The organism is Kitasatospora cystarginea (assembly GCF_039533515.1).
Taxonomy (GTDB): domain Bacteria; phylum Actinomycetota; class Actinomycetes; order Streptomycetales; family Streptomycetaceae; genus Kitasatospora; species Kitasatospora cystarginea.
The window spans coordinates 43,517-157,041 of record NZ_BAAATR010000006.1; the positions used below are offsets into that span (position 1 = coordinate 43,517).

A 113,525-nucleotide genomic window follows, 5' to 3' on the forward strand; every position below is an offset into this window, starting at 1 on the left:
CGCCGACGCACCCGCCTCCACCAAGGGCACCCCGGTCGCAGTACCCCCAGCCGACTTCGACCCCTTCGCACCCCCGGCACCCGCCGCCACCACCACCACCGACGCACCCGCCTCCACCAAGGGCACCCCGGTCGCAGTACCCCCAGCCGACTTCGACCCCTTCGCACCCCCGGCACCCGCCGCCACCACCACCGACGCACCCGCCTCCACCAAGGGCACCCCGGTCGCAGTACCCCCAGCCGACTTCGACCCCTTCGCGGCCGCAGCTCCCTCGACCAGCGTGTCGGCAACTCCCGCCGCTGCTCCGGTAGTTGCCGCCGCTGCTCCGCAACCCGCGCCGGCTGCGGATCCGTTCGGCACGGTGATGAACAACCAGCCCGCCGACCCGTTCGGCACGGTGATGACCGGCTCCTCGCCCGCACCGGCACCCGCCCCTGCTCCGACACAGTCGCAGTCGTTCACCGTTCCCCCGCCGCCGGCGCACCCGCCGACGATCCCGGCCCCACCCAAGGGCAAGGGCACCCCGGTGGCCGTACCCCCGGCGGACTTCAACCCGTTCGCACCTCCGGCGCCGTCCACCGACGCACCGGCCGCCGCGGAGGAGCAGGCCCCGCCGACCAAGGGAACTCCGGTCAACGTTCCCCCGCCGGACTTCAACCCCTTTGCCGCCGCCTCCGCCCCGGCCGCGGCACCCGCCGCCCCGGCGACCCCGGAACCGCCTGCCAACAATCCCTTCGGCTGAGCCGGAGAACCGGCGTCAAAGGACCGGCGGCAACGGCGGAAGCCGGGACGTCAAAGAGCTCACCCGAAAGCCCGAAGCGGCCGGACGGACCCACACACTCGGGTCCGCCCGGCCGCCCTGTTCGCTGTCCGTCCGTGTCGGCGCTACCGGCAGCCCTCAGCCGACTGACCGTCAACTACCTGCGGAGCCGAGTAGTTGCCGCACCCCTGCGACGTGTCAGCTCCGCCGCGCGAGGTGGACGACATCGGGCACGCCCCGCAGCACCGGGATCTCCACCGTGTGCACATCGGCGAAGCCCGCCGCTCGCAGCGCCTCCTCGAAGGCGGCGGACGGCTGCGCGCTCCACACCGCCAGCACCCCACCGGGCGTCAACCGCCGCTGGGCGGCGGCCAGTCCGGCAGGTCCGTAGAGGCCGAGGTTGGAGTCGGTGACCGTCCAGTCCGGGCCGTTGTCGATGTCCAGGCAGAGCGCGTCGTACAACTCGCCCTCGGCGCGCAGGAACTCGACCAGGTCGGTGTGGAGCACCGTGACCCGCGGGTCGTCTTCCAGAGCGTGCGCGGAGAACGCGGCCAGCGGGCCGGAGCGGTGCCAGTCGATGATGGCACCCTCCCGCTCGGCGACCGCGATCCGGCCCCAGCGGGGCTCGGCGGCGGCGTGCGCGAGTGAGAAGCCCACACCCAGGCCGCCGATCAGCACCGAGGGGCTCTCGACCGAGCCGAGCTGGTCCAGGGCCGCCTGGACCAGCAGCCGCTCGGAACGCCCATCGGCGGTGTCCATCAGGAAGCACCCGTTGGCGATGATCTCGAAGTGTTCGCCTCGCTGCCGCAGCACCACCTCGCCGTACGGACCCTCATGCCGGTCGAGCGTGACAGGGGTGTCCAGTCCGTTCCGGTCGGGCAGTACGGCCATCGTGGTCCTCATCGTGTGCGGCCAGCGGTACCGGACCACTTTACGTCAGCCCGGTTCCCAACGGCCCTGCCACAGATGCCCGCCACAAACCCGCCGGGCTGGCGAGCGGCATCCGCTCGAGTGCTGCGCGGCATCCGCTCAGGTGGTCAGCAGCACGCCCGCGTAGGAGACGCCGGCGACCACCACCCAGGAGGCCAGTCCGAGTGCCGCGACCCGCCCGCCGGTGCGGGCCAGGGTGGGCAGGTGGACGGCGCTGCCGAGACCGAACAGGGCTGCCGCCAGCAGAAGTTCCTGTCCGTCGCCGGCGAGCGTCAGCACCTCCGCCGGGACGGTCACCACCGAACGCAGCACGATCATGGCGAGGAAGCCGAGTACGAACAGCGGCACCAGCGGCGGCCGTTTCCCTCCGCTCTCCCCCGCGGCGTTCCCCTCCGGACGCCGCCTGATCAGTGCCACCGCCACGCCCGCCGTCAGCGGCGCCAGCAGCACCACCCGCATCAGCTTGACCAGTACGGCCTCGCGCAGCGCGTCCGCCCCACCGGTCTGCGCGGTCGCGACCACCTGCCCGACGTCGTGCACGCTCGCCCCGACCCAGCGTCCGAACTCGGCGCCGCCGAGCCCCAACGGGTGCTGCAGCAGCGGGAGTACCGCGATCGCCAGCGTTCCGCAGAGGGTGACCAGCGCCACCGAAGTGGCGACGTCCTCCTCGTCGCTCTCGGCGACCTGACTCACGGCGCCGATCGCGGAGGCGCCGCAGATCGAATAGCCGGTGGCGATCAGCAGCGGCTGGTCGCCGCGCAGGCCGAGCCTGCGGCCGAGCCAGAGGGTGCCGAAGAAGGTCGCGACGACCACGGCCAGCACCATCGCGACCGTGGCCCAGCCGAGGCCGAGCACGTCGCCGAGGCTGAGTTTGAGGCCGAGCAGTACGATCCCGGCCCGCATCAACCGCTTTCCGGCGAGCGAGAGTCCGGGCCTGGCCGCACCCTTGACCAGCGGGCGCAGCCACGGCACATGCGCGACCGCGACGCCGAGCACCACGGCCGCGGTCAGCCGCGGAACGGCGGGTATCAGCTGGTGCACGGCCCAGGCGGCGGCCACGCCGAGTGCGGCGAGCGCCAGTCCCGGGCCGTTGCGCCGGGACGCCGGCCCGAGGACGGGGGGCGTGGTGGGTCGTCCGGCGGTATCGACGGTCAGCGTCACGGGCCCGCTCACCGCTCGTCGGAAGGCAGCCGGTAGACCCGGCGGACGCTGCTGCCGATCCTGGAGATGTCCGCGCCGTAGACGTGCAGGGAGATCGCGGTGTCGCTGCCGCAGTTCTGCACCCGGTGGATGTCGCCGGGCGGGGCGAAGCCGCAGACGGCGCCGACCGGGTTGGTGACGTCCTCGGTGGCGATCAGCCGGGCGGCGCGACCGTCGGGGACCAGCCGGTACCGGCGTTCGCTCTCCGTGCCCTGGTGGACGCCGGTGGCGCACCAGGAGACGTGGTCGTGGATGGAGGTGTGCTGTCCCGGCAGCCAGACCAGGGCGACCAGGGAGAAGCTGCCGTCGGACTCGGCGTGGATCAGGTGCTGGCGGTAGCGGTCCGGATCGCCCAGCTGCTGGTCGGCGGTGAGCAGGTCGGCTGCGCCGAGGTGTGGTGCGAGTTGCTCGCCGACCAGGTAGGCGGTCAGGTCCGGAGGAAGGCCGCGGTCGACGACCTCGCGCAGCCCGCCGATCAGGCGGTGCATACGCTCCGTACACCGGTCGGCGGTAACGGTGGCGGAAGTGTTCATATCTGGAGCGTCGGCTGATCAAGCCATTACGTCCAACGACAGTCTTTTGACTGTATGCCAACTCTAGCTTATGGGTCGCCGCCCTCGGCCGCCTCCCGCCGGGTGCCGCCTCAGCACCCGACCCGAGCGGCCCCCGCCCGGCGCAGCTCGTCCAGCACCAGCGCGGTGGCCGGTATCCGCTGGTGCTCGCGCAACACGTACGCGCAGACCTTGCGGCGAAGGTGCGGTTCGACCAGTCGGCCGGTGACCTTGCGGTGACACATGAAGGAGAGCACCAGCGCGGGCATCAGGGCTATGCCGACTCCGGCCGCGACCAGGCTCTGCACCGCGAGGTTGTCGTCGGTACTGAAGACCACGTCGGGGGCGAAGCCCTCCTCGGCGCAGACGTGCAGCAGGTTGGCCCGGCAGCGCGGACACCCGGCGATCCACCGCTCGGTCTCCAGGTCGGCCAGACGCACCGCATGCCGCCGGGCGAGCTGGTGGCCGACCGGCAGCAGCACGGTCAACTGATCTTCCATCAGGGGGACTTCGACCAGTTCGGGCGGGGTCTCGGCGCGCACGCCCGGGTAGGTGAAGGAGAGCGCGATGTCGCACTCGCCGCGCAGCAGCCGCTGGACGGAGTCGGGCGGCTCGGCCTCCAGCAGCTCGACCCGGACCCCGGGGTGCCCGGCGAGCAGCCGGGCCATCGCCTCGGGGATCAGGGTGGCGTTGGCGCTGGGGAAGGCGCAGACCCGAACCCGGCCGGCGCGCAGCCGGGCGAGTGCGCCGAGCTGCTGCTGGGCGGCCTCCATGCTGGCGAGGATGGTCCGGGCGTGCCGGGACAGGGCCTCGCCGGCCTCGGTGAGTCGCAGTCCGCGCCCGGCGCGGGTGAACAGCGGTACGCCGACGTCGCGCTCCAGCGCCTTCATCTGCTGGGTGATGGCGGGTTGGGTATAGCCGAGGGCCCGAGCGGCGGCCGAGTAGGAACCGGTGCTGACGACCTCGTGGAACGTCCTGATGTGCCGTGAGTCGAACACTCCTGAATCATAAGCAGATTTTGGAGTCCCATCCGCAATACCCCAGTCTTCGCTTTGGTATTCGGGCATCGCAGGGCTACTGCCGCGCCTCCGGAGGCAGGCCCGTCACCACACCCGCCGCTGCGATCGGGGCGCCGCCCTTGACCTTGGGGCTGCGCCGGGTGCGCCTCTCGGCCCACCGGGCCAGCCAGGAGAGCAGCAGGCACATCCCGATGTAGACGGGTGCGATGACCATCACCACCGGGATGAACGGGAGGTCGTAGTCGAGGTTGGTGGCGATCAGCTTCCCGGCGTGCAGGAACTCCTCGAAGGTGATCAGGAAGCCGAGCGAGGTGTCCTTGAGCGCCACCACCAACTGGCTGATGATGGTCGGCAGCATGGCCCGGTTGGCCTGCGGCACCAGTACGTACGCCATCACCTGGGTCTTGCGCATCCCGAGTGCGAACGCCGCCTCGCGCTGGCCCCTGGGCACGGCGAGCACGCCGGCGCGGAGGACCTCGGCGAGGACCGAGCCGTTGTACAGGGTCAGCCCGGCGACCAGTGCCCACAGCGGCTGCACCTTCAGCGCGACGAAGATGAAGAAGATCATCACCAGCAGCGGCATGGCCCGGAAGAACTCCACCACCACTGTGGCGAGCAGGCGGACGGGGCGGTGGTCGGAGAGCCGTCCGGCGGCGAACAGCGCGCCGAAGGGCAGGGCGAGGAGCACCGTCCAGCCGAATGCGGTCAGGGTGTTGCCGAGCCCGCGCAACAGCAGGTCCTGGACGCCCCGGTACTCGAACGGCATCCACTTCCGGTAGGTGAACTGGTGGGTGTGGAACAGCATGTACACCACCCAGCCGATCAGCGCGGCGATCAGCAGCACCGCAACACCGCCGTAGAACCGGTGCCGGGCCAGTGCCCTGGGGCCGGGGATGTCGTAGAGCGCGGAGCCGCTGGTCATCGGGAGGCCGCCACCCGTCGTTCGAGGAGGTTGAAGAGCGCACTGATCGCCAGGCTGATGATCAGATAGCCGGCCGCGATCCAGACGAAGGCCCAGATGATGCTGTAGCCGAGCTCGTTGAGGGTGCGGTAGGTGCCGAGCAGTTCGGTCACGCTGAACGAGCCGGCGATCGCGCTGTTCTTCACCATCGCGATCATCACACTGCCGATCGGTGCCACCACCGAGCGGTACGCCTGCGGCATCACCACCAGGCCCAGCGTCTGGCCGAAGGTCATCCCCAGACTCCGTGCCGCCTCCCCCTGGCCTGGCGGCACGGTGTTGATGCCCGAGCGCAGCGCCTCGCAGACGAAGGCCGAGGTGTAGCAGCCGAGCGCCAGCACCGCGAAGACGAAGAACGGCAGCACGATGTCGAACCTCGGCAACCCCAGCACCACCACGAAGAACAGCAGCGTCAGCGGGGTGTTGCGTAGCACGGTCACCCAGCCGGTGCCGAACGCCCGCAGCGGCCGCACCGGCGAGACCCGGAAGGCGGCCATCAGCACCCCGAGCAGTAGCGCCAACACCCCGCTGAACACCGTGAGTTCGAGCGTGCCGAGGAAGCCGTTCCAGTAGGTCGGGAGATTGGCGGTCAGGACTGTCATACCAACTCGGGCCTCTCTCAGTACCGGTCGATCAGCGGCGGAGCCGGCGCGGGCACCCCGGACAGGCCGAGGGTGGCGTCGTACGCCTTCTTCCAGTTGCCGTTCCGCATGTTCCGCACCAGCGCGTCGTCGATGGCCAGCCGCAGCACCCGGTCGTCCTTGGGCACGCCGATGCCGTACGGCTCGGTGGAGAACGGCTTCCCGGCGAGCTTCAGCTCGTCCGGGGCCTTGGCCGCGTACCCCTGCAGGATGGCGTTGTCCGTGGTCACCGCGTCCACCTGGGCGGTGATCAGGTTGTCGACGCAGGCCGAGTAGGTGTCGTACCCGACCAGGTGCGCCTTCGGGTAGTCCTGCCGGATCCGCTGGTACGGCGTGGAACCAGCGGCCGAGCAGACCTTCTTGCCGGCCAGGTCCTGCGGGCCGTGGATGCTGTGCCCGTTCCTCCGGACCAGCAGGCTCTGCCCTGCGATGAAGTACGGCCCGGCGAAGCCCACCAGCTTCTTGCGGTTGGCGTTGATGGTGTAGGTGCCGACGTAGTAGTCGACCTGGCCGTTCTGCAGCGCGGTCTCACGGTTGGCCGAGGCGATGGTCCGGAACTCGATCTGCCCGACGCCGAACCCGAGGTCGGCGCCGACCATCTTGGCGATCTCGATGTCGAAGCCGGAGTACTGGCCGGTCGCCGGGTCCCTCCAACCCAGGTACGGCTGGTCCTCCTTGGCGCCGACCACCAACCTGCCCCGCGCACGTGCCCGGTCCAAGGTGGGCGAGCCCTGGACTGCGGCGGCGTTCTGCACCGGGTAGCCGGGCAGCGCGCTCGCCTGCGGCCCCTTCGGCGGCGGGGTGCCGGGTTTGCCGCAGGCTGTGAGCAGCGCACAGAGCAGCACGAGGACGGGGAGACGCTTCACCTGGCCGCCCCTCAGTGGTTCAGGATCTTGGAGAGGAAGTCCCTGGCCCGTTCGGTGTTCGGCGCGCTGAAGAACTCCTCCGGCGGGCGGTCCTCCAGGATCCGCCCGTCCGCCATGAACACCAGCCGGTTGGCCGAGGCCCGCGCGAAGCCCATCTCGTGGGTGACGACCAGCATCGTCATGCCCTCGCGCGCCAGGCCCCGCATCACGTCGAGCACCTCATTGATCATCTCGGGGTCGAGGGCCGAGGTCGGCTCGTCGAACAGCAGCGCCTTCGGGTCCATCGCCAGCGCCCGGGCGATCGCCACCCGCTGCTGCTGGCCGCCGGACAGCTGCGCCGGGTACTTGTCGGCGTGCGCGGCCAGCCCCACCCGCTCCAGCAGGTCACGGGCCTTCCGTTCGGCCTGGGACCCGGTCCGCTTGCGGACCTGCAGCTGAGCCAGGGTGACGTTCTGCAGCACGGTCTTGTGGGCGAAGAGGTTGAACGACTGGAAGACCATCCCGACCTCGGCCCGCAGCCCGGCCAGGCCCTTGCCCTCCTCGGGCAGCGGGACGCCATCGATGGTGATGGTCCCCGACTCGACCGTCTCCAGCCGGTTGATCGTCCGGCAGAGTGTGGACTTGCCTGATCCGGACGGGCCGATCACCACGACCACCTCACCGCGCCCGACGGTGAGGTTGATGTCGTACAGCACCTGCAAACGGCCGAAGTACTTGTTGACGCCGGCCAGTTCGATCAGCGGGGCGAAACCTGCGGTACTCATGGTGCGGAACCCTCCCGGGGCTCGGGAGGACTAGCTGCCGCGCCGGCTCTTGACCGGCCGGCCGGGCCGGACAGCCGCGACCGGGGCCGCCGGCAGGACGGCCCCGAGCGGCGCGGTCGCGGTGGACACCCGGAACCGGATCCGTGCCGGCTCAGGGCCCGCGAGCAGCCGCCGGAGCGCCAGGAACACGATCACTCCGACCGCCCCGGTCAGAGCACCCGCGATCTCGCTTCCGCCCCTGCCGCCGGACCGGGAACCGCCTGAAGTCTTGGCCACAGAGGCAGTCTGCGCCGCGGCCGTTCCGCCCCCGCACCGCGCGCCGCCCCCGGTACCCCGCCTGGCCCACCCCGTACACCCAACCGGCGGCAGCCCCGGAGGGGTGAATCCGGCACCAGGGGGCGCTACAGCGGTGCGCCCCCGGTGCCCGGGCCGGCCTGTCCGTCGGGCCCGCTACCCCTCGTCGCGCCAGGAGCGCCAGAGCGCCGCGTACGCCCCGCCCGCCGCCACCAGCTCCGGATGGCTCCCGTACTCGCTGATCCGCCCTTGCTCCACCACCGCGATCACATCCGCGTCGTGCGCCGTGTGCAACCGGTGCGCGATGGCGATCACCGTACGCCCCTCCAGCACCCGTGAGAGCGAACGCTCCAGGTGCCGGGCCGCCCGCGGGTCCAGCAGCGAGGTCGCCTCGTCCAACACCAGGGTGTGCGGGTCCGCCAGCACTAGCCTGGCCAGCGCCAACTGCTGGGCCTGCGGCGGCGTCAGCACCGTCCCGCCCGAACCGACCTCGGTGTCCAGGCCGTCCGGCAGCGCCGCCACCCACTCCCCGGCGTCCACCGCCGCGAGCGCCGCGCGCAGTTCGACGTCATCGGCGCCGGGCCGGGCCAGCCGCAGGTTGTCCCGCAGGGTGCCGACGAACACATGGTGCTCCTGGTTGACCAGTGCGACCTGCGCCCGGATCCGCTCGGCGGGCATCCGCGCCAGCGGGGCACCGCCCAGCGTGACGCTCCCCCGGCCCGGGGCGTAGATCCCCGCCAACAGCCGCCCCAGCGTGGACTTTCCCGCCCCCGACGGCCCGACCAGCGCGACCCGGCTGCCGGGCGCGACGTCCAGGCTGATGCCGTGCAGCACATCGACGCCGTCGCGGTAGCCGAAGGCCACCTCGCTCGCCGAGACCTCGCGGCCCGCCGGACGCACGGTCTCGTCCGTCTCCGGGTCCACCACCTCGCGGACCCCGACCAGCCGGGCCAACGAGGCCTGGCCGACCTGGAGTTCGTCGTACCAGCGCAGGATCAGGTCGACCGGGTGGGTCAGCGCCTGGGCGTAGAGCACCCCGGCGGTCAACTGGCCGATGCCGATCCAGCCCCGGGTCGCGTAGAGGCCTCCCAGGGTGAGGGTGGCCAGCACCGCCAGCGCGTAGGTGGCGTCCACGCTCGGGAACCACACGGTGCGCAGCCACAGGGTGTACCGTTCCCAGGCCAGCCACTCGCCGATCCGACGATCCGTCAGCTCGACCCGCCGCTCACCCAGCCGGAGCGCCTCGACCGTGCGCCCGGCGTCCACCGTCTCGGCCAACACGGTGTTGACCGCCGCGTACCCGGCCGACTCGCTGCGGTAGGACTGTGGGGCGCGCCGGAAGTACCAGCGGGAGGTGGCCAGCAGCAGTGGCAGTCCGATCACCGCGGTGATCGCGAGCAGCGGCGAGGTGAGCAGCAGGGCGCCGAGCACCAGGACCACGGAGACCAGGGCGACGGCGAGTTCGGGCACCGCCTCGCGGACCGACTTGGCGAGCCGGTCGATGTCGGTGGTGCCGCGGGAGACCAGGTCGCCCGTCCCGGCGCGTTCCAGCACGCCGGGCGGCAGGGCGACCGAGCGCACCAGGAAGTCCTCGCGCAGGTCGGCCAGCATCCGCTCGCCGAGCATGCTGCCGCGCAGTCGGGACCAGCCGATGAAGCCGCTCTGGACGAACAGCGCGAGCAGGTACCACCCGATCGCGGTGAGGATCCGGCTCCCGGTCGTCCCCGCGCTGAGCTCCTGCACCAGCGAGCCGAGCACCCAGGGGCCGGCCAGTCCGGCGACGGTGGCGGTGGCGTTGAGTGCGATCACGGCGGCGAAGCCGGCGCGGTGCCGGCGGGCCAGCAGCCGGACGTAGGCGCGGACGGCGGCCGGGGAGGCCACCGGCAGCATGGCGGCCGGCCCGTGCTGCCGTACTTCCGGGGGCTTCATACCTTCTCCTCGGCGGGCGCGGATGCGGACGGACCGTCCTGCGCGGTTCTCCTGCCGGCGCTGGCCGCCCCTTCGTCGCGGGTGACGATCGCCCGGTACTCGGGGCAGCCGTGCAGCAGTTCTCGGTGGGTGCCGCTGGCGGCGACCCGGCCCTGGTGGACCAGCAGGACGGTGTCGGCCCGGTCGAGCAGCAGCGGGCTGGTCGCGAACAGCACGGTGGTGCGGCCCTCGCGCACCTCGCGCAGCCCGGTGGCGATCCTGGACTCGGTGTGGGCGTCCACCGCGCTGGTGGGCTCGTCCAGCACCAGCACGGCCGGGTCGGCCGCCAACGAGCGTGCCAGCGCGAGGCGTTGGCGCTGGCCGCCGGAGAGCGAGCGCCCCTTCTCGGTGATCCGGGCCAGCATCGGGTCGCCCTGGCACTCGGGCGAGCCGTCGACCAGGGCGTCCAGCACGTCCCCGGCGCGGACGGCGGCCAACGCCCGCTCGGGGGCGATGCGCCCGGTGCCGGGGACGTCGAACAGCTCGGCCAGGGTGCCGGAGAGCAGCACCGGGTCCTTGTCCTGGACCAGTACGGCGGCCCGCACCTCGGCCAGCGGCACCTCGTCCAGCGGGGTGCCGCCGAGCCGTACCGAGGGCTCGGGCTGCTCGCCCTCGGCCAGCGGCAGATGCCCGCCGAGCCGTCCGGCCAGGTGGCCGGCGACGTCCGGATCGCCGCAGACCACGGCGGTGATCCGCCCGGCGCGGGCGGTCAGCCCGGTGAGCGGGTCGTGCAGGTCGGCGCGCTCGGAACGGGTGAGCCGGGCGGTGAGGGCCTCGCCGTCCGCCGTCCGGTTCAGCGCCAGCAGTCGGACCGCCCGCCCGGCCGCGACCCGGGCGACGCTCCAGGCGTGCGCGGCCTCGCCGAGGATCCGCAGCGGCGAGGAGAGGAAGGCCGTCGCCCCGTACACGGCGACCAGTTCGCCGATGCCGATCTGCCCGCGGATCACCAGTTCGGCGCCGTACCAGGTGGTGGCGACCACGAACAGGCCGGGCAGCAGCACCTGCTGGGCCTGCATCAGCGACCAGATCCTGGCCGTACGGACGGCGGCGCCGCGGACCTGTTGCGAGGCCGCCCGGTAGCGATCCAGGAAGAGCTCCTCGCCGCCGATGCCGCGCAGCACCCGCAGTCCGGCGACGGTGTCGGCGGTCAGCTCGGTGGCCTTGCCCGCGAAGGCGCGCTGGGTGCTGTAGCGGCGCTCCAGCGGGGCGAGCAGCGGCCACACGGAGGCCGCGAGGACGGGCACGCCGAGCAGGACCGCGAGGCCGAGCAGCGGCCGGCGGACCAGCACGATCGTGCCGAGGCCGAGCCAGACCAGGACGGCGGCCCGCACCCTGGCGAGCAGTTCGACGTACCAGCCGATCCGCTCCACGTCGCTGCTGCTGACCGCGACGATCTCGCCGGTGGCGATCCGCCGGGACAGCCCGGCGCCGAGCCCGGATGCCTGCCGGGCCACCAGCTGGCGCAGCTGGGAGGCGGCGGTGATCCAGTTCCACACCGCCTGCCGGTGCAACTGGACGGCGCCGAAGGCCTGGAGCGCGGCGAGCAGCAGGGCGAGGGCGCCGGTCCGCCAGATCCCGGCGGTGTCGCCGGCCACGGCGGCCTGGATGCCGAGGCCGAGCGCCAGCGGAAGGGCCGCCTGGCAGGCGAGTTCCAGTACGCCCCAGGCGGTGGCGAGCAGTTGGCCGCGCCGCTGGCTGCGGCGCAGCCAGCGCAGGAAGGCGCGTGGTGAACCCAGGTCGGGGACGCCCGGATCCGGCATGGGTAGGGGCTTGAGCGGCATGACGCTCCGTTGCGGGGGTGGTGCGGGCAGGATGCTCAGGCACGCGGCCCAGGTCCTGGGCGCGGCGGGTCGCCCGGCGCGATCCGCAGGCCGGGCGGGACGAGGTGACGGCGGGGGTGCGGGTCATCAGGACGTCATGGGCACCGAGAGTGCCGCCCGCACTGTGACGTACGCAACAGGTTTTCCCGCATCGGCCGCTCAACGCAGGGCCGCGGAACGTCATTTGGCGTCGAGGTACATCAATTTCGGTGAATTCTTGGCAGATCGGGAACATACCGACCCCGCCCAGGGTTGCTTCCCAGCGGCACTATCCGACTGACCGGAGGGCACCCCTTTCAGTGAGCACCATCCCCAGCGTCACTCTGAACAACGGCGTCCGGATCCCGCAGCTCGGCTTCGGCGTCTGGCAGGTACCGGACGCCGAAGCGGCGACCGCCGTCCGCACCGCCATCGAGGCCGGCTACCGCAGCATCGACACCGCCGCCATCTACGAGAACGAGGCCGGCACCGGCCAGGCGATCGCGGCGGCCGGTGTGCCGCGCGAGGAACTGTTCATCACCACCAAGCTGTGGAACTCCGGCACCCGGGACTGGTCGGGCCTCCAGGGCCAGGACGCCGTGCTGCACGCCTTCGACGAGTCGCTGGCCAAGCTCGGCCTGGACTACATCGACCTCTACCTGATCCACTGGCCGCGCCCGATGCACGGCACCTTCCTCAACATCTGGAAGGCCTTCGAGAAGCTGTACGCCGAGGGCCGGGTCAAGGCGGTCGGCGTCTCCAACTTCGGCCCGCAGCAGCTTGACGCGCTGCGCCAGGAGAGCTCGATCGTGCCGGTGCTCAACCAGGTCGAGCTGCACCCGCACTTCCCGCAGCACGAACTGCGCGAGTACCACGCCGCGCACGGCATCGCGACCGAGGCCTGGAGCCCGCTGGGCCAGGGCAAGGAGCTGCTCACCGAGCCCGAGCTGGTCAAGATCGCCGAGAAGCACGGCCGCACGGTGGCCCAGGTGGTGCTGCGCTGGCACCTGCAGAGCGGGATCATCGCGATCCCGAAGTCGGTCACCCCGTCCCGGATCAGGGAGAACATCGACGTCCTCGGCTTCGAGCTGGACGCCGAGGACCTGAGCGCGATCGCCGGTGTGGCCACGGGCAAGCGCCTCGGCCCGGACCCGCAGGAGTTCGACTGGAGCTGACCGCCCGAGCGGTCCGCCGCCGGCGGTGACGGGAAGACGAGCGGCCGGTCGCTGCCCCCGGATCGGAGGCGACCGGCCGCTCGTCACGCCGCCGTGCCCGGACGCACCCGGTGATCGGGGCCGTTCGACGCGGTGGCAAATCGTTACTTCGAGGAAGTGCCCGACGGATCGTTACAGCCTGGCGGCCTTTGCGATCAGCGCCAGCGCGCTCTCGTGCTCCTCCGGCTCCAGCGGGGCGAGCAGGAGTTCCTGCACCTCCCGCACCGCAGCCGCCGAGCGGTGCAGCAGGTCCTGCCCGGCCGGCGAGAGCGAGAGCAGGTTGCGGCGACCGTCCGAGGGGTCGCGGCGGCGCAGCACCAGACCGCGCCGGACCAGCCGGCTGACCATCTCGGCCATGGTGGCCTTGTCCAGCGAGGCCAGCTCGCCGACCGTGCGCTGGTCGGCACCTGGCTCGGTCTCCAGGGCGTCCAGCACCGCGTACTGAGGCGCCGTCAGCTCCGCGCCGACCTTCTCGGTCCAGAGCTTGGTGTGCACCTGCTGGCTGACCCGGATCAGGTAGCCGATCGCCCGCTGGGCGTCCAGCATCGGCCGGGCGTCCGTCATGACGGCCACCGCGGCCGGCTCCAGACGGGCTATCTTCGCCATCACCCGGACGATCTCGACCTGCTCCTCGGCGCTCAGCGGCTCGAAGAGGGTCCGCTGCACGCGGACCACTCCGCCGGTGGCCTCGCGCACCGCCTGCGCACCGCTCTGCGAGAGCGCGAGCAGCTTGCGACGGCCGTCGGCGGGGTCACGGCGGCGCAGCACCAGACCGCGCCGGACCAGGCGGGCGACCATCTCCGCCATCGTCGCCTTGTCGAGCGAGGCCCGCTCACCGACCGTGCGCTGGTCGGCTCCCGGTTCGAGGGCCAGCACGAGCAGCACCGCGAACTGCGGAGCCGTGAGCTCGGTACCGACGTACTCGGACCACAGGCGGGTGTGCACCTGCTGGGCCACGCGGATGAGGTGACCGGGCGACTGCTGAAGTCGCGCGGGCACACGGGTCGTCGGGATCTCCCCCAGCACCATGAAATCCGTCCCGATGTCACACCCGGTGTGTGTGGGACACCCGGGCGGGGCAGTAACGGCGAGTGAGCGTCCCGCTGTGAGGGTAGGCGCGCCAGCCGTGCAGCCGGTGGCTGCTGGCGCACACTATACAAACGGTAGGCCCGCACCGGCAGGCAGGGGCCAAGAGTAGACGCATGTTCGTCGAAGTTGGCATATTTCCGCAGCATGTCGTGGGCACAACTACCGGTTTGGATGATTGATCTTCACCGGATGCCCTCACCCTCCGTCACCTGCGACTCTGCACTCTGGCCCCGGGGACTACCCGCCGGTAGGGTGTCCGCCTCAGCGTCCTCCTGACCACCCATCGGGGCAGGGCCGCGCTCGGCAGCGGCCATGTCCGTCACCCCACCGAGAGAGACGAGTACGAGCATGACCGAGCAGAGCAGCACCCCCCGGGTCGCGGTCGTCACCGGCGCGGCCCGCGGCATCGGCGCCGCGACCGCCGAGCGGCTGGCCGCCGACGGCTACGCGGTGGCCGTCGTGGACCTGGATGCCTCGGCGGGCAAGGACACCGTCGAGCGGATCATCGCCGCGGGCGGCAGGGCCCTGGCAGTGGGGGCGGACGTCTCGGACGCGCAGCAGGTGGAGGCGGCCGTGGCGACGATCACCGCCGAGCTGGGCGCTCCGGTGGTCCTGGTCAACAACGCCGGGGTGCTCCGCGACAACCTGCTGTTCAAGATGTCCGAGTCGGACTGGGACACCGTGATGGACGTCCACCTCAAGGGGGCCTTCCTGATGACCCGGGCCTGCCAGAAGCACATGGTGGACGCCGGCTTCGGCCGGATCGTCAACCTCTCCTCCTCCTCGGCGCAGGGCAACCGCGGGCAGGCCAACTACTCCGCCGCCAAGGCCGGCCTGCAGGGCTTCACCAAGACCCTGGCGATCGAGCTGGGCAAGTTCGGCGTCACCGCCAACGCGGTGGCGCCCGGCTTCATCGCGACCGACATGACGGCCGCCACCGCGGCCCGGGTCGGCATGGAGTTCGAGGCCTTCAAGCAGGCCGCCGCCACCCAGATCCCGGTGAACCGGGTCGGCGTGCCCGAGGACGTCGCCAACACCATCTCCTTCCTGGCGGGCGAGGCGGCCGGCTTCGTCTCCGGCCAGGTCATCTACGTGGCCGGCGGCCCGCTCGACTGACCGCCGCACCGCGCCAGGGCCCGTCCGGCGGGTCTCTTTCGGTCCGCAGGGATCCGCCGGACAGGCCCTGGGCCCGCCCGCGATGCGCGCGGGCCCAGGTGGGAGGAGACTCGGGTCTCAGAAGCCCGCACTCCCCGGGAGGCACCAGATGACGAACGAGCCCACCGACAGCGAGTTCCGCCCGACGCCGGACCGCCTGCTCCACACGGGTGCCGAGCACCCGGTGGACCCGGAGGACCTGGTCATGGCCTCGGGCCGCACCCCCACCCCGGAGCTCATCGAGAAGGCCCGGCAGGACCTGGAGAAGTACGGCGCCGCCGCGGTCGAACGCCTGGTGCCCTGAGATCTCCAGCCCTTCACAGGCCCCCGCAGATGCGGGGGCCTGTGTGTTTTTCCGACCGCCCGGCGGTGTGGTCAAGCGGGGGGCTGTGCGCTATACCTGCTCATCAGTGTTTGTTCTTGCATGATGAGGAGCTCATATGCGCAGAACTTTGCAACACTCCCCGCGGTCACGGACCGTCGCTCTCGCCCTGGCCGCCCTGCTCTCCCTCGGTGGCGGTGCCCTCACCCCGGCCCTCACCCCGGCCCTCGCCGCAGCGCCGGCCGCCGCGGTGGCCGGATCGGCCGGCGCCGTCACCGGATTCACCGCGAGGGGCGCCGTCTACACCTTCTCCGCGGGCAGCGCCAGGGCCCGGGTCAGCTTCGTCACCGACCAGGTCTTCCGGATCGAGCTCGCTCCCGACGGCTCGTTCACCGACCCGGTCGGCGCCGACGTCGTCCTGCCGCAGGGCGCCCCGCCCGCCACCAAGTGGCGTGACCGGGGCGACCGTTACGAGCTGTCCACCGGCAAGGTCACCCTGCGCGTCTACAAGTCGGCACTGCGCTTCGCGCTCTACCGGGCCGACGGCACGAAGGTCTGGGAGGAGACCCGGCCGATCTCCTGGGACGGCAAGACGACCACCCAGGCCCTGGCCCGGGGCGCGAACGAGCAGTTCTTCGGCGGCGGTGAGCAGAACGGCTCCTTCTCCCACCGCGACAGGACCGTCCAGATCGGCGTGGACTACGACTGGGACGAGGGCGGGCACCCCAACTCCGTGCCGTTCTACCTCTCTTCGGCCGGGTACGGCGTCTACCGCAACACCTACGCCCCCGGCACGTACGCCTTCACCGACCCGGTCACCACCACCGAGCAGGAACTCCGCTTCGACGCCTACTACTTCGCCGGGCCCGGCCCCAAGGACGTGATCGGCCAGTACACCTCACTGACCGGAAAACCGTTTCTTCCGCCCATCTACGGCCTGGAGATGGGCGATTCGGACTGCTATCTGCACAACGCCAACCGGGGTGAGCGACACACCCTGGACGCACTGAAGATCGCGGACGACTACCGCAAGAACGACGTGCCGAACGGCTGGATGCTGGTCAACGACGGCTACGGCTGCGGATACGAGAACCTCGCCCAGACCGCCGAGGGCCTGCGGCAACGCGGGATGCAGCTCGGCCTGTGGACCGAGAACGGCCTCAGCCAGCTCGCCGACCAGGTCAAGTCCGGTCAGCGGGTGGCCAAACTGGACGTCGCCTGGGTCGGCGACGGCTACAAGTTCGCGCTCGACGGCTGCAAGGACGCCTACCGCGGCATCGAGGACAACAGCGACGCCCGCGGCTTCACCTGGGCGCCCGAGAGCTGGTCCGGCGCCCAGCGCTGCGGAGTGCAGTGGAGCGGCGACCAGTCCGGCAGTTGGGACTACATCCGCTGGCAGATCCCCACGTACGCCGGCTCCACCATGTCCGGGATGGCCTACAACACGGGCGACGTGGACGGCATCTTCGGCGGCAGCCCGCAGACCTACAGCCGCGACCTGCAGTGGAAGTCCTTCCTGCCCGCCGTCATGTCGATGGACGGCTGGGCGCCCAGCGACAAGCAGCCCTACCGCTACGGCGAGCCGTACACCTCCATCAACCGCAAGTACCTCAAGCTCAAGGAGTCGCTGCTGCCCTACATGTACAGCTACGCGGCCCAGGCCCACCGCACCGGTGTCGGCCCGGTCCGTCCGCTGGCCCTGGAGTACCCTGACGACCCGGTCACGGCCACCGACGCGGTCAAGTACGAGTTCCTCAGCGGCCAGGACTTCCTGGTGGCCCCGGTCTACTCCGACACCTCGGTGCGCGACGGCATCTACCTGCCCGAGGGCACCTGGATCGACTACTGGACCGGCCGCACGTACCAGGGCCCGACCACGGTCAACGGGTACCACGCGCCGCTGGACACCCTGCCGCTGTTCGTCAAGGCCGGTGCCACGGTGCCGATGTGGCCGGGCATCAGCTCCTACCGGGACCGCACCGCCGACTCCCCGCTCGCCTGGGACGTCTACCCGCAGGGACACAGCGGCTTCAGCCTGTACGAGGACGACGGGGTCACCCGCCAGTACCGCGACGGCGGCTACGCCATCCAGACCGCCCGGGTGGACGCTCCGAGTGCCGGGCGGGGGCGGGTCCGCATCGACGTCTCGCCCAGTGTCGGGACCTTCACCGGCAAGCAGAGCGCCCGGCCGTACCTGTTCACCGTACACAGCGGCACCGCGCCGAGCCGGGTCGCACTGGGCGGGCGGGCCCTGCCCGAACTGGCAGACCGGGCCGCCTTCGACCGGGCCGGCCAGGGCTGGTGGTACGACGCGGACGACCGTGGCGGCGTGATCCACGTGAAGACCGCGGCACTCTCCACCTCGGCCGGCCTCCGGCTGGTGCTGGACGGAGCGAGCGCTGTCGGTCCGGCCGCGCGGTAGCCGACGGAATGGCTACGGTTCGGTGACATTCTCGGCAGCGGTCACCGGCCGCCCGCGGAGGACCGCGCTGGTCCTTCCCTCCCGGCCGGCCACCCCGCCGACACCGGACCGCCCGCCGGATCCCCTCCGGGATCGGCTCGTTCGACGGCACGAGGGCCGGTCACGGCAGTCGGGCACAGGCCCGGGACCACTACGCCTGACCTGCTGATCCACTCGGCACCGCCCTCAGAGCGGCGCCCGTCCGCGCAGGCCCCCACCCCGCGAGGACGGGCGCCTCACCGCCTTCGAACCTTCCCCACCAGCGCACGGGAGTGCGCCGGGAGTGAGTGGTCACTGCGAGGTGACGACCGCTGGCACTGGGCAAGAGTGCCCAGGTGGAGCGGGTAATGTCGAAGCCGTGCAAGCTCATGTCGAACCGTCCGGCCACCGGACCGACCCCGCCGTGGACGGGGGATCCGCCGAGGCAGGGTGGCTACCGATGAGCCGCCGCCACGCGATCGTCTTCGGTCTCACCGGCCTGGCGTACCTGCTGGTCGTGATCGCCGTGGTGCTGAACACCAAGCTGGTCGATCTCGACTGGGCGCTCAAGCAGCTCAGACCCTACAAGCGCTGGCCCGAGGTCCAGCCGCTGCTGAACGTCTGGATCATCGCGGGGCAGCGCGGCCCCTCCGCGATCATCGCCTGCGCCTGGCTGGGCTGGCGCTGCTTCCGGCACAAGACCGTACGGCCGCTGCTGGCGATGGGGGTGGCACTGCTGCTGCTCAACATCACGGTCGGCGGTGTGAAGATCGTCACCGGCCGGCTCGGCCCGCACTACGCGCACTACCTGGGCTCGCCCGAGCTGTTCGCCGGCGGCACCATCTTCCCCTCCGGGCACACCGCCAACGCCGTGGTGACCTGGGGTGTACTCGCCTACCTCGCCGAACGCTGGCGCCGCACCGGCATCCTGCTGGCCTCGTTCACCGCCGTCTCGATCGGGCTCACCACGGTCTACCTGGGCACCCACTGGTTCTCCGACGTCCTGGCCGGCTGGGCCGCGGGCGCTCTGGTCCTGCTCTCGATGCCCCTCTTCGAGCCCTTGATCGCAACGATCGACGAACGCATCACCGCCCTCTGGCGCGGATCGCGCTAGGCCGCGCCCCGGGCACTCGCGGCTGATCAGACGGCTCCGCCAGGCCCCGGCGCACACCACAGGCGCCCGCCCGGCCGCGGGCCGGCCCTCAGCCCGCCCAGCAGCGCTCGACCACCCCGTCCCGGACGGCGAGGTTGAGCCTGCCCTCGCGGTACTCCAGGGTGATCAGATCACCGGGCGCCAGCACCCGGACGACGTCCCAGCCCCGCTCGGCTGCCAGGTCCTGCGCCGCCTTCACCGGCAACCCGACGTACCCCACGTGCTCCTCGTGCTCGTCCACAGCCGTTCTCCCCACGGTCGCCACGGCCCCCGGACGTACGCTGGAATCGTAGACCGGCCACCGCGGCCGAGCGGGGTGGAGGCGATCGGCTATGCGTCCAGCGAAGACCCCACGGCAGTGGCGCAGCGGCACCGAGCCCGCTACGGCTCGGAGCGACCTCAAGCTGCGCTTCCTGCTGTCCGTCACCTTCACCCCGTTCTTCGCCGTGCTCACCGCCGTGTTCGCCCTCTGGGCGGCCCACACCTCCTCCGCCGCCGCCCCGAGCAGTGGCACGCTCACCTTCTTCGCCGTGTGCTGCGGCGTCCTCACCCTGCTCGCGCTGATCGACCTCTGGGTCGTGGTCCGCCGCCGCAGGACCGAACTGTGACCGGGCGTCAGCCCTGATTCGGCAGGTCACAAGGTCGTCACAACCCCGCACACCTCCGCCGCACACATGCCATCCTGACGCGATGCGTCTCCGATCACTGGCACCGGCTCTCGCCGTCGCGGCCCTCGCACTGACCGCCTGCAGCAGCAGCGCGTCCACCACCGCCGCGCCCGCCGCCTCCTCGTCCGCCGCCGCCTCGCCGGCCGCCCCGGCCGCCGGTACGTCCGCACGGCCGGGCCAGTCCGGCTCCGATGCGGCCTCCGGCTCCGCCGCCCCGGCCAAGCCCGCCGCGCCCAGCGACGCGGGCCTGCCGCCCAAGCCGGACCCCGGTGTGGTGACGAAGCTGGTGGCGGCCCTGGACGCGATCGACCCGGACATCGTCGCCGGTCACCCCGACCAGGCCGTGGAGCTCGCCCGGAGCCAGTGCCAGGCGATCTACAACTTCCCCAAGGACCGGGCGAAGCTGATCGACCTGGTCAACCAGCACTTCACCTCCCCCAAGCACCCCGACGGCTTCGGCCCCGACAAGGCCGGGAAGATCCTCACCGCCGTCCAGACCAACCTCTGCCCCGCCCCCAACTCCCGCTAGCTCCTCCGGCGCCCCCGGCATCCCGCCGGGCGGCGCCCCGGCCTACCGGTTTCCGACCGCCTGCTTGACCAGCGTCCGTCCGAAGTCCCACATCAGGCCGCTGCCCCGGTGCGCCTCGTCCATCACCTCGGTGAACGCCGTGACGAAACGGTCCACCTCCCGCTCGGTGATGATCAGCGGCGGGATCAGTTTGATCACCTCCAGATGGTCACCGGACACCTGGGTGAGGATGCGGTGCCGGTGCAGCAGCGGTACCACCACCATCTGCGCGAACAGGCCCTTGCGCGCCGCCTGCAGTGCGGTCCAGCCGGTGCGCAGCTTCAGCGACCTGGGTCGCCCGAACTCGATCCCGATCATCAGCCCCCGGCCCCGCACCTCGGCCAGCAGCTCGTAGCGGTCCACCAGTGCCGCCAGCCGCTCCCGGAACAGCTCGCCGATCCGCCGGGAGTTCTCCACCACCTTCTCCTCCCGCATCACATGGAGGGTGGCCAGCGCGGCGGCCATCGCCTGGGCGTTGGAGCCGAAGCTGGCGGAGTGCACCAGCACCCGGTCCATCGAGGAGTACACCTTCTCGAAGATCCAGCCCTTCCCGAGCGTCGCCCCGATCGGCACGTACCCGCCCGACAGCGCCTTGGCCGCACAGACCAGGTCCGGCTCGACCCCCTCCTCCTGGTACGCGAAGAAGGAGCCGGTCCGGCCGATGCCGGTCTGCACCTCGTCGCAGATCAGCAACGCCCGGTGCTCGTGCAGCAGTTGCCGGGCGGCGAGCAGCCAGCCGGGCGGAGCGGCGTGCACCCCCTTGCCCTGGATCGGCTCCACGATCAGCGCCGCGACATCGCCCTTCTTCAACTCCCGGGCGAGCGCGCCGAGATCACCCAGCGGGATCGCGGTGTCCGGCAGCAGCGGATCGAAGCCCCTGCGGAATCCGCTCTCACCGTTGACCGAGAGCGATCCGGTGGTCAGGCCGTGGAAGGCGTGCTCGCAGTACAGCACCCGGGGTCGCCCGGTGGCGTACCGGGCGAACTTCAGCGCGGTCTCCACCGCCTCGGTTCCGCTGTTCCCGAAGAAGACCCGGTCCAACTCCGGTGCGAACGACAGCAGTTGCTCGGCCAGCAGGCCGGGAAGCGGCGAGCAGTCGAAGCGGGTGAGGTCCGGCAGGTCCAGGTCCATCACCTGCTGAACGGCCTCCCTGACCACCGGGTGGTGCCGCCCGAGCGCGAAGATGCCGAACCCGGCCAGCATGTCGAGGTACTCGTTGCCCTCGGCGTCGTAGAAGTACGGCCCCTCGGCGCGCTCGTAGTACCGGTCGAAGCCGAGTGTGTGCAGCATCCTGGGCAGCTGCGGGTTGAGGTAGCGGGCGTGCAGCTCGTAGCGTTCCTGGCCGCGCTCGGCGATCAGCGCGGCGAGGTCGAGGCGGTCAGCCGGCATGGGGCTGGTTCGCTCCTCTCATCGGCGGGTTCGGCGGGGTGCGCAGCAGTTGCTTGGCGAAGGCGGCCGTCTGCGCGGCCACCCCGGTGCCGCTGAGGCCGATCTCCTCCAGGAGTTCGCCGCGCCCGGCGTGCGCCAGGAACTCCTGCGGGATGCCGAGGTCGCGCAGCGGGGTGTCCACACCGGCGTCGCGCAGTGCCTGGGCGATCGCCGAACCGACGCCGCCAGAGCGGCCGTTGTCCTCGACGGTGACCACCAGCCGGTGCGCGGCGGCGAGTTCGAGCAGCACCGGGTCCACCGGCTTGACCCAGCGCGGGTCCGCCACCGTCGCGGTGAAGCCCTCGGTGACGAGCAGTGCGGCGGCGTCCAGGCAGGCAGGGGCCATCGCGCCGACGGCGACCAGCAGGATCTCCGGCTCGGGCCCGGTCCGCTGCAGTACGTCCACCCCACCGATCCGTTCCAGGGCCGGGACGGCTGGGTGCAGGTCACCCTTGGGGAAGCGCAGCACGGTCGGCGCGTCGTCCACCGCGACCGCCTCGCGCAGCTGGGCGCGCAGTTGCTCGGCGTCGCGCGGTGCGGCGAGCCGCAGGCCCGGTACCACCTGCAGCACGGACATGTCCCACGCCCCGTTGTGCGAGGCCCCGTCGTTCCCGGTGACCCCCGCTCGGTCGAGGACGAAGGTCACCCCGAGCCGGTGCAGCGCGACATCCATCAGCACCTGGTCGAAGGCCCGGTTCAGGAAGGTGGCGTACACCGCGACCACCGGGTGCAGCCCACCGGTGGCCAGCCCGGCGGCGCTGGCCACCGCGTGCTGCTCGGCGATCCCGACGTCGAAGATCCGCTCCGGGTACGTCTGCGCGAACCTGGCCAGCCCGACCGGCCGGAGCATCGCCGCCGTGATCGCGACCAGCTCGGGCCGCTCGGCGGCGAGCGCGACCAGCTCCGCGCCGAAGACGGAGGTCCAGGAGATCCCGGCCGAGGACGCGACGGGCAGGCAGGTGTACGGGTCGATCGGGTTGACCGCGTGGAAGCGGTCCGCCTCGTCCAGTTCGGCGGGCCGGTAGCCACGTCCCTTGACGGTGAGGCAGTGCACGATCACCGGGCCGCCGAAGTTCCTGGCCTGCCGCAGTGCCTGCTCGACGGCGCCGATGTCGTGCCCGTCGATGGGTCCCAGGTACTTCAGGCCCAGGTCCTCGAACAGCCCCTGCGGCGCGAAGGCGTCCTTGAAGCCCTTCTTGGCGCCGTGCAGCGCATCGAAGATCGGCTGCCCGACCAGCGGGGTGCGCTGCAGCGCCTCCTTGCCGAGGGCCAGGAAGCGCTCGTACCCCTGGGTGGTGCGCAGCGTGGCCAGGTGGTGGGCGAGGCCACCGACGGTGCGGGCGTAGGAGCGCTCGTTGTCGTTGACCACGATCACCAACGGGCGGTCCCGGGCCTCGGCGATGTTGTTGAGCGCCTCCCAGGCCATGCCGCCGGTCAGCGCGCCGTCGCCGATCACCGCGACGTTCCTGCGGTCGGTGCGGCCGAGCAGTTGGTCGGCCTTGGCGAGGCCGTCGGCGTACCCGAGCGCGGTGGAGGCGTGCGAGTTCTCGATCAGGTCGTGCTCGGACTCGGCCCGCGAGGGGTAGCCGGACAGACCGTCCCTGGCGCGCAGCCGGGAGAAGTCCTGCCGGCCGGTGAGCAGCTTGTGCACATACGCCTGGTGACCGGTGTCCCAGAGGATCCGGTCGTGCGGCGAGTCGAAGACCCGGTGGAGCGCGATGGTCAGCTCGACCACGCCGAGGTTGGGGCCGAGGTGGCCGCCGGTCCTGGTCACCGCGGCGATCAGGAAGTCCCTGATCTCCTCGGCCAGCAGCGGGAGTTCGGCCGCCTCCAGGGCTCTGAGGTCGGCGGGTCCCCTGATCCCGCTCAGCAGCGACATGCCGTCACCGTGCCGCGGTGCCGGACGAGCCGAGGGTCTCGCGGGCCGCGCGCAGCGACTCCTTGAGCGAGCCCATGGTGGCCAGCACCGCGGTCGGCTCGTACCCGCAGTGCGCCATGCAGTTCGCGCAGCGCGGGTCCTTGCCCCGCCCGTACTTGCTCCAGTCGGTCTGCTCGATCAGCTCGCGGTAGGTGGGCACGTATCCGTCCGACATCAGGTAGCAGGGGCGCTGCCAGCCGAAGAGCGAGTAGTTGGGGATGCCCCAGGCGGTGCACTGGAAGTCGATCCGCCCCTCCAGGAAGTCCAGGAAGAGCGGGCTGTGGTTGAGCCGCCAGCGGCGCCGGTTGCCGCCGGCGAAGGCCTTGCGGAACAGCTCTCTGGTCTGCTCGACGCCGAGGAAGTGCTCCTGGTCCGGGGCCTTCTCGTAGGCGTAGGCCGGGGAGATCATCATCTCGTCGACGCGCAGTTCGTCGTTGAGGTAGTCCAGTACCTCGATCACGGTCTGCGGGGTGTCGGTGTTGAAGAAGGTGCTGTTGGTGGTGACCCGGAAGCCGCGCCGCTTGGCCTCCCTGATCGCCTCCACCGCCTCGTCGAAGGTGCCGTCCTTGGCCACCGAGGCGTCGTGCCGCTCACGCAGTCCGTCGATGTGCACGGTGAAGGTGAAGTACGGCGAGGGCTTGAACCTGTCCAGCTTCTTGCGCAGCAGCAGCGCGTTGGTGCACAGGAACACGTACTTGCGGCGGGCGATCAGCTGCCGGACGATCTCGTCGATCTGCGGGTGCATCAGCGGCTCGCCGCCCGCGATGGACACCATCGGCGCCCCCGCCTCCAGCACCGCCCCGACCGCCTGCGCCACCGGCATCCGCTGCTTGAGCACCCCGGCGGGGTGCTGGATCTTCCCGCAGCCCTCGCAGGCGAGGTTGCAGGCGAACAGCGGCTCCAGCTCCACGATCAGCGGGAACTTCTCCCGACGCTTCAGCTTCTGCTGCATGAGGTAGGTGCTGATGCGGATGGACTGGCGCAGCGGCATGGCCATGACTAACTCGCCTCCTGGGGGAGCGTCGAGGGCTGGGTTTCGAGTGCGACAGCTGCCTGGCGGTGCCAGGCGATGAGAGCCGGTACGGCGGCGCGTAGGGTCCGCCAGGCCCGCACCCCGGCCGGTAGGGTGCCCGGCCGGATCAGTTCGTGGTCCGGGGTGTCCACCACCACCCGCAGGACCGCGGCGGGCAGGTGGGGGCGCAGCTCGGCGCGGACGGCCAGGACCGCGGCCGCCTCCATGTCCACGGCCAGTGCGCCCCGGGAGTTCAGCGCCCGCCGCTCGGCTCCCCGCACTACGTGGTCGGCGGTGTGGTGCAGCCCGGTGTGGCTGGTGAGGCCGCGGGACTGCAGGGCGCGGGCGAGCTGCTTGGCGGAGTCCAGCGGGTAGTGGTTGCCGTCGGGGTCGCGTACCGCGTCGGCGACGATCACATCGGCCGGCCGCACGCCCGGTCCGACGGCGGCGCCGAAGCCGGCCACCACCAGGGCGCCGTACCCGTCCCGGGCGAGCAGCTCGCGCGCCACCCGCCTGGCCCGGGTGCGTCCCACCCCGGTCCTGGCCAGTACCGGCGGCCCGCTCTGTGCCTCGGCCCAGTCCCCGCCGCGCAGCGCCCACACCTCGGGGCCCAGCGCGCACACCACCAGCAGCGCCCCGCCCCTCATCGGACGGCCCCGCTTCGCGAGGCGCCGAGGCAGGCGGCGCCCCGGGGGCGCGCGGTACCGCGCGGGTGACCCCGCCCCCGACCGGAGTACACCTCACCCGGCGCGCCGCACCCCGCGGCTTTGCAGGCACTCGCCCTCATCCCAGTCCTCCGATCCGGCCGTTTGGCCCGATCCTCGGGGGCACGGGCCGAGTCCGCCACCGGACCGGCCGCGGGCGGCGCCTCATCGCTGGCCGCCGGGCACCCGGTTGCCGTGCAGGTAGCGGCCGAGGGCCGTCACCGGGAACACCAGCCGGTAGAGGTGGTAGTTGATCGAGAAGTCCCACGGGAACCCGGTACCGGTGAAGTGCGGCTCGTCCCAGGTGCCCTCGGGCAGCTGGGTGTCCACCAGCCAGCGCACGCCCCGTTCGACCGCGGCGCTGCGCGCCCCGTCCGGCCCCTCCCCTGCCGCGAGCAGCGCCATCAGCGCCCACGCGGTCTGCGAGGCGGTGGACTCCCCGCGTCCGGCCCAGCGCTCCGGGTCCTCGTAGGACCGCATGTCCTCGCCCCAGCCGCCGTCCGGGTTCTGCCGCTCCTCCAGCCAGCGCACCGCCCGCCGGATCGCCGGGTGGCCGGTGCGCAGCCCGGCGGCGGTCAGCGCGGGGACCACCGAACCCGTCCCGTAGATGTAGTTGGTGCCCCAGCGGCCGAACCAGGAGCCGTCCGGCTCCTGGTTGGCGAGCAGCCAGGCGATGCCGCGCCGGGTGCGCGTGTCGTCGGATCGGCCGACCTCGGCGAGCATCTCCACCACGTGCGCGGTGACGTCCGCCGACGGCGGGTCCACCACCTCGCCGAAGTCGCAGAACGGCAGCTTGTTGGGAAGCCGGCTGGTGTTGTCCACGTCGAAGGCGCCCCAGGCGCCGTTCTTGGACTGCATCCCGAGGTTCCACTCGACGCCGCGCCGCACCGCGCCCTGCAGCCGCTCCCGGTCGGGGAAGGCGACCCGGCTGAGTGCCAGCACCACCTCGGCGGTGTCGTCGATGTCGGGGTAGTTGTCGTTCTGGAACTCGAACGCCCAGCCGCCGGGGGCGAGTTCGGGTCGCTGGACGGCCCAGTCGCCGCGCCGGGTGATCTCCTCGCCGAGCATCCAGTCGGCGGCGGCCACCAGCGCGGGGTGGTCGGCGGGCAGTCCCGCGTCGCGCAGCGCGATGGCAGCCAGGCAGGTGTCCCAGACCGGGGACTGGCAGGCCTCCATCCAGCGCCGGCCGTCCTCGGTGTGCACGGTGAAGCCGTCGAAGGAGTCGAGCCCGGCCTTCATCACCGGGTGGTCCAGACGGTAGCCGCGCAGGTGCAGCGCGATCAGCGAGTACACGGCGGGCGGCTGGATACCGCCCCAGCAACCGTCGGCCTCCTGCCGCTCGATGATCCAGCGCTCGGCCTGGGCCAGCGCGAGCCGGCGCAACGGCCGTACGGCGTAACGGTGGTAGACGTGCAGGGCCTTGTCCAGGCGCTCGAAGAGCCCGTCCCAGGTGGTCAGCGGGGCGAGCGGCCGACGGGGGTGCGGGTCGGCGGGGTCGGTGTGCAACTCGTCGAGCAGGAAGGGCACGGGGCGGACCGGGCGGTAGGTCGAGACCACGGTCAACGGTACGATCGTCTGCCTGGCCCAGCAGCCGAAGGCGTAGATGTTCAGCGGCAGCCACTTGGGCGCGAAGATCAGCTCGGGCGGCAGTTCCGGCAGCCGCTCCCAGGGCCACCAGCCGAAGAGCGCGAGCCAGATCCGGGTGAAGACGCGGGTGGCGGCGATACCGCCGTGCGCGCGTACGTACTGCGCCGCCGACCGCATGTGCGCGGCCTCGGGGTCGTCACCGGCGAGCTTGAGGGCGACGTACGCCTCGACGGTGGCGGAGAGTTCGGGCGGGCCGCCGTGGAAGGTGGCCCAGGTGCCGTCCGGGCGCTGCTGGGATCGGATCCAGGCGGCGGTGCCGCGGGTCTGCTCCTCCGTCCTGATGCCGAGGAACTGCCGCAGTAACAGGTCCTCGGCGTCCATGGTGACGTTGGTCTCCAGGTCGCCCTTCCACCAGCCCTCGGGGCTCTGGAGTGACAGCAGATGGGCGGTGGCCCTGGCCAGCGCCTCGGCCGGCGCGGTCCGGTCGGGGCCCTCCTCGGCCCGACCGGCCGCCCTGGCCCCGTTCACCGCGCCGTCGGCCCCGGCGGCCTCGCACAGCACCGGGCCGCGCCCGCCGGCCGGGCGGCCCGACGCGATCCGGCCGCTGGTCCGTTCAGGCCCCGGCGGTCGGTCGCCCACCGCGACCGGCTCGGAATCGTACTCGGGGTCGAGCCGGCCGTCCGCGGTTGCTGTCACTTGACGTCACCTCTCTCGTACCACCACGAATTCGGCGAGTGCGACGAAGTGCCGGCGCACCGCGTCGGTCATCGGCACCTCGTCCAGTGCGGCGAGGGCAGTCGTGTGCTGGCGGCGGGCCTCCGCCTGGGTCCAGGCGCGGCCGCCCGCCTCCTCGATCAGGGCCGCGCGGGCGGCGAGCACCTGCTCGCTCTCCTCGCCGCGTCCCTCGGGGTCGGCCAGCTGCTCGGCCAGCCGGCGGGAGGCGCTGCCGCCCTCGGCCAGCGCAGCGGCGACCGGCAGCGACTTCTTGCGCTGGCGCAGGTCGCCCCAGTGCGGCTTGCCGGTCACCTCGGTGGCTCCCCAAATGCCCAGCAGGTCGTCCACGGCTTGGAAGGCCAGGCCCAGGTGGTGGCCGTAGCGCTGGAGCGCGTCGGAGACGCGGTCGTCGGCCCCGGCCAGGACGGCGCCGATCGCGGAGGCGGCGGCCAGCAGGGCGCCGGTCTTGCCGCCCTCCATGTCCAGGCACTCCTCGACCGTCACCGCCTCGCGTGCCTCGAAGGCCACGTCCTTGGCCTGCCCGTCGATCAGCTTCCGGGTGGCGGTGGTGATCAGACGGACCGCCCGGGCCGCGTCCGCCGCGCTCGCGCCACCGGTGACTGCGGCGTCCAGCAGCACCTCGGTGCCCAGCGTGGCCAGCGCGTCGCCGACCAGGATCGCCTGGGCCGGGCCGAACACCGTCCACGCGGTGGCCCGGTGCCGCCGGGTCTCGTCACCGTCCATCAGATCATCGTGGAGCAGCGAGAAGTTGTGCACCAGTTCCACCGAGACACCGCCAGGCACTCCGGTCTCGGCCGGCGCACCGACCGCCTGCGCCGAGAGCAGCGCCAGCGCGGGCCGGACGGCCTTTCCGCCGTCCCCCGCGACCGGCTTGCCGTCCCGGTCGATCCAGCCGAAGTGGTACGCCGCCACGGTGTCCATCGGTGCGGCCAGCCGGGCGACCGCGGCGCGCAACGGCGGGGTGCACAGGCTCCGGCCGCGGGCCAGCAGCTCCGGCACCGAAGCGGCCTCCTCGAGCGTCGCGGCCGCGGCCGATGCGGAGCGAGCCTCCACGTGTCCTCCCTCTCCGTCCGGACGCCGGGCCCCTCTGGCGGGCCCGCCTGGTGCGATGTCAGTAGTGCTGGGGCCCGCGGTCATCGGGGCCACCTCCCGTCGCCTCGGTCGACCGGGATCCGCCCGGTCCCGGCCAGCGCGGCGTCGGCCGCGGCATGGCCGCTGCGCACCGCGCCCTCCATGGTCGCGGGCCAGCCGGTGGCGGTCCACGAGCCCGCCAGCAGCAGCCCCGGGACGGTCGTCCGGGCCGCGGGGCGCAGCGCGGCGGTGCCCGGTGCCGGGTCGAAGGTCGCGGTGCGCTCGCGGGTGACGAAGAAGTCCAGCACCTCCGCCTGCCGTGCGCCCGGGATCAGCCGCTCCAGCTCGGGCAGGTAGCGCGCCCGCAGCTCGGCCACCGGCAGGTCGATCTCGTCCCCGGCGTCGGACTGGGACAGCGCCAGGTACTGGGCACCCGGTACGGCCAGACCCGAGTGCGCCGTACGGTCGAAGACCCACTGCACCGGGGAGCCGAGCGCCGCGAAGAACGGGCGGCGCAGCAGCCGCCGGTCGTAGACCACGTGGACGTTGAGGATCGGTGAGGTGCCGAGCTCGGCGAGCCGCTCCTGCCGCGGGATCGCGCCGGCCGGCAGCAGCGCGGCGGCGCTGTCCTGGGCGCCGGCGAGCACCACGGTGTCGGCGGTGAGCAGTTCGCCGCTCTCGAGCCGGACGGCGTGCCGGTCTGCGGGCTTGAGCTCGGCGGCCCGGCTGCGCAGCAGCACCCGCACGCCCAGGCGTTCCAGTTCGGCGAGCGCCGCGTCGTGGTGGATCTCGCCGAGCGGGACGGCGGCCATGCCGATGTCCGAGGCCCCGGGGTCGGAGAGCAGGCCGGTCTTGAAGACCATCGCGGCCAGCGCCAGCGAGGTCCGGTCGGCGGTGGCGTTCAGGGTGGCGACGCCGACCAGGTCCCACAGGGCCTCGACGGTGGCCGGGGTCTGACCGTGGCGGCGCAGCCAGTCGCCGAAGGAGAGCTCGTCCAGCGCCGGGTCGGCCAGGTCGAGCCGCTGCAGCGCGAGCGCGGCGCGCACCACCCGCAGCCGGTCGGCCGGGCCGAGGTGCGGGTAGGTGGCCAGGCTGCGGGTGAGGTGCAGCGGTACCGGCAGGGCGTCCCGGCGCAGCCGGCCGAAGTCGCGGCGACCGCCGGCGCCGAGCCCGAGGACGGGGACGTCCAGGCGCGGCTGAAGATCCACCAGTCGGCCCGCGCCCAGCCGGTCGACCAGGCCGCGGTAGGCGGTGCAGCAGCGCAGGAAGACGTGCTGGCCGTTGTCGACGGTCAGCTCGCCGCGTTTGAAGGAGAAGGCCAGGCCGCCGAGCCTGGGCCTGGTCTCCAGCAGGGTGACCTGCTGCCCGGCCTCGGCCAGCCGCAGTGCGACGGTGATCCCGGCCAGGCCGCCGCCGACCACCACGGCGCTGCGGCGGGCGGACGTCCGCTGCCCGGTCATCTGCCCCTCCCCCCGCCGTCGTTCGGCTGTTCGCTCATGGACACCACGTGCCCGCCCAGGGCCGTCGCACACCCGCTGACGGACGTCGGACGTGCGTTTACGGGCAGCCCGCCGAACCGTTTCCGTGATGTTGCGCTGACACAGCGTGACATAACTTCCGAGAGAATCAAGAACGCCCTCCGGCGAGCCCGGACAGCGCCACGTATGCCTTCTCCCAGCCCGGCAGCGAGACGCGGCCGCGCAGCACCGACTCGGGATCGGCGGCGATCCGGCCGAGCAGCCGGTGGTAGATGCCCGCCATGGCGGCGGTGGATGCCCGACTGCGGCGGTCCAGCATCGGCAGCAGCCGCAGGCCCTCCTCGAAGCAGCGCTGGGCGCGTTCGGCCTGGAAGGCCACCAGCCCGGCGAAATCGGCGCCCCTCGGGGGCCTGGGCAGGGCGAAGCCCTGCTCGCAGCCGAACCTGACCAGATCCTCGCTGGGCAGGTAGGTGCGGCCGTTGAGGGCATCCTCGCGCAGGTCACGGAGGATGTTGGTGAGCTGGAGGGCCAGGCCCAGGGTGTCGGCGTACTCGGCGCCGAGCTCCGGGTCCTCGCAGCCGTACACGCCGAGCGAGAGCCGGCCGATGGAACCCGCGACGCAGCGGCAGTAGACCTTGAGCTCCTCGAAGGTCTGGTACTCGGCGCCCTTGAGGTCCATCTCGACGCCGTCGATCAGTTCGTCGAGGGCACCGAGCGGGATCGGGAAGCGCCGGGCGGCGTCCGCCAGGGCGACCTTGATCGGGTCGGTGTCGTCCACGCTGACGGCGCCGGAGCGGATCTCGTCCAGCAGCTCGCGGGTGCGCCCGAGCTGCTCGGCCTTGCGCTCGGGCGGCAGATCGCCGTCGCCGATGTCGTCGATCCGGCGGGCGAGCGCGTAGAGCGCGGACATGGCGTACCGCTTGGCCTCCGGGAGGAGCCGGATGCCGTAGCTGAAGTTGCGGGCCTGCAGGGCGGTGACCGCCTCGCAGTACCGGTACGCCGCCATGACCTGAGCGGACGCCAGTGGTGATGCCGCCACGCGGGCGTTCACCTTCCCTTCGCGAAGAGTCTCGCCGCCTTCACTGCGAGGCGGCGCTTGTCCGGCTTCGGCTGCTGGGCCAGGACGTCGTACCCGGCGGCCTCGATGGCAGCCAGGGCCGCGTACCCGCCTGCGGTGAATCCCGCCAGCAGCAGTCGGAGCCTCCCGGAAACCGTACCTACCAGCGGTGCGCCGTGATCGAGCAGGGTCCGGGCCCGGTCCACCTCGAAGGCCACCAGGTCCCGCACCCGGGGTCCGGCGACCGGCCGGGCGAGGTCCTGCTCGGTGACGCCGAAGGCGTCCAGGTCCTCGGCGGGCAGGTAGATCCGGCCGCGGCCGAGGTCCTCGGCGACGTCCTGGAGGTGCTCTACCACCTGCAGGGCGCTGCAGATCGCGTCGGAGTAGGCGATCCGCTCCGGGGTGGCCACGCCCGCGATGGCGAGCACCAGGCGGCCGACCGGGTCGGCGGAGAGGGTGCAGTAGTCGAGCAGGTCGCGGTAGGCCGGGTAGCGGGTGACGGTCTGGTCGACCCGGTTGGCCTCGATCAGCCGACGGAACGGCTCGGGGGTGACGGCGTGCCGGCCGATCAGCGGGACGAGTGCGCGCATCAGCGGGTGGTGCGGCGCCGGGGCGTCCGGGGTGAGCGCCGCCTCGAAGGCGCGGTCCAGGTCCCGTTCGAGTCCGTCCAGCAGGGCGAGCCGGAAAGCGGTCCCGTCCTCGGCCGGACGGGTGAACGGTACGCCCAGCAGCTCGGCGACCCGGACCGGGTCCGCCAGATCGCCGTCACCCGCGTCGTCCACCAGGCGGGCGAAGCCGTACACCGCCATCAGATCGGTGCGCCAGGCGGCGGGCAGGAAGGAGGGCGCGACCGGGAAGTTCTCCAGGTCCGCCTTCTCGAGTGTGGTGCCGTCTGTCTGGTTATCGGATTTAGCCGAAGCTGCCACTACCGTCACTCCCCCGTTCTACACCGGCCCGGTCCACCGGCCCATACCGGACACGCACCCGAGCCTCCGGGCACAGCCGAAGGGCCGGCACCAGGGACGTTTCCGCCCCGGCGCCGGCCCCCGCCGTACCGGCCCAGCTCAGGCCCGGTTGTGCTTCTCGTACTCGCGGACGACCTCGTCGGTGTGGCCGTCCATCATGAGCTCACCCTTCTCGATCCAGATGGTGCGCTCGCAGGTGTCCCTGATCGCGTTGTTGTTGTGGCTGACCAGGAAGACCGTACCGGCCTCCTTGCGCAGCTCGCGGATGCGGGCCTCACTGCGCTTCTGGAACTTCTGGTCACCGGTGGCCAGCGCCTCGTCGATGAGCAGCACGTCGTGGGTCTTGGCCGCCGCGATCGAGAACCGCAGACGGGCCGCCATACCCGAGGAGTACGTGCGCATCGGCAGCGAGATGAAGTCGCCCTTCTCGTTGATGCCCGAGAAGTCGACGATCTCCTGATACCGGGACTCGACCTCCTTGGGCGTCATGCCCATGGCCAGGCAGCCCAGGATGACGTTGCGGTCACCGGTCAGGTCGTTCATCAGCGCGGCGTTCACGCCCAGCAGGGACGGCTGGCCGTTGGTGTAGATCGCGCCCTTCGCCGTCGGCAGCAGGCCCGCGATGGCCGCCAGCATGGTGGACTTGCCGGAGCCGTTGGAGCCGATCAGGCCGACCGCCTCACCCTTGTACGCGGTGAAGCTGAGGCCGCGCACGGCGTGCACCTCGCGGATGGCGGGCGACCGCTTCTTGGCGATCAGCCGGCTCAGCGCCGAGGTGGCGCTGCCCTTGCCGGAACCGGCGCCGTGCACCTTGTAGACGATGTGGACGTCGTCGACGACCACGGTGGGGGTCCGGGCCGGTTCGGAGGACGCGGTCTTGGGCGCGTCCTGGCTCGCCCCTCGGAAGTTGCTCATCGCGATGTCAGCCACGGCCGTACTCCTCCTCTGCCTTCCAAAAGAACACGAAACCGACCACGAAGACCACCACAGCCCAGGCGGAGGCGGTGAACCAGATGTGGTGCGGCAGGGTCAGGTGCTGCGGCAGCGCGTGGCCGGCGTGGTCCTTGCCGCCGTGGTAGTAGTGCTTGCTGAAGCTGTCCGGCATGAACGCGTAGCGCATCAGGTCCATGTAGATCGTCGCCGGGTTCAGCGACATGACCGTCTTGGCCAGCGGCGGCCAGCTCGCGATGGCGCCCTGGATGCTGTACATCACGCCGGAGACGTACATCCAGGTGCGCAGGATGAACGGCATCAGCTGGGAGATGTCCGAGGCCTTGGAGCCGACACGAGCCATGATCATGGCCAGACCGGCGTTGAACAGGCACTGCAGCAGCAGCGCCGGGATGATCAGCAGCCACGTCATGTGCGGCATCTGGCCGTTCGCCAGCACGATGCCGACCAGGACGACCATCGAGATCAGCAGCTGCTGCAGCTGGATCACGGTGAAGGCCACCGGCATACAGGCGCGGGGGAAGTGCAGCGCCCGGATCAGGCCGAGGTTGTCGGCGATCGAGCGGGTACCGGCCTGCACGGCGCTCTGCGAGAACTGGAAGACGAAGACGCCGACGCAGAGCCAGGCGAGGTAGACCGGGATGCTGTCCCGGCTCTTCAGCATCACACCGAAGACCAGGAAGAACACCGAGCAGTTCAGCAGCGGCGTGAGCACCTGCCACAGCTGGCCCAGCTTGGCGGTCGTGTACTGAGCGACCAGGCGGGCCGTGGCGAAGGCCAGGATGAAGTGGCGCCGCGCCCACAGCTGCCTCACGTACTCGGGCAGACTGGGCCGCTTGCCGCTGACTCCCAGGCCGTACTTGGCCGCGAGCTGCTTCGGGGTCAGGCCCGCATCAGCCCCACTCGGTGTGGAGAGGCTGAAGTCACTCACTGTTGACACATTCGTCCTTCACGGGATCGGATATCGGGCCCGCCGCCGGGGGGAGCGGCGACGGGCCTGCGGATCCACTGGGATCTCGGGGGGATTGTCCGGTCGGCAGTGGGGCTGCCGCCCTGATGCGATCAGTTGCTGATGCGATCAGATGATTGGCGGTCTGCCCAACCTCGTCAGTCGCCATACAGTACGCCATCGCATCGGTCGTCGCGGACCGCAGGGTTCGCTCCAACCAGCCCGGAAACCGCCCACCCAGGACTTCAGCGCGTCGCCCGAGGGACGGCGGGCCAGAGTGAGCAGCAACCAGGTTCCCAAGTAGAGAGGCACGAACGGGGCGGGAAGGTTCCGTCGCGCCAGCCACACCCGGTTCCGGGCCACGTTGTGGAAGTACGTGGCGTGCCGGGCCGGGGATGTCGTGGGGTGGTGCAGCACGATGTCCGCGCGGTAGTCGATCTCCCAGCCGGCGTCCAGCGCGCGCCAGGCGAGGTCGGTCTCCTCGTGCGCGTAGAAGAACTCGGCCGGCAGCTGGCCGGCCTGCGGGAAGACCGCGCTGCGCACCGCGCTGGCGCCGCCGAGGAAGGTGGTCACCCGGGAGGAGCGCAGCGGGTCGCTGGCCCGCAGCCGGGGGACGTGCCGGCGCTGGGTGACACCGGTGTCCGGGTCGGCGATCCGGAAGGAGACGATGCCGAGCTTCGGGTCGGCGGTGAAGGCCTCGCGGAGCAGCCGGGCGGAGTCCTTGTTCGGCAGGCGCCCGTCGTCGTCCAGGAAGAGGACGGCGTCCACCTCCCGGCCGTCCTTGCCGAAGAGCTCGATGCCGACGTTGCGACCGCCGGGGATGCCGAGGTTCTCGGGCAGTTCGACGGTGCGTACGTCCGCGGGCAGCGGGGGCAGCGGGGCACCGTTGCCGACCACGGCCAGCTCGACGGCCGGGCCCTCCTGGTTCCGCACCGACTCGATCAGAGCGTTCAGCTCCTCCGGTCGGTTGCCCATGGTGATGATGACCGCGCCGAGGCGGAAGCCGTCGGCGCCTCGCCCGCCCGACTCCGGGCGACCCGGCGCGCTCACCGCAGCCTGCTGGAGAGGACGATGCTGAGCAGGTGCAGGACCGTCTGCAGCATGGCGATCGCGGCCAGGACCACCACCGCCAGGCGGGTGAAGAGCAGCCCGCCGTGGACGGTGTCGGCGATCCCGACGGCCAGGACGAACAGCGATGCCTCGACGGCGCCCACCAGGCGGTGGAACTTGAGGAAGGACGCCGCCCGGCGGGCCTTGGCCACACCGGAGGAGCGCGGCACCGAGGCGCTGTCCTCCACCGCGGCCATCCCGCTGCGGGCGCGGGCCACGTCGACCAGGTCGGTCTCGGACTTGATCAGGATCGCGCCGAGCGCGGCCAGCGTGCCGAGGAAGGCCCACTCCCAGTGCGAGGCGTGGCCCTGGCGGTGCAGCAGGTCGCTGGCCCGCAGGCCGAGACCGGTGAGCAGCGCGGCCTCGGACATGTAGTGGCCGACCCGGTCCAGGTAGACGCCGGTGAGCGAGGTCTGCCGCCGCCAGCGGGCGACCTCGCCGTCGACGCAGTCCAGCAGCAGGTAGACCTGGATCAGGAAGGCGCCCAGGACGGCCCCCGCGATGCCCGGGACCACCAGGGCGGCACCGGCCAGGATGCCGGTGAACATCATCAGGTAGGTCAGGCCATTGGGCGTGATCGCCGTCATGGTGGAGAGCAGGCGGGTGATCCGCAGGGAGATCTTCCGCATGTACCAGCGGCCGGCCCAGTGCTCGGCACTGCGCCGTTGGAGCATGCCCTCCGGGTGGATGACGGCCCGCAGCTCCTCGATCGAGGGCCGGACCGTGAGATCGACCGCGGCGCGGTCAGTTGTTGACGGCATGGACATAGTCGGCGTACGCGTCCCTGATGTCGGAGGGAGAGAGATCGAGGTGTTCCAGGATGGTGAAACGTCCCGGACGAGTGTTCGGAGCGTAGTACACCGCCTCGGTGAACTCCGCCTCGGTGAAGCCGATCTGAGCCGCGGTGACCGGCAGCCCGTGGAACCGAAGGCGGTCCACGATCAGCCCGGTCAGCTCGCGCTCGCCCCGCAGGTGGCTGGCGAAGGCGGCACCGAGGCCGACCTGCTCGCCGTGCTGGGCGGAGCGCTTGGGGTACAGCACGTCCAGGGCGTGCGAGATCTCGTGGCAGGCGCCCGAGGACGGCCGGGTGCTGCCGGCGATGTTCATCGCGATGCCGGACAGTACCAGGGCTTCCGCGAGGCAGGTCAGCAGGTCCTGGTCGGCCAGCTGGCCCGGGTGGCGGAGCAGGTTCTCACCGGCCGAGCGGGCCATCGCGACCGCGAGGCCGTCCACCTTCTCGCCGGTGACCTCGTGCGAGAGCTCCCAGTCGGCGCAGGCCGAGATGTTGGAGATCACATCGCCGATGCCGGCCGCGACGAAGCGCGACGGCGCCTCGCGGATCACGTCCAGGTCCACCACGATGCCGATCGGGCTGGGCACCCCGTAGGAACCGCGGCCCGCGTCGTTGTCGAGGGTGGAGACGGGCGAGCAGATGCCGTCGTGCGCCAGGTTGGTGGCCACCGCGACCAGCGGCAGGCCGACCCGGGCCGCGGCGTACTTCGCCGCGTCGATGATCTTGCCGCCGCCGAGGCCGACCACGGCGTCGAAGTGCCCCGCCCGCATCGCGTCCGCCAGGCGTACCGCGCTGTCCAGGCTGCCGTCGATGACCTCGAACCACTCGGCGTCCGGGAGCAGCGGTTCCAGCCGCTCCCGGAGCACCGTGCCCGATCCGTTGCTGATCGCCACCGCTATCCGGCCGGAGGCCGACAGCCGCTGGTCGGCGAGGATGCCGCCGAGCGCGTCCAGCGCGCCCGGGCGGATCTCCACGAAGACCGGCGACGGCAGCAGCCGGGTCAGTACTGGCACGCGATCTCCCGCGCCTTGTTCAGGTCGTCGTGGTTGTCCACCTCGACCCAGGAGACCTCGCCGATCGGCTGCACGTCGATGCGCAGGCCGCGGTTGACCATCTCCTGGTAGCCGTCCTCGTAGTACAGCTGCGGGTCGCGCTCGTAGGTCGCCTTGAGGGCGTCCGCGAGGGCGTCCTTGGCGGACGGGTTGATGATCGTGACGCCGATGTACTCGCCGGTCGCCTCGGCCGGGTCCATCAGCTTGGTGATCTTCTGCATGCCCTTGGCCGGGTCGACGACGACCTTCATCTCCTCGTCGGCCAGCTTCTTCACGGTGTCCAGCGCGAGCAGGATGCCGGGGGCGCCGCCCTCCTTGATCATCCGGTCGTTGCCGTCCAGCATGGTGCGCTGGACCGCGGCCGGGTGCACGGTGTCACCGTTGGCGAGCAGCAGGCCCTCGCCGAACAGGTCACGGGCGCACCACAGCGAGTAGGCGTTGTTCCACTCCTCGGCCTTGTCGTTCTCGACCAGGGTGAGCTTGACGCCGTACTTCTGCTCCAGCGCGTCCTTGCGGTCGTACACCGCCTCCTTGCGGTAGCCCACCACGATCGCGGCCTCGCGCAGTCCGACCTCGGCGAAGTTGCCGAGGGTGAGGTCCAGGACGGTCCGCTCCCCGTCGACCGGCACCAGCGCCTTGGGCAGGGTGTCGGTGTACGGGCGGAGCCGGCGGCCGGCGCCGGCTGCCAGAACGAGGCCGATCATGCGGTGTCTCCTGATTCATCGTGTTCTGCGGTGGCGTCGCCGAGGACCCAGTAGTGGATGCTCTCCGCGACCACGACCAGGGCGAGCAGGCCGGCGAGGGCCACCAGGACGACCTGCAGAGGATGCGCCCCGGCGGTCTGGTGACCGATCGGCCCCTCGGGCCTGCCGTGGTAGACGAGCGCCGCCACCAGGGTGACGAGCAGTGCCCGGCCCTCCTGTCCGCCGGTCACTCGCACCAGCCACCTGGCCGGCGCTCCGGTGCCGCCGCGCAGGCGGTACACCGTGTCGTAGTGATGGTAGGCGAAGGCGGCGACCAGCCCGAACGCGGCCGGGAGGGCCGCGATGTCCAGCTTCAGCGCGAGCGCCAGCACGGTCAGGTACTCGCCCGCCCGGAAGAACGCGGGGGCGAGCCAGTCCAGCGCGCCGGTGAGCCTGCGGGCCAGCACCAGCGAGCTGAGCACCACGTACCCGCCGGCAGCGGCGACCGCCTGCCAGGTCCCCGCGGTCAGGTACGCGGCGGCCGGCAGCCCGGCGGCCGCGACGGCGGCCAGCAGCGGCACGGCCGGGCCCGGCAGGAAACGCGCCACGGGGCGGAGCACCGGGGCCAGCAACTCGGTCAGCACACCGCCGTCGGCCAGGATCGCGACCTCCCGGGCGGCCCGGTCCTCGCGCGGGCGGCGGCGGTTGATCGAGCGCAGTACCCGTCCTGCGGTGGTGTAGCAGCAGGCCAGTGCGCAGCCGGCGAGCAGCACCGACAGCGTGATCCGGGGGGTGGTGCAGGCCGTGAGCAGGGCTATCAGGCCCCAGCGCTCGCCGATCGGCAGCACGATGATCCGACGGGCCCAGACCGTCCAGCCGACCCGGTCCAGGCGATTGGAGAGCTGCGCGGTGGGGCTGGTGTTGGTGCTCTGCTGCTTGGTGCCGGCGGTGACCGGGTTGCGCGAGGTCTCCTGGTCGGCCGCCATGAAGGCGAAGTCCACGCTGTGCCGGAAGGTCATCAGCGTCATCGCCGCCAGCGACAGCGCCCAGACGTGGTCCCCGGTACGGGCCGCGCCGAGCGCCAGGCCCGCGTAGAAGGAGTACTCCTTGGCCCGGTCGAAGGTCGCGTCCAGCCAGGCGCCCACCGTGGAGTACTGCAGCGAGTAACGGGCGAGCTGCCCGTCGGTGCAGTCCAGCACGAAGGAGGCGAGCAGCAGCACACCGGCGGCTATGTAACCGCCCCGGGTGCCGGTGGCCGCCAGGCCCGCCGCGAGCAGCGCGGTGAGCAGGGAGGCGGTGGTCACCTGGTTCGGGGTCAGGCCGCGCCGGGCGCACCAGCGGGCGATGTAGCGCGAGTAGGGGCTGACGAAGAAGGTGGTGAAGAAGCCGTCCCTGGCCTTCACCGCCCGGCGCAGCCGGACCGCCTCCTCGTCCACCCGGGCCACGGCCGCGCGGGCCGCGTGCAGTTCGTCGTCGTCACCGGGGACGGTGGCCACCAGCGTGCCGAGCTCGGGGCGCTGGACGGGCAGCCCGCGCTGGGTGAGGGCGTCCGCGAGCTGGTCGGGCAGCGGGCTCTCGTACCGGTCGGACCAGCCGTACCGCGCGGTGCCGTACGGGTCGGTGCCCTGGGGGGCGGTGCCGTAGCCGTCGGCGTAGCCGCCGTAGCCGTTCTGGTACGAGTCGCCGGTGCGCTGCTGCGGCAGCTGCGGCTCGGTGCTCAGGCGCTGGGCGGCCGTGGCGAGGGCGGCCCGGGCCTCCGCGCCGGAGACCACCATCGCGCCGGGGACGGCGGCCGCCGGGAAGCGGGGGTCGGTCAGCGCGAGCCGGAGCGAGTGGCGGTGGCCGACGAATCCGGCGTCCACCACGGCCAGGCGCTCGCCCGGGCCGACGGAGGAGACCAGCGCGGCGAGCTGTGCGGCGTCGTGCGCGCGCAGGACCCGCCGGAAGCCGATGGCGGCGAGGTCGGCACCCAGGTCGCCCTGGAGGGCCTCGGTGGCCGTGGCGGCCGCCGTGGCCGTCGGGGCGGTGGCGAGCGGCGTCGCGGTCACCGCTGCGGCGTTCCGGCCACGGCCGGGTCCGGCGGGCCTTCCGTGCGCGAGCAGCTCGGGGCCGGTCACGATCACAGTGGACAGCGGAACTCACTCCCTGGCGATGGTGTGCGGTCCGGCCACAACGGTGTGCGGTGGGACGAATGGGGGTTTCTGGACGTACAAATGCAGCGGCGGGCGGTACCGGACGAGCATTTCCGGGACCAGGCGCACCGACCGAGGCTACCCGACGGGTGATTCGCCCTCGAAATGGCAGCCGGCAGCCAGCAGGCAGCGCTTATCCACAGCTGGCGCACCGGGCCGCGCAGATCATCATTCCGGACCGCGGGCCCTGCCTTCAAGCCGCGCGCCTGCCGCGATGCGACCGTGACCTGACAAATCAGCAGACAGAAGGTGAACAGAGCACGGCTCAGATGATCACGAATCGAACGCGCAGGCTGGAGATCCGGGCCTTCCACGCCCCCGTGTGCGTCGGATGGTCCGGCCCTGTGGGCCATGGGGCAGACTGGGCCACCGACGCAACCCCCCGTGCCGAAAGAGGCCACATGCCGGAGAGCCGACCGACCAGCCAGACGCAGTTTGCGGACCAGAGCGCGGCAGCCTCGTCCCCGTCCCCCGCAGCGCCCCCGTCCCCCTCAGCCCCGGACTCCCCCGCCACGGAGATCCTGCTGGAGCTCGTCGACGACGACGGTGTGACCATCGGCACGGCCGAGAAGCTCTCGGCCCACCAGCAGCCGGGCCGCCTGCACCGCGCCTTCTCCGTCTTCCTGTTCGACCGTCAGGGACGGCTGCTGCTCCAGCGCCGGGCGCTGAGCAAGTACCACTCGCCCGGCGTCTGGTCCAACACCTGTTGCGGTCACCCGTACCCGGGTGAGCCGCCGTTCGTGGCCGCCGCACGGCGCACCACCGAGGAGCTCGGTACGGCCCCCGCACTGCTCTGCGAGGCCGGCACGGTCCGCTACGACCTGCCCGACGAGACCTCGGGCCTGATCGAGCGCGAGTGGAACCACCTGTTCGTCGGCCTGGTCACCGCGCCGCTCTCGCCGGCCCCCGACGAGGTGGACGACACCCGGTTCGTCACCGCGGAGGAGCTGAAGGCACTGGAGGCCGAGAAGCCGTTCTCGGTGTGGTTCCGGACGGTCTTCGAGGCCGCGCTCCCGGGGATCCGGGAAATCGCCGGGCGGGACTGGTAGGCCCGGTACTTCCGGGCGGGACTGGTGGTTCCGGGCGGGGGTGGTTCCCGGCGGTGCCGGTCTGCCCGGCTCGAGGCGTCGGGGGATCGGGGGATCGGGGGTGCCGGATCGACTCGGTGCGCGCGGGCCCGACCCGGGTCGCGACCTGCGCCGACTCGTGCCGGCCCCTGACGGCTCACAGCTGCTCACGCGGGCTCACGCCGGCACCGGTTCACACCAGCTCATACCGGCTCACATCAGCTCACATCGGCCAGAGGCCGCTGCAGCCCGGCCGCCCGTCCACGACTACCGGGCTCTGCACGGCCTCCGGCTCGGCGGCCGCAGAGCCCGCTCCGGCCCCGCCGCCCGCAGCGCCCCCGGGTTCGGTGGGCAGCGGCAGGGAGGCCCAGATCACCTTGCCGCCCTCCCCCGTGCACTCGACGTCGCACACCCCGCCGGCCTGCAGGGTCACGCTCTTCACCAGCAGCAGCCCGCGGCCGCCGAGTTGACCCTGGTCGCTGTCCAGGGCCTTGGGGCGGTGCGGATGGCCGTCCTCCACCGAGATCCGCACCCAGCCGTCCTCGATCGCCAGTTCGGTGGTGAGGTAGGGCGAGAGCACGGCGGCATGGGTGACGGCATTGCCCACCAGCTCGGAGACGATCAGCAGTACGTCGTCGACCAGCTCCTGGTACCGCTCCGCCACCAGCCCCTGGGCCAGCAGCCGGTCCCGCACCGCATGTCTGGTCTGGGGCACCGAGGCCTCGTGCGCGACCGCCGAGAACCGCCAGACGCCCTCGATCGGCAGCCCCGGTTCTCTGCCCGGCGGTTCCGCCGCCGAACGCTCCGCCGCCGAACGCTCGGTCGTCTCCGTACGCTCCTCCGTCGCAGGCCTCGTCGCGGGTTCCGCCGCCCCGCTCATCTGCTCCACCTCAAGCCGCCCTTCGCGCAGGTGATGGGAGGCGTCACCGGGCGGCCCGGACACCGGCCCTCGGGAATCACCGCTCCGCTCAGGCTCCCTTGGTCACCAGAGGCTAGGGAAACCCCGGCCGACCGCGGGGCATGGACTGGAACTGGACCATCCGAAGCCCATTCCTGATCGGATCCTGACTATTTCCGGTGAATCCTGCGGCGATTGCGCTCGCCCGACAGCCGAAACATTCACCCCCCGACGCCCCAACCCCCGCACCCCGACACCCCTCCCTCACCCCGGCCCACTCCACCGCCCGGCACGCCCCACCCTGACGCACCGCCGCTTTCTACCACAGTTGCACCTGTCTGTCCGCTTTCTCCCGATCACGCCGGCCGAGCGGCCGCCGGACGACAGATACGCAGGTGAGAAGCACTCCAGAAGCCTGGTAGTGTTCTCTCTGTCGCCACGGGGCGCAGGAACAGAACCCGAGGCACACACCCTGTCCGGGTGGCGGAATGGCAGACGCGCTAGCTTGAGGTGCTAGTGCCCTTTATCGGGCGTGGGGGTTCAAGTCCCCCCTCGGACACCAGCAGAGACCCCAGTTGATCTGGGGTCTTTCTGTTTTCAGGCCACGGTGAAGCAGTCACGTGACCCACCGCGTGACCCACCGGCCAGCGGACTTGCCCTTAGACCAGGGCAGAGAGGCCGAGTCGGCCCGCTCCGGAGGCGGCCAGCCGCCGCGCTCCGTCCTTACGTGAGTGCCCGTAGCGGGACATCGTGTAGCCCGGCGAGTGATGCCGGACATTCGCGGACACCTCTACAGGGTTCTCCCCGGCCTCCAGGTCGTTGGTCACCTTGCTGTGACGCCAGTCATGGATACGGAAGTCCTCCGGCAGGCGCAGCCGGTTGCGTACCGTCCGCCAGCGGGCGGAGACCTTTTCCGGGTCCTGCGGGCCACCGGCCCGACCGTTCTTCTGGAGCTTGAAGCCATCACGAGCGAAGACCAGGTCATGATCCTCCCAAGCCGCCGCGAGGCGGGCCCGCTCCTCGTCCTGGCGCTCCTTCTGCCGCTTGAGCACATTCATGACCGCTTGGTCCACGTAGATGACAGCGCCGCCGTCGCCGTCCTTCGTGAGCCTACGAAGGCGGAAGGTGTTGCCCTCCTCCACGACCACCCACCCGAGTTCGATGGCGCATTCGTCCCAGCGAACCAGTGACCACTTCATCCCCAGGGCTTCACTGCGCCGGACGCCGGACGCCGCTATGACCGTCCACAACGGAGCATCCCTCAAACAGTGGTGGACCTGCCCGCCGTCACACGCCCGGTTCCCGCACGGCTCCCAGATGTGGCCGAGGAAGCGTGCCGTATCGGCGTCGTCCACGGTTGGGAACCGTTGCTCCTGCGCCCTGATCTGACGCTGTGTCGGCGGGTTGGCCGTGGCCGCAGGGTTGGTCGGGATCAGCTTCGGCACCGCCGATCCCAAGGCCCCGGACAGGATGTTGTGGATGTGCCGGACAGTCTTGGCCCCCAGAGGCTTGCCTCTGTTCGTGGGGCAAGGCGCCGTCTCCAGCATCCGATAATGATCGTCCAACAGGTCGTCAGTCACCTCCGTAAGCGGCACGCCCCCTATGTGCGGCTTGATGTGCAGCCGGATCTTCGTCTCATACCCGGCCACCGTCGTCCCCTCCTTCCGGCAGTTGGCCAGCCACCGATCCAGGTGCTCACCGAGCAGCAGCACCGCAGGCTCCTCGGCAGGCATCTCCGGAGTTTCCTCGGCGTAGACCTTGCCCGCCTCGTAGTCGTTGTGCCACTGCCGCAGCGCCTTTTCCGCAGCCGTCTTGGTCGGATAGTCCCGGCCTATCCAGTAACGATGGCTCTCCTCCCCTGTCGTCTTGTTGAGGTGGCGGGGCGTCCGCACGCCCCAGGTGTTCGGGCGGCCCTTGCGCGGGATCTCCACCGGAGTCCCCCCGAGCCCGTTACCGCGCTTCGCCACTGCTGCTATTGCTCCTTCCGCTCGTTCTTCCACTCAGTGAGCAAGACTGTTGCCCTGTTAGTGAGTTGCTTGCCGTCCCACAGGCCCAGCTCCCTGGCCCGCTTGACGCGCTCGGACATGGTGGCCTTGCCGATGCCGAGGCGCGCGGCCAACTCGCCTTGCGGGGCGGTGGTTCCGGTAGCCCTCATCCGGACCAACTCCGCCACAAGTAGCGCGTAGTCCACTTCGCTGCGACAGCGCGCCGGCACAGGCCAGGGCTCGTTCATCACCCAATCCGCTTCCGCGCTCAGAGCGGCGCGAGCCTGCGCCTTGATCTCCGCAAACGGGATCTGCCTCAGCAGAGACGCCGGGATGCCGTCCGTCTCCAGCGCCTCGGACATACTCCGGTCGATCTCTTCGAGAGTGCCGCCGACGTTCAGCCGGATCGAGAGATCCGACGGCCCGAAGAAGGGGGCGACAGTCAGGCACGTCACGGTGACCAACCAAGGGCCATAGGAGCGCTGCCACAGCAGCTCTGAGCCCTCGCGGCGCCACTCAGGCGGCAGAGCGCTTTCGTTCGTTTGTGAGGTCATGGCACGACCATAGCCCATCCCGAATCGGCTGCACCAGGTTCGGAAGAGTGGCGAGCGTCACTCATATTGAACTTGCTGCCACAGGTTCGGATCTGCTGATCTGAGAACAGGCCGGACAGCAACGGGCGGAAGTGCCGCCCATTGGACCGCAGCAAGGAGCACGCTTGGACAGCAGTTTGATGACCGTTGAGGAAGTCGCCAACTACCTCCGGAAGCCGATGAGTTGGGTCTACTCCAACTGGCGATGCGAGGGCATCCCTTTCCGCAGGGTTGGGCAGTCCCTTCGATGCCGCACCGGAGACCTTGAGAAGTGGCTCGATCAGCAGGCTGATTGATTTGCTCGACGGCACACATATGGCCCCCGAGGCACCTCGGGGGCCTCACCTTTCCAGGAGGCATAAGCTGACCGCAATCGCCGTAAAGCTGGTTGATCTCACGTGCGCAACATGCCGACAGCCATATGTGCATGAACGCCCAGTGGGAAAGCGCGGGCCGAACCCGACAACGAATCCGCGTCACCCGGAATGCGGGCGTAAGCGGGAGAACCAGGGTCGCGCCCTGTCGCGGGAGCGTAAGCGGAATGGGCTGGCGCCGAAGAAGCGGCCAGACAAGGCCGATGCTCTCGACATCGCTTGGCGTGCCGGCGCCTATGTGGAGGATGTTCTACAGCTCGATGCTCCGCCCAAGCCGTACGACAACAAGCATGAAACCGAGAAGGTAGTCCACAAGGACGTGGCCTACTCGACTGCGGAGGATTACATGGCGGTGGATCTGTGGTTTGCCGACGCCAGAGAACCTAAGACCGGACCGGAGACGGGACGGACGTGTAGCACCAGGTTGGCAGTTATCGGCTCAGCTAGGCCATGGTGGCACTCGGAACCCATGTGCACTCGGGGCGGCGTGAAGCCGATGGAGACGTTCACCATGGGAGTGTGACGGCCTGTCCGGACAGATGCGTCCGTTAATTCTTATAGATGAGGGGAGGTTTCCCCTTGGAGTCAAGGCCGCTGGGCGGCGGTCCTCTGACGCGGACGAGAGTCCGGGCCCGTTCGAAGTCCTGAGCATGTCGTGAAGATGCTCGAATGCGGCTCTGCGGATACCTGCCTGTGAGATCGCAGCAGACAACCGGAGAGTGGACCCCTTACCTCCATGAAGTTAAATTCCTGGGGGTTTGGGGCCCGTCTTCTCTTACGTTGTCCTGTTGTGAGTCTCTATGACCGCCCCTTGAGGCGGCCCTCTAGCCTTTCTCTTTAGAAGCTTCTCGGGGAGCGCTGGGATCCATCCACAGCCGCCATCGGGCTCGAACTCAAGTTCGCCGAGGCCAGTAGAAGAAATTCGACCTTATCCAGCGACAGCACGCAGGAGGCATGAATGGATGATTTTGATCCGATCCGGGCTCTCGTCCGAGACGAGATCTTGAAGGCCATGCAGGAGGCCCGGCCGGTCCAGTACACCCGGGCCGACCTCACCCACATGACATCGCACCAGATCGCCCAGGCCCGCCGGGATGGCCACCTGGACAACCTACTCATCGGCCGCAACTGACCAAGGAGACTCACTTGACCATCACTCACCAGGGTTTCGATCTATCCGGCTTCACGCTCTCGAAGGAGACACTGGAGCTGATCGCCAAGCACGACGAGCTTTACGACCGCCTGTTGAAGTACCGGGCCGAGAATGCCGACTGCCACCGGGTCTACCCCGACCTGCGCAATCCGCACCACAGCTACGTCCCGGCGCTGAACCGGGCGGATGAGGAGCTGCGGGAGCTGGAGGCGAAGGCTCTGGCCGAGGGCAAGACCCTGCCGGACCGGGACAAGTTCATGGCCAAGGTCCGGAAGCGCGTCGCGGAGTACGAGCGCATGGAGCCCGCGATGGTGCGGGCTGTGGACCACGCGGAAGACCTGGTGTCGGCCGCCGTCGTGCAGGAGCTGCCCGAACTGGCCCGCCAGGGCTTCGAACAATCGCAGAAGGCCAAGAAGGAGTATCAGGAGGCCGTGGCCAAGGCGGAGACCGCCCGCGCCAGCATGCGGGAGACCGTGAGCCGCTTCCTGTGGGCTGTGACGGCTGGGGAGATGAACCGGCCGAAGTGGTCCGGCTGGGCGAGCCTGGGTGAAGAGGTGGACACGTGGCGCACCACGGCGGACGGTCAGCTCCTCACGTACGACAGTGCCCGTGATCTGGGCCTGGTGGACCAGTGGCGAGGTCTGCGCGCTGAGCTTGACGGGTTCGTGGCCTCGCCGGACGAGACGGCGGCCTGAACCTCACCTCCTACATTGCATTCCGGCCCTCTCCATTTTGGGGAGGGCCGTTTGATTTGATTTACGAGAAAGGTGATGAACGATGCCTAGGCCACGCAGTCCCCAAAGCCCCCATAGCCGCTATCGAGAAGCCCAGAAGCTCACTGTCCTACCCCTTGAACATGATCTCCCTGCGCCTGAACTGCCCAATGGGCGGGATTGGAGTGCAGCCGAGAAGGAACAGTGGGCCGCGCTCTGGCGCACCTCTCAGTCCTACGTTTGGGACGACTCGACTATTTCCGCCGTTGCTGCGCTGGTGGTCTATTGGAGTGCGATCCTGGCCGGCACGGCGTCCAGCACTCAACACATGGAATACCGGCACCTACTCCGGGCCCTGGGGCTGACCCCTGAAGGCATGCGAGCGCTCGGGTGGGTGATCGCCGATGAGTAAGCGCGCCGCCCTCGCACGAGGCGCACAGAGCCGCTCCAAGGGCGACCGGGACAGCTACGTGTATCCCACACTGCAGGATGTGCAGGACTGCCGCGACCGCTGCGGAGAGGGCTGCCGAACCGCCGATCACCAGCCAGGATGCCGGGGCTACGTGATCCCTTGGTGTCCTCGAGCGGACAGCGCACCTCACCTATGCCAGTGCTCCTATTGCGTGGGGGTGTTCGCGGCGTCGTACAGCGACCCGGCGGCGGATATGGAGCTGTATCGCTCCCTCAATGCCGCAGATGGCATCAAAATTCATTGCCGAACATACGGCGAAAAGGAGGCACCCCCGGTGGGTCCTATTCCGACCGAATGACCTATTACCCCTATATGCTTTATCGATCTATTATCGTGAAGTAATGCAACCGTGATCTGAGACGGGCTGTTTCCGTTCGTTCGGATGGGAGGATGGTCGTGTTCCGCCGAGCAGTGCAGGGGGCGGGGGTGGCTAGCCGTAAGAGTGACGCTCCGGAAGCCATTGCGACAGACTCAATGAACGAATCAAGGGGCATTCATGCGCAAGACGGTTCAGGTCGTCTCGTACGTCGAAAAGACTGTGTGTGACGGTTGTGCGGCCAAGGATGGCAGCGACGTTGAGGCGTCAGAGGTTCTGACTCTTTCGGGTGTCTCGTACGACCTGTGCACGGCTCACGCTGAGAAGTTCGGTGCCTGGTTCGCCGAAGCGTTCGGCCCCTCCTCCATCGCTGAGCCGTCGGTGTCGGAGGCCGAGCAAGACGACCCGGACGACGTCGAGGAGCCGGAGGGCGGCGAAGGGCACGAGAAGACGACGGAGGTGGCTCCGGTGCCGTCCGTGATGATCGCTGGTGAAGTGCCCGGCTATGACTGGGACACGGCACGGGAGGCTGTGAGGAACCTCGGGTACGAGGTGCTCGGCCGGGCGGACAGCTCTACGGTGCTGCTGATCCTGGGTGAGGGCGGGGAGCGCAACACCACCAAGCTGAACGATGCTGCCAAGTTCGGCCTCCCCTGTATGGACGTCCGCCAGCGGGGACGCTTCAAGTCCGCTGTCTGCGCTGGTGAGTTGGTCGGCGGCGACCCGCTTCCGGAGCCTGTCAGGGTCGGCCGGTCCGGCATGAGCGACCGGGAGCGCAACCGGCTGATCCGGGCATGGGCTCAGGAGAACGGCTACGCCGTGCCCGCCCGTGGTCGCATCCCGATGCACATCAGCCACGCCTACAAGGTGGCCACCGCTCAGGACACCACAGACGCCAAGGAGTCCCACACAGCCGCGTGACCGCTCCTGGACAGCGAAGCACGCTCACGGCGGCCGGACGCCGCAGACGGCCGTCCTGGCAGGACTTGAGCACGTGGAAGAACGCCAAGGGCTACGGGCAGGACTCCAGGCCGGTGAAGCGCGACTACGCGCCCGGTAGCTGGATCACCTGGGACCAGGACGGCCGCACCCGCGCCGGAATCGTCACCGACTACTCAGTGTCCAGCTCCCACCGCTACACCGTGGTCCCGTCCGACGGCGGGGACATGCTGCCCTTCAACCCTCCCCGCAAGCACGACCCGAACCCCTACGTCGTCCACGGTGGCCGGGCCCTACCGGCCACCCCGGCACATGATCACCTGGAGACAGCTGCATGAACGGGATCACCCTGTACGGCCCGATGGGACAGGCCGTCCGCAAGATCGCTCCCTATGTCGAGACTGACGCGCTCGGCACCTACGTGGCAGCACTCAGCATGTGGTCGGCCGCGATCAGCGGCACCGTAAAGACATCATCCCGGGGCAACGCCCGACCTGTACTCCTATGGTCGGCGCTGGTGGCCGGGACCGGGCGCGGGAAGGGAACCGCACTGCGGGCCGCGCACCACGTCATGGACGGCACCCTTGGCCGCTTCCTGGCCACTCACACCACGTCCGGCATCACCTCCGGCGCCAGCCTGGTCCACCACCTGTGGGAGCAGCAGGAAGCCACGGCCGAGACCGAACAGGGCCGAGATGTGCGGACGCTGGTGGTCGAGGAGGAGTGGTCGGAGGTCCTGAAAAGGGTCCGCCGGGACACGTCCTTCACGACCAAGCTTCGGGCGGCCTGGGACGGGGCAACGCTGCGGAACACGACCAAGGAGGGGGCGGAGGAAGTCAGAGATCCCGCCACGGTGCTGCACGCCCACGTCACCCCCTCGGACTGGGCCCGGTACGTGGGTGAGTCAGACGCGGCCGGAGGCTCGTACAACAGGATCTTGCCGTTCATGCTCGGCTCGGTTCCCATGCTCGACGACGACCGCGTGAGCCTGCCCGAGGTGGACAGCTGGGAACTGACCGACGCCTACCGGTGGGCCACCGCCCGCCCTCGGGTGATCGTTCTCGGAGAGGACGCCCGGCCGCTGTGGCGAGTTGTCCGACGCTACGCCCGCATCCTTGGGGAGGTCCTGCCGGAGAGGCAGGCCGTGTTCATCGAGCGCACGGCAGAGCAGACGCTCAGGGTCGCGGCCTGCCTGGCCGCCTCCGAGTGCTCCGAGATCATCACGGCAGAGGTCCTATCGGCCGCCTTCTCCCTGGTGCGCCGCTCGGTCCAGGACGCAGTGCGCATCACCACTGGAGCCAGCGCGGGGAAGGTGAAGCGTCAGCCGCTCAGCCTCGCCGACAAGGTCCGGGCCCGCATCGAACTGCACGGGGGTCGGGCCCGTTCCTCCGATCTCCTCCCGTACGTGGGAGCGAGCGCGGCCGAGGTTCGGGCGCTGCCCGGGATCACCGTGACCGAGGAACGCACCGGTCGCACCGGACGCCCGGCCACCATCTTCACGCTCGCGGACGAGAGTTCCAGTCATACAGGGTCGCAGCCGACCAGCGCGGAGCGTGACAAGAATCGCCCCGCCACGGTCGTCCGCATGGACACCTACCGCCCGACCAAGCCACAGGCCGCACCTCGGCCGGTGAGCACGGTCCCCGCTCGGCCACAGCCGCCCAAGGCGAAGGAGGCGGCAGCGGTCAACCCCTTCCGCGCTCTGCTCTGATCAACGAACAAAGAAACCCCGGCCTTCCGGCCGGGGTTTCTTTTACTTGAAGGACCAACGTCCATGCATGCGCTGCTATTTGATGGCTCACACGTCGCCGAACTCGCCGGCCTTCACACCTGCTACGAAGGCCGCAAAGCTCTCCGGAGAGAAGGCCAGGGCCGGTCCCTGAGGGTCCTTGGAGTCTCGCACCGGGACGACACCAGAGAGGTTGGCGGCTACCTCGACGCAGGCGCCGCCGTTGCTGCTGTAAGAGGACTTGAACCATTCGGGCTCGGTCACTGGAGTTCCTTTCGTACCTTGCTAATCAGCGCCATGGATGCGACCTGCGACAGCGCTTCTACCTGTAGCTGATGGTAGGCGGTCAGCAGGGGACGTACGGCATCGGTTTCGCGCTCGAAGTGCCCTTGCTGGGCTGACTCTGAGTAGGCGGCCACGGACCGATCTGGCAGCGTCAGTAGATACACCGGCAGATCGAAGCTGCGCATCTCACCTATGTCGTACGGCGCGATCTGAAGCACTACATTCGGCAGCTCGGCAAGGGCGACCAGGTAGTCAAGCTGCGCACCCATGGCCTTGGGCCCGCCAACTCGCCGCCGAATGCAGCTCTCATCCAGGACGGCGTGAAGGAGTGGCGTGGGCTGCCGAGTGATGATCCGCTGGCGAGCAGTGAGGAGGTTCAATCGCTCGTCAGCCTGGGCCTGGGTGATGCTGCCCCGGCGGACAGCCCCTGTTGTGATCGCCTCCGCGTACTCCGGCGTCTGCAACAGTCCGGGGATGATGCCCAGCTCGAAGACACGAAGCTCAACCGCCCGTTCCTCTTGAGCCACGTAGTCCGGGAAGCCCTGTAGCAGCGATGTTCTCCTGATGTTCCAGTGCATATCAACGAACTTGCTGCCCGAACCGAACACATGGTCAGCTTGCCGCGCAAAGCGGGGAGTTGGGGGCTTCCGGCCAGTTTCTACGGCTGAGACGTGTGTCCCCGAATACTCCATCCGGTCGCCCAACTCATCCTGCGTCAAACCCATCTCTTCACGTGAGAGGCGGAGTTGAGCACCGAAGGCGGCGCGCGGCGACGCGTCTGGGTCCAGCTCTAAACGGTTCAAGATCTACTCTTCCTTCGTCCCTGACAGGTTGAAGACACTTTGACTGTACGGGACAGTGGGCCCCCTTGGTAGCGGAACGCAACAGCCCCGAGACGGAGCGCACGTGAGTGAGCTGGAAAGCGAGACAGGCAGACTCCGCGAGTACCGTGCGGAAGCCGAGGCGGCAGCCAATGCCCTTGAGACCGCCTGGAAGGTCGCAGGTCTGCCGTCCGACATCAACGTGATGCCCATCGTGAGCGGCCGTGGGATGTACGAGGGGCCTCACGTCTCGTTCGGAGGCGGTCACGCACGTGTGGCCTGGGCGCTGGCCGAGGCGTTGACGGACTACGCCCGACTCTCCGGCCGACTGATCGACGGGGAGCCTCAGTCCCTTGTGGCTCGCATGCTCGCTGATCTCCGCGTGGCGCCGGCTCTTCCTGATGACGGACTGTACGTCGTGCGACGGGAGTTGAGCGCTTGAACACCTGGGGGCCAGAAGTCGACGTCCTGATCGGAAGGCTATGCGAGAGGGAAGAGAACATGAGCCACGAAATCGGCGGTCCTGCTGAGACCCCCAAGCCAACCGCTGAGGATGCGGCCGACGAACCCTTCGTCGTGCAGTGGGACGAGACCCGCCAGCAGTGGTCCGTTCTGAGCTACCTCGGCACCATGACCCACGCCGAGGGCAACCGGCCCGCACGGTTCGCCGACCGATCCGAAGCCGACGCGTTCGCGAAGCGCCTGTGTGACCGGTGGCGGATCAACCTGGCGGCGTACCGACCGGGATAGCCCAAGACCCCCGCCGAACCCCTCCTGTCGGCGGGCCGTGCTCCGGGACAGGATTGGCGCCGCGTCCCGTAGAGCACTACCCGGCTCAACGTGCGTTCCCGTGCGCTGAGTTGAGCCGAGCCTAAGACTCCCGCCCCGGCAACGGGCAATCGGTCTGACCGGATGACCGGGGCGGGCACAAGACCCCCGTCCCCGGGCTTTGGCTGAGGTCCATTCCGCCCGGGGGCGGGCTTGAAAGGTCCACCCGCTGCGAGGAGAGTCCTCCCAGCGACAGCACCACGAGACAGGAGGCACATAGATGACCTTCACCGAACCCCCGTGGGGCACAACCCGGATGGGGCCGTTCGTCACCGCCGAACCCGTCCCCGCGTACACCGCCGTGATCGACCCCGAAACGCAGGTCGCCATCTACATCGACGAGCAGGGCCGACGGGTCGAGATGGGCGCCCACGGCACCAGCACCAACACCAGCACACCGACCACCACCGGCCAGGGCGACGGTCAGAGCGGCCAGCAGAACCAGCCCAGCGACATCGACAGCATGCCCGCGAACGACCAGGACCAGGGCACCGGCTGACATGACCGACGATCGACCCGGGGCCGTACTGGTCCTGACCAACTCGCTCGACGCCACCGCGGACGTGGTTCTGCACATCCTCGCTGAGCGCCGGGTCCCGGTAGTACGCGTAGACCCCGGTGTCGATCTCTACAACGGCGCCTCGCTGACCACCAGGTATGGCACTGGTGGTCAGCGGGGCGCACTTGCGACACCAACCCGCGCACTCGACCTTCGACACGTTCGGTCGGTCTGGTGGCGACGGCCCACGGCGTACAGCGGACCGCTCGAACTCGACGGACAAGACGCCAAGTTCGCTGGCTCACAGATGTTCTGGGGAGTCGGTGGCATTCTCGCGTCGCTGCCCCACGCGCACTACGTCAATCACCCTTGGCAGATCAGGAACGGGGAGTACAAGCCCGCGCAACTCGCTGCCGCGCTGCGGGCCGGGTTCCTGGTCCCCGAGACTGTCATCACCATGGACCCCGCCGAGGCCCGGCAGTTCTGCACCGAGCAACCCGCCGTGTACAAGCCACTGTGGAACACCCCGTACCGCGACGCGGACGATAGGGCGCAACAGGTCTGGGTGCGAGAGGTGAACCCGACCGACATCACTGACGCCGTGTCCACCTGCCCTCACCTGTTTCAGGCAAGGGTCGAGAAGTCGTTCGACGTACGGCTGACGGCTGTTGGTGCGAGGCTGTTCGCCGCCCGGATCACCAGCCCGGAACTCGACTGGCGCCGACGACAGGATCTGCTCAGCTACGAGCCGATCAGCGTCCCGGACGCCGTAGCCGCCTCCGTGGCCGGCTACCTCACCGATATGGGGCTCGTCTTCGGTGCCTTCGATTTCGCTGTGACGGCTGACGGCGCCTGGTACTTCCTTGAGTGCAACCCGAACGGCCAATGGGCGTGGCTGCCGTCGGCGCTCTCGGATCCGATCGCGCTGGCACTCGCCGATCAACTTGAGAAAGGTCCCACCGCGTGACCACATCCGCCGAACTCCGATCCGCCATGGTGGAGCGCCTCGCCGCCGACGGCGGTGTCACCGACCCTGAGTGGCGCAAGGCAGCCGAGGCCGTTCCCCGTGAGCTGTTCCTGTCCGAGTACTTCCGGCACATTCCTGGCACCTACCCCACCGAGTTCGAGGCAGTGCCGCAGGACTCGCCCGGTTGGCTCGAAGCGATCTACACCGATCAGACCTTGATCACTCAGCTCGACGGCCGGATCCGCCCGAGTGATGCCAGCGGACCGGTTTCGGGTGCCCCGTCATCGTCGTCAACCGTTCCGGGCCTGGTGCTTCGGATGTGGCACCAACTCGATGTTGAGGTCGGACACCGAGTGCTTGAAGTCGGCACCGGAACGGGGTACTCGACGGCGCTGGGCGCACACCGGCTCGGTGACCAGAGCATCGTCAGCATTGAGGTGGACCCTGAGGTTGCCGGACGAGCCGCCGCAGCAATCCGGAGCGCCGGGTACGCGCCGACCTTGGTAGTCGGTGATGGGCTCAACGGACACGCCGTTGATGGGCCGTACGATCGGCTCATTGCTACCTGCGCGGTCCGCTACATTCCGCAGCCGTGGCTGTACCAGGTGAGCCCCGGTGGAAAGATCCTGGTGACCCTCGCCGGCTGGTCCCATGGCTTCGGGCTCGTCCTGTTGACGGTGACCGAACCGGGCTGCGCTACGGGCAGGTTCCTGCCCGGCTTCACAAGCTTCATGATGGCCCGTCCCCACGATCGACCGCCCCGCCAGAGCATCAACTTGCTGCCCGGCGAGCAGCGACCAAGCCGGATCGACCCTGCCGTGATCGAAAACTGGACCGGCACATGGGTGGCGCAACTCGGCGCTCCGTCAGCTGAACGGCTCGGCGCTGGCGAGCAACAGATCCTCTTGGACGTGGCCACCGGATCGCAGGCCCGCACCGAGGCGGACGGCCAGGGCGGGTGGACGGTCACGCAGCGCGGGCCCCTCCGGCTCTGGGACCAGGTCGAGAGCGCCATTGAGTCGTGGCAGGCGGCCGGCTCCCCGCATCAAGAGGGATTCGGCATCACGATCACCGAGCACGGTCAGCGGGTCTGGATCGGCAGCGAGGACGGACCGGGCTGGAATCTGCCCGTCTGAAGACCCCGATAGGCTCGCTCAGGGCGCAGGCGTCTACTCCAGACGGTCCAATGCCTAACCTGCGCCGCTCGGCCCCGTCCTGCTGGCTACTCGCTAGCGGGACGGGGCTCCGTCGTCTCGGCGCCCTGGTGCTCGCGCTCCTCAGGCGGGATCACGCGCGACCCCTTGCCCCACCTGGTCTCGATCAGCCCCTGTTCCCGCAGAATCTCCAGAGCCCGCCGAGCGGTCCCCCGCGCCACGTCGAAGCGACGGACCAGCTCCGGCTCTGACGGGAAAGGCTCCGCTTCCTCGCCGCTGTAGCGGCCCGCCTCGATTTCAGCAACGAGCGTATCCAGCACCCTCATGTACGGGGGCTGCTTTCGGGGGCCTGTCGATTGCGCGGACATGGGAAAAGCCTAGACAACCCGCCCTGATGCCATTGAGTTGGACAGGTGAACAGGTGGACAAGTTGGGCAGCCGTGGCTACGGTCGGTACCAACACAAAAACCCCCAGCAGCCGATTAGGCCCGGCTACCGGGGGTCAGAAACGCCGAACAGCTGTATAGGAGCTGAACGACATGCGTTACCTTATCGCGCTCGCCCTTCTCTGGGCCCTCCGCCGACTGCTGCCCGCCAAGGGCCGTCATCGGACACCCGACCTCCGCCAAGAGATCTGCGGATGGGCCGGACCCATCCCCGCACACGTGCTCGCCCGCACGATGCCCCTGGACCCCGACAACCACCTGATCGTCCGGCCGTACGTCCTCCTATGGGAGGAAGAGCTTCAGCGGCAGGAAGAACGCCGGGAAGCACTGTTCGCCGCGTCGGCTGGCCTGCCCGATACCAGCTACACCTACCCCGGTGCTCACTCGCTCCCTGGGGCGGCAGCGTGATGATCAAGCCCACCTGCCCTCGCTGCAAGCAGACCGCCGAACTGGTTGTCGTCGGCCACGTGGAGCGTGCTACTGGCGCCCCAGCGCCCATCTACGCCTGCCGGGCCTGTGAGCCCGCCTACCGAGCCGCCGAAGGCCAGTAAGACCCAAAAGCCCGCCCCGTCCGTGCACTCCCCTGTGTCCTGGGCGGGGCTTCTCTCTACCAGGACCAGGGCCGTGGCCATGTGACCCACGCGTGACCCACAGCGGTCCGGAACGGGCCGAAACGCGCTGAATCCATGGGTAAGCGAGGCCATCGACTCAACGGTGCAGCACCGACGTTTCAGCAGGTCAGAGGCATAGAGCGCCGGTGCCCGAGGCGAGAGTTCAAGTCCCCCCTCGGACACCAGCAAAGACCCCAGTTGATCTGGGGTTTTTCTGTTTCACCGGCCCTGGGCGTGACCAAGCAGGTGACCAACAGGGCCCGGAACGGGCTGGACCAGACCGGTCAGACGTGCGCCGCGCGCTCCCAGCGGCGAGCTTGATCGCCCCATCCTTACGACGGTGGCCGTACCGAGCCATCGTGTAACCGGGTGAGTGGTGCCGGACGTTCGCGGACACCTCTACGGGATTCTCCCCCGAGCCAGTCGTGAGCACCGTCAGTCGCCAGGTCGGACAACTCAAGCTGGTGGCGGCAGTTGACAGTTGGACACAGCAAGGAACGTATTGTCGATCTCTGCCCTCGGGAGGCTCAGCGAGCCGACCGAAGGCAGAGCGTCGAGGTTGCTCCACCGTGTGGCAACCGGTATTCAGGCGCAGGTCGACAGATCGCAGATCGCAGATCGCAGGCCGTCGGGTTCCGGCCGGGGATGCGCCCCCGGCGTCAGTTCTGTCGCAGCAGCTGCTCCAGTTCTCCGGCCAGCCGTGCCGCCGTCGCGAGGCGGTCGAGGGTGTAATCCGGCTGCGGGGCACGGTCGATGACGATCCTCAGGGCCGCGGCGGCCTGGCGGGCGAAGAGGGCGAGCAGATCGAGTTCGGGGAGGCTGGCGCGGGCCTGCGGGGCCGGGTCGAGGACCTCCAGGACGCCGAGGACGCGGTCGCCGTGGATCAGGGGGACGGCCATCAGCGCACTGGGCACGTAGTCCGTCGACTCCGCGAGGGAGCGGTCGAAGGAGGAGTTCCTGGAGAGGTCGTCGACGACCATGGGCTGCCCTGAGGCGGCCACCCAGCCGGCGATTCCCCGGCCGGCCGGGAAGCGGCGGCTCACCAGGGACTCTTCGCCTCGTCCGGAGACCGCCTGGAAGACCAGTTCGTCCGCCTCCTCGTCGAGCAGGAAGACCGAGCTGGCCTCGGCGGCGAAGATGGCGCGGGCCACGTCGACGATGGACTGAAGCAGCTCGCCCTCCAGGGGGTCTGCCGTTCTCTCGGTCATGAGGCACCTCTGCTGTCGGTGTTCACCACGCTGACGTTGGCCGCGGAAAGGTAGAGCGCGTTCTTGAGCTGGAAGCTCGTCATCCGGGGGTGTCCGGACAGGATCCGGGCGCACAGCCCGGCGATGTAGGGGGTGGCGAAGCTGTTGCCGGTGGTCCGGATGGACGCCCCGCCCAGCCAGGGCACCTCCACGTTCTGCCCCGGCGCGAAGAACTCCACCGGTGGCGCGGGGTTGTAGAGGTGGAGGTCGGGGTCGTCCTCCTGGTGGCTGCCGACCGAGATCACCGAGGCGAACCGCCAGGGGAAGCTCTCCACTGGCGTGTTGTGCGCCGAGGCGACGATCACCGTCCGGTTGAAGAAGGCCTCGTCCGCCAGAGCGTGGAGCTCCTCGGCGAAGCGCGTCCGGGTGGTGGACAGGCTCAGGTTGATCACGTCGAACCCCTGCCCGACGGCCCAGCGCAGCCCCGCGAGCAGGACGTCGCCGGAGCCGGAGAAGCGTTCGCCGAGCACGCGGACGCTGGTCAGCTCGCAGTCCGGCGCGGTCCGACGGATGATCCCGGCGCAGGCGGTGCCGTGGCCGCAGGTGTCACCGGTGGTGGTCCGCTCGACCCGGACACCCTGTTCGTCCTTGGCGACGACCCAGGAGGCGGCGAGCGGGCCGACCAGGGGATGGTCGCGTTCCACCCCCGAGTCGACCACGCACACCCGCACCCCCGCTCCGCTGCCCGCCAGGTGTGGCGGAGCGGGCGCGCCGTCCGCGACCACGGGGATGTCCGCGGGCCGTCGGCCTCGCAGACTCCAGGTGAGTCCGGCGGCCGGTGGGGTCGTGGCGGTGGCCATGGTGTCAGTTCTCCTCGTTGAACGCGGCGACCCAGCGCACGCCGGGCTGGTGCCCCTTGGCGGCGAACCAGGCACGGGCCGCCGCCGCGGCCTCCGCCGCCGGACCGCCCCGGCCGAGCAGGCGGAGAGTGTGCGCCTGGTCGAGCGCGGCCTGGGCTCTGACGACCGGGGAGTCGGTCAGAGTGGCCTCGGCGACGGCGCACCCGGCCAGCCGTACGGCCCGCTCCGCCTGCCCCTGTGCGGCGGCGAGCCGGCCGCGCAGGCCGTCCAGGTCCACCGACTCGGCGTGCGGCCGCCCGGACTTGGCCGCGAGCGGCCGCAGGGCGTTCTCTGCGGCGGCCCACTGCCCGGTGTCCAGCAGTAGCCGGGCCGAGTCGAGCGTGATCGTGTCCAGCAGCGCGCCCGCGCCCAGCCGGCGAGCGGCGTCCGCAGCCCCGGCCAGCAGCTCCAGGGCGGCATTCTGTCGATCAGTCAGCACTTCGATGAGTGCGGCGAACACCGGGAGGAAGACCTCGGCCTCGGCGTAGCCGAGCTCCCGCGCCAGCCGGCCGGCCTCCGCCAGGTGCTCCCGGGCCGCGGCCGGTTCGTCCTGCAGGGCGAGCAGGACGGCCATCGGGCAGTTCAGCGTCACCCGGACGGTGCGGCGTCCCCGGCCGTGTTCGGCGAGCAGCGCCTGGCAGCGGACCGCGGCCGCCGGTACGGGAGTCGGCCCCCGCCAGAGGGAGATGCCGATCGCGCCCAGGGCGGCGGCCCGCTCCACCTCGCCGTCGACGCTTGCCGCGTGCGAGAGGGCCCGGGTGAGCAGGGCGTCCGCCGCACCGTGCCGGCCGTGCGCCTGGTGGTGCTGGGCCAGACGCAGCCGGGCGCGTGCCTGGCCCAGTTGGTCGTTGGCCGCTTCGAACACCGGTAGTGCCGCGCGGGCCGCTTCGACCGGTCTGCCCGCGCCCGCCAGCGGGTCGAGCACCGCCAGGGCCAGCCGGGCGTGTGCGTGGTCCACCGGGTCCGCCGGGGCGCTGAGCACGTCCGTGAGCAGCGACCGGCCCTGCACCGTACGGCCCAGGGCGATCCGGACCTCGCCCAGTCTGCGCGCCGTCGGGATGCCGGCCGGCTCACCGGGCCGGCCCAGGGCCATCGCGCGGGCCAGCAGGTCCTCGGCGCGGGAAAGGTCGGATCCGGCCATGGCCTGGGCGCCCGCCCGGGCGAGGGTCCGGGCCGCGGAGCCGCGCAGTGTCTCGGTGTCGCCGTCCAGCAGGCCGAGGTCGCTGCGGTAGCGGTGGGCCTGCTCCAGGTGGGTGCCGACCGCTCCGTCGCCCGCCGCGCGTACGGAGGGCAGTCCGGCGGCCCGCTGGTGCACCTCGGCGCGGGCCCGTTTGGACATGCACTCGTAGGCGACCTCCTGGACCAGGCCGCTGGTGAAGCGGAAGACCGGCCGGGCCGGGCCCGCCGGCCTGGCCGGTTCGATCAGCCGGCGGTGGCTGAGCGCCGGCAGTGCGGAGCGGACCGGGTCGCGGCCCTCGGCGAGTTCGGCCAGTTCCTCGGCGGTGAACTCCCGGCCCACCACCGACGCCAGGTCGAGGGCCAGGCGCTCGGCGGGCTCCAGGGTGTCGATCCGCGCACCGAGCAGGGCCTGGACCGTGGGCGGCAGTTCGCCGGGCGATTCGGTCTCGGAGCCGACGGCGAGCAGTTGTTCCAGGTGCAGCGGGTTGCCTCCGGCGCGTTCCAGCAGGCCGGCCGGGGCGCCGTCCCAGTGCGCGTTGACGTCGACCAGTTCGGCGGCGAGCAGCCGGGCCTCCTGCTCCGAGAGTCCGGACAGCCCGATCGCACCGGTGGCCGCCAGGGGTCGCGACTCCAGCAGTTCGGGCCTGGTCAGGCAGATCAACAGGACGGAAGCGGGGCCGAGTTCGGCGGCGAGCCGGTCCAGTACGTCGAGTAGCAGCGGGCCCGCCCAGTGGCAGTCGTCGATTGCCAGCACCACCGGCCGGCGGCCGGCGAGCGCGGTCAGCACCCGGATCAGTGCGGCGCAGGTCTCCGCGACCGATGGGTTGGGCGTGCCGTCGCGCAGCAGGCCCGTGGAGAGCACGGCCAGCGCCTCGGCCGCCCCCTCCAGGAGGGCCTCGCCGAGCAGCCCGCGCAGCGCGTCGGCCAGCGGCTGCAGGCTGCCCTGTCCGCCGTACGGCCGGCAGCGCCCGGTGCCGTACGCCGCCAGTGGCGCCGTGCGCTCGAGCCACTCCCGCAGCAGCCGGGTCTTGCCCTGTCCCGCCTCGCCGTGGACCAGCAGGCACTGGGCTCCCCGGCCGTCCGCCGTCCGCGCCAATGCGGCGTCCAGCTCGGCGAGTTCGGCGTGCCGGCCGACGAAGCGGACGTCGAAGCGGCGGAGCAGTTCCGGGTCGTCCGCACCGAGGCCGAGCAGCCGGTGGGCGGTCACCGCGTCGGCCTTGCCCTTGAGGAGCAGCGGCCCGACGGACTCCGTCCGGACGGTGGGGCCCGCGGCGCGCAGGGTGTCCGGGCCGATCAGGATCTGGCCGGGGCCGGCGTTCTGCTCCAGCCGGGCGGCGATGTTGACCGTCTCGCCGGCGACCAGCGCCTGGCGCGCCGAGGCGTCCGAACCCGCCACCACCTGGCCGGTGTTGACCCCGATCCGGACGTCCAGCCGGACGCCGAGGGTGGCGGCGAGCTCGGTGTTGAGGCCGCTCAGCGCGTCCAGCATGCCGAGGGCGGCGGCCAGTGCGCGGCGGGCGTCGTCCTCACGGACCGTCGGCACACCGAACACGGCCATCACCGCGTCACCGATGAACTTCTCCAGGGTGCCTCCGTGTGCCTCGATCTGCCGGCGCATCAGCTCGAAGTAGCGGAGTGTCACCGACCGCAGGGTCTCCGGGTCCAGGGCGCCGGAGAGCGCGGTGGAGCCGACCAGGTCGCAGAACAGGACGGTCACCAGCTTGCGTCCTTCGGCCGGTCCGGCCGGACCGGGCGGGGTGCACGGTGAGCCGCAGGAAGGGCAGAACCGGGCATCCGGTGGCAGTTCGCAGCGGCAGGCGGGGCAGTCCATGACCGTCTCCTTGTTCTCGGCCGGGGCGGATCAGAGCCGGGGGGCGGGTCAGAACAGCGCGCCACCGGCGATCTCGCTGTGGGCCTGGACCTCGGGCCCCACCTCGTCGAGCCGGTGCTTGAGGTCGAGCAGGACGGCCACTTCGTGCGGGGTGAGCTTGCGGAGCACCTCCTGCTGTTCCTCGGTGAACGCGTCGATGTCGAAACCCGCGGCGGCGAGGCGGCTGAGCGTGACCTGCTGGTCGGTCATCCCGGGGCTCCTGGGTGTTCGGAGGTGTCGGCGAGCTGGCGGAAGAGGCGGGTGATCCCGTCGACGGTGTGCAGGGCGCTGACCGCGACCGCGGTCTGCTGCGCGGCGGTCAGCGGGAGTTCGTCGAGCAGGTTCTCGAGGTCGGCGAGGTGGCCGGTGTCCAGTGCGGCGTGGTCTCGAAGGGTGCGGAAGGCGGCCGGTGGCAGCCCGGTGTGCTCCGCGAGCCGGTCGGCCAGCCAGGGCGCGGGGGCGTTGCCCTCCAGTGCGGCGATGTAGCCCAGCAGCACCACGGGGTGGTGGTGCCGGATCCAGTAGTACTGGGCCCCGGAAAGCTCTGCCACCACCACCGGCGGGAGGGCGCTCGGCGCCTCGGCGCCTGCCGCGGCGAGGTCGGCGAGCAACCAGTCGTCGTGGCCGCGCTCCTGTTCGGCGTGCAGCCGGAAGTAGCGGGCGAGCGGGGCGGCCAGCGGGTCACCGGGAGGCTGCCGGTCGCACCACTCGGCGGCCAGCTCCAGCAGCGGGACGGAGGCTTGGATCAGCCCGTGCATGGCGGCGAGGTAGTTCAGGTAGCGCGGACGGAGGCTGTCCGGCTGCCAGAGCGCGGTGGTCGCTGCTCTCAGGAGGGGCGTCGTCAAGGCGAGTTTGGTGCGCAGCGCGGCGGAGGCGCTGGGACGGCTCGCGGCAGCGGAATCGCTCGGGCGGCTCGGCGCGGTGGAGGCGCTGGGGCGACTCATCGCGGGCTCCCGGCGGCGTCCCGGTGCGGAAGTGCGACGAGGTCGGCGTACGGCGGGCAGCCGTGCCGGCGGAGCAGCTCCACCGGGCCGGCCGCGCGCTGGATCCTGGCGGCCTCCCGGTCGAGCAGTTCGCCCACGGGCCCGGCCCCGTCCCGGGCGGCGCCCGCGAGCACCTCCGGGTGCTGCGGCAGGTTCCGGCAGGTTCCGCAGTATCCGGGCCCGGCCGATTCGGGGGCGTACCGCGCGTACAGGTGGGCCGGACCGACGGTGCGGAGCAGGCGCAGCACGGGCGAGGCGAGCGAGCGCCGCCGGACGGTCCGCCAGTCGTCCTCGGCGATGTGTCCCAGCCGCAGGTGTTCCGGGGCGGGTCGGCGGTCCACCGCCTGCTGGTTGCAGCAGGCGAGCACCGTCCCGTCGAAGGCCACCACGGGCCAGGCCGCCATGGCGCAGGGCAGTGCCCGCTCCCCGTCCGGCCGGGGCCTCGACGCGGTGGCCCAGGCGGCCGCCCGGCCCATCGGCCTGATCTCGTTCACCAGCATCGGCACCTGGTCGGCGAACTCCCGCCGGATGTCGGCCGTCACCTCGGCGAGGTAGGGGTCCTGCGGCCCCGACCCGGTGATGTGGAAGCTGACCGGCACTCCGGCCTCGCGTACCTGGTGCACGGCGTGCAGGACGGCCGCGCGGGGTACCTCGCGCTCGTGGAAGGCGTCCAGGCTGGCGGAGAAGTGGTCGGCGGCGGTGACGGCGCGCATGACTCGGGCCGGTATCCGCCTCTCCCGGGCGAAGAACATGCCGCTCAGCAGCACGCTCCGGGTGCCCGCCGCCCGCGCCGACTCCGCCAGATCACGGGCCAGTTCGGGCAGCAGCAGCGGCTCGCCGCCGGTGAGCAGGACCACCTCGGGCCGGTCGCCGGCGGCGAACGAGCTTACGAACCGGAGCAGTTGGGCGTCGGACGGCTCCTCTCCCGCCATGGTGGACGAGGTGGAGCAGTGCGCGCAGCTCAGCGGGCAGCGGCGGGTGAGGGTGATCAGCAGGCCCGCCGCCGGGACGGGCCGCAGCCCGATGAAGTCGGACAGCTCCACGGGCCCTCCCCCGGTCTCTCGGGCCGCCGCCCGATCGCCGCGGTCACCCACCCAGGGTCGCGGCGCCGGGTTGGGATCCGGTTGGCCACCGGTTCAGGGACGGTATATCCGCTGGCCGACCTGGGCTTCGGCCACTTCGCGGGCGTACAGGTGGGCGAGCCGGGGCAGGTTGTACAGCGCGGCGTGCGCGCTGACCTCGTCGGCCGGTGAGAGCACCACCCCGGTGTCGATCAGGGCTTCCAGTTGGCGCAGTGCCGAACCGGGCCCGCAGCCGAATGCCTCGGCCGCGTCGTCGACCGTGAACGGGCGTGACACGGGCAGCCGTCCGAGCCGCCCCAGCGCGGTACGGACCGACTCCGGCAGGTCCCGCCAGCCGCCGGCCAGCCGCTCCCGGACGGAGAGGTCGCCGGCGGCCAGCTCGTCCAGGGCGGCGCGGGGTTCGGCCACCCGGTCGGCGTACTCGCCGAGCGGCAAGTGCCGCAGGACCGCCAGCCGCTGGCCGCTCACCCGCACGGCGAGCGGCAGCAGTCCGGTCGCGGCGGCGATCCGTTCCGCCGCCACCCGGTCGCCGCGCAGGCGGTGCGCGCCGATGATCCGGCCGAGCAGTTCGACGGCCTCCGCCTGGGAGTACAGCGGGACGTTGACGCGGTACGCCGAGGCCAGTCCGGCGAGCGAGGTTCGGGAGGTGACCAGGGCCGCGCTGCCGCCGGCTCCGGGCAGCAGCGGGCGGACGGCCGCCTCGTCCGGGACGTCGTCCAGGATGACCAGTACCCGGCGGTCGGCCAGCCAGGCACGCCAGCGGGCGGCGGCCAGGCCGGGGTCGTCGAGCAGCGGCCCCGGCAGGCCGGTGAGCCGGGCCAGCTCGGTCAGTACGGCGGCCGTCGGCCTGGGGGCCCCGTGCTCGTCGCGCAGCGCCACCAGCACCCGGCCGTCGGGGAAGTCCTCTCCCAGGCGGTGCGCGACATGGACCACCAGCGCGGTCTTGCCGATGCCGGCCGGTCCGACCGCCACGGCGATCCGTCCGCCGCCCGGCCGTACCGTGCCGAGCAGTTCGCCGATCTGCTGCTGGCGGCCGGTGAAGTCCGCGTCGTCCGGCGGTAGCAGGGTGCGCGGCACCTCGGCGGCCGTCGCCGGGCCCGCTCCCCGGGCCAGGATCGAGCGGTACAGCCGCTGCAGCGCCGGGCTCGGGTCCAGCCCGAGCTCGCGGGCCAACAGCTGCCGCAGCCCGTCGTAGACGGCGAGTGCCTCGGTCTGCCGGCCGGTGCGGTGCAGTGCGGTCATCTGGGCGGCTCGCAGGCGTTCGCGCAGCGGGTACCGGTCGACGAGGTCGCCGACGGCCTCGGCCACCTCCCGGGCGTTCCCCAGCGCCAACTCGGCCTCGGCCCAGTCCTCCTGGACCCCGACACAGCGTTCGGCCAGCCGGTCCGCCTCCTCGCGCACCGGCTCCGACCCGCACAGGTCGGCCAGCGGCGCGGTGTGCCAGAGCCGCAGGGCCTGCCGGAACAGCCGGGCGGCCTCGGCCGGATCACCGCCGTCCCCGGCTTCCCGGCCGGCCCGGGCCAGCGCCCGGAACCGCAGCGAGTCCAACTCCGGCTCGGCGACCCGCAGCAGGTATCCGCCGCCGACGTGGGCCAGCCGGTCCGCCTCGCCCGCCTCGCAGAGCATCCGGCGCACCGCCCAGACGTACTGCTGCACGTTCTTGCGTGCCGTCCTGGGCGGCTCGTCCTGCCACACCGCCTCGGTGAGCCGGTCGACCGAGACGGGGGTGTTGGCGTGCAGGAGCAGCATGGCGAGCACCAGCCGCTGCTTGATCGGCCCGAGCGGCAGCGGGCGGCCGCCGACCTCGACCGAGAGCGGGCCGAGAACGGCGAACCGTACGCCACAGGGCTGCGGTTCGTACGCGGGCACCTGCATCCGGTCTCCCCTTCCGTGGACGAATCTTCGTCGGGGGGAGATCCTCGCGGCAGTCGCGGTGGGGCGACATCGGGGCGTGGCCCCCATGTTCTTGACGCGACCCCGACCGTTTCGGCGGCGGCCGGCGCAGAATCGCCGACGGCCCGCGAGTCCTCGGTCGAGGCGTCGAGCGCGCGGCCGGTGGCCACCGCGGAAATGCCGTCCGAGGTGAACAGCGCTACGAATCAGTGTAGTTGGGTTTCCTCGGGCGCTGGCCCGCCGTCACGGACGAGGCGTAGTGACGCCGGCAGCGCATCGGGTGGCGTCGGGCTGGGGTCGGCAGCGGTCTCGCGCCCGGATACGCCGCGACCGATCGGCTCGGCCGGGTGGATGAGCGGCCCTCTCTCCACGGTCCACGGCGGCCACGGTACGCGGCGATCGCGTCCAGTGCCCCGAGGGCGGTCCAAGACGGGATCGCCGTCGGCCCGGGAGCGGTGAATCCGCTGGTCATGGACGGCTCGTGGGCGTTCAGGGCGGGCCCGGCGGGCCGACGAGCGGCGGGCATACCGATTCCATACCGGCGGTTGACCGCTGCCGAACCGTCGGTGCCTAGCTTTCGGTTCGTCCGGTGCGGCGGTCACCGGCCCCGGTGCGACGGCGGATTCCGCCGGCGGCTGCGGTTCTGCCACCGGAGTACGGAGTTCTGTCATCGCGGACGAGGGCGATCTGCGCCCGGCTTTCCCCGTCCACAGAGGAGGAGTTCATGTCCGAGAACCCCGAGAAGTTCGAAGGCACCGGAGTCATCTGCGGCGTCTACGACAAGGAAGAGGCCTTCGCCGACGACGTCCAGGCGCACTCCGCCGAGATGTTCAAGGGCACCGAGGTCATCTGCGGCGTCTACGACAAGGAAGAGTCCAACCTCACCGACGACGTCCAGGCCCACTCCGCCGAGAAGTTCGAAGGCACCGGAGTCATCTGCGGCGTCTACGACAAGGAAGAGTCCAACCTCACCGACGACGTCCAGGCCCACTCCGCCGAGAAGTTCAAGGGCACCGAGGTCATCTGCGGCGTCTACGACAAGCCGAACTTCACCGATGACGTCCAGGCGCACTCGGCCGAGATGGTCGAGGGCACGGAGGTCATCTGCAGCCTGTACTGCGAGGCCGATGGGCTCTCGGCCGAGATGTAGCGGCCCGAGATCGTCTGCGGCGGGTGCCAACGCCACGACGAACTGACCGCCCAGGGCGCGGCTCCTCCTCCGGGTGCCGCGCCCCGCCGGCCGGCCCGCACGACCGTCCGTCCACTCGGGTGCCGCGCCCCGCCGGCCGGCCCGCACGACCGTCCGTCCACTCAGGCAGGAGAACCGAGCACCATGAGACTCATCGAAGGGCCCTCCGGCGTGTGGTACTTGGGACCCGGCGGGACCCTGCTGATGCCCCGGCGGTTCCACCGGCAGGGCGCGCTCACCGACGAGGGCAGGGCGGAACTGGAGAAGTCGCAGATCGGCACGCCTCGCTCGCGGCGCCACTACAGCCTCACCGTGGTCACTTCCTCCGCGTGCAACCTGGGTTGCCCGTACTGCTTCCAGAACACCGGGGTCGCCGCCCCCGGACGCTTCGATCCACCGCGGATCCCCAAGCGGGTCCTGGACGTGCCGATGATCGAGCGCATCATCGACTTCACCACGGGCCGGCTCGCGGACGGCGGGTACGACCGGCTGTTCGTGCTGCTCTTCGGCGGCGAGCCGCTGCTCAACCGCGCGGGCTGCCGGGAGCTGCTGGTGCGGCTCGGCCGGCTCGCGCCCGTCAGCGCGTCCATGGTGACCAACGGTGTGCTGCTCAGGCCCCGTGTCGCAAAGGAGTTGGAGAGTGCGGGCCTGAAGTCGGCGCAGATCACCTTCGACGGTCCGCGTGAGCTGCACGACGCGCTGCGCGCCACCCGCTCCGGCCGGGGCACCTTCGACACCATCATCGAGAACCTGGTCGCCGTCCAGCGCGAGACCGACCTGCGGCTGACCCTGCGGCTCAACACCACGGCCGAGGGGCTGCCGCTGCTCGACGACCTGATCCGCGGCCTCGCCGAGCGCCTCAACCCGCAGCGTTGCTTCCTGGACATCGCGCCCGTGCTCAACTACGCGGATCTGTACCAGGACGTCCTCGCGCGCTCCAGCGGCGAGGTCGACACCATCCTCGCGGGATACGCGACCGCCCTGGAGTGCGGCTTCGAGGTCGCCTGGCCGAGCGGCGGCGCGTGCGGCTTCTGCGGGGAGCGCGATGGCGCCACCGGCGCCGTGATCAATGCCGACGGCACCCTCTACAGCTGCTGGGAGACCATCGGCAAGGACGGCTACGAGGTCGGCAGCATCGAGGACGGATACCAGCCGTATCCGCCGCAACGCTGGGTGAGTTGCGGCGAGTTCGCGACCGAGGCCGCGGCGCCGTCGGCCTCGAAGGCCTTCGACGACGCGCTGACCGTCGGCCTGCTGGAACTGCTCCGCGCCCGGCGTCGGGAACAGGCGGTGGCGCGCGCATGAAGGTGCTCGTCGCGCCCTGGTCCAGCCCGGGCCATCGCTATCCGGCCATCGCCACCGCGCTGGAACTCCATCAGCGCGGCCACGACGTCGCCCTGCTGAGCGGCACCGGCACCGACGCCGAAGCAGCGCGTGCGGCCGGGCTGGATGTGCTGACCGTACGCCGGGGCTGGACGTCCGACCTGCTCAGCCGGGCCGAGCTGGTGGTCGCCAACGGCACCAGCGCTCCCGTCCTCGGCGCACTGCTGCACGATCGTCCGCTGCTGCTCAGCCCGAATGGCGGCGAACAGCGCCTGCTCGCCGCGGCCTGCCTGCGGGCCGGCGTGGCCGCCCCGCTGGATCCGGCGGCAGCCGTGCCGGACCTGCGCACCGTCACGGCCGACCCGGCCCTGCGCGCCAGGGTTCGTGAGGCCGGTGCGCTGTTGCGCCAGGCCGAGCGCAGCCCTGGCGGCCCAGGCCGTCGAGGAGGCGGGCCGCTAGGGCCTGACCGTCCGTGCCCCCGTACCGGTCCCCTGGAGGAGAAACCATGGCGTCCACCGTCCCCACCGACCACGCGGCCGTCGCCTACGACGCGACCGCGCCCTTCTACGACTCGCTCACCCGGCAGGACGACTACACCGTCTTCGGTGACGTGCTGGAGAGCCTGATCAAGCGCGCCGACCCGCCCGGCGTCCGCCTGCTCGACGCGGGATGCGGCACCGGCCGCAGCACCGCCGCCTTCGCCGAGCGCGGCTTCGAGCCCACCGGCGTCGACATCAGCCCGGCCATGATCGACATCGCCCGGGCCAAGCACGGTCACACCGGCATCGAGTTCCACGTCCACGACATCCGCCTGCCGTTCGAGCACGGCGGTCCCTACGACGTGGTGCTGTGCATGAGCGACATCGCCAACTACCTCGCCGACAAGGCCCATCTGGGCGAGGCACTGGCCAGTCTCGGGAGTGTGCTGCGCCCCGGTGGCGTCCTGGTCTTCGATGCCAACACCGCCCGTGGCTACCAGCTCATGCGCGAGTCCCACGTCTTCGACTCCGAGGACCTGCACGCCGTCCTTCGCGGCCGCTTCCTGCCCGAGGACGGCGACCCGCACCGGTTCCAGCTCACCATGGACGCCTTCCGGCGGACCGGGCCCGAGGCGAACACCTGGACCCGGGAGAGCGTCCAGCACCTCCAACGGCACCACAGCCCCGCCGAGTTCGCCGATCTGCTCGACGCCGCCGGGCTGGAACTGCTCGGCGCCCACGGGCTGGAGCGCACCGGCACCCTGTCCGACTCCCTGGACGAGGACCGCCACACCAAGGGCCTGTACCTCGCGGTGCGGCGCACCGCCGCCTGACCCGGCGGCCGCCCGTGATCAACAGGAACTTCACGCTGATCTGGGTCGGCCAGGCACTGTCGGACATGGCCAGCGAGATGACCTCGCTGGCCCTGCCGCTCGCCGTGCTCGCCGAGACCCGCTCGCCCGCCGCCACCGCGACGGTCGCCACCGCGGTCGGCATCGCACAGCTCGCCGCGAAGCTCCCCGCCGGCCTGCTCGCCGACACCCACAACCGCAAACACCTGATGCTGCTGTGCGACGCCGCACGAGCGGTGATCGCGCTGCTGCTCGCCTTCGCGCTGGCCGAACACCGGCTGACCACCGGCCTGGCGGTGGGTGCGGCCGCCGCCTCCGCGGCGATCTCCGCGGTGTTCTTCCCCGCCGAGGCGGGCGTGCTGCGCCAGGCGGTGCCGACGGAGCGGCGGCGCGAGGCGATCACCCGCAACGTCGTACGCACCAACATCGCCATCGCCATCGGCCCGCCGCTCGGCGGGCTGCTGCTGCAGTGCGGTGCGCCGATCGCCTTCCTCGCCGACGCCGCCTCCTACCTGGTCTCGTTCGGGCTGGTGCTGCAAGTGGCCTATCGGCATGTGCCGCGTCCCGCGACCGCTGCCGCCGAAGACCCGGCCCGGCGGGGCCGGTCGGCGCTGCGCGCGAGCGGTGAACTGACCGTCGGTTTCTCCTGGTTGATGCGAAATCGGGGGATGCTGGTCCTGGTACTGGTGGTGGCGTACCTGAACCTGCTCGGCCGGGCCATCGAACTGCTCGCCAGCATCGGGGTCTCCGACCTGGGGCGGGAGCCCGTGTCGGCGGGCGTGGTGCTGACCGCCGCGGGCTGTGGCGGCATCGTCGGCGGCCTGTGCACCGGATGGCTGCTGCGCAGACTCACTCCGATGCTGATCCTGGCCGGCACCACCGCGGCATGGCTGCTGCTGACGCCGCTCGTCGGCACCGGGATCGCCTGGATCAGCGCGCTCGCCGTCGGACTGCTGGTCTTCACGCTGCCACCGCTGGCCTCCCTGGCGTTCCTCGTGGTGAGCCTCGACACGCCCCCGCATCTCCAGGGACGGGCGGGCGCCGCGGTCCAGTTGGTCGCGGTGTCGATCGCCTGGGCGGGCCCCGGGCTTGCCGGATTCCTGATCACGGCGAACGGCGGGCCTCTCGCGGCCCTCGAACTGGCCGCGCCGCTGGCCCTGCCGCTGCTCGCCGCGACCAGCCCACGGCTCCGGGCCCTGGTCAACTCCCTCGGGCGGCAGCCGGATTCGGCGAAGGCGGCCGCGGAGCTGCCACCGGTGGCGCCGGTGAGCGCCACCGGGCAAGGGGGCGAGTAGCCGGGACCCGGTGACCGTCCGGGGGCACGCCGACTCCTGCCGGCTCGGAGGCGGGGACGCAACTCTGCGTCCCCGCCCCTTTGCGTCGTCCGTACCGGCCCGACCCAGCCCGCGGTACCACCGCGTTCGCACCCCGGAGTCGGCACTCCGCCGTCCCCCGGGGACCCGGCTCGGACGGAACCTCGCCCCGGGCGCCGACGACGCGTAGCACTCCGGGTCCGCGAGCCCGAATCCGATCGTCCGGTCCATGGACTCTCCAGGCAGGGTGGGTACGGCCGTTCGGAGACGGCGCGCCCGGCCTCCCCCCGCAAGGCCGGGTGCGGGATCCGAGACTAGGCCGGGGCGCTTCAGGGCCGGTCTACCGTCGGTCTGCGGTCGATATCGCGGCGGTCTTGCGCACCCCCGCCCGCCCTGACAGGCTCTGCTCGTGACCGGGAAGCGGATGCCTGGATTTCGTATTGTGAAGGAACTCCCCTGGTGGCATGGAGGATTGACGGAGTCTCAGTCAAATTGTCCGGAGTGGGCCGGTTTCGTCGACGCAGCGGTGTCCGCCGCGCCGACCACGTCGGCACCGGCTCGCGGTGAGCTGCCGGGCACCAGCGGTTTCGCTCTCGTCCTCGCGCCGCTGGCAGCGGCGGCCGCCGATCGCGTACCCGTCATCCCCGGTGCGGACTCCATGGCCCTGCGCGCCGGGTTCGTCCGGCAGTTGTCCGCCCGACTGGCCCGGCTGGCCGCACGCGCCCTGGTCCTGGAACTCCATGTGTGCCGGGTGACCGGCCGGCTCTCGGGTGACACCCCGTCCGACCGGTTCCGAAGCTTCGTCGGCCTGATGGCGACCCGGGACGGCCTGTCCCGGCTGTTCGCCGATTACCCCGTACTGGCCCGACTGCTGGGCCAGGCCTGCCTGCAGGCCGCCGCCGCGCGGACGGAACTGCTGGAACGGTTCGCCGCCGACCGCTCCCTGATCGTCGACACCCTGCTGGCCGGCCGAGACCCGGGAGCGCTGACCGAGGTGGAGAGCGGAGCTGGCGATCACCACCGCGGCGGACGCTCGGTCTCGCTGCTGCGCTTCGCCGGCGGTGCCCGGGTGGTGTACAAGCCGAGGCCCGTGACCGCCCACCGGTGCTTCAACGAACTGGCCGACTGGCTCAACGCCCGGCTCGGGGAACGGGAGTTGTGCACCCTCGCGCTGCTTGAGCGGCCGGGCTACGGCTGGGCCGAGTTCGTGGCGCAGCGGCCCTGCGGCAGCGAGCCGCAGCTCGAGCGCTTCTACCACCGGCAGGGTGTACTGCTGGCACTGCTGCACGTCCTGGACGGCACGGACGTGCACCACGAGAACGTGATCGCCCGCGCCGACGAGCCGGTACTGATCGACGTGGAGACGCTGTTCCATCCCACGCTGCCCCTCCCGTCCGCGACCGCGGAGGATCCGGCCGCCCTGGTGCTGCGGTCCTCGGTGTACCGGACCGGCCTGCTGCCCAGCCTCCACCTGGGCGACGAGACCGCCTGGGACGCCTCCGGGCTCGGCGCCGACCGGGGCGCACCGCTGCCGATGGAGACGGTGGACTGGGAGGGTGCGGGCACCGACGAGATGCGCCTGGTCCGGCGGGTCCGGCCGTTCGACGGCGCGCGGAACCGGCCGCGCCTCGGCGGCCGGGACGCCGACCCCGCCGGGTACACCGGGTCCCTGCTGACGGGCTTCCGCGCCGGGTACCGCACGATCGCCGCCCACCGGCACCAACTGACCGGGCTGCTGGACCGGTTCGCGGCCGCCGAGGTACGGGTGGTCATCCGGGCCTCCCAGCTCTACGCGCAGTTGCTCGACGAGTCGACCCACCCCGACGTGCTGCGGGACGCCGCCGAGCGGGACGGGCTGCTCGCCGAGGTGCGGGAGAGGTCGCTCGGCGACCCGGTCCGGCCCCGGCTCGTCGACGACGAGATCGCCCAGCTGTGGAACGGCGACCTCCCGCTGTTCACCAGCCGCCCCGGGACAGCGGACCTGTGGAACGGGCACGGCGAGCGGATCGCCGGAATCCTCGGCGAGCCCGGCCTGACCAGAGCGGCGGGCAAGATCGAGGCCATGTCCGAGGCGGACCTGCGCGACCAGGAGTGGATCATCCGTGCGGCGCTGGCCGCCCGCTGCCCGGGCACCACTCCCACGACCGCCCGGCCCGGCCGGGGCCGGAAGGCCGCCGCGCCCCCGGCCCCGGAGCGGCTGCTCGCCGCCGCCTGCCGGATCGGGGACCGGCTCGTCGCCACCGCCCGGCGGGGGCCGTCCCGGGTCAACTGGCTCGGCCTGGAACTGCTCGAGCACCGGTACTGGCGGCTGGGCTCCATGGGTGCCGGTCTGGGCGAGGGCTACTGCGGACCGGCCCTGTTCCTGGCCCGGCTCGGCCGCCTCACCGGGAGGGCGCGGTACGCGGAGCCGGCCCGCCAGGCGCTGCGCCCGCTGCCCGCCCTGCTGGCCGCGCTCGCCGAACGGCCCGACCAGCTCGGCTACATCGGCACCGGCGCCTTCGCCGGACTCGGTGGCATCGCCTACGCGCTGACGCAGGTGTCCGCCGCCCTGGACGACGCCGAGATCGCCGGCTGGGTCGAGCCCGCCGTCCACCTCGCCGCCGGCGCCGCTGCCGCCGAACAGGAGCCGGGAGTAGTGGCCGGGCGGGCCGGAGGCCTGGTGTCGCTGCTCGCCGTGCACCGGGCCACCGGCTCGGCCGAAGCCTGGCAGGCCGCGCGCTCGTGCGCGGAGCTGCTCGCCGCAGGCCCGCTCCCCGGTGCCGCCGGCTTCGCCTACGGCTCGGCGGGCGTCGGCTGGGCACTGCTCGCGTTCGCGGCCGCCGGCGGCGATCCGCGCTTCGAACGGGCGGGCCTGGCGGTCCTGCGGGCCGAGGTGCCGCCGACCGGTGAACCGTCCTGGTGCCACGGGCTGTCCGGGACCGCGCTGGCCGTGGCCGCCAGCCCGGTCGCGGCGGCGGATCCGGCCCTGGCCCCCGTACTCGACCGCGCGGTCCGCGACATCGCCGAGAGCGGCCCACCGGCTGACCACAGTCTGTGCCACGGCGAGCTCGGCGTGCTCGAACTGCTCCAAGCCGTGCCGGGACCGGTGGCCGAGGCGGCCCGGGCCCGGCGGGCGGAGGCCCTGCTGGCCGACCTGGAGCAGGGCGGTGCGCGCTGCGGCACACCCGGCGGCGTGGTCAGCCCGGGGCTGCTGACCGGCCTGGCCGGGCTCGGGTACGGCCTCCTCCGGCTCGGGTTCCCCGACCGGACGCCTTCGGCGCTGCTGCTGCAGCCGCCGATTCCTGATCGGGCGTCGGCTGCGACGCCATGACACTCCGTCGAAAGGACACTCATGGACACCGAGGAACTGGTCCGGTCGTGGAAGGACCCGAGGGTCCGTCAAAACCGTGCGGCCGGACACCCGGCCGGCGAGATCAAGCTCGGCGGCGGCGGTGCCCTGGGCCGCCGGTCCGGCCTGCTGGGCGGGGCGATCAGCACGGCCGGCGACCTCTGGGCCGAGGCCGACAACACCATCATCACCAGCTGCACCGTCCCGGAGTAACCACTGCGCTCAGCTCCCGTTCGGGTGCTGACCTGTGGGAATCTCCCCAGTTCGAGTAGCCTGCGGACATGCGGACCACCTCACCGGTCATCGTCGGCCGGTCTGCCGAACTCACCGTGCTGAAAACGGCGTTGACGGAGGTCGGCACAGGTACGGGCCGGGCGGTGTTCATGCTCGGGGAAGCCGGGATCGGGAAGTCCCGGCTGGCCGGGGAGTGCGCCCAGCGGGCCTTGGCACGTGCTCTGCCGGTACTGCGGGGCCGCGCCGGAGCGGGCGGGACGAGCACACCGTTCCGCCCGCTCCAGGAGGCGCTGGCCTCCCGCTTCCGGCTGAGCGGGCCGCCCGGTGACGCCGAGTTGGCGCCCTGCCGGCCGGCGCTCGCGCGGCTGGTGCCCGAGTGGCGCTCCGCCGCGGACCCGGGACACCAGGAGAGCGTGGTCGAGCTCGCCGAGGCCCTGCTGCGGCTGCTGGCGGTACTGGGCCGCGGCGGCGGCTGCGTACTGGTGCTCGAGGACCTGCACGACGCCGACTCGGAGACGACGGCCGTCGTCGACTATCTGGTCGACAACATCGCCGAGGTGCCCGTCCTGCTGCTGGCCACCCTGCGGCCGGAGCCGGGCCCCGGGCTGCGGATGGTGCGGGCGGCCGAACGCCGCCGGGCCGCGCTGACCGCCGAACTCCGACCGCTGGCACCGACGGAGGTCCGGCTGCTGGCCGCCGGCTGTCTGGAGACACCGGCCGAGGCCGTACCGGACGTGGTGGTGGACCGGCTGGTCGCGGGCGGCGAGGGCAATCCGTACCTGGTCGAGGAACTGCTCGCGGAGATGGTCGGCTCCGGCGGGCTCAGCTCGAACCGGAACGGCTGGCGGGTCACCGGAGACCTGGGCGCCGCCGTCCCGGCGACGGTGGTGCACAGCTACGGCCAGCGGCTGGACGCCACCGGCCCGCAGGTGCGCGAACTGCTGCTGGTGGGGGCCTGCCTCGGCCCGCGGTTCTCGGTCAGCGTGGTCCAGCTGGCCACCGGGTACGACGAGCGCAACCTGTTCGCGAGCCTGCGCTCGGCCACCGGGGCCGGCCTCATCGTGCCCGACCAGGCGACCCCGGGCTGGTACGCGTTCCGGCACGCGCTCACCGCCAAGGCGCTGCTGGCCACCGTGCCGCCCACGGAACGGGCGGCACTCGCCCGGCACGCCGCCGCCGAGGTGGAGCGGGCCGACCCGGCGCTGCCCGATGAGCGCTGCCAGCTGGTCGCCGTGCTTCGGCTGGCCGCCGGCGACCGGTGCGCGGCGGCCCGCCACTACACCGAGGCCGGCCGCAGGGCGCTGTCCGCCGGTGCGTCCGGGTCGGCCGTGGTCCTGCTGGAGCGCGGGTACGAGCTGGCCGCCGAGGAGGACCGGCCGGGCGTCATCGAGTCGCTGGTGGAAGCCCTCGCCGAGGCCGGGCAGCTCGACCGCGCGCTCGTCCTGGTCGGCGAGCTGGCCCCGGCCGGAGCGGCGGCCCTGAGCACCGACCGCCGGGCCGCACTGCACAACCGGCTGGCCTGGGCGGCCGTGACGGCCGAGCGCCCCAAGGAGGCCGCCGCGCAAGTGGTGGCCGTCCGCGCCCTGCTCGGCGGCACTGCCACGCCGGAGCAGACCGCCGCGCTGGCCGCGGTCGAGGCACACCTGGCGATGCTGCCCGGCCAGGGCGACCGGCGGGCCCGCACCGCGGACGCCGCGCGGCTGGCCTCTCTCGCGGCGGAGGTGGCCGAGCGGGCCGGCCTGCCGGTGGTGGCCTGTCAGGCCTGGCAGCTGCTCGCCCTGACAGCCCGCGAGCGCGGCTTCGACCACGCGGACGAGTACCTGGGGCGGATGCTGGACGTGGCCGAGCGCCACGCGCTGCCGGCCTGGCGGGTGGAGGCCCTGCTGCGGCTGGGCGTCAACGAGTCGATGCGCACCGGCGAGCTGCACCGGCTGGAACAGGCCCGCCAGGCCTCGTTGAGCCTCGGCTCGGTGATGCTGACCCAGACGGCGGAGGGAACGCTCGCGATGATCTCGGTGCTGCGGGGCGACCCGGCCACCGCCCGGGAGATCATCGACCGCTGCCTGGGCGCCACGGCCCGGCTGGGCAACCTCCCCACGCACCGCTACCTGCTGCTGACCGATGCGACCCTCGCCGCCCACCACGGCCGCCGGGAGGAGATGGAACGGCGTCTGGTCACCTTCAGCCAGGGCGGTGGTGAGGACTTCTTCCTGATGCCGCTGGTACTCGGCCTGTGCCGCGCGGTCTGCGCACTGCTGGAGGAGGACCGCGAGCTGGCCTCGACCGAGATCGCCGCGGCCCTGGCCTGGGAGGACCGCAACCCCAGCGTCCACTACCTGGCCGGCCGCTACGGCCTGCACCCCTTCCTGGAGGCGCTGGCCGGGCGTACCGGCTGGGCTGAACACCGGGCGGCGGAAGCCACTTCGGGCGCCGGCCTCGCCTGGAACCGGCACTTCCTGGAGCTCACCCGTGCCGTGCTGCTGGGCCGGGACGGGCGCGGCGAGGAGGCGGCGCGGGCCGTGGCGCGGGCCCGGGAGGTCGCCGCGGTCTTCCCGACGGCAGCCCACCTGGGCCTGCGTCTGGTCTCGGAGGCGGCACTGCGCGACGGCTGGGGAGATCCGGTGGCGTGGCTGCGGACCGCGGAGGAGCACTTCCACGCCGCCGGGGTCCCCGCGGTGACCTCCGTCTGCCGAACGCTGCTGCGGCAGGCCGGGGCCAGCGTGGCGCAGCACCGCACCGGCCGGGAGCGGATCCCCGCGCGGTTGCGGCTGCAGGGTGTGACGCCGCGCGAGTACGAGGTGTTCGTACTGCTGACCGGCCGGCCGGGCAACCAGCAGATCGCCCGGCAGCTGTCCATCTCACCGCGCACGGTGGAGAAGCACCTGGCGAGCCTGCTCGGCAAGACGGGGTGCCAGGACCGCGTCGAGCTGTGCGAGTTGGCGGTGCGCGTGTGCGCCGAGGAGGGGTCGGGGAGGGGCACGGGGACCGGCACCGGCCAGGTCTGATGCCGGCCGCATGCCGGACCTGAACCGTTCCGAACACGACGACCACCGACGCGAGTGCCCTGCGACTGCTGGACGTCGACGAGTACGTGGGAGGCCGGCCCGTCGAGATCTGCTGGCCCTTCACCCGCTACTTCCCCTACGACACCGACTGGCGGGCCAAGAAGTGACCCACCGGCGGCCCCGGCGGCCCGCCCGGGGCCGCCACGCCGACGGAGGTACGCGCTCTTCCACCGACGGCCGCCGGATGCCAGGCTGACCGGGTTTGCACAATCCGAGGAGGCCCCTTGTTACGGAAACCGACTCTGGCAGTCGCGGTCATCAGCGCGTTCGCCCTCGTCACCGGTACCGCCGCCACTGCCTCCGCGTCGGTCGCGCAGACCGCCGCGCAGACCGTCGCCGAGAAGGTCGAACCGGTCGTCTGGACACCGTGCAACCCCGACCCGTCGAAGCCGGATCCGAAGACCTACGACTGCGCCGTCTACCCGGTGCCGCTGGACTACGCGAACCCGTCGGGCGAGAAGATCGGCATCGCCATGATGCGCCGGCGGGCCGGCGACCCGGCCAAGCGCATCGGTTCGCTGTTCCTCAACCCCGGCGGACCGGGCGGCAGCGGCTACCTCTGGGCGACCACGACCCGGTTCGATCCCCGGGTCACGGAGCGCTTCGACCTGATCGGATTCGACCCCCGCGGGGTCGCCAGAAGCAATCCGCTCCGCTGCTTCACGACCGGCGAGGAGGCCGACGCGGTCCTCAAGCGGACGACCGAGGTTCCCGTCACCTCAGCGGAGATCAACAGCACTCTGGCAGCCGACGAGGACTACACCGACGCCTGCGCGCGCAACGCGGGTCCGCTGCTCGAGCACATGTCGACCGTCAACGTGGTGCGCGATCTCGACCGGATGCGCCAGGCCGTGGGCGACTCCCGGCTCACCTTCGCCGGCTTCTCCTACGGCACGCTGATCGGTGCCACGTACGCCAACATGTACCCCGGCAAGGTGCGCGCACTGGTCATCGACGGCAACGTCGACCCGCAGCTGCGGCTGAGCAACGGCCTGGAGTACGACCGGCAGCGGGCGGGCGGGTTCGAGCTCGCGCTGGACGAGTACCTGAAGCGCTGCAAGGCGGCGGGCACGCGGCGTTGCGCCTTCGCCGAGGGCGATCCCCGGGCCAGGTTCGACGCGATCCGCGACCGCCTGCGCACCGAGCCGGTCACCCTGCCGGACGGCTCGAAGGTCACACTGAGCACCTTCACCAGTCAGGTCGCCAACGCCCTCTACGTGCAGGCCCGGCAGGCGCCGCTGGCCAAGTCACTGCAGGCACTGCACCAGGTGATCGAGTCGCAGCAGACCTCCGGCACCCTGGCGGCACCAAAGGCGGCGAACGAGGCGGCCGCGCTGGCCGTACCGGCTCCGGCGGCACTGCGGGAGGCCCCCGCGGACACCCCGTACACCGTCGACGACTCCTACCTCGGGGTCAACTGCCAGGACAAGCCGTACCCGTCGAACCCGAGGATGTTCGCCCTCGTGGCCAGGGCCTGGGAGCTGGAGGCGCCGACCTTCGGCCGGTACCAGGCCTTCGACGCGCCTGCGTGCGCGACCTGGCCGGCGCCGGCGCGCGCGGTGGAGCGCTACTCCGGACCCTGGAACCGGAAGACCGACCATCCGGTCATGGTGATCGGCAACACCTTCGATCCGGCCACCCGGTACCGGTTCGCACAGCACATGCAGCGGGAACTCGGCAGTGCCGTGCTGGTCACGGTCGACATGGTCCAGCACTGCGCGATCGGTCAGAGCAAGGCCCTGGACGCGCTGGTCACCTCGTACCTGGTGGACCAGGTCGCCCCCAAGCCCGGCCAGCTGCTCGAGCCTGACACCGACGCGTTCCCGATGCCTTCCTGACTGAACGTCAGATCATGTCCGCGCTGCTCCGGTTCCGGGGCCGACGAGGACCCGCCCGCGCGGGCGGGTCCTCGTCGGCGCTACCGGGCCGCCACGTCGCGGACCGGGCGCGGCGCCGGGGCGTAGCCGGTGGGCCGGGCGGTGAAGGTCCCGCGGCCCTGGGTCCGGCTGCGCAGCCGGGTCGCGTAGCCGAACAGCTCGGCCAGCGGCACGGTGGCGGTCACCACCGCCGTACCGGCCCGCGCGGCCTGGCCCAGGACCCGGCCGCGCCGTGCCGCGAGGTCACCCAGCACCGCGCCCACCGCGTCGCCCGGAACCGTGACCGTGACCTCGACCACCGGTTCCAGCAGCGTCATCACGCAGGCCTGCAGCGCCGCGCGGAGCGCTAGGCGGCCGGCAGTCCGGAACGCCACCTCCGAGGAGTCCTTGGGATGGGTGGCTCCGTCGGTCAGGGTGACCCGCAGCCCGGTGACGGGCTGTCCGTCGAGGGGGCCCTCGGTCAGGGCTTCCCGGCAGCCGGCCTCAACGGCTTGCACGTACTCCTTCGGCACCCGTCCGCCGACCACCGTGGACCGGAAGGCGAAGCGCTCGGGTCCACCGTCGCCCACCCCGTCCGGGCCGGCCTCCAGCGGTTCCACGTCGAGGACGACGTGGGCGAACTGGCCTGCTCCTCCTTCCTGTTTGACGTGCCGGAACACCGAGCCGGACACGCCGCGGGCGACGGTCTCCCGGTAGGCCACCTGCGGGCGGCCGACGTTGACCTCCAGTCCGTGGGCACGGCGGATCTTCTCCACCGCGACCTCCAGGTGCAGCTCACCCATCCCCGACAGCACCGTCTGGCCGGTTTCGGGGTCGGTGCGGACCGCGAGCGAGGGATCCTCCTCGACCAGTCGTGCCAGCGCCGCCGCCAGCCGGTCGGAGTCGGTGCTCCTGCGAGCCTCCACGGCCGCGGAGACGACCGGATCGGCCGCCATCGGCGGCTCGAGGACCAAGGGTGCCGAGGGTGCGCACAGGGTGGTCCCGGCGCAGGCGGTCTTCAGTCCGACCACCGCGACGATGTCCCCGGCCACCGCCCGGTCCACCTCCGCGTGCCGGTCGGCCTGCACCCGCAGGATCCGGCCGATCCGCTCGGTGCGTCCCGTGCCCGCGTGCAACACCACGCCACCCTTCTCGATCGTCCCCGAGTACACCCGCAGGTAGGTCAGCCGCCCCGTGCCCGTCGAGTTGACCTTGAACACCAGCGCCGAGAACGGCGCCGCCGCGTCGGCCGCCCGCTCCTGCACCGCGCCGTCCAGGGTGCCGCGTACCGCGGGCACGTCCGACGGCGAGGGGAGGTAGTCCACGACCGCCTCCAGCAGCGGCTCGATCCCGCGGTTGCGGTAGGCCGAACCGCACAGCACCACCACGCCCTCACCGGTGCGGGTCAGGTCGCGCAGCGCACCGGCCAGTGTCCGCGCCGAGAGAGTCGCCCTCGTGCAGAACTCCTCCAAGGCGACCGGGTGGAGTTCCGCCACCGCTTCCTCCAGCAGTCGGCGGCGCTGCTGCGCCTCCTCCCCCAGGTCTTCGGGCACCGGGCCCTCCTCGGCCGAGTCGCATCCGTCGGCCCAGGTGAGCGACCGCATCCGCAGCAGGTCCACCACCCCGGTAAAGCCGTCCTCCCTCCCGATCGGCAGCTGGACCACCAGCGGAGCCGCGTGCAGCCGCTCCCGGATCGAGGCGACCGCCGCGTCCAGGTCGGCACCGACCCGGTCCAGCTTGTTGACGAACGCGATTCGCGGCACCCCGTGCCGGTCGGCCTGCCGCCACACCGACTCGCTCTGCGGTTCGACGCCCGCGACGGCGTCGAACACCGCCACCGCACCGTCGAGGACCCGCAACGAGCGCTCCACCTCGTCGGAGAAGTCCACATGGCCCGGGGTGTCGATCAGATTGATCCGATGGCCGTCCCACGAGCAGCTCACCGCCGCGGCGAAGATGGTGATCCCGCGATCCCGCTCCTGGGAGTCGAAGTCGGTGACGGTCGTGCCGTCATGGACCTCGCCCCGCTTGTGGACCGCGCCGGTGGTGTACAGGATCCGTTCGGTGACGGTGGTCTTGCCGGCATCCACGTGGGCGAGGATGCCCAGGTTGCGGATACCGCTCATGGCGGTGGCGGGCTGACGGTGCTGGTCGGTGCGCATGGCCTGTGGCCTTTCAGGGTGATCCCGGTCAGGACTGCGCGATTCCCGGACGAAGACGGCGTGGCTTCAGGCCCACGAGCGCCCGGCCGGCCGCGTCGGCCTCACCGGGCGGGCCGGCCCCACAACGGGTTGGCCGGCCTCAGGCGTTCGTCACGGACAGCCGGTGCCGGCCGCGCAGCGGGCACCGGGCGGACGAGGACACCAGGATCACCTCGTAACGCGAAAGGGAAGCGGCGGCGTCGATGCGGTCACGCACGGCCTGGCTCCCCTCACTCGTCACGGCGCGCACTGCGACTTACCGGCAGCGCGCGTTCGTGGCGAGCGTAGAGGACCGTGCCCGGACGGGGCACCGGAATTTCCGCCTGACGCCGCATCCGGACGCGTGGTGGAAGACCGGGTCGGCAATCGGCGGTCCGACCAACTCCCGCCCGCAGCAGTCTTGTCGGGCCCGCAGCCGCTCAGTACCGTCGAGTAGCCGAATCCGAACGCGCGCTTCTTCTCGGATCGGCCTCGGCACCAGCCTCGGCACCGCCAGCGTCAGCACCTTCAGCCTCGGCACCGCCAGCCTCACCACCTTCAGCCTCAGCACCGTCACCGAGCGTCGTCCCTTCCACGCACCGCGCCCCGGGAGATCGGATGAGCAGAAAGCACGTCCCCGGCAAGGCCGTTCGGCACCTGTCCCGCTCCGTCTCCGTCGCCACGGCCGCCACCGCCCTGGCCGGCGCGCTCGTGCTCCCCGCCTCACCCGCAGCGGCCGGCAGCGCCGACGCCGGCCTGCTGGACGTCCTGGTGGTCGGCAACAGCCAGGCCGGCACGGTGAGTTTCCTCGACGCCCACACCTTCCGGAACCTCGGTTCGCTGAACGTCACCGCCGACGCCCAGCAGCGGATCTCCGGCATGGATCCCATCCAGTGGATCGGCTTCCAGACCGTCACCTCGATCGAGGGCGGCAACCGCTGGGTGGACGACGCGACGCTCTCGCCCGACGGCCGCCGGCTGTACGTGTCCCGCGGCAACCTGGACGACGTCGCCGCCTTCGACATCGCCACCGGCGCCCAGCTCTGGCGCACCCGGCTGGACGGGTTCAAGGCCGACCACGCCGCGCTATCGCCGGACGGCCGCCGCTACGTCGTGTCCGCGACCACCGCACAGAAGGCGGAGGTGCTCGACACCGCGACCGGCGACGCGGTCGGCTCCTTCCCGACCGGCACCTACCCGCACCAGAACGACTACTCCCCGGACGGGAAGTACATCTACAACTCCAGCATCGGCATCACCTCGTTCCCGCAGGCGATGGAGTGGGCCAAGGGAAGCTTCCAGCTCACCAAGGTCGACGCGGCCACCCTGCAGGTCGTGCAGACCTGGAAGTTCCCGCACGGCATCCGCCCCAACACGATCGAGGCCGACGGCCGGACCATGTACACCGACCTGTCCTACCTCAACGGCTTCGCCAGGTACGACCTGTCCACCGGCTCGGTGGTCACCGTGCAGATGCCCTACAGCCAGGCCGGCGCGGCCCTCTCCCCCGACAGCTACCCGCAGAACTCGGCGCACCACGGCCTCGCCCTCTCCGGCGACGGCGCGAGCCTGTGCGACGTCGGCACCATCGACGACTACACCGCGATCGTCTCCACCGCCGACCTCGGCACCCGCGGGACGGTCGACTACCCCACGGGCAGCCTCCCCTACTGGGGCACCAGCAGCGCCGACGGCACGCTCTGCTTCGTCTCGCTCAGCAAGGCCGACGCCGTCTCGGTGATCGACTACCGCACCGCGAAGGAACTCGCCCGAGTCCCGGTCGGCGCCTTCCCCCAGCGCGAACGGACCGGACGGATCGCCACCGACCTGCTCGGCGGCCTCTCCCCCTCGGCGGGCTGAGCAGTCCGGGCCCGGCCGCCCGGAGAACGAGCCAGGGGCCAACGGCCTCACTGGGGATCACAGAAGCAGGGTGCTGTGGGCGTACGGCCCGGCCGCCACCGGAGCGGGTGACGACCCGGCCGCACGCCACGTCCGCGGCCGGATCCCGTTGCTCAACGAATCGACTCGGATGGTCGGCCGCGCAACGAACAGTTCAAGTCCCTTGCCGGTGGTGGCGGTCGCCCCACTCGTCAGACGTCGCCCCCCAAACCGTTCCTCGGGTGTGGCACCAACCGTCACAGGCCCGTTGACACGGGGTTCACCACCCGGCTCCCGGGCTGCCCTGCCCCCTGGGACAGGCTCATCCGCAGCTGTTGCAGCTGAAGACGACCGCGCGGTTCATAGCTACCCACCACGTGGCCGTTCCGGAGCAGTTCCACGTCGTACGGCACCACCTCCATCGCGCGCAGCACCGAGACGACCGGCGTGGCCAGCAGACGCAGCATCAACTCGACCAGCCAGAATATCCCGAGCACGAGGAACACCGGTGTGGCGAGAACCGTCAGGACCTCGGAGATGGGGAGAATCGCCAGCAGCTCGCGGATTGTGCCAACGCCGTCGATGTTCTCCGGGATCCACGCATAGGCGATGCCTGGCCGTACCAGCCGCCGCCAGGCCAGGCGACGCTGCCGAATCCGCCAACCGGTTCCCTCAAAGTCACGCCAACGCATGGTCCCACCCCAGCCTCACGCTTTCACGAGCACGGCCGCCAACGCCTGCTCAAGGAAACGAGGAGCGCCACCGTCCTGGACGACAGGGGCCTGTCAGGGATCCTCGTCGTCGCCAGGAGCCGCACTGCTCGGACCGGAAGCGTAGCCGGTCATAGGCCCGGTGCCGACGTCAGCGCACCGCGAAGGAGCTCGCCCGAGTCCCGGCGCCTTCCCCCAGCGCGAACGGACCGGACGGATCGCCACCGACCTGCTCGGCGACCTCTCCCCCTCGGCCGGCTGAGCAGCCGGGGCCCGGCCGCCGCGAGAACGAGGCTGTGTCACCGAGCCGTTGACTGACTAGAGGTTGCCCGGCCTGACCCCGGGCTGCGCCGACCACTGGGACAGGCTCGTCCACAGCTCCCGCAGCTGGACCCGGCCGCGCGGTTCATAGCTGCGCATCACGTCGCTGTTCCGCAGCAGGTCCACCCGGTACGGCACCACCTCCGTCGCGCGCAGCACCGCGACCACGGGTGTGGCCGCCAGCCGCAGCGCCAACTCGGCCAGCCAGATGATCCCGAGTACGAGGAACACCGGCGTGACGAGGATTACCACCAGTCCGGTGATCGTGTCATCGCTGCTGTCCGGCACCAGCTTCCAGACGACGTTCGGCCGCACCAGCCCCCGCCATGCCAGGCGATCCTGCCGGACCCACCACTTGTTCCCCTCGCTGTCACGCCAACGCATGGTCCCCACCTGGCCTCAAGCTATCGTTCGGGCAGGAAGCGTAACGGCTCATGGGCTCGGTACACACGTCAGCCTGCGGGTACCGGCGGCGGATACCTCGCGCCGGTCCCGCCGTCCGCCGACGGTACCGATCACCAGGCTGCGGTGAGAGTCCGTGAGCCACGCCTTTGGCCCCCCTGTGATCCGCCTATCATTTGATCAACTATTGGATCACGGATTACGGGGGCTTGTAGGCCAATGGGGGACTTCTTCCGCGTCGAGATCAGCGATCTCGACCGCCTGCTGCGGCAACTAGTGCAGAGCCAGCAGGAGTTGAACACCGCACTGAACGCGATGCGTGACACCGGCCCGAAGACGACCGGCAGCAAGGCGCTCGACCACGCCTGCAACGACTTCCAGAACAGCTGGGGCGACGAGATCAAGATGCTCGCCGAGGGCACTGAGCAGATCGCGACCGGACTGGACGAGGTCCGCAAGAACTACGCGGAGTCCGAGCAGGGCATCGCCGGGGCGCTCCGGCCGGGGGCTGCCGCATGAGCGACGACGCGGAGTACCCGGCGCTCGGCTTCAACCCGGCCCCGGGCAACGTGGGCGGCGTGAACGCCCTGGTGGACCAGCTCAACTCGGCGTCCAACGCGATGGAGAACGCCCACAACACGCTGACGTCGCTCGCGAGCGGCAGCGGCAGCTGGCAGGGCGACGCCGCCAACGCGTTCTCGAAGAAGGCCGGCGAGCTGCCCAAGCACCTGCAGCAGGGTGTGGACGCGCTGAAGGGTGCGTCGACCCAGCTGGCCTCCTGGAGTTCAGCGCTGGCGCACTACCAGGACACGGCCAAGCGGTACGAGGCGGATGCGGAGGAGCTCAAGCGCCGCATCCAGGAGGCCGAGGCGCGCAAGGGCGAGGCGACCAACCGCTACGACCAGGCCGCCGGAGATCCGGCCCTTCAACTGATCGGCTCGTACCAGGCCAACGCCCAGGCGCTGGAGGCCGCCAACAGCGCCATCATGGAGGCCTCGAACCGACTGCACGTGGCCGACGGCGAGTTGCAGGCGGCGAAGGCGGAGCTGCACCAGCTGGAGGAGGAGCTCCACCACCTCGTCAAGCAGGCCAAGGAGCTGCTGCACCACCACCACGACGACGCGGAGAAGACCGCGAAGGCGCTGCGCAAGGCCGACCACAATCTTCCGCACAAGAGCATGTGGAGCAAGCTCGGCGACGGCTTCAAGGCGATCGGCCACGGCATCAAGAACTGGGCGCACAAGCACGCCGCTCTGCTGAAGAAGATCGGCGACGTCGCGGGCGCCGCCTCGGCCGTCCTGGGCATCGCCGCGCTCGCGACGATGTGGTGCCCCCCGCTGTCCGCCGCCCTCGGCGGCGCCGCGGCCGGCGCGTCGGCGGTCGCCCTCGGCGCGCACGGCCTGGCGAAACTCGGCGGGGCGAACATCAGTATGACGACCCTCGTGATGGACGGCATCGGCGCGGTGCCGGGGCTGACTGCTGGCGCCAAGGCGATTGGTGCCGTACGGGTGGGCGTCAAGGCGGCGACGGAGGCAGGTGAGGTCTTGAGTACCGCCTCAAAGCTCTCCACGGCGGGCAAGGCCTTCGTCAAGGCGGGCGAGGCGGGCTCGTTCATGCACAAGAGCATCTCGGCAGGGGTCACCAAAATTCCTCTGAAGGGGTTGAGTAAGTTTCCGAGCCTCGCAGCAGACATCGTTCCCAAGTTGGACGAGGAGGGCAACGTCGTTACGAAGGTTGTGGGGAAGGGCGACGAGGCCAAGGCCGTCGTCCAGAAGGTGCTCGACCCGAAGTCCTGGTGGTCTCGTGGCACGCAGATCGGTGTCAAGGGCATCGGTCTGGGACTGCATGCGCCTGAGCTGAAGAACGAGCTTTCGGGGAGCCCGGCATGACCGATCCGTTCACGCCCGACCCCTCCGCGACGGCTGCTGCGGAGGTGCCCGCGCAGGCGGTTCCCGTCGATCCGCTGTACGCCGACGACGATGTGGACGTCCGCTTCGAGGTCCCGATCTGGTTCCACTCCCTCGGGCTCGAGATGTCCGAGGAGCAGCGCGCCGCGCACCACGCGGAGATCGCCTCCGAGATCTGGGCCGGCGGCACCGACTACCAGCGGACGACGGTCGCCGCCTGGTACGCGGAGATCGCCGAGGGCGCGCTGGAGGACGGCGTGCTGTACGCGGGCATCAACTACTTCCGCACCGACGACGACCGGCTCGCCACCGCGAACCTGGTCATCCAGGCCGAGAAGATCGACACCTCGGACGCCGGGATCGCCGCAGCCTCCCTGGTCGAGATGCTGTCGGCTGACCCGGATCAGGAGGTGTTCCGGACCGACGTCCACTGCGGGCCCGCAGTGGTGGTCGTCCACGGCCAGGTGTGCGAGTTCGGTCAGGAGGCCGGGGCGCCCGCCACGCTCGAACTCGCCCAGGCGGAGGTGTACATCCCCGTCCAGGGCGCGGACACGCTGCTCGTGATGCGGATCAGCACACCGTCCCTGCCGGAGTTCCCCACGTACGTGACCATGCTGGCGCAGATCGCGGACAGTGTGTACTTCGGGCGTCCGAGCGATGCACCGGGCGCCACTCCGGCCGTCCCGTCAGCCGCCGCATCCCGGATCACGGAGGCCTTCGGATGAGCAACTCGTACGCCTCCGCACCACAAGGCCTGGACACCGGACCACTGCCCAGGCGTTCGGCTGTCGGGCTCTGGTTGCAGTTCACCCTTCAATGGCTGTACAAGGTGCCCTGGAGCCCCATAGTCGCGCTGGACTTCGTCTTCGGGCACGGCGTTCTGTGGGAGCCCTTCGCCGAGCGCACACTGACGCCCCGCAGGCTCCGCCTTGAACGCCGGGGCACCCAGCAGGAATGGGAGGCCTGGGCGGACAGGATCATCCAGCGGCGCGCGGCCGAGGCCATGCAGACGGAGTTTCAGCACCGTCGTTGGAACGCCTCGGGCAAGTACCGCTACAAGCACCAGGAGACCGAGCCGAACTTCCACATCGAGATGCGCTATTACCGAGGCATCGGCGCCGCCGGTGTGGCAGTGGTCGCCGCACGTCACGGCTGGGACGTGGACTGGCAGAGAACCTCCCCGAAAAACTTCGTCCGTCTCGTTTACCGCAGGCCCTTGACGTGGTCCTTCGGATGAGCATCTGGCAGCCGCGGCCGCCGAACACCCCGCCCCGGCCGGCCTCGACGTCGGGCCGCTGCCCAGGCGCTCGACAGTCAGCCTGACCGCACGGTTCGGCCTGCAACACGAGGGCTTGACTGCCACGGCGCCTGGCATGGGGAGCTTCGTGGCCGACCGTAGCGGACAGCAGCGGCACCAGGACGTCCATGAGGCCGAACGGCGAAGCCCCGCCCAGCAGGGCGGGGCTTGGGCGGGGCGGTTCAGCGGTGGTGATTGCGTAGCCTGTACGACTGCCGGGTCGCCCTCGGTCTCTCGCGCTCAGGCCCACGGCAGTCGGCCGGTCCACGCGACGTGACCCACTGCCCGCAGCGGAAGCAGAACCCGATGTTGCTCTCGGGATCGAACGCGATGGTCTGCTGACACAGCGGGCAGTTCACTGGGGCCTCTCAGGCGGTCAGGCCGAGTCGCACGGCCTCAGCGGCGATCACGTCTGCCCACGCTTCGGCCGACACGGTGACGATCTCACCGGGCCGCTCGCTGTCGCGCAAAGCGATCACACCGGGGACGTTCCGGGCGACCTGGGGGCAGTTGTTCACCTTGGGGTCGCGACAGGCGACCGTGACGAACTCGAACTCAGGACGTGCGGTCATTGTGCAATGCCCTCTCTCTCGAATCTGTGAGCGGCACCCCGTACGCCTGCCGGTGACAACCCAGGCGGACAGATGCACGGGGCCTTGACCCGGCGGGTGAGTGCCGGGGTACGTGGACCCGACGGATTGCGCCGGGTTGGGGACGGGGGACACTGGCGCCCGGCTACGGCCCAGGGAGTAAGCGGGGGAGGCACTTCAGACCGGGGTGATCGCCGGGGGCGCAGGCCCGTGGACAGAGATCCTGATCTTCACAGAGCCCGCCGCATCGAAGTGATGGGTCTCCCAGCGCATATGGGACATTCGACTTCAGATGACTGCACTGCGTCGGCTCCGAGAGCCACCAACTTACGCCCCCCGTAGTGAAGTTACAGACAAAGGAACTCACAGACTGAGGCCTGGCTCGCACGAGCCTCACCGGGGAGCCGCCGGAGCGATCCGCACGCTGTGGTGCCTGCCACTCATCGCAAAGCTCAGCATTAGGCAGCCGTCACGGTCCAGGAACTCCTGGACTCGCTCCGCTGCGTCAGGCCGGGTCAGGAAGTCCCGGTAAGCCTCTGCCTGCGTGTGGCCCAACGGCAGCGCCCGAAGGGACTCCCAGAGCGCCGCCAGCGCGACGGGCAAACGAGCAAACGTGGCCGGGGCGGCGATGTCCTCGATGGACACGGTGACAGCCGTCCCGGTCGATGCCGTTCCCGCCAGGATTTCCATTTTCTCCCCTTGTCTTGGCCGGTTGGTGGGATGACCAAGCTAGGGGAATTCCTCCCAAACATTCAACGATATTCCTGCCAGCGACTAAAGATCTCTGCGGCACAACGCGGCCCATTCAGCCAGCTTTTCCCTCGCAGCTTCACCGAAGAGAGCATGGCTTTCATATGAAGCAAACTCGGCGAGATAGCTGGACACGTCGCGATGATCGCGGAACACCAGGGCTCCCGTAGAGGTCTCCACAGTCGCTATGCGTTCGTCATAGAGAGTGAAGGTGTTGAGCGGGCAACCCGGCAGATAGCCGCCGATCGGAATCACCCCGAGCTTCACGCTCGGCAGATAGGTCAGCGATGCGAGCCTATCGATCTGTATCGCCATGGCTGGGGCGGGGACAAGGGGCCACCTGACGGCTTGTTCCGTAAGGATGAACGTGAACTTCTTGGAGCGGTCATACAGGACGGCCTGTCGGTCCAGCTTTCTGGCGATCGTCTTGCCGTGGTCACCCGGGATGTGATCGAGGGTGGCCTTGATGTACTCGGGAGTGGAGAGCAAGGCGGTAATCATCGAGAGCAGGAAGAAGCGAAACTCATTCGAGGTTCTTTCAAGATCTGCCAGCTCGGCCTGTTTCTTGTCCAGGCCCTTCCGTCGCAGCGTCCGAGAATCCTGCCACTCGGTATTGGCGATCCTGGCAAGAGCTGTGATCTGGGCCGTCAGGGCAGCTGGGGCCTCCAGCGCCCGCAGGATGCGCTCCACGTCGACGATAGACGGGGTGAGCCTTCCCGTCTCGATCTTGCTGATTTTTGATTGAGACATGGAACAACGCCGAGCGAGCCGGTCCCCACTCAGGCCGGCTCGCTTGCGCAGTTCTCTCAGCATTTCCGCCAGGTCAGCCTTACTCCTACCCAGCTCTTCAGGATCAAAGGTCAAACCTGCTCACATACTCCAGAAACGGAATGGATTCCGAAACCGCGATTCGCTGGCAGTCGATGAACGAGTCCGGGTCACCCTCGTAGACTTCCCGGCTGATCTGACGGCCATCCGATTCGTAGTTCATGAGAACTACGGTATCCCTGTCAAAAATCCAGAAGTCCTGAACCCCCAGCAATGGGTTCTCTCGATCGGTCACATCGAGGATTCGAATATCCTCACCGGCTCGGGCACTGTGAGCGTAGTACCGCTGGAATTCGAAGCGGAGATAGTCCGACAGCGGGCGGGACAGGACGTGCACTCGGCCGATGCTTCCGCCAACCGCTTTGCGTTGGCGGATCAGGCCAGTCCAATAATCCTCGAACGGGCCCGCGAATCTCTCCCCTGCCAGAAATCGTTGAAACTCTTCGGCCTCCTGCGGCATGCGGTATTCCGGCAGGGTTTCAAGCCGCCACGCCTCCGTCCGGAATTCTCGGAACTTGGCCTGCCACTCGTCACCATCCAAGAACACGAATGGCCTCCCGAAGGACATGCTCGGGAATCTCCACCAAGCCCTCGCCGTCCGGCGGAGTGAAGCCGTCGAAGAGCTCTCCCTGCACCACGAACGACCCTCGGTCGGTGGCGTAGACGTTGGGGCAGTCGTTCTGGCCGCACTCCCCCGACCCGCTGCCGTTGCCTGTACCCGTGAGTCGAGTCAGCCCGGGCCTTTTTGCCATGGCGAACCCCCTTGCCGGCGGCCCCGGTTGGGCCGACTGATGACGACGGTACGCAGCTTGCTCACCTCGGTCCATGCTCACGCGAGACTATTCCCGTCCCGGCATAAAGGATCTTGCCCCAATCGCCGGAGAGCCCCGCAACGACCACCCGCAGCCTTCGCGGTCGTGACCGACTCGGGGCAACCCGTCTCGAAGATGCACGAGCTCGCCTACAGCTCGTCGAAAGCGGCGCTGAACATGATCACCGTCCGCTACGCGCAGGCGCTGCCGGACATCAGGTTCAACGTCGCCACTCCCGGAGAAGTCGCCAACCGCACGTTCGCCGCCACCGACATGAACAACCACACCGGCACGCTGACGGTCACCCAGGACACCGGCTCGATCATCAGGCTCGCGACGATCGACGCCGACGACCCGACCGGGACCTTCATCGATCGCCTTGGCCCCCTCGGGTGGTGACCACCGCGCGCAGCCATCCGCACCGCGCCCTGCCCTCAACAGCCCACCGGCTGGGCCGTGCGGGCGGCCCTCAGCAGGTCACGGGCCCGGGCAGCCCCTCGGCGGTTGCGGTCCACCGAAGCCGGATCGGGGGTACGGGCCCGGCCGGACCCGGTGCAGGAGCCACAAACGCCGACGCCCGCTACTCCCGGTACGCCCGGTACGGGCGCCTGGCAGCGGCGGCATTCCTGGCGGGCGGGCGGTAGCGGGACGGGTGCCGGGGGCGCGGGCATCTTCCGCTCCAGCCGCGTGCGGAGGAACGCGACCGGGGCATGGACCCGGTCGGGCAGACCGGTCAACAACGCTTCTTGGAGGCCGCGTTGGCCACCGTCCCGAGCGAGCCATTCGCAGGCCAGCGGTGCGAGCTCCAGCGCTTCGGACAGTCCGAGGCGAAGGCGCCGGTCGCGCGCGCCGAGCCCGCAGAGCAGGCGCGCCGCCTCGGCGGCGGCCGCGTCGGGAGCGGGCGCCCCGGTCGACTTGGGCTCCGGCGGCGGTGGGGCGGGGAGGGAGGTGTTCTCCCCGCTGTTCTCCCCCTTGGGGGAAGTGCCGACGCCCCGAGTGCGCTGTCCACCGAGTGCCGGGTTCCGGTCAGTCGGCGGCACGGCGGCCTCCGCGCCCGCTGCGGCCCAGGCGGCGGCGACCTCCTCCCGGTCGGTGAGCGGAACGCTGGTCACCATGACCTCGGTGGCCCAGGTGCCCTTGGTCGGATGCTGGTACCGACGGACGTGGAGGAAACCCTCGGCGATCAGCTGGCCACGCGCTCCGGAGACGGCCTCCCGCCCCTCGGGCATCCGGTGACTGATGGTCAGGATGGTGTCCCGGCTGCCGGGAGGCAGGGACAGCGCCCACAGCAGGAGGGACTTCGCCGTCGCCTTCAGACGCGGATGCCGGATGATGTCGTGGGAAGCGCGTACATAGCGCGTGGGCGCGATAAAGTGGACGTGCATGAGGAGGGCTCTTTCTCCTGTGCCGGGCCCCGGGGTGTTGCGAGCACCGCCGGGGTCAATCCGTTTGCGTAGCGGCACGGTAGCACGCCGTGACGGGTCGTCACTCGTGAGTTGCGGTAAGACAGACATAGCGTCAGACACCCTCCGATCACCTTGCCTTGAGGTCGAGTTCCGCCCAGACGGTCTTCACCGGGCGCACGGTGAGGTCAACGCCCCATCGGTCGGCGAGCGCGGCCACGATCAGCAGACCGCGCCCCGACTCGGCATCCACGCCCGCAAGAGCGCCGAAGTCGCCGGGTTCCGGGAGCCGTTCGGGACGGGGGTCGGCCACGGCGATGCGGAGTGTGACGCCCGGGTCGAGCGAGAGGGAGAGCCGGAAGCTGCGGCCCGGCACCCGGCCGTGCACTGCGGCGTTGGCGGCGAGCTCTGCGACGATCTGCTCGGCGGTCTCGTACAGCTCGCCCCACTCGGCGAGTTGCTGCACGGTGAGCCGGCGCGCGAGGCGGGCCCCGCGGCGGGTGGCGGAGAGCAGCACCGTGAAGTGGCGGGCGGAAGCCGCACATCCGGGCGGGAGAGGGTGACCGATTTCGAGATTCACGTCACTCAGCGTGGCCGGATCGTCGTACTCTGACCAGTGAGGCTCACGGTACGCATCCCGCGCGTACCGGTGCGAGGAGCGGCCCGTACGGGTCGTCGGCGAGGCGGTGGTCGGGGTGTCGGTGTCGGGCGCGGATGCCGCGGTGGAGCGGCGGCCGGAACCGCCGGAGGACGAGGACGGCTCGGCCGATCTGTTCCGGGCGATCGGCCGCCAGGTCAAACTGCTGCGCGAACGAGCCGGACTGACCCAGCGTGAGCTGGGCGAGCGGCTGGCCTACGGCGAGGACCTGATCTCCTCACTCGAACGCGGACGGCGCACCCCGCAACCGGAGTTCCTGGACGCCGCCGACGAACTCCTCGGTGCGGGCGGCCTGTTGAAGGCCGCCAAGAACGACGTCGCCCGGGCGAAGGCACGAGCACGGGTACGGCATCCGGCATGGTTTCGCGACTACGCGCGGCTTGAGGCCGAGGCTGAGGAGATCAGCTTCTTCAGCACGCTTACGGTCCCTGGTCTTCTCCAGACCGAGGAGTACGCACGCGTGACCTTCTCCGTGCGACAACCGCTACTGCCGGAGGAGACGATCGAGCAGCGCGTAGCCGCACGACTCGCCCGTCAGGACACGTTGACCCGCTGGCCCGCTCCACTCGTGACTGCCGTTATCGACGAGTCGGTACTCCGCCGCGAGATCGGCGGTCAGGCGGTCCAACAGGGCCAGTTGGAACATCTGCTGAAGGTTGGACGGCTCCGGAACGCGACCGTTCAGGTGCTCCCGCTGGACTGCCACGAATACGCGGGTGTCGACGGCCCGTTCATCCTGCTCACCCCGAAGCACAAGCCTCAGGTCGGCTACTTGGAAGTGCAAGGTGTCGGTCATCTCGTCACCGATCCTGTCGAAGTCCGTATGCTGGCCGCGCGCTACGGAAGCATTCGAGGTCAGGCTCTCACTCCACGAGACTCGTTGACCTTGATCGAGAAGCTGCTGGGAGAGCAATGAGCACCGAGGCACGTGTGTCCACCGAGTCGGATGGTCTTGTCTGGGTCAAGAGCAGCCACAGCGGAGGCGAAGGCGGCGAGTGCATCGAGGTCGCGGCCGCCTCTGCCGTGGTCCACGTCCGGGACTCGAAGGACCGCGAAGGCCCTCGGCTCACCTTCACGCCCGAGGCATGGGCGGCGTTCGCGGCATTCGCCGCGCAGCTCTGATCCTGCGCGCCCCGGTCCGGTGCGGGCGGCGGGCCAGGTCTTCCCACCACAGGCGGCCAAGTCCCCGCGTTCGGGGTAGGTGATCACCGCTCTTCACATGGAGCGCGCTCAGGAGGGTGTCCGGTTCCCCGGTCGTCACATCCCGGTGCTGGACACCCTTCCTGCGTGCCCGGAGCCGACCAACCGAACTCGCCCGGCTTCGGAGCTGCTCGTCTACGCGTCGCGCCGTCCGATCAGGAACAGTGCGAGCGCGAGCGCGACGGCCGCGTAGGTCGCGCAGACCAGGATCGACACCGTCGGCGAGAAGGTGTCCACCTGGGGGTGGATCGACACGGCGCTTGCGGCGGCCCGCTGGAGACCGAAGCGCATGAGGTCGTGGCGCAGGTTCTGCGGTAGGTGGTCCAGTACCTGGGGCAGCAGGAAGACCAGGGTGAACAGGACGGCGATCGCCCCTGCGGTGGAGCGCGTGATCGCGCCCAGCGAGGTGGCCAGCACCGTGACGATCACCAGATAGAGCACCGCGTAGGTGACGGCGCGGAAGACACCCGGGTCGCTCAACGAGACTCCGCCGTGGCCGTTGGCCATGATTCCCTGACTCAGCAGGAACGTCGCACCGAGGATGACCCCGCCCGCGACCAGCGCGAGCGCCGTGGTGACCGCGACCTTGGCCAGCAGTACCTTCCGACGCTGCGGCGTCGTCGCGAACGTCGTCCGGATCAGCCCGGTGGAGTACTCGGAGCTGACCGCCAGGACCCCGAGCACGCCGATGACCAGCTGGGCGAAGATCGCGCCGAACAGCGGGGCCGAGACCGGATCGAAGGACGAGCGGTCGCGCGGGTCCATGGCCGCCCAGTCGTCCGCGGTCGTGGTGGCGACCGAGAGTGCCACGGTGACGACCAGCACGGCGGCCGCGGCCAGTGACAGGTAAGTCGACCGCACCGAACGCAACTTGATCCATTCGGCGGTGAGCAGCTCAGTTCCCATCGTGTGTCCCCTGGTATTCGACCGAGTCCCTGGTCAGGTCCATGAAAACGTCCTCCAGTGAGGCCTGCCTGGCCATCAGTTCGTGGACGGGCAGGCCGTTGCGGGCGGCCAGGTCGCCGATCTCGTCGACCGTCAGGCCGGTGACGACCAGCGTCTTGGAGCCCTCGTACTCGACGGTCGCGCCGCGTGCCCGGAGCATCCCGGCCAGAGCGCTGCGGGCGGGCGAGCGGACGTGCACCTGGCTGGTGCCGTGCTCGCGCAGGAACGCCTCGACGCCGGTGTCGGCGATCAGCCGGCCGCGGCCGATCACGACGAGGTGGTCGGCGGTCAGCGCCGTCTCGGACATCAGGTGGCTGGAGACGAGGACAGTCCGGCCCTCGGCCGCCAGCGACTTCATCAGGTGCCGGATCCACAGGATGCCCTCGGGGTCCAGCCCGTTGACGGGCTCGTCGAACAGGACGACGGGCGGATCGCCGAGCAGCGCGCCGGCGATGCCGAGGCGCTGCCGCATGCCCAGCGAGAACTCGCCGGCCCGCTTGTGCGCGACCTGGCCGAGGCCCACCTGCTCCAGCACCTCGCCCACGCGCCGCCGGTCGATCCGACCGGCCACGGCCAGCGCCGTCAGATGCGCCCGCGCCGAGCGGCCCGGGTGGACGGCACCCGCGTCGAGCAGCGCTCCGACGTGGTGCAGCGGGTGGTGCAGCGTGCGGTACGGCCGTCCGTCGACGAGGGCCGCGCCGGCGTCCGGCGTCTCCAGGCCGAGGATCGCGCGCAGGGTGGTGGACTTGCCCGAGCCGTTCGGCCCGAGGAATCCGGTGACGCGGCCGGGCCGGACCGTGAACGTGAGGCCATCAACGGCGGTGACCCTGCCGTATCTCTTCGTGAGTTCGGTGACTTCGATCATCACGACTCCTTTCGGCGTTCAAGGTGCCAGCCGGGTACAAACGTTGGCGTCGGAGCACAGGGTGGTCTTCGGGCGTACGGCCGCGGCATGATCGAGCGGGTGCCGTACGACCGGAGGATGACGGCCTGGGGTCCGATGCCCGGCACCACGGCCCCCGGCTACCGTCGACACATGATCGCCACGGCCGGACCGCCCTTCCCCCGACGCCTGAGCCCGCGCGACCTGCTCGTCATCGACGCGCTGACCGGCGCAGTCCTGGGCGTCCTCGCGCTGCTGCACGGGTTCGGTCCGCGCGAGGCGGCGGTGGTCTCCCTCCCGACCGTCGTCATCGTCGCGCTGACACCGGTGCTCGGCGCCGCGGTCGCGCTGCGGCGGAGGTACCCGTGGCCGGCGCTGTGGGCCGTCGCGCTGGCCTCGCCGTTCGTGGCGCAAGAGTCGCAGAAGTTCCCGCTTCCCGTCCCGGCGGCGATGACGCTCGTGCTGTACACGCTCGCCGTCCGAGCGCCGCGTAGCGTCTCCGTGCGGGGCTTGGGCGTGCTTGTCGGCTGTACCGCGCTCGGCGTGGTCGCGGTGCAGTACGGCCTGCTCGGGCCGCACCTCCCGAACCCGGCCGAGTTCGACCACGCGATACGCATGGAGGTCCTGGGCCTGCTCCTGCTCACGCTGCCGCTGTCTGCGGTCTGGATGATCGGCGTGGCGGTCAGCGCCAACCGCGCGTACACGGCGGGGCTGCAGGCACAGGCCGAGCAGCGCGCCCGCGAACTGGTCGTCGAGGAACGGCTGCGCATCGCCCGCGAGTTGCACGACATCGTCGCGCACAACCTGTCGCTGATCACCATGCAGGCCTCGGTCGCCGGCTTCGTCGCCGGAACCCGACCCGAAGAGGCCGTCAGGGCCCTGACGCTGATCGAGCAGACCGGACGCGACGCCCTGCACGAGATGCGTCGACTGCTCGGTATGCTGCGCGACGGCGACGGGAACGCGCAGGATCCCGAGCTCGTGCCGGCCCCGCGCCTGGCGGACCTCGACCAACTGGTCGCGCGGACGGCCGAGTCCGGTCTACGGGTGGAACTGAGGATCTCCGGCGAGCGGCGCGAGCTGCCCGCCCCGCTCGAACTCGCCGTCTACCGGATCGCCCAGGAAGCGCTGACCAACGTGATCAAACACGCCGACGCCACGCGCGTCCGCACCGTGCTCACCTACGGAGAGGACTCCGTCGGAATCGAGGTCGTCGACGACGGCCGGGGCGCGGGCGCCGATGCGGCCTCTTCGCCCGGCCACGGACTGGTCGGCATGCGCGAGCGAGTAGCCGTCTACGGCGGCGAGCTCGAGACCGGACCACTGCCCGACGGAGGCTTCCGGGTCACCGCCCGCATCCCGCTGGAGGCGGGCTCGTGATCCGGGTGCTGATCGCGGACGACCAGACGCTGCTGCGCGGAAGCCTGCGCCTGTTGCTCGACTCCCAGCCCGACCTGACCGCCGTCGGTGAGGCCGCCGACGGACGCCAGGCGGTCGAACTCACCGCGGCCGAGCAGCCCGACGTCGTCCTCATGGACATCCGGATGCCGGAGCTGGACGGGCTGGAGGCCACCCGCCGGATCGTCGCGGCCCACGAGAACGTGCGCGTGCTCGTCCTCACCACCTTCGACCTCGACGAGTACGTCTACGGCGCCCTGCGCGCCGGAGCGAGCGGTTTCCTCCTCAAGGACACTCCGCCCGCCGAACTCGTCGCGGCGATTCGGGTGATCGCACGAGGCGAGGCGCTGCTGGCACCCGCCGTCACCAAACGCCTCATCAAGCAGTTCGCCCGCATGCCCGAGATGGGCCGCCGCCCGACCACCGGCCTCACCGCAATCACCGACCGGGAGCGGGAGGTGCTCGAACTCGTCGGACGCGGGCTGTCCAACCAGGAGATCGCGGACCGCCTGGTCGTCAGCCCGGCGACGGTGAAGACCCATGTCGGACGGCTGCTGGCCAAACTCGACGCCCGGGACCGGGCCCAACTGGTCATCGTGGCCTACGAGAGCGGCCTGATCGTGCCGGGCTGACGGCGACGGGCGCATTGAATCGCATTCCATCGCATGCGCACACACCGGGTGCGGTTCCCGCAGAGGACAGGACCCTCCCGGCCGTGGACGCAACCGCGGGGCCATCATCTCTTCCAACGGAGCATCGGCCTGATGAGCCAACCTCAATGCCAGAGCCTCCTCGCTCTGGCAACCGACCAGACGTGCCCCACTGTCACTCCCTGATCCCGGTCGCAGCCACACCGAATGTGAGCGCGCCCGCCAGTAGCGCGCAGGCGAACGTGACGGCCGCCCACCGCCCGATGGAGTCGACCTGGTCGCCGAGCCCGAGCAGTTGCCAGACGGTGTCCCGCAGCGCCAATGAGACTGGCAGCGCCAACGCGCCTGCGGTGGTCGCGATCCGGGCGGCCCGTCGCGTTCTCGATGCGGGAGGAGGCGCGGCGAACCGCAGGACGCTGTTGCAGATCATCACGAAGGCGAAGGTGCCGCCCGCGAAGACTGCGCTCTCCACGGCGAAGAGCAGTACCCCGGGCCAACCCTCGCCTAAAGCCAGTCCCATGGCGACCAGCAGGCCGGCGGCGAGGGCGGCCGCGGCGGCGAGCGGGGCGAAGTGGCGGCGCACGAAGCCGAGCACTCCGCCGCTGCCGATCAGCGCAGCGAGTGCGCACCCCGCACGCGAGCGGGGGCCAGCGAGCAGGTTGGCGAGGGGCGCGAGGTCGTCCAGCCAGTCCCCGCCCGCGTCCTCGGTCCCGCGTACCGGTTCCGATAGCCGCCGGATCGCCCGGCGGTGCAACAGCAGGCTCAAGGCCGTCACCCCGGTGAGCGGCAGCAGGGATGCGATCAGCCAGGGGGTGCCACCGTCCCAGGACGCACGGTCCGCCCGCGCGGCCACCGCCGCCCAGTCGGTGGCGAGCGTGGCGGCGACGAGCAGCGTGCAGACCAGCGCGGCCCGGAGAACCTGCTCGATCCGGTAGCGCGGCAGCGGCCGGTCGCGGCGGCACAGCAGCGCCCTTGCCCCGCCGAGCGTCCCAAGCAGTGGGACGAAGAACATGGTGAAGGTCACCACTGCGTCGTACGGATCGTCCTGCCAGGGACTGCCCGCCCGCACCGCGTGAACCTGTGTCGTCAGGTAGGCGAACAGGGTGAAGGCGGCGGCGCCGGCGGCGGACGTCAACAGCGCCGCGGCCGCGGCAGGCCGGGCGGGGTGCCCGACTCCCAGCTGATCATTCATCAAGTCATCGCACATGGCGGCGATAGTACACATCGCGTAGTACTTGGCACGTAGTTCGTGGCACGTATTATGGTGCTCCGTCAGATCGAGAGGAGCGATATGCAAGCCAACGATGCCCAGACGCTGGTGCTCTGCGCGCTGGCCGACGGGCCGCTGCACGGATACGCCATCAACACGGCGATCGAGGAGCTGACCGGGGAGCGACTGGGGCCCGGCAGCCTGTACGGAGCGCTGGCCAGGCTGGAGTCGAAGCAGCTGATCGAGCCGCTCGACGGACAGGGCCGCCAGCGCCCGGTGCAGCTCACGTCCCTCGGCCGCGAGGTCCTCGAACGCGAACTGCGCGCCATGGCCCAGGTCGCGAACGCGGGACTGCGGCGCCTGGGGGTGAACCCGGCGTGAGCGTCGTCACCCGAAGCCTGGTCAGGCTCTACCCGGACGCCTTCCGCGACCGCTGGGGTTCGATGGTGGAGGACGAGGCCCGGGGAGCGGGCTGGAAGTCCTGGCCCAACCTGATCGCGGGCATCGTGGACATGTGGCTGCACCCGGCCCTCTGGCCCGCCGACTCCCCGGCACAGCGCCAGCGGCGGGTGGCCACCATGGGCATCACGGTCGCCCTCGCCGCCTGGTTCCTCAGCCATCTGGCCGCCGAGCAGGCCGCCCCCCTGCCCGCCGACGGCGTGCGGAACGGAGTCACGCACGGCTGCACCACCCTGCTGCTGCTCGGCATCGCCCTGGTCGCACCCCGGCCCCGTCCCACGCTGAGCGCCGCGATCACGCTGTTGGGCTGGGCGGTCCGCCGCCTCGCCGTACCGACGCTCCTCGGCACCGCCGTGGTCGTCCTGGTGCACGGCGGCTTCAACGCGGACGCCTCGCCGCCCACCCTGCGCACCGCTGTGCTCGCCGCCTGGTGGATCGCCCTGGGCCTCGGCGCGATCCAGATCCCCCGCATCTTCACCGGCGTCGGCGCGGACGCCGTTGTGCCACCTGGCACCGGCCGCCTCCGGGTCGGTGTCCGGACCCTCGCCGCTGCCAGCGCCACCGGCGGCGCGACCATCCTCGCTCTCTCGGTCACCGGTGACGGCTTCCACCCGCTCGGCGCCGGCGTCGGCGTGGGCCTGCTGCTGCTGACCGCGGTGTGCGCAGGCACCCTGCGCGACCTGCACGACCTGCACGACCTGCACGACCTGCCGCCTGCCCCGTAAGCCACGCGGACCCGCCCGACTGACCACGGCTCGCCTGAACCGGCGGGCTCTCCCAACCACTTGGACGGTGCTCATGCCCGACCTGCTCCGCTCCCTCTACACCCGCCGCCTGCGCCGCGAGGTCATGGCGGGCCCGCTTCCCCGGCACGTCGGGCTGATCATGGACGGCAACCGCCGCTGGGCCCGGCAGATGGGCATGGCCAACCCGAGCCTCGGCCACAAGGCGGGCGCCGAACACGTCGAGGAGGTGCTCTCCTGGTGCGAGGTGCTGGGGATCAAGCACATCACCGTCTTCGTCTGCTCGACCGAGAACCTCCAGCGCCGCGACGACACCGAAGTCACCTACCTGATGCGGCTGATCGAGCAGGTGGTCACCGACCGCCTCACCCGCCCGGACGCCCGCTGGCAGGTCCACCTCGCCGGAATGACCGACGCCCTGCCCGACTGCACCGCCCGTGCCCTCAAGGAGGCCGTCGAGGTCACCCGAACCTGCACCACCGGCGCACACGTCACCCTGGCCGTCGGCTACGGCGGCCGCCAGGAGGTCGTCGACGCCATGCGCGACCTGATGTACGCGCGGGCCGAAGCGGGCGCGTCACTGACCGAGGTCGCTGACGCCCTGACTGTCGACGACATCGCCCCGCACTTGTACACCGCCGGCCAACCCGATCCCGACCTGGTCATCCGTACCAGCGGCGAACAACGGCTGTCGAACTTCCTGCTCTGGCAAAGTGCCTACTCGGAGCTGTACTTCTGCGAGGCCTACTGGCCCGCGTTCCGCGAGGTCGACTTCCTGCGCGCCGTCCGCAGCTTCGCGGCCAGGCAGCGGCGCTACGGCGGCTGAGCCCGGTCCCGTAGGGCGGCACCGGCTCGGCCGGCTCCGCCCCTTTCCGTAGCGGCGGGTGACGATCACTACCTCCGGCCGAGGTCAGGAGCTTGTCAGGATGACGAGTTGCCGCGTCGCCCGGGTCATCGCGACATAGCGGTCGACCGCTCCTTCGACGCCCTCGCCGAACGTCTCCGGATCGATGAGGACGACCAGGTCGAACTCGAGCCCCTTGGACAGCTCCGGGGTCAGCGACCGGACGCGGGACGTCGCCCGGAACGTGCTGGTTCCGGTGTCACCGGCGCCGATGACGCAGGCGGTCCCCTCGGCATGCGCTTCGAGCCAGTTGTCGAGGATCGAGTCCAGCTCCGCAACGGATCCGTGGACGACGGGGACGCCGCTGCTGCGGATGGAGGTCGGCACGTTGGCGTCCGGGAGCACGGCTCGGATGACCGGCTCGGCTTCCGCCATGACCTCCTCCGGCGTCCGGTAGTTGACGCCCAGTGAGGCCAGTTCGATCCGGTCGAGCCCGATCCGTTCGAGCCGTTCCTCCCACGACTCGGTGAACCCGTGCCTGGCCTGGGCGCGGTCGCCGACGATGGTGAAGCTGCGGGACGGGCAGCGGAGCAGCAGCATCTGCCACTGTGCGTCCGTCAGTTCCTGGGCCTCGTCCACGACGACGTGCGCGAACGGGCCGGCGAGCCGGTCCGGGTCGGCGCCGGGCAGGGAGGTCTCGTCGACCAGGCTGTCCCGCAGGTCCTGTCCGCGCAGCATCGTCACCGCGCCCTCGCCGTCGTCATCGGCCTGGAGGATGTGGTCGATGACGTCGGCCATGCGCTCGCGTTCGGCGGCGACGGCGGCCCCCAGCCGGCGCTTGCGCCGTGCCGCCTCCGGGTCGCCGAGCCGCTGCCGTGCCGCGTCCAGGAGCGGCAGGTCGGACACCGTCCAGGGCTGGGCGTCCTTGCGCCGCAGCTTGCGGACCTCGTCCGGGCTGAGCCAGGGAGCGCACATCCGCAGGTAAGCGGGGACCGACCACAGGTCCGAGACGAGGTCGGCCGCTTCGATCAGCGGCCACGCGCGGTTGAGGGTGGTGACCAGTTCCTCGTCCTGCCGCAGCGACCGCTGGAACTGCTCGGCCGGGACGTGCTCGTCGTCCAGCTTGTCCAGCAGGATCGCGGCCAGCTCGTCCCAGATCTGCTCGCGCGCCTCGTTGTGCGGAGTGCCCGGGTCCGGTGCGTCGAACGCATCGGCCCAGTCGTCGGCGCTCAGCCGGATGTCGGCCCAGTCGGTCGTGACCGTCATCCCCTCGCTGGGCGGCTCCTCGTAGAACCTGACGGCCTTCTCGATCGCCTTCACCATGTCCGCGGACGACTTCAGGCGAGCGACGTCCGAGTCGGCCTCGACCGCTGCTCCGGCTCCCTCGGCGACGAGGTCCCGCAGGGTGCAGGTCTGCACGCCCTCCTCGCCGAGGCTGGGGAGGACGTCGGCGACGTACGCCAGGTAGGGCTGGTGCGGACCGACGAACAGCACGCCGCCCCGTCGGTGGCCGAGGCGCGGGTCGGAGTAGAGCAGGTGGGCGGTGCGGTGGAGAGCGACGACGGTCTTGCCCGTACCCGGACCGCCGTCGACGACGAGGGCGCCGCGGGATCCCGCCCGGATGATGGCGTCCTGGTCGGCCTGGATGGTGGCGAGCACGTCCCGCATCCGGGCCGACCGGTTGCCGCCCAGGCTGGCGATGAAGGCGGACTGGTCGTCGAGCGCGGCGTGCCCTTCGAGCCCGTCGGCGCTGAACACCTCGTCCCAGTAGTCGCTGATCCGGCCGCGGGTCCAGCGGTACCTGCGGCGGCTCGCCAGACCCATCGGGTTGGCGTGGGTCGCCGCGAAGAACGGCTCGGCCGCGGGTGAGCGCCAGTCGAGCAGCAGCCGACGGCCCTCGCTGTCGGTGAGGCCGAGCCGGCCGATGTACACGGGCTCGTGGTCGTCCGCGCCGACGATGTGTCCGAGGCACAGGTCCAGACCGAAGCGGCGCAGGGCGCGCAGGCGGCCGGTCAGCCGGTGGATCTCGATGTCCCGGTCCATCGCCTCCCGGCCGGCGCCGCCGGGCGCCTTGCGCGCGGCGGCGAGGCGGTCGGACAGTTCGGCGATCGCCTGCTCGAGGCTCTCCCCGATGGCCGCGAAGTGCCGCTCGTCGCGGGCGGTGAGCATCGGGTCGGCCTTGGCGGCGAGGTGGTCGGGAAGGTCGAACGCGCTGGTCACTTGGTAGCTCTCCCATTTCCGCAGGTCCTGGCGTCGGCCAGCGATTCTGCGGCATGACCGGGGCCTTGCCGCAAGCCCCCCGGTGCGCTATAAGTTGAGAGTGGCGGGGAGTGGGTACTCCTCCTCTGCCGTTGCCGTCCGCCGTGGCGGCTCTCTGCTTCGGGTCGCGGCATACCTGGGCGGCGCGGACCCGGCACCCAAACCCCCTTCCCCGCAGCCGAAGTTCAGTACCCGCTCGGGCGGACCAGTCCCGTCTCGTAGGCGAAGACCGCGGCCTGGGTGCGGTCACGCAGACCCAACTTGACCAGGATCCGGCTGACATGGGTCTTCACGGTCTGCTCGGCGACCACCAAGCGCTCGGCGATCTCCGCATTGGACAGGCCCTGGGCGATCAGGGACAGGACCTCGGTCTCGCGCTCGGTCAGCTCGCCGACACGGTCCTTGAGCGGGGCACGGGGAACGCTGGTGGTGCGGGAGAACTCGGCGATCAGGCGCTTGGTTATGCTCGGGGCGAGCAGCGCGTCGCCGGCCGCCACCACCCTTACCGCCTGGGCGAGTTCGGCGGCGGAGGCATCCTTGAGCAGGAAGCCGGAGGCACCCGCGCGCAGCGCCTCGTAGACGTACTCGTCAAGGTCGAAGGTGGTCAGCACCAGGACCTTGACGGTGGCGCCCGCCGGGTCGGTGATCCGGCGGGTGGCCTCGATGCCGTCGAGTTCGGGCATCCGGATGTCCATCAGGACGACGTCGGGGGCGAGTTCGGCGACCTTGGCGACGGCGTCCAGGCCGTCCACCGCCTGGCCGACCACCTCGATGCCCGGTTCGGCGTTGAGCAGCACCGTGAATCCCTGACGGACCATCATCTGGTCGTCGGCGATCAGCACGCGGATGGTCGTCATGGGTGTCCTCGGCGGGGTTCGGCAGACGGCTTCGGGGTGTCTGCGGGCAGGATGGCGGTCACTTCCCAGCCGCCGTCCGGGGTGGGTCCGGTGGCCAGTTCGCCGCCCAGCATGGCAGTTCGCTCGCGCATCCCCAACAGTCCGTGGCCGGCCCCCTGGGAGGGCGGGGCGGGCCGGTCGGGGGCGGTGTTGACCACCCGTACGGCCAGACCGTCCGGCTGGTAGCCGAGTTCCACCCGGACTGCGGCGCCCGGTGCGTGCCGCATCGCGTTGCTGAGCGCCTCCTGCACGATCCGGAAGGCCGAGAGTTCGACGCCCGGCGACAGCGGGCGGATCTCGCCGGTGGTCCCGGTGGTGACGGTGAGTCCGGCGCCCCGGACGTTGCCGAGCAGCTCGTCCAGCCGGTCCAGGGTGGGCTGCGGGGTGTAGCGCGCCCCATCCGCCAGGGCGTCCTCCGAGCGCAACACGCCCAGCACCCGTCGCAGTTCGGCCAGTGCCTCGACGGCGTTCTGCCGGATGCCGGCCAGGTTCTCCCTGAGCTCCTCGGACGGGTTCTCCACCAGGTGCGGGGCGACCTGGGCCTGGATGGAGATCACCGACATGTGGTGGGCGACCACGTCGTGCAGCTCGCGGGCGATCCGGTTGCGCTCCTCCAGCAGGGTGCGTCGGGCCCGTTCCTCGGCGGTGATCTCCTCCTGCTCGACCAGCTTGGTACGGGCCACCTGGCGGCCGCGCAGCGAGGAGCCGACCAGCACGGCGATGGTGAGGACCACGATGTCGACGTCGCCGAAGGCCATGACGCCGTTGCAGGCCAGGCCCACCACCACGCTGACCGCCAGCGCCTCGACCGCGGCTCGGGGCTTGAGTACCAGCGCTGCCAGGAACAGCACCCCGGCTTCCAGGGCGAGCCCGGGCCCGTTGACGAGGTCGGGGTTGTGGCTGGCCCAGAAGAGGAGCCGCTCGGGCGGGGCGGGCCGTGCGAGGAGCGCGGCCAGGGCCGCCATGGCCGTCGACACCCACCAGGCCAGCAGCGGGCGGAACAGCACGAGCAGCAGCGCCGTCGCCTGGATCAACGCGAGCACCGGGCCGGCGCTCCGGCCCAGGAAGTACTGGTTGGTCAGGAAGTTCGCGTCGGCGATGCCCAGGAAGAACGCGGCGAACACCACCAGCACCACGATCGCCGGAAACCAGTGCCCGCCCAACCGCCTGGCACGCGGCACCGGTTCGAGCGCCGCCGTCCACAGGTCGTCACGCAGCTGCCGTGGTAGCGCCCGCAGCGTGCCGACCAGCCGATCCACCGTGTCCCCCCTCTTCACAAGATCCACTCTAGGCACGCGGCACCGCCGGCGACAGACCCGAGCGCTGCTCGCGCACCACCCGGGTACCGCTCCGCTTCGGCTTCCGCTGCTCGTACGAGCGGAACGCGGCCCAGCAGACCAGCAGTGCCAGCGCGAAGGCCGGCAGCCAGAACAGCCGGGCGAGCGCCCAGCCGGCGCCGTCGGGGACGGTGTGCAGCCCGGGCAGCGCTTCCCCGCCGAGCAGGCCGATCGCGGTGACCGCCATCATCGCGGTCTGGTGCCACAGGAAGACCGTCATCGCGAACAGGTTCACCAGAGCCACCGCCGCCCAGAGGGCAGGGCGCCGCAGCACCCGCCGCAGCGGGCCGAGCAGCAACAGGGCCACGCCGCACTGGGCGAGCCCGAAGGTGACGGCGGCGAGGGTGAGCGGGCCGAGGTTGGAGACCGCCGCGCCGGGCACCCCGACCATGGACGCCGGGTAGCCCGCCCACAGCACGAGTGCGGCGGTGGCGGCCGTACCGCCGAGCAGCAGCGCCCAGCCGGTGCCGCGGCCGCACAGCTCGCCCCGGGCCCAGGCCGCGCCCAGGCAGTACGGGACCAGCCAGCCGGCCAGCTCGTTGAAGTAGCCGAGCCCGGCGGGTGCGCCCAGACCGAACCGGGCCAGGTCCACCAGCACCACCACGGCCAGCGGCCACAGCGGGTGCAGCCTGGCGACCAGCGGGGTCGCGGCGGTCAGGGCCGTGAAGACCAGCAGGAACCAGAGCGGGGAGACCGCCAGCTTGGCCAGCGTGTGCACGGTGTCCTGGCCGACCCCCGAGCCGAGCATGGCGACCGTCGCCACGGTCCACACCGTCAGCAGGGCCGCGACCGGCCTGAGCAGCCGGGCCATCCGGGCGCCGAGCCACCGCCGGTAGGTGGTGCCCCGGGCGCGGGCCGAGGCGTAGCTCTGCGCGCCCACCTGGCCGCCGACCAGGAAGAACACCGCCAGGGTCTGGAACAGCCAGGAGACGGGCGCCAGTTGGGGCAGGTACTGCAGCGGGCTGGCGCCGTGCAGGGTGCCGCTGTCGGCGACCAGGGCGGTCACCATCCAGTGGCCGAGCACCACACCGAGGATGGCGAGGGCGCGCAGTGCGTCGACGGCGCGGTCGCGCTCGGGCGGGGTGGCGGAGTCGATCCGCCGGACGAGGTCACGCATGGCCGCCCTCCTGGGCAGGGGTGAGGCCGGAGACGATCCGGGCGATGTTCCGCAGGGACACGGAACCGGGCTTGAGGTAGTCGCTGTGGCCGCCGTCGCCCGCCGGGAAGACGCGGGCGCCGAAGCGGGGCGAGAGGGGGTCGGCGCCGAATCCGACGGTGGCGAAGGGGAGTTGGAGCCGCACATGGGGCACGTTGCCGATCCAGTCGGCGGCGCCCCGGCCGGCCCACACGGTGGCCCTGGTGTGCAGCGCGGCGGCGTCGGGGTAGCCGGTGCCGGGGCTGCCGAACAGGACCAGGTCCGCGACGTCCAGCCCGGAGGCGGCCCGGGCGCAGACCACGGAGCCCCAGGAGTGGCAGAGCACGGAGATCCGCGCGGCGGGCAGGGCCGAGCGCAACTGCGCGGTGAACCGGCTGAGTTCGGGGGCGGCGGCGACCGCGCGGTCGTCGGTCGTCACGTCGGGGCTCAGCAGGCTCGGCGGCCGGTAGCCGAGCCAGGCGATGACGGCGGAGCGACTTCCCAGCTGCTGCCGGAGTGCCAGCGCATCGGCCCGGAGACGCCCGTACCGGTCGAGATCGGTGTCCGTACCCGGGACCAGTACGGCGATCCGCTCGGCGTCGGACAGGTCGCCGAAGACCTCCGCGGCACGTCCGCCGTCCCGGCCGTCGAAGGAGAGGAAGTGCCGCGCCGCATCGGCCATGGCGCTCAGTTCGGCGGCCCGCTCCCGGTCGCCGTGCGCGGCGGCCGCCCGCTCCGCTGCCCGGATGTCCGTACGCGTCGTGGCGTACCGCTCGGCGAGCGCGGCGGGGGTCGCGGCACTCAGTGGCGCCAGGGCGGTCGGGACCGGCGCCGGGACCGCAGCCGGGCCGGCCGCGCCCGCCAGCGGCAGCACCACCGAGGCGGTGACCAGGGCGGCGAGCAGGGTGCGCCGCAGGCGGCTTGGCGGGCGTGACGCCATGTCGGGTGGTCCTTCCGTACCGGAGGTCTGTCGTGCTTCCGACACCGAAGCTATGGATCACGCCCTGTGACCGGCGTCCCGCCGAAGAGCGGACCTGCCGTGTAGTCCTGAAGTACTACGGGTGGGAGGCCCCGGCCTGTCGGTCCGTCAATCCCGCTGGTCCGCCCGGTCATACCCGGGTCCCTGCCGGTCACGGGCGCGGGCGGCGGGCCGCCGAGCGCGGATGACGGGGCGGACGGACGAGGGTTCGGTCGGGGTCGGTCCGCCGGACGGCGGCTGCTCGCTGTCCGCTCGGGGCTCTTCATGCCCGCTCGGGACTCCCGGCCGACCGGCTCCCGCCGCGACCGGACGGGTGCCTGCGGCCGGGCCGCCCCGGCCGCCGGGTGGCTCCCGTGGCGCGGACGGGCCGGTCGTGTCGGACGATGACCGTGTGGAACCGGATCAGGGTTTCGGCGGGGCCGAGCCCGCCGACGTCCTCGACGCCGCGCCGACGCCGCGCACGGCCGTGGCCTGGCTCCCGCCCGAGGTGCTCTGGCCGGTGATCCAGGACATCCGTTTGGAGCACGACCCGCAGATCCGCCGGTGGCCGCCGCACGTCAACGTGCTGTTCGGCTTCGTACCGGAGTGCGACTTCGAGCGGGCGGCCCCGCTGCTGACCGCCGCGGCGGAGCGGACACCGCCGTTCACCGCCCGGCTGCACGGGGTGCGCAGCTTCCGGCACCGGGACTACTCCACCGTCTGGCTCGACCCGGCCGCGGCCGGCGGGGCGCCGTGGGCCGCGCTCCACCGGGCGCTGGTGGAACGCTTCCCGCGCTGCCACGGCCGGGCCCACGGCTTCACCCCGCACCTGTCGCTCGGCCGGAGCCGGCACCCACGCGAGCTGGCCGCCGAGTGCGCCGTCCGGCTCGGCTCCCGGTCGGTCCGGGTCGGGGAGCTGGTCCTGCTCTCCCGCCGGGGTGACGAGCCGATGCGGCCGCGCGCCACGATCGCGCTCGGCACCGGCGAGCTCCTGTGGCTGGCCGACCCCGGGCTCGGCGACCCGGTCCCCGAGGGCTCCGGCCCCGGCGGGCCCGCCTGGGAGGACGACGCGGCCGAGGCCGACCGCGTCGTACGGCGGATCCGCGCGGCACTGGGCGAAGAAGTCGTCCATCTCGCCGGTCCACGGCGGATGGGCTGCGCCCCGGCCGGAGCCCCGCTGGACCTGGTGGCGGCACTGCCGGGCACCGTCGAGGCCGCCGGCGTTCGGGCGCGCATCGCCGCTGCGCTGCCGGACGCCTCCCGGGCGCGGCGGGTGACCGGTGCCGGGGTGCCGGGCCTGCGCCTTCGGGTCGCCGGGCTGGACGTGGACCTGGCGGTGGTCCCCACCGGCGGCCTCGCTCCCGCCGAAGCGGTGGCCCGCCGCGCCGAGCTGGGCGAGGCGGCCACGGTCGCGCTGAGCGCGGTCAGCGACGCGGACGCGGTACGGGCGGCGGTCGGCGGCAGCCAGGCCGCCTTCGCCCGACTGGCGCAACGGGTGAAGGCGTGGGCGAACGCGCGCGGCCTCGACGCGGCTCCGTTCGGCGGGCTGCCGGATCTGGCCTGGTCCGTACTGGCCTCCCGGACGGTCCGGGAGGCCGTCGACCTCACGGCAGGCGCTCTCGCAACAGGCGATCTCACGGCGGGCGACCCCACCGACTACGACCTGCTCCGGCGTTTCTTCACCACCTGGGCGGCCTGGGACTGGCGGGAGCCGGTCGGCCTCACCGCCACCGCCGTACCACTGCCGGGGGCGGGCGCGGTGGCGGTCATGACGCCGAGCGATCCGGTGCGCAGCTGCACCGGGCAGGTCGGCGACGGCGGCGCGAAGCTGCTGGCCCGCGAGCTGTACCGGGCCCGGGAGATCCTGGAGGTGGCGGCGGCCACCGGCGCCGACCCCTGGCCCGAGTTGCTCGCTCCCCCGCCCCTGCACCGCCGGCACGCGGCCTGGGCGGTGGTGACCGTACGACCGCCGCGCGCCGGTGACCCGGAGGAGGCCCTGGGCCCGGTCCGCGACCGCATGCCGGCCCTGCTCGGCGCCCTGGCCCACGCCGGGACACCGGACGCGCACGCCTGGCCCCGCCCGTTCGAGGCCGGCCCGGCGGTGTACCGCTTCGCGATCGGCCTCGGCCGCACGCCGCCGGCCCCGGCCCGGCTCGCCGAGATCGCCGAGAGGTGGCTCCGGGACCTGCCCGGCGTGGCAGTCGACCTGGCGGAGTGCGGCGCGGTACCGACCCTGCGCTGACCACCGGGGCGCAAGCCCGATTTAGTTTCAAACGATACCGTATCGAATGAAGTAGTCTGGGCTCATGGCCGCCGACGATCCTCGCCGAACCACCGCCTCGCGTGCGACTGACCGCCCCGGGGACGCCTCGCCTTTCGCTCTCGGCTTGCTGCTGCGCCGGGCGCACTGGCGCGCGGCCGCGGCGATGGGGGAGGCGCTTCGACCGCTCGGCGTCGAGTTGCGGCATTTCGCGGTGCTGATCGAGCTGGTCAACCACGGGCCCACGGTGCAGCGGGACCTGGCGGCGGCGACGGGGTCGGACAAGGCGGGAATCATGCGGGTCGTGGACGACCTGGAGCGGAAGGGCCTGGCCGTACGCAAGGCCGTTCCGGGGGATCGGCGGGTGCGGGCGGTGGAGATCACACCTCAGGGACTCGAACTGTTCGACGCGGCCCACGTGGCGGCGGGGCCGCTGACTGAGCGTCTGGTCGCCGAACTGGAACCCGGCGACACCGAGCAGCTGACGGCCCTGCTGACCCGGCTCGCCCATCCCGGAGACAACGAGGCCTAAGCCCGCCCGCGCACCGGTCGCCCGCTGCGTCGGCGCGCTTCGGTGCGGCTTCTGCGGCGAACCTCCGGCCTCGAGAGCTGCGGCCGCGGTCGCTACGCGCCAGCCTGCCGACGGGCGGGCTGGTCAGGACTTCGTTGCCGACGGGTCGAGTCGTCCGCAGGGCTGTCGTGCCGCATGCCCGGCCGGTGGCGTGCGCGCCTTCCACCCGTGCCCGGCATCACCGTCGTATCGATGGGCGTCTCACCGACAGGGCGAACACCCGGCCCTCCTCAGCGCCGGGCCGCTGACTCAGGTGCAGAGGCGCCGGCTGCACCCTCGGAGAAGGCGCAGACCCCGGGGATGCCGTGTGACGTCCTGGGTGAGGCGTCACACGGCATCCCGCCGACCGCGAGGGTTACGCAGCGAGACGCTCTGCGAGTTCCTTCGCCTTGGCGGTCGCGTCCTCCAAGGCACGGTTGCGGGAAGCCTCGTAGCGGGGGACCAGTTCTGACATGGCCGGGTTGCGGGGGGCCATGGTGAGTTCCGGGACGATGAAGTCGAGGTCCAGGCCGAGGGTGCCCTTGAGGACGGCTTCGAGGTAGTTCTGCACGAACTCGTAGCCCTCGCGCGGGGTGCCCGGCGCGTAGGAGCCGCCACGGCTGGCGACGACGATCACCGGGGTGCCCTGGGCCGAGGGCGTCTCGCCCGCGGTGCGGCCGAGCAGAAGCACGCTGTCCAGCCACGCCTTGAGGGTCGACGGGATCGAGAAGTTGTACATGGGAGCGCCGATCAGGATGGCGTCCGCCTCCTCCAGTTCCTCGATGAGCTTCAGGCGCGCGGCGAACGCGGCGGACTGCTCCGGGGTGCGCTCGGCGGGGGCGGCGTAACCGGCGGACCAGGCGTCGGCGGTGATGTGCGGGACAGGGTCGACGGCCAGGTCGCGGTAGATCACCGCGCCCTCCGGGTGCTGCTCCTCCCAGGTCTTGCGGAAGGCGGCCGTGACCCAACGGGACGAGGACGCCTCGCCCGGGAACACGGACGAGTCGATGTGCAGCAGCGTAGCCATGGGCTTTCTCCAAGGGATGGTGCCCCGAGCGGGAAACCAGGGGCTGAGGGTTCATGCTCGACGATAGTTTCACACGATACGGTATCGAATGATACCGTCGTGAGTGCGATGAAAACGGCCCGTTGAGCAGATGGAGATGGGTGATCATGGACGTCTACGAGGCGGTCACGAGCCGACGAGCGGTGCGTCGATTCGCCGACCAACCTGTCCCGAGGAAGACGCTGGAGCGCGTGCTGTCCGCCGCGGCCTGGGCGCCGTCCGGCTCGAACCTTCAGCCATGGCACGCCTACGTGGCGACCGGTGCGCCGTTGGCCGAGATCAAGAAGCGTGCCGGCGAGCGCCTGGCCGCAGGTGACTCCTGGGACGAGCCGGAGTACGAGATGTACCCGCCCGCACTGAAGTCCCCCTACCGTGAGCGCCGGTCCGCCTTCGGCGAGCAGCGCTACGGAGCACTCGGCATTCCGCGCGAGGACGTAGAAGCTCGCCAGCGGGCCGCTTCCGCGAACTGGGACTGCTTCGGCGCACCCGCCGCCCTGTTCTGCTACATCGACCGCGACCTGGGGCGGCCCCAATGGTCCGACGTCGGCATGTATCTGCAGACCGTCATGTTGCTGCTGCGCGCCGAAGGGCTGCACAGCTGCACGCAGATGGCATGGGCGAAGTTCCACAAGACCGTCGCGGAGGTCCTGTCACCCCCGGACGGGCTCATCCTCTTCTGCGGCATGTCGATCGGCTTCGAGGACGTCACGGGCGGTGACGCCCGTACGGGCCGGGCGCCGCTCGACGAGACGGTCACGTTCGTCGACGGCTGCTGACATCAACCGCGCTCGGTCGACCGGCGCGCCGCTCCTTGCCGCGCCCATATAGCTGTCTCTATGTCATATTTCGCATAAAAAACGGACGAAAGGCATGTCATGAAGATCGCAGTCATCGGCGGCACCGGCTTGATCGGGTCGCAGGTCGTCATGATTCTGAACGCCGCCGGGCACCAGGCGGTACCGCACTCGAAGTCCAGCGGAGTCGACGTCATCAGTGGTCAGGGACTGGACGAGGCGGTGGCGGGAGCCGACGTCGTCGTCAACCTGACGAACTCGCCGACCTTCGACGAAGCCTCCCCGGCCTTCTTCCAGACCTCGATGGACAACCTTCTGGCCGCGGCCCAGAAGGGTGGCGTCGGCCACTTCGTCATCCTCTCGATCGTCGGCACGGACCAAGTCCCGGAGTTGGACTACTACCGCGCCAAGGTGCTCCAGGAGAAGATCCTCGCGGCCGGGCCGATCCCCTACTCGATCGTCCGGGCGACGCAGTTCATGGAGTTCATGGACGCCGTCCTGTCCTGGACCGCCGACGCCGACACCGTCCGGCTGCCCGCAACGCCGATCCAGCCGATCGCCTCCAAGGATGTGGCCGCCGCGGTCTCGGAGGTCGCTGCAGGCGCCCCGCTCAACGGCATCCGCAACATCGCCGGCCCTGAGATCTTCACCCTGGACGAACTGGGCCGGCTCACCCTGTCCCACAAGGGCGACAACCGCACCGTCGTGACCGACCCCACCGCCGGCATGTTCGCCGTCGTCAACGGCGACGTCCTCACCGACAAGGACGCCCACCTCGCCCCCACCCGCTACACCGACTGGCTCTCCTGAGGGCCCTGAACTGGTCCCAGGCGGGTTCGAGCAGGCATGGTGGCAGCGCGGGCGCAGTCGTCCTTCGCGGTCACGGAGCGTAGAGAACTCCACGATCACGCGGGCCCGTGCCCGTTCGGCTGCCACCTCTCACAACGACCGTGCTCCGCCGCCTACTGCCGGTCGGTCCTAGGAGGCGGACTCCACCGAGGCGTCCGGTGGGTGGTGCAGCCGGTGGAGGGCCGCGTAGGCGGGGCTGCGGGCGAGGAGTTCGTCGTGGGTGCCGTGGGCGGCGAGCCGGCCCTGTTCGAGCAGGACGATCTGACTGGCGTCGCGGACGGTGAGCAGGTTGTGCGAGATGATGACCGTCGTACGACCTGCCATCAGCAGCCGCAGCGGGCCCATGATCCGCCGGGTCGACTCGGCGTCCAGGCCCGTGGTGGGCTCGTCCAGCACGAGGACGGGCGCGTCCCGGATCATCGCGCGGGCGATGGCCAGGCGCTGGCGCTGGCCGCCGGAGAGCAGTCGGCCGCGCTGGCCCACCACGGTGTCGTAGCCGTCCGGGAGCAGGCTGATGAACTCGTGGGCGTCCGCCGCCCGGGCGGCCGCCCGGATCTGGGCCTCGCCGGCTTCCGGGCGTCCGTAGGCGATGTTCTCCCGGACGGTGCCGTGGAAGACCAGGGTCTCCTGGAGCACCACCGCGACGTTCTCGCGCAGTTCGGTGAGGGCCAGCTCGCGCAGGTCGAGGCCGTCCAGCCGGACCGCGCCGCCGTCCGGGTCGTAGA

Annotated in this window: 107 protein-coding genes, 1 tRNA gene and 2 pseudogenes (1 of these 110 cut by a window edge); 48 read left to right on the top strand and 62 right to left on the bottom strand. The window is 71.1% G+C overall.

All coding sequences use genetic code 11. The annotated features are described in order from the left end of the window. A pseudogene (locus ABD369_RS09105) lies at positions 1–742 on the top strand (hypothetical protein); the annotation flags it as partial. A 216-nt stretch (positions 743–958) separates the two neighbouring features. Here the strand turns inward: ABD369_RS09105 and ABD369_RS09110 are convergent. The 11 genes from ABD369_RS09110 to ABD369_RS09160 all read right to left on the bottom strand — a co-directional run bounded on the left by ABD369_RS09110 (position 959) and on the right by ABD369_RS09160 (position 11,735). Next, entirely contained in the window at positions 959–1,651 is a 693-nt protein-coding gene (locus ABD369_RS09110) for a spermidine synthase family protein (RefSeq protein ID WP_344635761.1), read from the bottom strand. A 138-nt stretch (positions 1,652–1,789) separates the two neighbouring features. Beyond that, complete coding sequence (locus ABD369_RS09115) at positions 1,790–2,851, bottom strand: YeiH family protein (RefSeq protein ID WP_344635762.1); 1,062 nt, start codon at positions 2,849–2,851, stop codon at positions 1,790–1,792. Positions 2,852–2,859: 8 nt separating this feature from the next. After that, a complete protein-coding gene (locus ABD369_RS09120; RefSeq protein ID WP_344635763.1) occupies positions 2,860–3,378 on the bottom strand; it encodes a cysteine dioxygenase family protein in 519 nt (172 codons plus the stop codon). A gap of 155 nt (positions 3,379–3,533) precedes the next feature. Further along, positions 3,534–4,439 carry a LysR family transcriptional regulator gene (locus ABD369_RS09125; protein WP_344635764.1) on the bottom strand — a complete coding sequence of 302 codons (906 nt, stop codon included), beginning with the start codon at positions 4,437–4,439 and terminating at the stop codon, positions 3,534–3,536. Between the two features lie 76 nt (positions 4,440–4,515). Beyond that, complete coding sequence (locus ABD369_RS09130; protein ID WP_344635765.1) at positions 4,516–5,382, bottom strand: amino acid ABC transporter permease; 867 nt, start codon at positions 5,380–5,382, stop codon at positions 4,516–4,518. Next, positions 5,379–6,023 carry an amino acid ABC transporter permease gene (locus ABD369_RS09135; RefSeq protein ID WP_344635766.1) on the bottom strand — a complete coding sequence of 215 codons (645 nt, stop codon included), beginning with the start codon at positions 6,021–6,023 and terminating at the stop codon, positions 5,379–5,381. Before ABD369_RS09135 ends, ABD369_RS09130 begins: the two co-directional genes overlap by 4 nt. 17 nt (positions 6,024–6,040) lie before the next feature. Then, positions 6,041–6,928, bottom strand: coding sequence for a glutamate ABC transporter substrate-binding protein (locus ABD369_RS09140; RefSeq protein ID WP_344635767.1), 888 nt, complete (start codon positions 6,926–6,928; stop codon positions 6,041–6,043). Positions 6,929–6,939: 11 nt separating this feature from the next. Further along, positions 6,940–7,692, bottom strand: a complete 753-nt coding sequence (locus tag ABD369_RS09145) for an amino acid ABC transporter ATP-binding protein (protein WP_344635768.1) — start codon at positions 7,690–7,692, stop codon at positions 6,940–6,942. Between the two features lie 30 nt (positions 7,693–7,722). Further along, positions 7,723–7,968: a hypothetical protein gene (locus tag ABD369_RS09150; protein ID WP_344635769.1), complete on the bottom strand. Its 246-nt coding sequence runs from the start codon at positions 7,966–7,968 to the stop codon at positions 7,723–7,725. A gap of 174 nt (positions 7,969–8,142) precedes the next feature. Next, complete coding sequence (locus ABD369_RS09155) at positions 8,143–9,915, bottom strand: ABC transporter ATP-binding protein (RefSeq protein WP_344635770.1); 1,773 nt, start codon at positions 9,913–9,915, stop codon at positions 8,143–8,145. Then, the gene (locus tag ABD369_RS09160) at positions 9,912–11,735 is read right to left on the bottom strand and encodes an ABC transporter transmembrane domain-containing protein (RefSeq protein ID WP_344635771.1); all 1,824 of its coding nucleotides are present in this window, start codon (positions 11,733–11,735) and stop codon (positions 9,912–9,914) included. The genes ABD369_RS09155 and ABD369_RS09160 overlap by 4 nt, the downstream gene beginning before the upstream one ends. A 338-nt stretch (positions 11,736–12,073) precedes the next feature. Here ABD369_RS09160 and ABD369_RS09165 point away from each other — a divergent pair, with 338 nt between their 5' ends. Further along, on the top strand, positions 12,074–12,928 hold the full coding sequence (locus ABD369_RS09165) for an aldo/keto reductase (RefSeq protein ID WP_344635772.1): 855 nt from the start codon (positions 12,074–12,076) through the stop codon (positions 12,926–12,928). A 171-nt stretch (positions 12,929–13,099) separates the two neighbouring features. On the opposite strand, the gene ABD369_RS09170 is transcribed toward ABD369_RS09165, so the two are convergent. Beyond that, positions 13,100–13,924: a MarR family winged helix-turn-helix transcriptional regulator gene (locus ABD369_RS09170; protein WP_344635773.1), complete on the bottom strand. Its 825-nt coding sequence runs from the start codon at positions 13,922–13,924 to the stop codon at positions 13,100–13,102. Positions 13,925–14,368: 444 nt separating this feature from the next. Here ABD369_RS09170 and fabG point away from each other — a divergent pair, with 444 nt between their 5' ends. From fabG to ABD369_RS09190, 4 genes and pseudogenes are all read left to right on the top strand, one after another. After that, entirely contained in the window at positions 14,369–15,172 is an 804-nt protein-coding gene (fabG, locus tag ABD369_RS09175; protein ID WP_425557564.1) for a 3-oxoacyl-ACP reductase FabG, read from the top strand. Between the two features lie 148 nt (positions 15,173–15,320). After that, a complete protein-coding gene (locus ABD369_RS09180) occupies positions 15,321–15,515 on the top strand; it encodes a hypothetical protein (RefSeq protein WP_344635775.1) in 195 nt (64 codons plus the stop codon). Positions 15,516–15,663: 148 nt separating this feature from the next. Continuing rightward, positions 15,664–17,940 (top strand): annotated as a pseudogene (locus ABD369_RS09185) (glycoside hydrolase family 31 protein); the annotation flags it as partial. A gap of 493 nt (positions 17,941–18,433) precedes the next feature. Continuing rightward, a complete protein-coding gene (locus ABD369_RS09190) occupies positions 18,434–19,087 on the top strand; it encodes a phosphatase PAP2 family protein (RefSeq protein WP_344635776.1) in 654 nt (217 codons plus the stop codon). Positions 19,088–19,175: 88 nt separating this feature from the next. Here the strand turns inward: ABD369_RS09190 and ABD369_RS09195 are convergent, their stop codons facing one another. Continuing rightward, positions 19,176–19,367 carry an I78 family peptidase inhibitor gene (locus tag ABD369_RS09195; RefSeq protein WP_344635777.1) on the bottom strand — a complete coding sequence of 64 codons (192 nt, stop codon included), beginning with the start codon at positions 19,365–19,367 and terminating at the stop codon, positions 19,176–19,178. Between the two features lie 91 nt (positions 19,368–19,458). On the opposite strand from ABD369_RS09195, the gene ABD369_RS09200 reads away from it, so the two are divergent. Together ABD369_RS09200 and ABD369_RS09205 are read left to right on the top strand one after the other, a co-directional pair. Beyond that, complete coding sequence (locus ABD369_RS09200) at positions 19,459–19,734, top strand: DUF6343 family protein (RefSeq protein WP_344635778.1); 276 nt, start codon at positions 19,459–19,461, stop codon at positions 19,732–19,734. A gap of 82 nt (positions 19,735–19,816) precedes the next feature. After that, the gene (locus ABD369_RS09205) at positions 19,817–20,323 is read left to right on the top strand and encodes a hypothetical protein (RefSeq protein ID WP_344635779.1); all 507 of its coding nucleotides are present in this window, start codon (positions 19,817–19,819) and stop codon (positions 20,321–20,323) included. Between the two features lie 42 nt (positions 20,324–20,365). On the opposite strand, the gene ABD369_RS09210 is transcribed toward ABD369_RS09205, so the two are convergent. The 16 genes from ABD369_RS09210 to ABD369_RS09285 form a co-directional block, all read right to left on the bottom strand. After that, positions 20,366–21,751, bottom strand: coding sequence for an aspartate aminotransferase family protein (locus ABD369_RS09210; RefSeq protein WP_344635780.1), 1,386 nt, complete (start codon positions 21,749–21,751; stop codon positions 20,366–20,368). Next, positions 21,741–23,669, bottom strand: a complete 1,929-nt coding sequence (dxs, locus tag ABD369_RS09215) for a 1-deoxy-D-xylulose-5-phosphate synthase (protein ID WP_344635781.1) — start codon at positions 23,667–23,669, stop codon at positions 21,741–21,743. The genes ABD369_RS09210 and dxs overlap by 11 nt, the downstream gene beginning before the upstream one ends. Before the next feature lie 4 nt (positions 23,670–23,673). Further along, positions 23,674–24,705: an adenosyl-hopene transferase HpnH gene (gene hpnH / locus ABD369_RS09220; RefSeq protein WP_344635782.1), complete on the bottom strand. Its 1,032-nt coding sequence runs from the start codon at positions 24,703–24,705 to the stop codon at positions 23,674–23,676. A 2-nt stretch (positions 24,706–24,707) separates the two neighbouring features. Continuing rightward, entirely contained in the window at positions 24,708–25,367 is a 660-nt protein-coding gene (locus ABD369_RS09225; RefSeq protein ID WP_344635783.1) for a 5'-methylthioadenosine/S-adenosylhomocysteine nucleosidase family protein, read from the bottom strand. Positions 25,368–25,589: 222 nt separating this feature from the next. After that, on the bottom strand, positions 25,590–27,572 hold the full coding sequence (gene shc, locus ABD369_RS09230; RefSeq protein ID WP_425557572.1) for a squalene--hopene cyclase: 1,983 nt from the start codon (positions 27,570–27,572) through the stop codon (positions 25,590–25,592). Between the two features lie 141 nt (positions 27,573–27,713). Next, positions 27,714–28,883, bottom strand: coding sequence for a polyprenyl synthetase family protein (locus ABD369_RS09235; RefSeq protein ID WP_425557565.1), 1,170 nt, complete (start codon positions 28,881–28,883; stop codon positions 27,714–27,716). Beyond that, positions 28,880–30,277, bottom strand: a complete 1,398-nt coding sequence (gene hpnE, locus ABD369_RS09240; RefSeq protein WP_344635784.1) for a hydroxysqualene dehydroxylase HpnE — start codon at positions 30,275–30,277, stop codon at positions 28,880–28,882. The genes ABD369_RS09235 and hpnE overlap by 4 nt, the downstream gene beginning before the upstream one ends. Before the next feature lie 166 nt (positions 30,278–30,443). Then, positions 30,444–31,301 carry a presqualene diphosphate synthase HpnD gene (gene hpnD / locus ABD369_RS09245; protein WP_344635963.1) on the bottom strand — a complete coding sequence of 286 codons (858 nt, stop codon included), beginning with the start codon at positions 31,299–31,301 and terminating at the stop codon, positions 30,444–30,446. A gap of 41 nt (positions 31,302–31,342) precedes the next feature. Continuing rightward, a complete protein-coding gene (hpnC, locus tag ABD369_RS09250) occupies positions 31,343–32,278 on the bottom strand; it encodes a squalene synthase HpnC (RefSeq protein ID WP_344635785.1) in 936 nt (311 codons plus the stop codon). A 138-nt stretch (positions 32,279–32,416) separates the two neighbouring features. Next, the gene (locus ABD369_RS09255; RefSeq protein ID WP_344635964.1) at positions 32,417–33,232 is read right to left on the bottom strand and encodes an ABC transporter ATP-binding protein; all 816 of its coding nucleotides are present in this window, start codon (positions 33,230–33,232) and stop codon (positions 32,417–32,419) included. Between the two features lie 7 nt (positions 33,233–33,239). Continuing rightward, complete coding sequence (locus ABD369_RS09260) at positions 33,240–34,208, bottom strand: ABC transporter permease (RefSeq protein WP_344635786.1); 969 nt, start codon at positions 34,206–34,208, stop codon at positions 33,240–33,242. A gap of 138 nt (positions 34,209–34,346) precedes the next feature. Next, positions 34,347–35,192 carry a glycosyltransferase family 2 protein gene (locus ABD369_RS09265; protein ID WP_344635965.1) on the bottom strand — a complete coding sequence of 282 codons (846 nt, stop codon included), beginning with the start codon at positions 35,190–35,192 and terminating at the stop codon, positions 34,347–34,349. Between the two features lie 71 nt (positions 35,193–35,263). Beyond that, positions 35,264–36,094, bottom strand: a complete 831-nt coding sequence (locus ABD369_RS09270) for a CDP-alcohol phosphatidyltransferase family protein (RefSeq protein WP_344635787.1) — start codon at positions 36,092–36,094, stop codon at positions 35,264–35,266. Beyond that, complete coding sequence (locus tag ABD369_RS09275) at positions 36,072–37,133, bottom strand: iron-containing alcohol dehydrogenase family protein (protein ID WP_344635788.1); 1,062 nt, start codon at positions 37,131–37,133, stop codon at positions 36,072–36,074. The genes ABD369_RS09270 and ABD369_RS09275 overlap by 23 nt, the downstream gene beginning before the upstream one ends. Then, a complete protein-coding gene (locus ABD369_RS09280) occupies positions 37,121–37,876 on the bottom strand; it encodes a phosphocholine cytidylyltransferase family protein (RefSeq protein WP_344635789.1) in 756 nt (251 codons plus the stop codon). Before ABD369_RS09280 ends, ABD369_RS09275 begins: the two co-directional genes overlap by 13 nt. After that, positions 37,873–39,828 (bottom strand): DUF5941 domain-containing protein, encoded by a 1,956-nt coding sequence (locus ABD369_RS09285; RefSeq protein WP_344635966.1) that lies wholly within the window; start codon positions 39,826–39,828, stop codon positions 37,873–37,875. Before ABD369_RS09285 ends, ABD369_RS09280 begins: the two co-directional genes overlap by 4 nt. A 620-nt stretch (positions 39,829–40,448) precedes the next feature. Here ABD369_RS09285 and idi point away from each other — a divergent pair. Next, complete coding sequence (gene idi, locus ABD369_RS09290) at positions 40,449–41,096, top strand: isopentenyl-diphosphate Delta-isomerase (protein WP_344635790.1); 648 nt, start codon at positions 40,449–40,451, stop codon at positions 41,094–41,096. Between the two features lie 241 nt (positions 41,097–41,337). Here the strand turns inward: idi and ABD369_RS09295 are convergent, their stop codons facing one another. Further along, positions 41,338–41,994 (bottom strand): ATP-binding protein, encoded by a 657-nt coding sequence (locus ABD369_RS09295; RefSeq protein WP_344635791.1) that lies wholly within the window; start codon positions 41,992–41,994, stop codon positions 41,338–41,340. A 492-nt stretch (positions 41,995–42,486) separates the two neighbouring features. Between ABD369_RS09295 and ABD369_RS09300 the strand changes: the two genes are divergently transcribed. Then, positions 42,487–42,574, top strand: a tRNA-Leu gene (locus ABD369_RS09300). 97 nt (positions 42,575–42,671) lie between these two features. Here the strand turns inward: ABD369_RS09300 and ABD369_RS09305 are convergent. Both ABD369_RS09305 and ABD369_RS09310 read right to left on the bottom strand, forming a co-directional pair. Further along, the gene (locus ABD369_RS09305; RefSeq protein ID WP_344635792.1) at positions 42,672–43,943 is read right to left on the bottom strand and encodes a tyrosine-type recombinase/integrase; all 1,272 of its coding nucleotides are present in this window, start codon (positions 43,941–43,943) and stop codon (positions 42,672–42,674) included. A gap of 41 nt (positions 43,944–43,984) precedes the next feature. Continuing rightward, on the bottom strand, positions 43,985–44,551 hold the full coding sequence (locus ABD369_RS09310) for a helix-turn-helix domain-containing protein (RefSeq protein WP_344635793.1): 567 nt from the start codon (positions 44,549–44,551) through the stop codon (positions 43,985–43,987). Between the two features lie 179 nt (positions 44,552–44,730). Between ABD369_RS09310 and ABD369_RS09315 the strand changes: the two genes are divergently transcribed. The 6 genes from ABD369_RS09315 (at position 44,731) to ABD369_RS09340 (ending at position 50,268) form a co-directional block, all read left to right on the top strand. Then, positions 44,731–44,886 carry a helix-turn-helix domain-containing protein gene (locus ABD369_RS09315; RefSeq protein WP_344635967.1) on the top strand — a complete coding sequence of 52 codons (156 nt, stop codon included), beginning with the start codon at positions 44,731–44,733 and terminating at the stop codon, positions 44,884–44,886. Positions 44,887–45,922: 1,036 nt separating this feature from the next. Continuing rightward, positions 45,923–46,096 carry a hypothetical protein gene (locus ABD369_RS09320; RefSeq protein WP_344635794.1) on the top strand — a complete coding sequence of 58 codons (174 nt, stop codon included), beginning with the start codon at positions 45,923–45,925 and terminating at the stop codon, positions 46,094–46,096. A gap of 14 nt (positions 46,097–46,110) precedes the next feature. After that, on the top strand, positions 46,111–46,812 hold the full coding sequence (locus tag ABD369_RS09325; RefSeq protein ID WP_344635795.1) for a hypothetical protein: 702 nt from the start codon (positions 46,111–46,113) through the stop codon (positions 46,810–46,812). Positions 46,813–47,798: 986 nt separating this feature from the next. Then, positions 47,799–48,539, top strand: a complete 741-nt coding sequence (locus ABD369_RS09330; protein WP_344635796.1) for an Lsr2 family DNA-binding protein — start codon at positions 47,799–47,801, stop codon at positions 48,537–48,539. 65 nt (positions 48,540–48,604) lie between these two features. Next, a complete protein-coding gene (locus tag ABD369_RS09335) occupies positions 48,605–48,895 on the top strand; it encodes a hypothetical protein (protein ID WP_344635797.1) in 291 nt (96 codons plus the stop codon). After that, positions 48,892–50,268 carry a DUF3987 domain-containing protein gene (locus ABD369_RS09340; protein ID WP_344635798.1) on the top strand — a complete coding sequence of 459 codons (1,377 nt, stop codon included), beginning with the start codon at positions 48,892–48,894 and terminating at the stop codon, positions 50,266–50,268. Before ABD369_RS09335 ends, ABD369_RS09340 begins: the two co-directional genes overlap by 4 nt. 87 nt (positions 50,269–50,355) lie before the next feature. On the opposite strand, the gene ABD369_RS09345 is transcribed toward ABD369_RS09340, so the two are convergent. Together ABD369_RS09345 and ABD369_RS09350 are read right to left on the bottom strand one after the other, a co-directional pair. Further along, positions 50,356–50,550 (bottom strand): DUF397 domain-containing protein, encoded by a 195-nt coding sequence (locus ABD369_RS09345; RefSeq protein ID WP_344635799.1) that lies wholly within the window; start codon positions 50,548–50,550, stop codon positions 50,356–50,358. Beyond that, a complete protein-coding gene (locus ABD369_RS09350) occupies positions 50,547–51,377 on the bottom strand; it encodes a helix-turn-helix domain-containing protein (protein ID WP_344635968.1) in 831 nt (276 codons plus the stop codon). The genes ABD369_RS09345 and ABD369_RS09350 overlap by 4 nt, the downstream gene beginning before the upstream one ends. A 100-nt stretch (positions 51,378–51,477) precedes the next feature. Here ABD369_RS09350 and ABD369_RS09355 point away from each other — a divergent pair, with 100 nt between their 5' ends. The 5 genes from ABD369_RS09355 (at position 51,478) to tgmC (ending at position 54,822) form a co-directional block, all read left to right on the top strand. Continuing rightward, positions 51,478–51,834: a hypothetical protein gene (locus ABD369_RS09355; RefSeq protein WP_344635800.1), complete on the top strand. Its 357-nt coding sequence runs from the start codon at positions 51,478–51,480 to the stop codon at positions 51,832–51,834. 59 nt (positions 51,835–51,893) lie between these two features. Continuing rightward, a complete protein-coding gene (locus tag ABD369_RS09360; RefSeq protein ID WP_344635801.1) occupies positions 51,894–52,142 on the top strand; it encodes a hypothetical protein in 249 nt (82 codons plus the stop codon). Positions 52,143–52,440: 298 nt separating this feature from the next. After that, positions 52,441–52,719, top strand: a complete 279-nt coding sequence (gene tgmA / locus ABD369_RS09365) for a putative ATP-grasp-modified RiPP (protein WP_344635802.1) — start codon at positions 52,441–52,443, stop codon at positions 52,717–52,719. A gap of 1 nt (position 52,720) precedes the next feature. Then, positions 52,721–53,686: an ATP-grasp ribosomal peptide maturase gene (tgmB, locus tag ABD369_RS09370; protein WP_344635803.1), complete on the top strand. Its 966-nt coding sequence runs from the start codon at positions 52,721–52,723 to the stop codon at positions 53,684–53,686. After that, positions 53,683–54,822, top strand: coding sequence for an ATP-grasp peptide maturase system methyltransferase (gene tgmC, locus ABD369_RS09375; RefSeq protein WP_344635804.1), 1,140 nt, complete (start codon positions 53,683–53,685; stop codon positions 54,820–54,822). Before tgmB ends, tgmC begins: the two co-directional genes overlap by 4 nt. Positions 54,823–54,908: 86 nt before the next feature. Here the strand turns inward: tgmC and ABD369_RS09380 are convergent, their stop codons facing one another. After that, positions 54,909–55,166 (bottom strand): GntR family transcriptional regulator, encoded by a 258-nt coding sequence (locus ABD369_RS09380; protein WP_344635805.1) that lies wholly within the window; start codon positions 55,164–55,166, stop codon positions 54,909–54,911. A 213-nt stretch (positions 55,167–55,379) separates the two neighbouring features. Here ABD369_RS09380 and ABD369_RS09385 point away from each other — a divergent pair, with 213 nt between their 5' ends. Further along, positions 55,380–55,694 carry a hypothetical protein gene (locus tag ABD369_RS09385; protein WP_344635806.1) on the top strand — a complete coding sequence of 105 codons (315 nt, stop codon included), beginning with the start codon at positions 55,380–55,382 and terminating at the stop codon, positions 55,692–55,694. An 862-nt stretch (positions 55,695–56,556) separates the two neighbouring features. Here ABD369_RS09385 and ABD369_RS09390 read toward each other — a convergent pair. From ABD369_RS09390 to ABD369_RS09420, 7 genes are all read right to left on the bottom strand, one after another. Next, positions 56,557–57,105 carry a GAF domain-containing protein gene (locus tag ABD369_RS09390; RefSeq protein ID WP_344635807.1) on the bottom strand — a complete coding sequence of 183 codons (549 nt, stop codon included), beginning with the start codon at positions 57,103–57,105 and terminating at the stop codon, positions 56,557–56,559. Then, a complete protein-coding gene (locus ABD369_RS09395) occupies positions 57,102–57,944 on the bottom strand; it encodes a S8 family peptidase (protein WP_344635808.1) in 843 nt (280 codons plus the stop codon). The genes ABD369_RS09390 and ABD369_RS09395 overlap by 4 nt, the downstream gene beginning before the upstream one ends. Positions 57,945–57,948: 4 nt before the next feature. After that, positions 57,949–60,993, bottom strand: a complete 3,045-nt coding sequence (locus ABD369_RS09400; protein WP_344635809.1) for an adenylate/guanylate cyclase domain-containing protein — start codon at positions 60,991–60,993, stop codon at positions 57,949–57,951. A 48-nt stretch (positions 60,994–61,041) separates the two neighbouring features. Further along, positions 61,042–61,242, bottom strand: a complete 201-nt coding sequence (locus ABD369_RS09405) for an aroma-sacti cluster domain-containing protein (RefSeq protein ID WP_344635810.1) — start codon at positions 61,240–61,242, stop codon at positions 61,042–61,044. After that, positions 61,239–61,976 (bottom strand): iron-containing redox enzyme family protein, encoded by a 738-nt coding sequence (locus ABD369_RS09410; RefSeq protein ID WP_344635811.1) that lies wholly within the window; start codon positions 61,974–61,976, stop codon positions 61,239–61,241. The genes ABD369_RS09405 and ABD369_RS09410 overlap by 4 nt, the downstream gene beginning before the upstream one ends. After that, positions 61,973–63,058, bottom strand: a complete 1,086-nt coding sequence (locus ABD369_RS09415) for a radical SAM protein (protein ID WP_344635812.1) — start codon at positions 63,056–63,058, stop codon at positions 61,973–61,975. The genes ABD369_RS09410 and ABD369_RS09415 overlap by 4 nt, the downstream gene beginning before the upstream one ends. Positions 63,059–63,151: 93 nt before the next feature. After that, positions 63,152–64,972 carry an AfsR/SARP family transcriptional regulator gene (locus tag ABD369_RS09420; RefSeq protein ID WP_344635813.1) on the bottom strand — a complete coding sequence of 607 codons (1,821 nt, stop codon included), beginning with the start codon at positions 64,970–64,972 and terminating at the stop codon, positions 63,152–63,154. Between the two features lie 742 nt (positions 64,973–65,714). Here ABD369_RS09420 and ABD369_RS09425 point away from each other — a divergent pair. The 9 genes from ABD369_RS09425 to ABD369_RS09465 all read left to right on the top strand — a co-directional run bounded on the left by ABD369_RS09425 (position 65,715) and on the right by ABD369_RS09465 (position 78,610). Beyond that, on the top strand, positions 65,715–66,140 hold the full coding sequence (locus ABD369_RS09425; RefSeq protein ID WP_344635814.1) for a hypothetical protein: 426 nt from the start codon (positions 65,715–65,717) through the stop codon (positions 66,138–66,140). A 183-nt stretch (positions 66,141–66,323) separates the two neighbouring features. Further along, positions 66,324–67,484, top strand: a complete 1,161-nt coding sequence (locus tag ABD369_RS09430) for a radical SAM protein (RefSeq protein WP_344635815.1) — start codon at positions 66,324–66,326, stop codon at positions 67,482–67,484. Further along, positions 67,481–68,128 carry a glycosyltransferase gene (locus tag ABD369_RS09435; protein WP_344635816.1) on the top strand — a complete coding sequence of 216 codons (648 nt, stop codon included), beginning with the start codon at positions 67,481–67,483 and terminating at the stop codon, positions 68,126–68,128. Before ABD369_RS09430 ends, ABD369_RS09435 begins: the two co-directional genes overlap by 4 nt. Beyond that, positions 68,113–68,814, top strand: coding sequence for a class I SAM-dependent methyltransferase (locus ABD369_RS09440; RefSeq protein ID WP_344635969.1), 702 nt, complete (start codon positions 68,113–68,115; stop codon positions 68,812–68,814). The genes ABD369_RS09435 and ABD369_RS09440 overlap by 16 nt, the downstream gene beginning before the upstream one ends. 14 nt (positions 68,815–68,828) lie before the next feature. Beyond that, positions 68,829–70,127 (top strand): MFS transporter, encoded by a 1,299-nt coding sequence (locus ABD369_RS09445; protein WP_344635817.1) that lies wholly within the window; start codon positions 68,829–68,831, stop codon positions 70,125–70,127. 544 nt (positions 70,128–70,671) lie between these two features. Next, positions 70,672–73,455: a type 2 lanthipeptide synthetase LanM family protein gene (locus ABD369_RS09450; protein ID WP_344635818.1), complete on the top strand. Its 2,784-nt coding sequence runs from the start codon at positions 70,672–70,674 to the stop codon at positions 73,453–73,455. Between the two features lie 21 nt (positions 73,456–73,476). After that, positions 73,477–73,686: a hypothetical protein gene (locus ABD369_RS09455; protein WP_344635819.1), complete on the top strand. Its 210-nt coding sequence runs from the start codon at positions 73,477–73,479 to the stop codon at positions 73,684–73,686. 68 nt (positions 73,687–73,754) lie between these two features. Continuing rightward, entirely contained in the window at positions 73,755–76,712 is a 2,958-nt protein-coding gene (locus ABD369_RS09460; protein ID WP_344635820.1) for an ATP-binding protein, read from the top strand. A gap of 284 nt (positions 76,713–76,996) precedes the next feature. Continuing rightward, positions 76,997–78,610: an alpha/beta hydrolase gene (locus ABD369_RS09465; RefSeq protein WP_344635821.1), complete on the top strand. Its 1,614-nt coding sequence runs from the start codon at positions 76,997–76,999 to the stop codon at positions 78,608–78,610. A gap of 80 nt (positions 78,611–78,690) precedes the next feature. On the opposite strand, the gene fusA is transcribed toward ABD369_RS09465, so the two are convergent. After that, on the bottom strand, positions 78,691–80,790 hold the full coding sequence (fusA, locus tag ABD369_RS09470; RefSeq protein WP_344635822.1) for an elongation factor G: 2,100 nt from the start codon (positions 80,788–80,790) through the stop codon (positions 78,691–78,693). A 636-nt stretch (positions 80,791–81,426) separates the two neighbouring features. Between fusA and ABD369_RS09475 the strand changes: the two genes are divergently transcribed. After that, the gene (locus ABD369_RS09475; protein WP_344635823.1) at positions 81,427–82,668 is read left to right on the top strand and encodes a YncE family protein; all 1,242 of its coding nucleotides are present in this window, start codon (positions 81,427–81,429) and stop codon (positions 82,666–82,668) included. A gap of 275 nt (positions 82,669–82,943) precedes the next feature. Here ABD369_RS09475 and ABD369_RS09480 read toward each other — a convergent pair whose 3' ends face one another. Both ABD369_RS09480 and ABD369_RS09485 read right to left on the bottom strand, forming a co-directional pair. Next, positions 82,944–83,378: a hypothetical protein gene (locus tag ABD369_RS09480; RefSeq protein ID WP_344635824.1), complete on the bottom strand. Its 435-nt coding sequence runs from the start codon at positions 83,376–83,378 to the stop codon at positions 82,944–82,946. A 336-nt stretch (positions 83,379–83,714) separates the two neighbouring features. Beyond that, positions 83,715–84,101 (bottom strand): hypothetical protein, encoded by a 387-nt coding sequence (locus tag ABD369_RS09485; RefSeq protein WP_344635825.1) that lies wholly within the window; start codon positions 84,099–84,101, stop codon positions 83,715–83,717. A 237-nt stretch (positions 84,102–84,338) separates the two neighbouring features. Here ABD369_RS09485 and ABD369_RS09490 point away from each other — a divergent pair, with 237 nt between their 5' ends. Genes ABD369_RS09490 through ABD369_RS09505 form a run of 4 tightly spaced genes read left to right on the top strand, consistent with a single transcriptional unit; the run spans position 84,339 to position 87,263 of the window. Beyond that, on the top strand, positions 84,339–84,638 hold the full coding sequence (locus ABD369_RS09490) for a hypothetical protein (RefSeq protein WP_344635826.1): 300 nt from the start codon (positions 84,339–84,341) through the stop codon (positions 84,636–84,638). Between the two features lie 59 nt (positions 84,639–84,697). Next, positions 84,698–86,008 (top strand): hypothetical protein, encoded by a 1,311-nt coding sequence (locus ABD369_RS09495; RefSeq protein WP_344635827.1) that lies wholly within the window; start codon positions 84,698–84,700, stop codon positions 86,006–86,008. Then, positions 86,005–86,751, top strand: a complete 747-nt coding sequence (locus ABD369_RS09500) for a hypothetical protein (protein WP_344635828.1) — start codon at positions 86,005–86,007, stop codon at positions 86,749–86,751. Before ABD369_RS09495 ends, ABD369_RS09500 begins: the two co-directional genes overlap by 4 nt. Then, entirely contained in the window at positions 86,748–87,263 is a 516-nt protein-coding gene (locus ABD369_RS09505; RefSeq protein WP_344635829.1) for a hypothetical protein, read from the top strand. Before ABD369_RS09500 ends, ABD369_RS09505 begins: the two co-directional genes overlap by 4 nt. 428 nt (positions 87,264–87,691) lie before the next feature. On the opposite strand, the gene ABD369_RS09510 is transcribed toward ABD369_RS09505, so the two are convergent. From ABD369_RS09510 to ABD369_RS09530, 5 genes are all read right to left on the bottom strand, one after another. Further along, on the bottom strand, positions 87,692–87,895 hold the full coding sequence (locus tag ABD369_RS09510) for a DUF397 domain-containing protein (RefSeq protein ID WP_344635830.1): 204 nt from the start codon (positions 87,893–87,895) through the stop codon (positions 87,692–87,694). Positions 87,896–88,306: 411 nt separating this feature from the next. Continuing rightward, positions 88,307–88,603, bottom strand: coding sequence for a hypothetical protein (locus tag ABD369_RS09515; RefSeq protein ID WP_344635831.1), 297 nt, complete (start codon positions 88,601–88,603; stop codon positions 88,307–88,309). An 84-nt stretch (positions 88,604–88,687) separates the two neighbouring features. Further along, on the bottom strand, positions 88,688–89,527 hold the full coding sequence (locus ABD369_RS09520; protein ID WP_344635832.1) for a helix-turn-helix domain-containing protein: 840 nt from the start codon (positions 89,525–89,527) through the stop codon (positions 88,688–88,690). After that, entirely contained in the window at positions 89,517–90,038 is a 522-nt protein-coding gene (locus tag ABD369_RS09525; RefSeq protein WP_344635833.1) for a DUF6879 family protein, read from the bottom strand. The genes ABD369_RS09520 and ABD369_RS09525 overlap by 11 nt, the downstream gene beginning before the upstream one ends. Beyond that, positions 90,022–90,243: a hypothetical protein gene (locus tag ABD369_RS09530; RefSeq protein WP_344635834.1), complete on the bottom strand. Its 222-nt coding sequence runs from the start codon at positions 90,241–90,243 to the stop codon at positions 90,022–90,024. Before ABD369_RS09530 ends, ABD369_RS09525 begins: the two co-directional genes overlap by 17 nt. A 165-nt stretch (positions 90,244–90,408) precedes the next feature. Between ABD369_RS09530 and ABD369_RS09535 the strand changes: the two genes are divergently transcribed. Continuing rightward, complete coding sequence (locus tag ABD369_RS09535; protein ID WP_344635835.1) at positions 90,409–90,702, top strand: Rossmann-fold NAD(P)-binding domain-containing protein; 294 nt, start codon at positions 90,409–90,411, stop codon at positions 90,700–90,702. Positions 90,703–90,737: 35 nt separating this feature from the next. On the opposite strand, the gene ABD369_RS09540 is transcribed toward ABD369_RS09535, so the two are convergent. Next, positions 90,738–91,688: a hypothetical protein gene (locus tag ABD369_RS09540; protein ID WP_344635836.1), complete on the bottom strand. Its 951-nt coding sequence runs from the start codon at positions 91,686–91,688 to the stop codon at positions 90,738–90,740. 148 nt (positions 91,689–91,836) lie between these two features. Continuing rightward, positions 91,837–92,286, bottom strand: coding sequence for an ATP-binding protein (locus ABD369_RS09545; RefSeq protein WP_344635837.1), 450 nt, complete (start codon positions 92,284–92,286; stop codon positions 91,837–91,839). 115 nt (positions 92,287–92,401) lie between these two features. On the opposite strand from ABD369_RS09545, the gene ABD369_RS09550 reads away from it, so the two are divergent. Together ABD369_RS09550 and ABD369_RS09555 are read left to right on the top strand one after the other, a co-directional pair. Beyond that, positions 92,402–93,280 carry a helix-turn-helix domain-containing protein gene (locus ABD369_RS09550; protein ID WP_344635838.1) on the top strand — a complete coding sequence of 293 codons (879 nt, stop codon included), beginning with the start codon at positions 92,402–92,404 and terminating at the stop codon, positions 93,278–93,280. Next, positions 93,277–93,486, top strand: a complete 210-nt coding sequence (locus ABD369_RS09555) for a DUF397 domain-containing protein (RefSeq protein ID WP_344635839.1) — start codon at positions 93,277–93,279, stop codon at positions 93,484–93,486. The genes ABD369_RS09550 and ABD369_RS09555 overlap by 4 nt, the downstream gene beginning before the upstream one ends. Before the next feature lie 213 nt (positions 93,487–93,699). On the opposite strand, the gene ABD369_RS09560 is transcribed toward ABD369_RS09555, so the two are convergent. Next, positions 93,700–94,470 (bottom strand): ABC transporter permease, encoded by a 771-nt coding sequence (locus tag ABD369_RS09560; protein WP_344635840.1) that lies wholly within the window; start codon positions 94,468–94,470, stop codon positions 93,700–93,702. Further along, on the bottom strand, positions 94,460–95,374 hold the full coding sequence (locus ABD369_RS09565) for an ABC transporter ATP-binding protein (protein WP_344635841.1): 915 nt from the start codon (positions 95,372–95,374) through the stop codon (positions 94,460–94,462). The genes ABD369_RS09560 and ABD369_RS09565 overlap by 11 nt, the downstream gene beginning before the upstream one ends. 87 nt (positions 95,375–95,461) lie before the next feature. On the opposite strand from ABD369_RS09565, the gene ABD369_RS09570 reads away from it, so the two are divergent. Both ABD369_RS09570 and ABD369_RS09575 read left to right on the top strand, forming a co-directional pair. Further along, positions 95,462–96,772, top strand: coding sequence for a sensor histidine kinase (locus ABD369_RS09570; protein WP_344635842.1), 1,311 nt, complete (start codon positions 95,462–95,464; stop codon positions 96,770–96,772). Then, positions 96,769–97,422 carry a response regulator gene (locus ABD369_RS09575; RefSeq protein ID WP_344635843.1) on the top strand — a complete coding sequence of 218 codons (654 nt, stop codon included), beginning with the start codon at positions 96,769–96,771 and terminating at the stop codon, positions 97,420–97,422. The genes ABD369_RS09570 and ABD369_RS09575 overlap by 4 nt, the downstream gene beginning before the upstream one ends. 193 nt (positions 97,423–97,615) lie before the next feature. Here the strand turns inward: ABD369_RS09575 and ABD369_RS09580 are convergent, their stop codons facing one another. Then, entirely contained in the window at positions 97,616–98,632 is a 1,017-nt protein-coding gene (locus tag ABD369_RS09580; protein ID WP_344635844.1) for a hypothetical protein, read from the bottom strand. Positions 98,633–98,731: 99 nt separating this feature from the next. Here ABD369_RS09580 and ABD369_RS09585 point away from each other — a divergent pair, with 99 nt between their 5' ends. The 3 genes from ABD369_RS09585 (at position 98,732) to uppS (ending at position 100,678) form a co-directional block, all read left to right on the top strand. After that, a complete protein-coding gene (locus ABD369_RS09585) occupies positions 98,732–99,031 on the top strand; it encodes a PadR family transcriptional regulator (protein WP_344635845.1) in 300 nt (99 codons plus the stop codon). Further along, positions 99,028–99,834 carry a hypothetical protein gene (locus tag ABD369_RS09590; RefSeq protein ID WP_344635846.1) on the top strand — a complete coding sequence of 269 codons (807 nt, stop codon included), beginning with the start codon at positions 99,028–99,030 and terminating at the stop codon, positions 99,832–99,834. Before ABD369_RS09585 ends, ABD369_RS09590 begins: the two co-directional genes overlap by 4 nt. A gap of 67 nt (positions 99,835–99,901) precedes the next feature. Continuing rightward, positions 99,902–100,678, top strand: coding sequence for a polyprenyl diphosphate synthase (uppS, locus tag ABD369_RS09595; protein ID WP_344635847.1), 777 nt, complete (start codon positions 99,902–99,904; stop codon positions 100,676–100,678). An 84-nt stretch (positions 100,679–100,762) separates the two neighbouring features. On the opposite strand, the gene helR is transcribed toward uppS, so the two are convergent. The 5 genes from helR to ABD369_RS09620 all read right to left on the bottom strand — a co-directional run bounded on the left by helR (position 100,763) and on the right by ABD369_RS09620 (position 107,263). Continuing rightward, positions 100,763–102,916 carry an RNA polymerase recycling motor ATPase HelR gene (gene helR / locus ABD369_RS09600; protein WP_344635848.1) on the bottom strand — a complete coding sequence of 718 codons (2,154 nt, stop codon included), beginning with the start codon at positions 102,914–102,916 and terminating at the stop codon, positions 100,763–100,765. A gap of 224 nt (positions 102,917–103,140) precedes the next feature. Next, the gene (locus ABD369_RS09605) at positions 103,141–103,812 is read right to left on the bottom strand and encodes a response regulator (RefSeq protein WP_344635849.1); all 672 of its coding nucleotides are present in this window, start codon (positions 103,810–103,812) and stop codon (positions 103,141–103,143) included. Further along, on the bottom strand, positions 103,809–105,128 hold the full coding sequence (locus ABD369_RS09610; RefSeq protein ID WP_344635850.1) for a sensor histidine kinase: 1,320 nt from the start codon (positions 105,126–105,128) through the stop codon (positions 103,809–103,811). The genes ABD369_RS09605 and ABD369_RS09610 overlap by 4 nt, the downstream gene beginning before the upstream one ends. A 10-nt stretch (positions 105,129–105,138) precedes the next feature. After that, positions 105,139–106,305 (bottom strand): acyltransferase family protein, encoded by a 1,167-nt coding sequence (locus tag ABD369_RS09615; protein WP_344635851.1) that lies wholly within the window; start codon positions 106,303–106,305, stop codon positions 105,139–105,141. Next, positions 106,298–107,263, bottom strand: coding sequence for an alpha/beta hydrolase (locus tag ABD369_RS09620; RefSeq protein ID WP_344635852.1), 966 nt, complete (start codon positions 107,261–107,263; stop codon positions 106,298–106,300). Before ABD369_RS09620 ends, ABD369_RS09615 begins: the two co-directional genes overlap by 8 nt. Before the next feature lie 430 nt (positions 107,264–107,693). Between ABD369_RS09620 and ABD369_RS09625 the strand changes: the two genes are divergently transcribed. Continuing rightward, on the top strand, positions 107,694–109,523 hold the full coding sequence (locus ABD369_RS09625; RefSeq protein WP_425557566.1) for a 2'-5' RNA ligase family protein: 1,830 nt from the start codon (positions 107,694–107,696) through the stop codon (positions 109,521–109,523). Between the two features lie 64 nt (positions 109,524–109,587). Beyond that, positions 109,588–110,073 (top strand): MarR family winged helix-turn-helix transcriptional regulator, encoded by a 486-nt coding sequence (locus tag ABD369_RS09630; protein WP_344635853.1) that lies wholly within the window; start codon positions 109,588–109,590, stop codon positions 110,071–110,073. Between the two features lie 394 nt (positions 110,074–110,467). Here the strand turns inward: ABD369_RS09630 and ABD369_RS09635 are convergent, their stop codons facing one another. Continuing rightward, complete coding sequence (locus ABD369_RS09635; protein ID WP_344635854.1) at positions 110,468–111,118, bottom strand: FMN-dependent NADH-azoreductase; 651 nt, start codon at positions 111,116–111,118, stop codon at positions 110,468–110,470. A gap of 146 nt (positions 111,119–111,264) precedes the next feature. Here ABD369_RS09635 and ABD369_RS09640 point away from each other — a divergent pair, with 146 nt between their 5' ends. Both ABD369_RS09640 and ABD369_RS09645 read left to right on the top strand, forming a co-directional pair. Beyond that, on the top strand, positions 111,265–111,933 hold the full coding sequence (locus ABD369_RS09640) for a nitroreductase (protein ID WP_344635855.1): 669 nt from the start codon (positions 111,265–111,267) through the stop codon (positions 111,931–111,933). Positions 111,934–112,032: 99 nt separating this feature from the next. Beyond that, positions 112,033–112,761 carry an SDR family oxidoreductase gene (locus tag ABD369_RS09645; RefSeq protein WP_344635856.1) on the top strand — a complete coding sequence of 243 codons (729 nt, stop codon included), beginning with the start codon at positions 112,033–112,035 and terminating at the stop codon, positions 112,759–112,761. 168 nt (positions 112,762–112,929) lie between these two features. On the opposite strand, the gene ABD369_RS09650 is transcribed toward ABD369_RS09645, so the two are convergent. Continuing rightward, positions 112,930–113,525, bottom strand: partial view of an ABC transporter ATP-binding protein gene (locus ABD369_RS09650; RefSeq protein ID WP_344635857.1) — the 3' end only. The gene runs 1,255 nt beyond the window's last position; 596 of the gene's 1,851 nt are visible here — the last part of the coding sequence; its start codon lies beyond the right edge, outside the window; it ends in the stop codon at positions 112,930–112,932.

Bases quoted from the DNA above. Each gene is read 5' to 3' on its own strand.
- ABD369_RS09435 (WP_344635816.1), top strand. From the start codon at position 67,481: ATGAAGGTGCTCGTCGCGCCCTGGTCCAGCCCGGGCCATCGCTATCCG.
- ABD369_RS09360 (WP_344635801.1), top strand. From the start codon at position 51,894: ATGAGCCACGAAATCGGCGGTCCTGCTGAGACCCCCAAGCCAACCGCT.
- ABD369_RS09555 (WP_344635839.1), top strand. From the start codon at position 93,277: ATGAGCACCGAGGCACGTGTGTCCACCGAGTCGGATGGTCTTGTCTGG.
- hpnE (WP_344635784.1), bottom strand. From the start codon at position 30,277: ATGACCGGGCAGCGGACGTCCGCCCGCCGCAGCGCCGTGGTGGTCGGC.
- ABD369_RS09540 (WP_344635836.1), bottom strand. From the start codon at position 91,688: ATGCACGTCCACTTTATCGCGCCCACGCGCTATGTACGCGCTTCCCAC.
- ABD369_RS09425 (WP_344635814.1), top strand. From the start codon at position 65,715: ATGTCCGAGAACCCCGAGAAGTTCGAAGGCACCGGAGTCATCTGCGGC.
- ABD369_RS09155 (WP_344635770.1), bottom strand. From the start codon at position 9,915: ATGAAGCCCCCGGAAGTACGGCAGCACGGGCCGGCCGCCATGCTGCCG.
- tgmA (WP_344635802.1), top strand. From the start codon at position 52,441: ATGACCTTCACCGAACCCCCGTGGGGCACAACCCGGATGGGGCCGTTC.
- ABD369_RS09390 (WP_344635807.1), bottom strand. From the start codon at position 57,105: ATGACCGAGAGAACGGCAGACCCCCTGGAGGGCGAGCTGCTTCAGTCC.
- ABD369_RS09295 (WP_344635791.1), bottom strand. From the start codon at position 41,994: ATGAGCGGGGCGGCGGAACCCGCGACGAGGCCTGCGACGGAGGAGCGT.
- ABD369_RS09620 (WP_344635852.1), bottom strand. From the start codon at position 107,263: ATGGCGTCACGCCCGCCAAGCCGCCTGCGGCGCACCCTGCTCGCCGCC.
- ABD369_RS09280 (WP_344635789.1), bottom strand. From the start codon at position 37,876: ATGATCGGCCTCGTTCTGGCAGCCGGCGCCGGCCGCCGGCTCCGCCCG.
- ABD369_RS09560 (WP_344635840.1), bottom strand. From the start codon at position 94,470: ATGGGAACTGAGCTGCTCACCGCCGAATGGATCAAGTTGCGTTCGGTG.
- ABD369_RS09120 (WP_344635763.1), bottom strand. From the start codon at position 3,378: ATGCACCGCCTGATCGGCGGGCTGCGCGAGGTCGTCGACCGCGGCCTT.
- ABD369_RS09515 (WP_344635831.1), bottom strand. From the start codon at position 88,603: ATGGAAATCCTGGCGGGAACGGCATCGACCGGGACGGCTGTCACCGTG.
- ABD369_RS09395 (WP_344635808.1), bottom strand. From the start codon at position 57,944: ATGGCCACCGCCACGACCCCACCGGCCGCCGGACTCACCTGGAGTCTG.
- ABD369_RS09615 (WP_344635851.1), bottom strand. From the start codon at position 106,305: ATGCGTGACCTCGTCCGGCGGATCGACTCCGCCACCCCGCCCGAGCGC.
- ABD369_RS09205 (WP_344635779.1), top strand. From the start codon at position 19,817: ATGCGTCTCCGATCACTGGCACCGGCTCTCGCCGTCGCGGCCCTCGCA.
- ABD369_RS09385 (WP_344635806.1), top strand. From the start codon at position 55,380: ATGCGTTACCTTATCGCGCTCGCCCTTCTCTGGGCCCTCCGCCGACTG.
- tgmB (WP_344635803.1), top strand. From the start codon at position 52,721: ATGACCGACGATCGACCCGGGGCCGTACTGGTCCTGACCAACTCGCTC.
- ABD369_RS09410 (WP_344635811.1), bottom strand. From the start codon at position 61,976: ATGAGTCGCCCCAGCGCCTCCACCGCGCCGAGCCGCCCGAGCGATTCC.
- hpnD (WP_344635963.1), bottom strand. From the start codon at position 31,301: ATGGCGGCGTACCGGTACTGCGAGGCGGTCACCGCCCTGCAGGCCCGC.
- idi (WP_344635790.1), top strand. From the start codon at position 40,449: ATGCCGGAGAGCCGACCGACCAGCCAGACGCAGTTTGCGGACCAGAGC.
- ABD369_RS09605 (WP_344635849.1), bottom strand. From the start codon at position 103,812: ATGACGACCATCCGCGTGCTGATCGCCGACGACCAGATGATGGTCCGT.
- ABD369_RS09455 (WP_344635819.1), top strand. From the start codon at position 73,477: ATGGACACCGAGGAACTGGTCCGGTCGTGGAAGGACCCGAGGGTCCGT.
- ABD369_RS09585 (WP_344635845.1), top strand. From the start codon at position 98,732: ATGCAAGCCAACGATGCCCAGACGCTGGTGCTCTGCGCGCTGGCCGAC.
- ABD369_RS09380 (WP_344635805.1), bottom strand. From the start codon at position 55,166: ATGAGGGTGCTGGATACGCTCGTTGCTGAAATCGAGGCGGGCCGCTAC.
- ABD369_RS09315 (WP_344635967.1), top strand. From the start codon at position 44,731: ATGACCGTTGAGGAAGTCGCCAACTACCTCCGGAAGCCGATGAGTTGG.
- dxs (WP_344635781.1), bottom strand. From the start codon at position 23,669: ATGTCGCTGCTGAGCGGGATCAGGGGACCCGCCGACCTCAGAGCCCTG.
- ABD369_RS09635 (WP_344635854.1), bottom strand. From the start codon at position 111,118: ATGGCTACGCTGCTGCACATCGACTCGTCCGTGTTCCCGGGCGAGGCG.
- ABD369_RS09340 (WP_344635798.1), top strand. From the start codon at position 48,892: ATGAACGGGATCACCCTGTACGGCCCGATGGGACAGGCCGTCCGCAAG.
- ABD369_RS09135 (WP_344635766.1), bottom strand. From the start codon at position 6,023: ATGACAGTCCTGACCGCCAATCTCCCGACCTACTGGAACGGCTTCCTC.
- ABD369_RS09405 (WP_344635810.1), bottom strand. From the start codon at position 61,242: ATGACCGACCAGCAGGTCACGCTCAGCCGCCTCGCCGCCGCGGGTTTC.
- ABD369_RS09200 (WP_344635778.1), top strand. From the start codon at position 19,459: ATGCGTCCAGCGAAGACCCCACGGCAGTGGCGCAGCGGCACCGAGCCC.
- ABD369_RS09400 (WP_344635809.1), bottom strand. From the start codon at position 60,993: ATGGACTGCCCCGCCTGCCGCTGCGAACTGCCACCGGATGCCCGGTTC.
- ABD369_RS09510 (WP_344635830.1), bottom strand. From the start codon at position 87,895: ATGACCGCACGTCCTGAGTTCGAGTTCGTCACGGTCGCCTGTCGCGAC.
- ABD369_RS09420 (WP_344635813.1), bottom strand. From the start codon at position 64,972: ATGCAGGTGCCCGCGTACGAACCGCAGCCCTGTGGCGTACGGTTCGCC.
- ABD369_RS09225 (WP_344635783.1), bottom strand. From the start codon at position 25,367: ATGAGGGGCGGGGCGCTGCTGGTGGTGTGCGCGCTGGGCCCCGAGGTG.
- ABD369_RS09565 (WP_344635841.1), bottom strand. From the start codon at position 95,374: ATGATCGAAGTCACCGAACTCACGAAGAGATACGGCAGGGTCACCGCC.
- ABD369_RS09210 (WP_344635780.1), bottom strand. From the start codon at position 21,751: ATGCCGGCTGACCGCCTCGACCTCGCCGCGCTGATCGCCGAGCGCGGC.
- fusA (WP_344635822.1), bottom strand. From the start codon at position 80,790: ATGCGCACCGACCAGCACCGTCAGCCCGCCACCGCCATGAGCGGTATC.
- ABD369_RS09180 (WP_344635775.1), top strand. From the start codon at position 15,321: ATGACGAACGAGCCCACCGACAGCGAGTTCCGCCCGACGCCGGACCGC.
- ABD369_RS09160 (WP_344635771.1), bottom strand. From the start codon at position 11,735: ATGCCGCTCAAGCCCCTACCCATGCCGGATCCGGGCGTCCCCGACCTG.
- ABD369_RS09500 (WP_344635828.1), top strand. From the start codon at position 86,005: ATGACCGATCCGTTCACGCCCGACCCCTCCGCGACGGCTGCTGCGGAG.
- ABD369_RS09460 (WP_344635820.1), top strand. From the start codon at position 73,755: ATGCGGACCACCTCACCGGTCATCGTCGGCCGGTCTGCCGAACTCACC.
- hpnH (WP_344635782.1), bottom strand. From the start codon at position 24,705: ATGGCCATGCCGCTGCGCCAGTCCATCCGCATCAGCACCTACCTCATG.
- ABD369_RS09530 (WP_344635834.1), bottom strand. From the start codon at position 90,243: ATGGCAAAAAGGCCCGGGCTGACTCGACTCACGGGTACAGGCAACGGC.
- ABD369_RS09480 (WP_344635824.1), bottom strand. From the start codon at position 83,378: ATGCGTTGGCGTGACTTTGAGGGAACCGGTTGGCGGATTCGGCAGCGT.
- ABD369_RS09330 (WP_344635796.1), top strand. From the start codon at position 47,799: ATGCGCAAGACGGTTCAGGTCGTCTCGTACGTCGAAAAGACTGTGTGT.
- ABD369_RS09580 (WP_344635844.1), bottom strand. From the start codon at position 98,632: ATGAATGATCAGCTGGGAGTCGGGCACCCCGCCCGGCCTGCCGCGGCC.
- ABD369_RS09110 (WP_344635761.1), bottom strand. From the start codon at position 1,651: ATGGCCGTACTGCCCGACCGGAACGGACTGGACACCCCTGTCACGCTC.
- ABD369_RS09505 (WP_344635829.1), top strand. From the start codon at position 86,748: ATGAGCAACTCGTACGCCTCCGCACCACAAGGCCTGGACACCGGACCA.
- ABD369_RS09630 (WP_344635853.1), top strand. From the start codon at position 109,588: ATGGCCGCCGACGATCCTCGCCGAACCACCGCCTCGCGTGCGACTGAC.
- ABD369_RS09645 (WP_344635856.1), top strand. From the start codon at position 112,033: ATGAAGATCGCAGTCATCGGCGGCACCGGCTTGATCGGGTCGCAGGTC.
- ABD369_RS09430 (WP_344635815.1), top strand. From the start codon at position 66,324: ATGAGACTCATCGAAGGGCCCTCCGGCGTGTGGTACTTGGGACCCGGC.
- ABD369_RS09475 (WP_344635823.1), top strand. From the start codon at position 81,427: ATGAGCAGAAAGCACGTCCCCGGCAAGGCCGTTCGGCACCTGTCCCGC.
- ABD369_RS09570 (WP_344635842.1), top strand. From the start codon at position 95,462: ATGATCGAGCGGGTGCCGTACGACCGGAGGATGACGGCCTGGGGTCCG.
- ABD369_RS09320 (WP_344635794.1), top strand. From the start codon at position 45,923: ATGGATGATTTTGATCCGATCCGGGCTCTCGTCCGAGACGAGATCTTG.
- ABD369_RS09190 (WP_344635776.1), top strand. From the start codon at position 18,434: ATGAGCCGCCGCCACGCGATCGTCTTCGGTCTCACCGGCCTGGCGTAC.
- ABD369_RS09255 (WP_344635964.1), bottom strand. From the start codon at position 33,232: ATGAGCAACTTCCGAGGGGCGAGCCAGGACGCGCCCAAGACCGCGTCC.
- ABD369_RS09310 (WP_344635793.1), bottom strand. From the start codon at position 44,551: ATGACCTCACAAACGAACGAAAGCGCTCTGCCGCCTGAGTGGCGCCGC.
- ABD369_RS09490 (WP_344635826.1), top strand. From the start codon at position 84,339: ATGGGGGACTTCTTCCGCGTCGAGATCAGCGATCTCGACCGCCTGCTG.
- ABD369_RS09640 (WP_344635855.1), top strand. From the start codon at position 111,265: ATGGACGTCTACGAGGCGGTCACGAGCCGACGAGCGGTGCGTCGATTC.
- ABD369_RS09485 (WP_344635825.1), bottom strand. From the start codon at position 84,101: ATGCGTTGGCGTGACAGCGAGGGGAACAAGTGGTGGGTCCGGCAGGAT.
- ABD369_RS09145 (WP_344635768.1), bottom strand. From the start codon at position 7,692: ATGAGTACCGCAGGTTTCGCCCCGCTGATCGAACTGGCCGGCGTCAAC.
- ABD369_RS09130 (WP_344635765.1), bottom strand. From the start codon at position 5,382: ATGACCAGCGGCTCCGCGCTCTACGACATCCCCGGCCCCAGGGCACTG.
- fabG (WP_425557564.1), top strand. From the start codon at position 14,369: ATGTCCGTCACCCCACCGAGAGAGACGAGTACGAGCATGACCGAGCAG.
- ABD369_RS09270 (WP_344635787.1), bottom strand. From the start codon at position 36,094: ATGTCCATGCCGTCAACAACTGACCGCGCCGCGGTCGATCTCACGGTC.
- ABD369_RS09265 (WP_344635965.1), bottom strand. From the start codon at position 35,192: ATGGGCAACCGACCGGAGGAGCTGAACGCTCTGATCGAGTCGGTGCGG.
- ABD369_RS09235 (WP_425557565.1), bottom strand. From the start codon at position 28,883: ATGACCGCGGGCCCCAGCACTACTGACATCGCACCAGGCGGGCCCGCC.